This window comes from Citrobacter sp. BIDMC107 (genome assembly GCF_001037575.1).
GTDB lineage: Bacteria > Pseudomonadota > Gammaproteobacteria > Enterobacterales > Enterobacteriaceae > Citrobacter > Citrobacter freundii.
Genome location: NZ_KQ089848.1, coordinates 1,310,516 through 1,425,858, shown reverse-complemented (window position 1 = coordinate 1,425,858; position 115,343 = coordinate 1,310,516). Strand labels below are relative to the sequence as shown.

At 49.6% G+C, this 115,343-nt stretch carries 96 protein-coding genes and 4 pseudogenes (2 of these 100 running past the window's edge); 49 read left to right on the top strand and 51 right to left on the bottom strand.

Annotated elements, in window-relative coordinates:
- On the bottom strand, positions 1–542 hold the 5' portion of the coding sequence (locus tag SK39_RS06670; RefSeq protein ID WP_003029608.1) for a GTPase family protein. The gene continues 322 nt to the left of window position 1, outside the view; 542 of the gene's 864 nt are visible here — the first part of the coding sequence; the start codon lies at positions 540–542; its stop codon lies beyond the left edge, outside the window.
- 481 nt (positions 543–1,023) lie between these two features.
- Between SK39_RS06670 and SK39_RS06665 the strand changes: the two genes are divergently transcribed.
- From SK39_RS06665 to SK39_RS27535, 7 genes and pseudogenes are all read left to right on the top strand, one after another.
- Positions 1,024–1,896, top strand: coding sequence for a BrxR family transcriptional regulator (locus SK39_RS06665; RefSeq protein ID WP_474459439.1), 873 nt, complete (start codon positions 1,024–1,026; stop codon positions 1,894–1,896).
- On the top strand, positions 1,896–2,984 hold the full coding sequence (locus SK39_RS06660; protein WP_003029602.1) for an SNF2-related protein: 1,089 nt from the start codon (positions 1,896–1,898) through the stop codon (positions 2,982–2,984). The genes SK39_RS06665 and SK39_RS06660 overlap by 1 nt, the downstream gene beginning before the upstream one ends.
- A gap of 56 nt (positions 2,985–3,040) precedes the next feature.
- Positions 3,041–3,298, top strand: a pseudogene (locus tag SK39_RS06655) (IS3 family transposase); the annotation flags it as partial.
- 67 nt (positions 3,299–3,365) lie between these two features.
- Complete coding sequence (locus SK39_RS06650) at positions 3,366–4,517, top strand: IS30-like element IS30 family transposase (protein WP_001254932.1); 1,152 nt, start codon at positions 3,366–3,368, stop codon at positions 4,515–4,517.
- A 9-nt stretch (positions 4,518–4,526) separates the two neighbouring features.
- Positions 4,527–4,952: pseudogene (locus tag SK39_RS25515) on the top strand (IS3 family transposase); the annotation flags it as partial.
- 672 nt (positions 4,953–5,624) lie between these two features.
- A complete protein-coding gene (ltrA, locus tag SK39_RS06640) occupies positions 5,625–7,133 on the top strand; it encodes a group II intron reverse transcriptase/maturase (RefSeq protein WP_001189111.1) in 1,509 nt (502 codons plus the stop codon).
- A gap of 80 nt (positions 7,134–7,213) precedes the next feature.
- Positions 7,214–7,401, top strand: a pseudogene (locus SK39_RS27535) (DDE-type integrase/transposase/recombinase); the annotation flags it as partial.
- A 165-nt stretch (positions 7,402–7,566) separates the two neighbouring features.
- On the opposite strand, the gene SK39_RS06635 reads toward SK39_RS27535, so the two are convergent.
- The 6 genes from SK39_RS06635 to SK39_RS27800 all read right to left on the bottom strand — a co-directional run bounded on the left by SK39_RS06635 (position 7,567) and on the right by SK39_RS27800 (position 14,487).
- Positions 7,567–8,571 carry a LacI family DNA-binding transcriptional regulator gene (locus SK39_RS06635; RefSeq protein ID WP_003029591.1) on the bottom strand — a complete coding sequence of 335 codons (1,005 nt, stop codon included), beginning with the start codon at positions 8,569–8,571 and terminating at the stop codon, positions 7,567–7,569.
- Positions 8,572–8,600: 29 nt separating this feature from the next.
- Positions 8,601–10,001, bottom strand: coding sequence for a sucrose-6-phosphate hydrolase (locus SK39_RS06630; RefSeq protein WP_003029589.1), 1,401 nt, complete (start codon positions 9,999–10,001; stop codon positions 8,601–8,603).
- Positions 10,001–11,371, bottom strand: coding sequence for a sucrose-specific PTS transporter subunit IIBC (locus SK39_RS06625; protein ID WP_000345204.1), 1,371 nt, complete (start codon positions 11,369–11,371; stop codon positions 10,001–10,003). The genes SK39_RS06630 and SK39_RS06625 overlap by 1 nt, the downstream gene beginning before the upstream one ends.
- A gap of 137 nt (positions 11,372–11,508) precedes the next feature.
- A complete protein-coding gene (locus SK39_RS06620; protein WP_003029587.1) occupies positions 11,509–13,026 on the bottom strand; it encodes a carbohydrate porin in 1,518 nt (505 codons plus the stop codon).
- Between the two features lie 165 nt (positions 13,027–13,191).
- On the bottom strand, positions 13,192–14,115 hold the full coding sequence (locus SK39_RS06615; protein ID WP_003029584.1) for an aminoimidazole riboside kinase: 924 nt from the start codon (positions 14,113–14,115) through the stop codon (positions 13,192–13,194).
- Between the two features lie 228 nt (positions 14,116–14,343).
- The gene (locus SK39_RS27800; RefSeq protein ID WP_223870241.1) at positions 14,344–14,487 is read right to left on the bottom strand and encodes a helix-turn-helix domain-containing protein; all 144 of its coding nucleotides are present in this window, start codon (positions 14,485–14,487) and stop codon (positions 14,344–14,346) included.
- 413 nt (positions 14,488–14,900) lie between these two features.
- On the opposite strand from SK39_RS27800, the gene SK39_RS06610 reads away from it, so the two are divergent.
- Positions 14,901–15,332 (top strand): maltose acetyltransferase domain-containing protein, encoded by a 432-nt coding sequence (locus SK39_RS06610; protein ID WP_176350209.1) that lies wholly within the window; start codon positions 14,901–14,903, stop codon positions 15,330–15,332.
- Positions 15,333–15,360: 28 nt separating this feature from the next.
- Complete coding sequence (locus SK39_RS06605; RefSeq protein ID WP_003029581.1) at positions 15,361–16,017, top strand: ATP-binding protein; 657 nt, start codon at positions 15,361–15,363, stop codon at positions 16,015–16,017.
- 55 nt (positions 16,018–16,072) lie between these two features.
- Here SK39_RS06605 and SK39_RS06600 read toward each other — a convergent pair whose 3' ends face one another.
- The 6 genes and pseudogenes from SK39_RS06600 to SK39_RS06585 all read right to left on the bottom strand — a co-directional run bounded on the left by SK39_RS06600 (position 16,073) and on the right by SK39_RS06585 (position 21,894).
- Positions 16,073–16,693 (bottom strand): inovirus Gp2 family protein, encoded by a 621-nt coding sequence (locus tag SK39_RS06600; protein WP_003029579.1) that lies wholly within the window; start codon positions 16,691–16,693, stop codon positions 16,073–16,075.
- Positions 16,694–16,833: 140 nt separating this feature from the next.
- Complete coding sequence (locus SK39_RS06595; protein WP_010674210.1) at positions 16,834–18,447, bottom strand: IS1634-like element ISAs25 family transposase; 1,614 nt, start codon at positions 18,445–18,447, stop codon at positions 16,834–16,836.
- A gap of 435 nt (positions 18,448–18,882) precedes the next feature.
- Positions 18,883–19,647, bottom strand: coding sequence for a hypothetical protein (locus SK39_RS06590; protein ID WP_003029576.1), 765 nt, complete (start codon positions 19,645–19,647; stop codon positions 18,883–18,885).
- Between the two features lie 134 nt (positions 19,648–19,781).
- Positions 19,782–20,003, bottom strand: a complete 222-nt coding sequence (locus SK39_RS25485) for a helix-turn-helix domain-containing protein (protein ID WP_003847740.1) — start codon at positions 20,001–20,003, stop codon at positions 19,782–19,784.
- On the bottom strand, positions 20,000–20,449 hold the full coding sequence (locus SK39_RS25480) for a hypothetical protein (RefSeq protein WP_032296090.1): 450 nt from the start codon (positions 20,447–20,449) through the stop codon (positions 20,000–20,002). The genes SK39_RS25485 and SK39_RS25480 overlap by 4 nt, the downstream gene beginning before the upstream one ends.
- A 105-nt stretch (positions 20,450–20,554) precedes the next feature.
- Positions 20,555–21,894 (bottom strand): annotated as a pseudogene (locus SK39_RS06585) (tyrosine-type recombinase/integrase).
- A gap of 380 nt (positions 21,895–22,274) precedes the next feature.
- Here SK39_RS06585 and SK39_RS06575 point away from each other — a divergent pair.
- From SK39_RS06575 to SK39_RS06515, 13 genes are all read left to right on the top strand, one after another.
- On the top strand, positions 22,275–23,456 hold the full coding sequence (locus SK39_RS06575; RefSeq protein ID WP_003838768.1) for a tyrosine-type recombinase/integrase: 1,182 nt from the start codon (positions 22,275–22,277) through the stop codon (positions 23,454–23,456).
- Between the two features lie 3 nt (positions 23,457–23,459).
- The gene (locus tag SK39_RS06570; RefSeq protein WP_048216803.1) at positions 23,460–24,248 is read left to right on the top strand and encodes a hypothetical protein; all 789 of its coding nucleotides are present in this window, start codon (positions 23,460–23,462) and stop codon (positions 24,246–24,248) included.
- A 107-nt stretch (positions 24,249–24,355) separates the two neighbouring features.
- Positions 24,356–24,556 carry a helix-turn-helix transcriptional regulator gene (locus SK39_RS06565; protein ID WP_000507057.1) on the top strand — a complete coding sequence of 67 codons (201 nt, stop codon included), beginning with the start codon at positions 24,356–24,358 and terminating at the stop codon, positions 24,554–24,556.
- 36 nt (positions 24,557–24,592) lie between these two features.
- The gene (locus SK39_RS06560) at positions 24,593–25,465 is read left to right on the top strand and encodes a hypothetical protein (protein ID WP_016151880.1); all 873 of its coding nucleotides are present in this window, start codon (positions 24,593–24,595) and stop codon (positions 25,463–25,465) included.
- Positions 25,466–25,487: 22 nt separating this feature from the next.
- Positions 25,488–26,492: a P2 family phage major capsid protein gene (locus tag SK39_RS06555; RefSeq protein ID WP_016151881.1), complete on the top strand. Its 1,005-nt coding sequence runs from the start codon at positions 25,488–25,490 to the stop codon at positions 26,490–26,492.
- Positions 26,493–26,579: 87 nt separating this feature from the next.
- Positions 26,580–27,152, top strand: a complete 573-nt coding sequence (locus SK39_RS06550; protein WP_048216802.1) for a host cell division inhibitor Icd-like protein — start codon at positions 26,580–26,582, stop codon at positions 27,150–27,152.
- Positions 27,149–27,385, top strand: a complete 237-nt coding sequence (locus SK39_RS06545) for a hypothetical protein (protein ID WP_003838756.1) — start codon at positions 27,149–27,151, stop codon at positions 27,383–27,385. Before SK39_RS06550 ends, SK39_RS06545 begins: the two co-directional genes overlap by 4 nt.
- Positions 27,378–27,788 carry a hypothetical protein gene (locus SK39_RS06540; RefSeq protein WP_048216801.1) on the top strand — a complete coding sequence of 137 codons (411 nt, stop codon included), beginning with the start codon at positions 27,378–27,380 and terminating at the stop codon, positions 27,786–27,788. The genes SK39_RS06545 and SK39_RS06540 overlap by 8 nt, the downstream gene beginning before the upstream one ends.
- The gene (locus SK39_RS06535) at positions 27,785–30,472 is read left to right on the top strand and encodes a DUF927 domain-containing protein (protein WP_048216800.1); all 2,688 of its coding nucleotides are present in this window, start codon (positions 27,785–27,787) and stop codon (positions 30,470–30,472) included. Before SK39_RS06540 ends, SK39_RS06535 begins: the two co-directional genes overlap by 4 nt.
- Positions 30,473–30,754: 282 nt before the next feature.
- The gene (locus SK39_RS06530; protein ID WP_000783295.1) at positions 30,755–31,027 is read left to right on the top strand and encodes an Ogr/Delta-like zinc finger protein; all 273 of its coding nucleotides are present in this window, start codon (positions 30,755–30,757) and stop codon (positions 31,025–31,027) included.
- Positions 31,028–31,539: 512 nt separating this feature from the next.
- Positions 31,540–32,727 carry an AAA family ATPase gene (locus tag SK39_RS06525; RefSeq protein ID WP_048216799.1) on the top strand — a complete coding sequence of 396 codons (1,188 nt, stop codon included), beginning with the start codon at positions 31,540–31,542 and terminating at the stop codon, positions 32,725–32,727.
- Positions 32,724–33,224, top strand: a complete 501-nt coding sequence (locus SK39_RS06520) for a hypothetical protein (protein ID WP_053069594.1) — start codon at positions 32,724–32,726, stop codon at positions 33,222–33,224. The genes SK39_RS06525 and SK39_RS06520 overlap by 4 nt, the downstream gene beginning before the upstream one ends.
- A 547-nt stretch (positions 33,225–33,771) precedes the next feature.
- The gene (locus tag SK39_RS06515) at positions 33,772–35,250 is read left to right on the top strand and encodes a hypothetical protein (protein WP_032941279.1); all 1,479 of its coding nucleotides are present in this window, start codon (positions 33,772–33,774) and stop codon (positions 35,248–35,250) included.
- 165 nt (positions 35,251–35,415) lie between these two features.
- Here SK39_RS06515 and SK39_RS06510 read toward each other — a convergent pair whose 3' ends face one another.
- From SK39_RS06510 to SK39_RS06495, 4 genes are all read right to left on the bottom strand, one after another.
- Positions 35,416–36,597: a MalY/PatB family protein gene (locus SK39_RS06510; RefSeq protein ID WP_003838744.1), complete on the bottom strand. Its 1,182-nt coding sequence runs from the start codon at positions 36,595–36,597 to the stop codon at positions 35,416–35,418.
- A 12-nt stretch (positions 36,598–36,609) separates the two neighbouring features.
- Entirely contained in the window at positions 36,610–38,061 is a 1,452-nt protein-coding gene (nhaC, locus tag SK39_RS06505; RefSeq protein ID WP_003838742.1) for a Na+/H+ antiporter NhaC, read from the bottom strand.
- A gap of 153 nt (positions 38,062–38,214) precedes the next feature.
- Positions 38,215–39,219, bottom strand: coding sequence for a LacI family DNA-binding transcriptional regulator (locus SK39_RS06500; protein ID WP_048216798.1), 1,005 nt, complete (start codon positions 39,217–39,219; stop codon positions 38,215–38,217).
- A gap of 167 nt (positions 39,220–39,386) precedes the next feature.
- Positions 39,387–39,836, bottom strand: coding sequence for a GNAT family N-acetyltransferase (locus SK39_RS06495; RefSeq protein WP_048216797.1), 450 nt, complete (start codon positions 39,834–39,836; stop codon positions 39,387–39,389).
- Positions 39,837–39,959: 123 nt separating this feature from the next.
- Between SK39_RS06495 and pdxR the strand changes: the two genes are divergently transcribed.
- Together pdxR and SK39_RS06485 are read left to right on the top strand one after the other, a co-directional pair.
- Complete coding sequence (gene pdxR / locus SK39_RS06490) at positions 39,960–41,429, top strand: MocR-like pyridoxine biosynthesis transcription factor PdxR (protein WP_032937043.1); 1,470 nt, start codon at positions 39,960–39,962, stop codon at positions 41,427–41,429.
- Positions 41,430–41,621: 192 nt separating this feature from the next.
- On the top strand, positions 41,622–42,335 hold the full coding sequence (locus tag SK39_RS06485) for a GNAT family N-acetyltransferase (RefSeq protein WP_032948606.1): 714 nt from the start codon (positions 41,622–41,624) through the stop codon (positions 42,333–42,335).
- Between the two features lie 52 nt (positions 42,336–42,387).
- On the opposite strand, the gene cbdX is transcribed toward SK39_RS06485, so the two are convergent.
- From cbdX to puuD, 13 genes are all read right to left on the bottom strand, one after another.
- Positions 42,388–42,477 (bottom strand): cytochrome bd-II oxidase subunit CbdX, encoded by a 90-nt coding sequence (gene cbdX, locus SK39_RS25470; protein WP_003838732.1) that lies wholly within the window; start codon positions 42,475–42,477, stop codon positions 42,388–42,390.
- A gap of 13 nt (positions 42,478–42,490) precedes the next feature.
- The gene (appB, locus tag SK39_RS06480) at positions 42,491–43,627 is read right to left on the bottom strand and encodes a cytochrome d ubiquinol oxidase subunit II (RefSeq protein ID WP_003838730.1); all 1,137 of its coding nucleotides are present in this window, start codon (positions 43,625–43,627) and stop codon (positions 42,491–42,493) included.
- Between the two features lie 11 nt (positions 43,628–43,638).
- Positions 43,639–45,183 (bottom strand): cytochrome bd-II oxidase subunit 1, encoded by a 1,545-nt coding sequence (gene appC / locus SK39_RS06475; RefSeq protein WP_008321019.1) that lies wholly within the window; start codon positions 45,181–45,183, stop codon positions 43,639–43,641.
- An 88-nt stretch (positions 45,184–45,271) separates the two neighbouring features.
- Entirely contained in the window at positions 45,272–46,129 is an 858-nt protein-coding gene (locus SK39_RS06470) for a hydrogenase expression/formation protein (protein WP_032948609.1), read from the bottom strand.
- Entirely contained in the window at positions 46,126–46,530 is a 405-nt protein-coding gene (hyaE, locus tag SK39_RS06465) for a hydrogenase-1 operon protein HyaE (RefSeq protein ID WP_048216796.1), read from the bottom strand. The genes SK39_RS06470 and hyaE overlap by 4 nt, the downstream gene beginning before the upstream one ends.
- 5 nt (positions 46,531–46,535) lie before the next feature.
- Positions 46,536–47,117 carry a hydrogenase 1 maturation protease gene (hyaD, locus tag SK39_RS06460; RefSeq protein ID WP_032948613.1) on the bottom strand — a complete coding sequence of 194 codons (582 nt, stop codon included), beginning with the start codon at positions 47,115–47,117 and terminating at the stop codon, positions 46,536–46,538.
- Positions 47,114–47,848 carry a Ni/Fe-hydrogenase b-type cytochrome subunit gene (gene hyaC, locus SK39_RS06455; protein WP_003847719.1) on the bottom strand — a complete coding sequence of 245 codons (735 nt, stop codon included), beginning with the start codon at positions 47,846–47,848 and terminating at the stop codon, positions 47,114–47,116. The genes hyaD and hyaC overlap by 4 nt, the downstream gene beginning before the upstream one ends.
- A gap of 18 nt (positions 47,849–47,866) precedes the next feature.
- On the bottom strand, positions 47,867–49,660 hold the full coding sequence (gene hyaB, locus SK39_RS06450; protein ID WP_048216795.1) for a Ni/Fe-hydrogenase large subunit: 1,794 nt from the start codon (positions 49,658–49,660) through the stop codon (positions 47,867–47,869).
- On the bottom strand, positions 49,657–50,784 hold the full coding sequence (gene hyaA, locus SK39_RS06445; protein ID WP_016149649.1) for a hydrogenase 1 small subunit: 1,128 nt from the start codon (positions 50,782–50,784) through the stop codon (positions 49,657–49,659). Before hyaA ends, hyaB begins: the two co-directional genes overlap by 4 nt.
- Before the next feature lie 210 nt (positions 50,785–50,994).
- On the bottom strand, positions 50,995–52,275 hold the full coding sequence (locus SK39_RS06440) for an NAD(P)/FAD-dependent oxidoreductase (protein WP_032937035.1): 1,281 nt from the start codon (positions 52,273–52,275) through the stop codon (positions 50,995–50,997).
- Between the two features lie 2 nt (positions 52,276–52,277).
- The gene (puuC, locus tag SK39_RS06435) at positions 52,278–53,765 is read right to left on the bottom strand and encodes an aldehyde dehydrogenase PuuC (protein ID WP_032937034.1); all 1,488 of its coding nucleotides are present in this window, start codon (positions 53,763–53,765) and stop codon (positions 52,278–52,280) included.
- A 138-nt stretch (positions 53,766–53,903) separates the two neighbouring features.
- Complete coding sequence (gene puuR, locus SK39_RS06430) at positions 53,904–54,461, bottom strand: HTH-type transcriptional regulator PuuR (protein ID WP_003830877.1); 558 nt, start codon at positions 54,459–54,461, stop codon at positions 53,904–53,906.
- Between the two features lie 25 nt (positions 54,462–54,486).
- A complete protein-coding gene (gene puuD, locus SK39_RS06425) occupies positions 54,487–55,251 on the bottom strand; it encodes a gamma-glutamyl-gamma-aminobutyrate hydrolase (protein WP_032937033.1) in 765 nt (254 codons plus the stop codon).
- A 212-nt stretch (positions 55,252–55,463) separates the two neighbouring features.
- On the opposite strand from puuD, the gene SK39_RS06420 reads away from it, so the two are divergent.
- The gene (locus SK39_RS06420; RefSeq protein WP_032937032.1) at positions 55,464–56,882 is read left to right on the top strand and encodes a glutamine synthetase family protein; all 1,419 of its coding nucleotides are present in this window, start codon (positions 55,464–55,466) and stop codon (positions 56,880–56,882) included.
- A 343-nt stretch (positions 56,883–57,225) separates the two neighbouring features.
- A complete protein-coding gene (locus tag SK39_RS06415) occupies positions 57,226–58,614 on the top strand; it encodes an APC family permease (RefSeq protein WP_003838705.1) in 1,389 nt (462 codons plus the stop codon).
- 159 nt (positions 58,615–58,773) lie between these two features.
- Here SK39_RS06415 and SK39_RS06410 read toward each other — a convergent pair whose 3' ends face one another.
- From SK39_RS06410 to SK39_RS06395, 4 genes are all read right to left on the bottom strand, one after another.
- Positions 58,774–63,102 (bottom strand): AAA family ATPase, encoded by a 4,329-nt coding sequence (locus SK39_RS06410; protein WP_048216794.1) that lies wholly within the window; start codon positions 63,100–63,102, stop codon positions 58,774–58,776.
- A gap of 6 nt (positions 63,103–63,108) precedes the next feature.
- Entirely contained in the window at positions 63,109–64,665 is a 1,557-nt protein-coding gene (locus SK39_RS06405) for a hypothetical protein (RefSeq protein WP_032937030.1), read from the bottom strand.
- A gap of 537 nt (positions 64,666–65,202) precedes the next feature.
- Positions 65,203–67,425, bottom strand: coding sequence for an EAL domain-containing protein (locus SK39_RS06400; protein ID WP_048216793.1), 2,223 nt, complete (start codon positions 67,423–67,425; stop codon positions 65,203–65,205).
- Between the two features lie 503 nt (positions 67,426–67,928).
- Positions 67,929–69,038: an agmatine deiminase family protein gene (locus tag SK39_RS06395; protein WP_048216792.1), complete on the bottom strand. Its 1,110-nt coding sequence runs from the start codon at positions 69,036–69,038 to the stop codon at positions 67,929–67,931.
- A gap of 403 nt (positions 69,039–69,441) precedes the next feature.
- Here SK39_RS06395 and SK39_RS06390 point away from each other — a divergent pair, with 403 nt between their 5' ends.
- Entirely contained in the window at positions 69,442–70,005 is a 564-nt protein-coding gene (locus SK39_RS06390) for a DJ-1/PfpI family protein (protein ID WP_003838695.1), read from the top strand.
- Positions 70,006–70,061: 56 nt separating this feature from the next.
- Here the strand turns inward: SK39_RS06390 and SK39_RS06385 are convergent, their stop codons facing one another.
- Together SK39_RS06385 and SK39_RS06380 are read right to left on the bottom strand one after the other, a co-directional pair.
- The gene (locus tag SK39_RS06385; RefSeq protein ID WP_048216791.1) at positions 70,062–70,808 is read right to left on the bottom strand and encodes an SAM-dependent methyltransferase; all 747 of its coding nucleotides are present in this window, start codon (positions 70,806–70,808) and stop codon (positions 70,062–70,064) included.
- Between the two features lie 10 nt (positions 70,809–70,818).
- Positions 70,819–71,076 (bottom strand): YjhX family toxin, encoded by a 258-nt coding sequence (locus SK39_RS06380; RefSeq protein ID WP_003021255.1) that lies wholly within the window; start codon positions 71,074–71,076, stop codon positions 70,819–70,821.
- A 1,317-nt stretch (positions 71,077–72,393) separates the two neighbouring features.
- On the opposite strand from SK39_RS06380, the gene pepT reads away from it, so the two are divergent.
- The 4 genes from pepT to SK39_RS06360 all read left to right on the top strand — a co-directional run bounded on the left by pepT (position 72,394) and on the right by SK39_RS06360 (position 76,293).
- A complete protein-coding gene (pepT, locus tag SK39_RS06375) occupies positions 72,394–73,650 on the top strand; it encodes a peptidase T (protein WP_032937025.1) in 1,257 nt (418 codons plus the stop codon).
- Complete coding sequence (gene dcuC / locus SK39_RS06370; RefSeq protein ID WP_003830889.1) at positions 73,647–75,008, top strand: C4-dicarboxylate transporter DcuC; 1,362 nt, start codon at positions 73,647–73,649, stop codon at positions 75,006–75,008. Before pepT ends, dcuC begins: the two co-directional genes overlap by 4 nt.
- A 322-nt stretch (positions 75,009–75,330) precedes the next feature.
- Positions 75,331–75,960 (top strand): DUF2913 family protein, encoded by a 630-nt coding sequence (locus tag SK39_RS06365; RefSeq protein ID WP_032937024.1) that lies wholly within the window; start codon positions 75,331–75,333, stop codon positions 75,958–75,960.
- 96 nt (positions 75,961–76,056) lie between these two features.
- Positions 76,057–76,293 carry a hypothetical protein gene (locus tag SK39_RS06360; protein ID WP_003838687.1) on the top strand — a complete coding sequence of 79 codons (237 nt, stop codon included), beginning with the start codon at positions 76,057–76,059 and terminating at the stop codon, positions 76,291–76,293.
- 101 nt (positions 76,294–76,394) lie between these two features.
- Here the strand turns inward: SK39_RS06360 and SK39_RS06355 are convergent, their stop codons facing one another.
- Positions 76,395–77,024: a LysE family translocator gene (locus tag SK39_RS06355; protein ID WP_048216790.1), complete on the bottom strand. Its 630-nt coding sequence runs from the start codon at positions 77,022–77,024 to the stop codon at positions 76,395–76,397.
- A gap of 109 nt (positions 77,025–77,133) precedes the next feature.
- Between SK39_RS06355 and SK39_RS06350 the strand changes: the two genes are divergently transcribed.
- The 3 genes from SK39_RS06350 to foxA all read left to right on the top strand — a co-directional run bounded on the left by SK39_RS06350 (position 77,134) and on the right by foxA (position 81,377).
- Positions 77,134–78,039, top strand: coding sequence for a LysR substrate-binding domain-containing protein (locus SK39_RS06350; protein WP_032937022.1), 906 nt, complete (start codon positions 77,134–77,136; stop codon positions 78,037–78,039).
- 124 nt (positions 78,040–78,163) lie between these two features.
- Positions 78,164–79,147 carry a helix-turn-helix transcriptional regulator gene (locus tag SK39_RS06345; RefSeq protein WP_003838681.1) on the top strand — a complete coding sequence of 328 codons (984 nt, stop codon included), beginning with the start codon at positions 78,164–78,166 and terminating at the stop codon, positions 79,145–79,147.
- Positions 79,148–79,268: 121 nt separating this feature from the next.
- Positions 79,269–81,377 (top strand): ferrioxamine B receptor FoxA, encoded by a 2,109-nt coding sequence (foxA, locus tag SK39_RS06340; RefSeq protein ID WP_129622532.1) that lies wholly within the window; start codon positions 79,269–79,271, stop codon positions 81,375–81,377.
- 99 nt (positions 81,378–81,476) lie between these two features.
- Here the strand turns inward: foxA and SK39_RS06335 are convergent, their stop codons facing one another.
- Both SK39_RS06335 and SK39_RS06330 read right to left on the bottom strand, forming a co-directional pair.
- Positions 81,477–81,986, bottom strand: a complete 510-nt coding sequence (locus tag SK39_RS06335; RefSeq protein WP_003021281.1) for a hypothetical protein — start codon at positions 81,984–81,986, stop codon at positions 81,477–81,479.
- A 177-nt stretch (positions 81,987–82,163) separates the two neighbouring features.
- Positions 82,164–84,326: a TonB-dependent siderophore receptor gene (locus tag SK39_RS06330; protein WP_048216788.1), complete on the bottom strand. Its 2,163-nt coding sequence runs from the start codon at positions 84,324–84,326 to the stop codon at positions 82,164–82,166.
- A 446-nt stretch (positions 84,327–84,772) separates the two neighbouring features.
- On the opposite strand from SK39_RS06330, the gene SK39_RS06325 reads away from it, so the two are divergent.
- Genes SK39_RS06325 through SK39_RS06305 form a run of 5 tightly spaced genes read left to right on the top strand, consistent with a single transcriptional unit; the run spans position 84,773 to position 89,518 of the window.
- Positions 84,773–85,600: an ABC transporter ATP-binding protein gene (locus tag SK39_RS06325; RefSeq protein WP_032937018.1), complete on the top strand. Its 828-nt coding sequence runs from the start codon at positions 84,773–84,775 to the stop codon at positions 85,598–85,600.
- On the top strand, positions 85,597–86,610 hold the full coding sequence (locus tag SK39_RS06320) for a FecCD family ABC transporter permease (RefSeq protein WP_003021289.1): 1,014 nt from the start codon (positions 85,597–85,599) through the stop codon (positions 86,608–86,610). The genes SK39_RS06325 and SK39_RS06320 overlap by 4 nt, the downstream gene beginning before the upstream one ends.
- On the top strand, positions 86,607–87,659 hold the full coding sequence (locus SK39_RS06315; RefSeq protein ID WP_048216787.1) for a FecCD family ABC transporter permease: 1,053 nt from the start codon (positions 86,607–86,609) through the stop codon (positions 87,657–87,659). The genes SK39_RS06320 and SK39_RS06315 overlap by 4 nt, the downstream gene beginning before the upstream one ends.
- 15 nt (positions 87,660–87,674) lie before the next feature.
- A complete protein-coding gene (locus SK39_RS06310; protein WP_003021295.1) occupies positions 87,675–88,622 on the top strand; it encodes an ABC transporter substrate-binding protein in 948 nt (315 codons plus the stop codon).
- Between the two features lie 2 nt (positions 88,623–88,624).
- Complete coding sequence (locus SK39_RS06305) at positions 88,625–89,518, top strand: MurR/RpiR family transcriptional regulator (RefSeq protein ID WP_048216786.1); 894 nt, start codon at positions 88,625–88,627, stop codon at positions 89,516–89,518.
- 73 nt (positions 89,519–89,591) lie between these two features.
- On the opposite strand, the gene SK39_RS06300 is transcribed toward SK39_RS06305, so the two are convergent.
- The 3 genes from SK39_RS06300 to SK39_RS06290 form a co-directional block, all read right to left on the bottom strand.
- Positions 89,592–90,689 (bottom strand): 4Fe-4S binding protein, encoded by a 1,098-nt coding sequence (locus SK39_RS06300; RefSeq protein WP_032937015.1) that lies wholly within the window; start codon positions 90,687–90,689, stop codon positions 89,592–89,594.
- 219 nt (positions 90,690–90,908) lie between these two features.
- Positions 90,909–92,297, bottom strand: a complete 1,389-nt coding sequence (locus tag SK39_RS06295) for a diguanylate cyclase (RefSeq protein WP_032937014.1) — start codon at positions 92,295–92,297, stop codon at positions 90,909–90,911.
- Between the two features lie 79 nt (positions 92,298–92,376).
- Positions 92,377–93,009: a LysE family transporter gene (locus SK39_RS06290; RefSeq protein WP_048216785.1), complete on the bottom strand. Its 633-nt coding sequence runs from the start codon at positions 93,007–93,009 to the stop codon at positions 92,377–92,379.
- Positions 93,010–93,281: 272 nt separating this feature from the next.
- On the opposite strand from SK39_RS06290, the gene yahO reads away from it, so the two are divergent.
- Positions 93,282–93,557: a DUF1471 family periplasmic protein YahO gene (gene yahO / locus SK39_RS06285; protein ID WP_003021310.1), complete on the top strand. Its 276-nt coding sequence runs from the start codon at positions 93,282–93,284 to the stop codon at positions 93,555–93,557.
- Between the two features lie 32 nt (positions 93,558–93,589).
- On the opposite strand, the gene prpR is transcribed toward yahO, so the two are convergent.
- The 3 genes from prpR to SK39_RS06270 form a co-directional block, all read right to left on the bottom strand.
- Positions 93,590–95,200, bottom strand: coding sequence for a propionate catabolism operon regulatory protein PrpR (gene prpR / locus SK39_RS06280; RefSeq protein ID WP_048216784.1), 1,611 nt, complete (start codon positions 95,198–95,200; stop codon positions 93,590–93,592).
- A 143-nt stretch (positions 95,201–95,343) separates the two neighbouring features.
- The gene (locus SK39_RS06275; protein ID WP_048216783.1) at positions 95,344–97,533 is read right to left on the bottom strand and encodes a peptidase domain-containing ABC transporter; all 2,190 of its coding nucleotides are present in this window, start codon (positions 97,531–97,533) and stop codon (positions 95,344–95,346) included.
- Positions 97,533–98,603 carry an HlyD family secretion protein gene (locus SK39_RS06270; RefSeq protein WP_342289800.1) on the bottom strand — a complete coding sequence of 357 codons (1,071 nt, stop codon included), beginning with the start codon at positions 98,601–98,603 and terminating at the stop codon, positions 97,533–97,535. The genes SK39_RS06275 and SK39_RS06270 overlap by 1 nt, the downstream gene beginning before the upstream one ends.
- 512 nt (positions 98,604–99,115) lie before the next feature.
- Between SK39_RS06270 and SK39_RS25465 the strand changes: the two genes are divergently transcribed.
- The 6 genes from SK39_RS25465 (at position 99,116) to prpE (ending at position 105,690) form a co-directional block, all read left to right on the top strand.
- Positions 99,116–99,481 (top strand): hypothetical protein, encoded by a 366-nt coding sequence (locus SK39_RS25465; protein ID WP_071701336.1) that lies wholly within the window; start codon positions 99,116–99,118, stop codon positions 99,479–99,481.
- 51 nt (positions 99,482–99,532) lie between these two features.
- Positions 99,533–99,727 carry a hypothetical protein gene (locus SK39_RS27065; RefSeq protein WP_129622448.1) on the top strand — a complete coding sequence of 65 codons (195 nt, stop codon included), beginning with the start codon at positions 99,533–99,535 and terminating at the stop codon, positions 99,725–99,727.
- 289 nt (positions 99,728–100,016) lie between these two features.
- Positions 100,017–100,898: a methylisocitrate lyase gene (gene prpB / locus SK39_RS06265; RefSeq protein ID WP_048216782.1), complete on the top strand. Its 882-nt coding sequence runs from the start codon at positions 100,017–100,019 to the stop codon at positions 100,896–100,898.
- An 80-nt stretch (positions 100,899–100,978) separates the two neighbouring features.
- The gene (gene prpC, locus SK39_RS06260) at positions 100,979–102,148 is read left to right on the top strand and encodes a bifunctional 2-methylcitrate synthase/citrate synthase (protein ID WP_003838667.1); all 1,170 of its coding nucleotides are present in this window, start codon (positions 100,979–100,981) and stop codon (positions 102,146–102,148) included.
- Positions 102,149–102,311: 163 nt separating this feature from the next.
- The gene (locus SK39_RS06255; protein ID WP_048217397.1) at positions 102,312–103,763 is read left to right on the top strand and encodes a bifunctional 2-methylcitrate dehydratase/aconitate hydratase; all 1,452 of its coding nucleotides are present in this window, start codon (positions 102,312–102,314) and stop codon (positions 103,761–103,763) included.
- A 40-nt stretch (positions 103,764–103,803) separates the two neighbouring features.
- The gene (prpE, locus tag SK39_RS06250) at positions 103,804–105,690 is read left to right on the top strand and encodes a propionate--CoA ligase (protein ID WP_048216781.1); all 1,887 of its coding nucleotides are present in this window, start codon (positions 103,804–103,806) and stop codon (positions 105,688–105,690) included.
- A 44-nt stretch (positions 105,691–105,734) separates the two neighbouring features.
- Here prpE and SK39_RS06245 read toward each other — a convergent pair whose 3' ends face one another.
- The 4 genes from SK39_RS06245 to SK39_RS06230 all read right to left on the bottom strand — a co-directional run bounded on the left by SK39_RS06245 (position 105,735) and on the right by SK39_RS06230 (position 111,754).
- Complete coding sequence (locus tag SK39_RS06245) at positions 105,735–106,007, bottom strand: YceK/YidQ family lipoprotein (protein WP_003838662.1); 273 nt, start codon at positions 106,005–106,007, stop codon at positions 105,735–105,737.
- Between the two features lie 154 nt (positions 106,008–106,161).
- Positions 106,162–107,415 carry an MFS transporter gene (locus SK39_RS06240; RefSeq protein WP_048216780.1) on the bottom strand — a complete coding sequence of 418 codons (1,254 nt, stop codon included), beginning with the start codon at positions 107,413–107,415 and terminating at the stop codon, positions 106,162–106,164.
- Positions 107,416–107,466: 51 nt separating this feature from the next.
- Positions 107,467–110,550, bottom strand: coding sequence for a beta-galactosidase (locus SK39_RS06235; protein ID WP_048216779.1), 3,084 nt, complete (start codon positions 110,548–110,550; stop codon positions 107,467–107,469).
- Between the two features lie 121 nt (positions 110,551–110,671).
- Entirely contained in the window at positions 110,672–111,754 is a 1,083-nt protein-coding gene (locus tag SK39_RS06230; RefSeq protein WP_046669794.1) for a LacI family DNA-binding transcriptional regulator, read from the bottom strand.
- Between the two features lie 110 nt (positions 111,755–111,864).
- Between SK39_RS06230 and SK39_RS06225 the strand changes: the two genes are divergently transcribed.
- Positions 111,865–112,527: a class I SAM-dependent DNA methyltransferase gene (locus SK39_RS06225; protein ID WP_048216778.1), complete on the top strand. Its 663-nt coding sequence runs from the start codon at positions 111,865–111,867 to the stop codon at positions 112,525–112,527.
- Here the strand turns inward: SK39_RS06225 and SK39_RS06220 are convergent.
- On the bottom strand, positions 112,524–113,474 hold the full coding sequence (locus SK39_RS06220) for a GlxA family transcriptional regulator (protein ID WP_046669795.1): 951 nt from the start codon (positions 113,472–113,474) through the stop codon (positions 112,524–112,526). The genes SK39_RS06225 and SK39_RS06220 overlap by 4 nt on opposite strands.
- An 18-nt stretch (positions 113,475–113,492) precedes the next feature.
- Positions 113,493–114,269: an MBL fold metallo-hydrolase gene (locus SK39_RS06215; RefSeq protein ID WP_048216777.1), complete on the bottom strand. Its 777-nt coding sequence runs from the start codon at positions 114,267–114,269 to the stop codon at positions 113,493–113,495.
- 377 nt (positions 114,270–114,646) lie between these two features.
- On the opposite strand from SK39_RS06215, the gene SK39_RS06210 reads away from it, so the two are divergent.
- Together SK39_RS06210 and SK39_RS06205 are read left to right on the top strand one after the other, a co-directional pair.
- A complete protein-coding gene (locus tag SK39_RS06210) occupies positions 114,647–114,892 on the top strand; it encodes a YmjA family protein (protein WP_003021350.1) in 246 nt (81 codons plus the stop codon).
- Between the two features lie 86 nt (positions 114,893–114,978).
- Positions 114,979–115,343, top strand: partial view of a cold-shock protein gene (locus tag SK39_RS06205; protein ID WP_003838649.1) — the 5' portion only. 112 nt of this gene lie beyond the right edge of the window; the window shows 365 of its 477 coding nt (coding positions 1–365); it begins with the start codon at positions 114,979–114,981; its stop codon lies beyond the right edge, outside the window.

The window sequence follows — 115,343 nt, the reverse complement described above, 5'->3', positions numbered from 1 at the left end:
AGACAGATTTTACGGCTGATATTCTGCTTCTGCGCCGTGGACAACGGTCCCCCACCGCTGGTGGGTTCGGCCTTATCCGACTGGCTGATAACAAACAGCACCTTATGCCGGTATACCTCTCCAATCACCTGATGATAAAAATGTTCATCCACCGCCAGCGCCCGGTCATCGGCCTTAATCAGCCACAGAACCAGGTCGAGCCGGGGGAGTTGTTCGCGGTACATCGCAGCATACTCGGTATCGCGAGCACCACTTTCGCCCACGCCGGGCAGGTCCACCAGCGTCATATAGCGCTCGCCGACTTGCAGGCGAAAGCGCAGTGGCTCACGGGTACATGCAGCCACATCGCTGACCGGTGATATATCTCCGGCAAACAGGGCATTGCACAGACTGCTCTTCCCAACACCGGTTTTACCCATAATGCCGATCACTGGCTCGTAGCGGGTTAACTGATTTATCTGCTGCAATATACGTTCAGACACCCACTGTGGCAGACCAGCGAGCGATTGCTGAAACGGCTTCAATCCTTCAGAATTGTTCATTACTACTCCTCTGAAAAATAATACAAAAACGGCAGGATCGTGAGATTCCACCGTTAGTCAGGTATGTTCAGAAGAATGATATCTATCTGAAAATAATTTGAATTAAGGTAAGCGTTAAACAGCTGCCGCCTGTGATCCCGGCCCCTAAGTCGTTAGGTTATTCTGCCCCCCTCATCCTCAAGCCAGACCAGTGGATAAGGGCAAATTGTCCGAGGGGCGATAGGGCATTGGGCATTGGGCATTGGGCATTGGGCATTAAGGTTTTATAGTTGTTAGGCATTAATCTAACGTTATAGAAACATCAGCTAATACGATGACTGTCTACGTTTGAAACGTCATCTCTTGCTTTTACATAAGTATTAATGTTGATTATCATCAATTTGATTATAATCATGGCACTTTATTGATTACCGTATTAAATTTTCATTTTTCCCTATAGTGATGATTCATGCCTAGTCCCCCTTGTAAGCGGCTTGACGACTTGAGTCAGGTCCAGCGCGAACGGCTGGCCTACATCGATTTTCGGCTTTACTTCTTCGGTGAGATCGGTCGCCCAGATCTGATTGAGCGCTTTGGCGTTGCTCCAGCAGGAGCGACTCGCGATTTGGCTTTGTACCGGGAAATCGCTCCGAATAACATCACCTTTGATGGTAGCGACAAGATCTATCGTATCGGGCAGGCGTTCTCTCCGTTGTTCGAGCACGCATCGCAGCGTGTTCTGTCGGCGCTGGCTCTGGGCTTTGGCGATGGCGTGAATGGCCCAATGCAGGCGTTGCTACCCTGTGAATCCCCCACAGCCCTGAGCATACCCAAGATGGATGTGTTGGCCGTGATTTGTCGAGCCATCCACTCCAAGCGCCCCGTCGCCATCCGCTACCACTCGATGAGCAGCGGAAAGTCCGAACGGATCATTGTGCCCTTTGCTTTGGTAGATACCGGCCTGCGCTGGCACGCCCGGGCCTTTGATCGCAAGAGTGGAGAGTTTCGGGATTTCGTCGTCACCCACATCGAAGCGCCAACATTGCTTGAAGAGGTTCCGCAGGCCAACGAACGACCGGATAATGATATCCAGTGGACGCGCATCGTTGAGTTGGATTTCGTGCCGCACCCGCGTGTTGAACGCCCCGAAATCATCGAGATGGACTACGGGATGACCGGTGGCTCGATTAGGATGTACGTTCGTGCAGCGGTGGCAGGCTATATGTTGCAGCGCTGGCGTGTTGACTGCTCACCCAATCATTGCCTAAATGGACCGGAGTACCGTTTATGGCTCAAAGATCATCTCGCGATCTACGGCGTGAAAAACGCCTTACTGGCACCAGGCTATAGCACCTCTACAAAGGCTGACTCTTGATGGAACTGATCGACAATATCAATCGTCTGCTCGGAGACGACCTAAAGCAGACGCTCAAACCCGGTGCTCGCCTGAAGATCGCCGCCTCCTGTTTTTCGATGTACGCGTTTGAAGCGCTAAAAGCAGAGCTGGAAAAAATCGACGAGCTGCAATTCATCTTTACCTCGCCGACGTTCACCGCTAATGAAGTAACCGACAAGATTCGTAAGGAACGCAAAGAATTCCACATACCGAAGGCTGACCGCGAACGTAGTCTGTACGGTAGTGAGTTCGAAATTCAGCTGCGCAACAAACTGACCCAGCGCGCAATTGCAAAAGAGTGTGCGGACTGGATGCGGCGTAAGACAACATTCAAGTCCAATCGCAGCAAGGCTCCGATGCAGCAGTTTGCTTGTGTTCAGGCCGCCGCCGCAGAGACTGCCTACATGCCACTGCACGGATTTACGGCCGTCGATCTTGGCTACCAGCAAGGCAATGCTGTTTCAAACCTCGTCAACAAAATGGACGAGTCGACGTTTACGGCGACCTACCTCAATCTGTTTAACCAGATCTGGCAAGATCCTGAGAAGCTGGAGGATGTAACGGCGCAGATCTGCGACCACATTGCATCCGTCTACCAGGAAAACTCGCCTGAAAGTATCTACTTCCTGATGCTCTATAACATCTTCAATGAGTTTCTGGACGACCTCAACGAGGATGTCCTGCCCAATGACCGCACGGGCTATCAAGACACGCTCATCTGGAACAAACTCTTCAATTACCAGAAAGATGCTGCCACTGGGATCATCAACAAACTTGAAAACTACAGCGGTTGCATCCTGGCCGACAGCGTGGGCTTGGGCAAAACCTTCACCGCACTTGCCGTCGTAAAGTATTACGAACTGCGCAACAAGTCAGTTCTGGTGTTATGCCCCAAGAAACTTGCGGACAACTGGCTGAACTATAACCGCAACCTTAAGACCAACATATTTGCTCGCGACCGGTTCAGCTACGACGTGCTTTGTCATACTGACCTCAGCCGTACGAGCGGCGAGTCGTTTGGAACACAATTGAATCGCATCAACTGGGGCAGTGAAGTGGCACACTGAATTTGTCCACCTGAACAGAGGTGATATGCTCACCTCAGAACAACACAGGTGCTCCAATGAAAAAAAGAAATTTCAGCGCAGAGTTTAAACGCGAATCCGCTCAACTGGTTGTTGACCAGAACTACACGGTGGCAGATGCCGCCAAAGCTATGGATGTTGGCCTTTCCACAATGACAAGATGGGTCAAACAACTGCGTGATGAGCGTCAGGGCAAAACACCAAAAGCCTCTCCGATAACACCAGAACAAATCGAAATACGTGAGCTGAGGAAAAAGCTACAACGCATTGAAATGGAGAATGAAATATTAAAAAAGGCTACTGTAGATTCAATTGGTCAACGCAACAGTTATGTGAAAACATGGGGTTGCGGAGGTTTTTTGAATGAGACGAACATTTACAGCAGAGGAAAAAGCCTCTGTTTTTGAACTATGGAAGAACGGAACAGGCTTCAGTGAAATAGCGAATATCCTGGGTTCAAAACCCGGAACGATCTTCACTATGTTAAGGGATACTGGCGGCATAAAACCCCATGAGCGTAAGCGGGCTGTAGCTCACCTGACACTGTCTGAGCGCGAGGAGATACGAGCTGGTTTGTCAGCCAAAATGAGCATTCGTGCGATAGCTACTGCGCTGAATCGCAGTCCTTCGACGATCTCACGTGAAGTTCAGCGTAATCGGGGCAGACGCTATTACAAAGCTGTTGATGCTAATAACCGAGCCAACAGAATGGCGAAAAGGCCAAAACCGTGCTTACTGGATCAAAATTTACCATTGCGAAAGCTTGTTCTGGAAAAGCTGGAGATGAAATGGTCTCCAGAGCAAATATCAGGATGGTTAAGGCGAACAAAACCACGTCAAAAAACGCTGCGAATATCACCTGAGACAATTTATAAAACGCTGTACTTTCGTAGCCGTGAAGCGCTACACCACCTGAATATACAGCATCTGCGACGGTCGCATAGCCTTCGCCATGGCAGGCGTCATACCCGCAAAGGCGAAAGAGGTACGATTAACATAGTGAACGGAACACCAATTCACGAACGTTCCCGAAATATCGATAACAGACGCTCTCTGGGGCATTGGGAGGGCGATTTAGTCTCAGGTACAAAAAACTCTCATATAGCCACACTTGTAGACCGAAAATCACGTTATACGATCATCCTTAGACTCAGGGGCAAAGATTCTGTCTCAGTAAATCAGGCTCTTACCGACAAATTCCTGAGTTTACCGTCAGAACTCAGAAAATCACTGACATGGGACAGAGGAATGGAACTGGCCAGACATCTAGAATTTACTGTCAGCACCGGCGTTAAAGTTTACTTCTGCGATCCTCAGAGTCCTTGGCAGCGGGGAACAAATGAGAACACAAATGGGCTAATTCGGCAGTATTTTCCTAAAAAGACATGTCTTGCCCAATATACTCAACATGAACTAGATCTGGTTGCTGCTCAGCTAAACAACAGACCGAGAAAGACACTGAAGTTCAAAACACCGAAAGAGATAATTGAAAGGGGTGTTGCATTGACAGATTGAATCTACAACCGCGCTCTTGATGTCAGACTCCCTGAACAGTTCTCGATAATCGGGAAACTCAGAGCGCATTATCCTGTGGTCACACTCTGCCATGTGTTCGGGGTTCATCGCAGCAGCTACAGATACTGGAAAAACCGTCCTGAAAAACCAGACGGCAGACGGGCTGTATTACGCAGTCAGGTACTTGAGCTACATGGCATCAGCCACGGTTCGGCCGGAGCAAGAAGCATCGCCACAATGGCAACCCGGAGAGGCTACCAGATGGGACGCTGGCTTGCTGGCAGGCTCATGAAAGAGCTGGGGCTGGTCAGCTGTCAGCAGCCGACTCACCGGTATAAACGTGGTGGTCATGAACATGTTGCTATCCCTAACTACCTTGAAAGGCAGTTCGCCGTGACCGAGCCAAATCAGGTGTGGTGCGGTGATGTGACCTATAGTGTGCCCGGAGTTCAGGGCGGGCATGGATGCTTAAATGAACCGCGAGTCTGTCTGGAATATTGAACCGGTAACTCACGATGAGAAACCCAACAATCCCACCGGGTGTGACGGTGGAGAACCTGAGCGGCAGTGACCTGCGGCATGCCCGCAGGGTGATGTAACCCGCTGACAACGGGGATTGAGGCGAGATCACTAAGCCGAGATGATCCTCAAGGTTAAGTACTGAAAGGCTGAAGAACATGAACCCGTTAATCCGCCTCTGTGGGTTGAAAACGTCACCACGGCCTACGTGATCTGACAGGCCGTGCAGGAGGAACTGGCAGTGATACGTAAGCACTGCCGGTCGAAGGTGTTTTGACATGTATGCGAAACACCGGGGCAGCAGCGTCTATCACGCTTGCGTTGCTGACTTCTGCCAACTTGCGGCAAGCAAGGATAAAGAGTGCGACGGGCAGCCTCCTCAGTATGCCTGAGTCCAGGCAGGTAAACCGGGGAAGGTCAGCGACGGATGTTAAGGGGGCATGGCTCCGATGACGCGCTGGCTGGCGGAGCTTCCGTAGTAGTCCGCGATGGGGAAAGCCCATTACATGGCGAAGGGAAGCAGTTTGAATGTGTTTGCGACGTGAATTAACTGACCTAACGAGGTGAAGACCTTTGATAATCAGCGAAATGCAACGCAAGCTTGCCACATGGGCAGCCACCGATCCGTCCCTACGGATTCAACGGCTGCTGCGTCTGATAACACAACCAGAATGGCTGGCTGAAGCGGCGCGGATCACGCTTTCATCAAAGGGGGCGCATACCCCCGGCGTTGATGGCGTGAACAAAACAATGCTACAGGCCAGACTGGCTGTTGAACTGCAAATCCTCAGGGATGAATTACTCTCAGGCCACTACCAGCCCTTGCCCGCCAGACGGGTTTACATCCCTAAAAGCAACGGCAAACTGCGACCACTGGGTATCCCCGCGTTGCGGGATCGTATTGTTCAGCGGGCCATGCTGATGGCGATGGAGCCGATATGGGAGAGTGATTTTCATACGCTCTCATATGGCTTCCGGCCTGAGCGCAGTGTCCACCACGCGATCCGCACGGTGAAATTACAGCTCACAGACTGCGGTGAAACCCGGGGACGCTGGGTGATTGAAGGCGACCTGTCCAGTTACTTCGACACCGTACATCATCGACTGCTGATGAAGGCTGTACGCCGCAGGATCAGTGACGCACGTTTCATGACTCTGCTGTGGAAAACCATCAAGGCGGGACATATCGATGTCGGTCTCTTTCGGGCGGCCAGTGAAGGTGTGCCACAGGGCGGTGTTATATCGCCGCTATTATCGAACATCATGCTGAATGAGTTCGATCAATACCTGCATGAGCGCTACCTGAGCGGGAAAGCCAGAAAAGATCGGTGGTACTGGAATAACAGTATCCAACGGGGCCGAAGTACGGCGGTCAGAGAAAACTGGCAGTGGAAACCCGCGGTGGCGTACTGCCGCTATGCCGATGATTTTGTCCTCATCGTCAAAGGCACCAAAGCACAGGCGGAAGCCATCAGGGAGGAGTGTCGGGGTGTGCTCGAAGGCAGTCTGAAACTCAGGCTGAACATGGATAAGACTAAAATCACCCATGTTAATGACGGCTTTATCTTTCTGGGGCACAGGATCATTCGCAAACGCAGTCGTTATGGCGAGATGCGAGTGGTCTCAACGATCCCGCAGGAGAAAGCCAGAAACTTCGCCGCATCGCTGACAGCACTGTTATCAGGCAACTACAGTGAAAGCAAAGTCGATATGGCTGAACAACTCAACCGAAAACTGAAAGGCTGGGCCATGTTCTATCAGTTCGTTGATTTTAAGGCCAAAGTCTTCAGTTATATCGACCGTGTCGTGTTCTGGAAGCTGGCTCACTGGCTGGCCCGCAAATACCGTACAGGTATCGCTTCCCTGATGAGGTGGTGGTGTAAATCACCGAAACCGGGTCAGAGCAAAACGTGGGTTTTATTTGGTAAAACCAATCACGGCAAGCTCAGCGGCGAAATACTGTACCGGTTGGTGGGGCAAGGCAAGAAGCTGTTCCGCTGGCGGCTACCCGAAGGCAATCCCTATCTGAGGACGGAGACCAGAAACACGTATACATCGCGCTTTACAGAAGTGGCAATGGCGTTCGCCAGCATTTAAATGGAGAGCCGGATGCGCTGAAAGGTGCACGTCCGGTTCGGGGAGGAGAGGCAGGGAAATAGTCCGACTACGCCCTGCCTCTTACTCTACTCTGGACAGGCAAGCGTTGGGCTTACCTTGCTGTTGTTCTCGATCTGTTCGCAAGGAAACCTGAGGGTTGGGCAATGTCATTCTCACCGGACAGCAAGCTGACATCAAAGCGCTGGAAATTGCGTGGGAAGCTTGCGGTAAACCCGCCGGAGTGATGTTCCACAGTGACAGTAATAATGCCGGTGTCAGTCTTTACCACCACTCAGTTTGCCGTTTAACCCGATTGGTGTGATTACTGATGCAGTGAAGACCTTTCCGCATCACATCACTACAAATATTGATTTTTGATTGTTGGATTCGCACCAGATTTCACCTCTGTAGGGTATTCAAAAATGCTCAGTTATTACTGATGCCTAAACTGCAGCGTTGCGGGCAGGTAGCGTTGTAGCGTTTCGGGCGTATCGCCCTCGATCAATTGGCTTATCAGATCATAGCAGTGCCAGGCCAACTGGCGGTTATCCTGCTGTACGGTATCGATACGCAGCGACAGCGAATCATAAAGATAGTGATCGTCAAAGCTCGTCAGATGGATATCTGAGTCGAGTAAATGGTGCTGGCTCATATAGCGCAGTACCCCTTCGAGCAGTCCACAGGCGGCAGTGAACAGCGCCTTAGGCGGCCGCCCAAGTCGCGCGCAGAGTGCGGCGAACATCTCATAGCCTGAGCTCGGGTGGTAGTTACCGTTAATCACCCATTCCGGGCGCAGTGCAATACCCGCCTGAGCCAAACCCTGCGTGAAGCCGGTCAGACGATCGCGTGAAGGCGACAGACGCGACTGACCGCCTAAAAACCAGAACTCATCGCTATGCTTAGGTGCAATGCGGGAAATCAGTTCCGCCGTTGGGGTAATCGAATCAGTCATCACCAGCGGCAGCAGGCTTTCATTAGGACAACGGTCAAACAGCACTACTGGCAGTTGTTGGCTGAGCTTAAGATAGTCGGCATCGTTGTGCATACATGAAGCGACGATCAGACCGTCAACCTGGCGGGAAATCATGTTATTGACCACCACGCTCTCCTGACCGGGGTTTTCATCAGTACAAGAGATCAATAGCTGGACGCCTGCTTCGCGGCACAGCATTTCCAGCTCATGTGAAAAGACCGCAAAGCCGTGGTTGGTGATCTCCGGCACCACCAGTCCGATGGTGTGGCTGCGGTTGTCGCGCAGCGAGCGGGCGTGAATGCTTGGCTGATAGTGCTGCTCACGGGCAATCGCCAGTACTCGCTCACGCGTTTCCTGCGCCACACGCAGCTCCTTACCACGACCGTTCAGTACTAGGCTGGCGGTCGCTTTTGAGACGCCAGCCTGTTCGGCGATATCTTTAATGGTTACGCGTTTAGTTTTCATTACGACGCCATGAACTTGAGGCAAAACGCTTATTCTACCATGCAAGTTCGCAGCGGCCAGTAGCAGAATGCGTCCGGTGTGATGCCAGAGAACATTAGCTGCCCTGAACAGGCCGGGAAGTAGCGGCAGCTCATCACTCCTTCGCCGCCGTTGATGAAAATCTCCACGCTAGACTGGTCGATGAAAATATGCAGCGAGCGGACGTCTCCGCGCCAGTAACGATAATGCTTCTCGTCGCTGGCCAGACTGGGTCGGGCCAGGCGGATCCCGCTGGCATCGCGTTCAAGGATTAATGCGCCGTCAAAATCGAGGCTCAAAATATCGTCCCCAGTGGTTTGTAGAACGATTTCCATCGGTGCCAGCGGCAGGGAGTTCCCTGCCCAGCCGTGCGCTTCGCCGCGCAGGGCGCTCAGCTCTCGTAGAGGACGTTGGTATAGCTGACCATCGATAAACTCCAGCTCACGCAGGCAGGTCATCTGATGGATCCAGCCGTTGGTGAGGGTCGGTTGAAGCATCTCTTCGCCCTCCGGCACGCCCATCCAGCCGACCAGCAGACGGCGGCCATCACTGGTAAGCATGGTTTGCGGGGCGTAGAACTCAAACCCTGCGTCCAATTCGTGCAGTTCGCCATGCTCGAAGGCCGCGCGGTGGTAGTCGAAATCGCCGCTCATCCACACTGCCGGGTAGGTGTTGAGATAGCGCTCTTTCTCACGAGGCACGCCCTGCGGGCAGCAAATCAGGACATGCTGGTCGCCGAGGGCAAACAGGTCCGGGCATTCCCACATATAGCCCGCGTCGTCCAGGCCATTGATGCCATAACCGGCGATTTCGCCCTGACTCGTCCACTCATGAAGGTCCGCTGAGCTGAATAACAACACCTTGCCACGCTTTTGCAAATCCTGTGCGCCCAGCACCATGTACCAGCGACCTTCGTGCTGCCAGACTTTCGGGTCACGCACGTGGCCGGTATAGCCCTCCGGCAGCGGTAATACCGGGCCGAGTTTGGTAAACGTGCCGTCGGCATTTTCCGTCGCCAGGCACTGCCACGCGGTTCGGCTGCCGTCGTCAAATTTTACGTTGCCGGTATAGCACAGGGTGAGCGTGCCCTGACTATCCACGGCGCTTCCGGAGTAGCAGCCGTTGCGGTCATACTCTTCATCCGGCATGAGCGCGATCGGCTCATGTTGCCAGTGCAGCAGGTCGGCAGAGCTCCAGTGCCCCCAGCACTTGAACTTATGATCGCAGGCGAGCGGGTTCCACTGATAAAACAGGTGATAACGTCCGGCAAATTCAATAAAGCCGTTGGGATCGTTCATCAGCCCGGTCACCGGCGCATGGTGCCAGCGGGGATAGTGGCTGTCGGCCAGCGCGCGCGGCTGGCCCTGCATAACAGCCTGCAAAATCGCAGGCAGGCGTGATGGATGTGACATTATTCAGCGTCCGTTTTGTATTTCAGTACCAGGGAGACGACAAAGGCGACGCCAAAGGCGATAACCATCCCGATAATGTAGTTCAGCAGCGAGCTGGCCTGCACGATAGCCATGCCAGGGATAGCCGTCAGGCCCACGGCGGTCATGTAAACATGCATGGATACCACCCACGCGCCGCCCACCGCGCCGCCAATCAGGGCTGCGATAAACGGTTTTACAAAGCGTAAGTTAATACCAAAAATCGCCGCTTCGGTGATGCCGAGCATGGCAGAAAACGCCGAGGGCAGGGTAATGGCTTTGATTTTGGCATCTTTCGTTTTGAACCACACCGCCAGACAAGCACCGCCCTGAGCGACGTTGGCCATCGCCCAAATCGGCAGCAGGAAGTTGACGCCGATGGATGGGTTGCCCAGCAGTCCCGCTTCGATGGCGTGGAAGCTGTGGTGAATACCGGTAATGACGATAACCGAATAGAGACCGCCAAACAGCAGTCCGGCCAGCCAACCGGCGTGGGTAATCAGGGTGCTAAGGACAAACGAAATACCGTCGCCAAGCGCGCGACCAGCCGGGCCGATAATCAGCAGGGCGATAAAACCGGAAATGATCACCGTCAGGAACGGCGTCAGGATCAGATCCAGTGCATCGGGGATCACGCGACGCAGCTGTTTCTCAACGATGCTCATAAACCACACCGCCAGCAGCACCGGGAACACCGTGCCCTGATAGCCGATCATGGCAATCTCAAGGCCGAAGAAGTTCATGGTGTGGAAACCGGCGGCCACACCCCAGGCGTTGGTGAGCGCCGGGTGAGTCAGGATGCCGCCAAGCGTCGCGCCAAGATAAGGATTACCACCGAACTCGCGGGCGGCGGTGAAGCCAATCAGGATCGGCAGAATAATAAACGCCGCTGAGCTGCACATATCCAGCATGATGTAGATGGCGTTACCCGGGTCGACCCAGCCGTACGTTTTAACCATCCCCAGAAGGCCCATCAACAGGCCGGAGGCGACGATAGCCGGGATGATCGGCACAAAGATGTTCGACAACAGGCGGGCAATGCGCTGGAAAGGATTCAGTTTTTTCGCCGCAATGTCGGCAGCTTCCGATTTGCTGGATTCGCCAATCCCTGCCGCCTGAATAAAGGCGGCGTAGACTTTGTTCACCACCCCGGTGCCGAAGATAATCTGCATCTGTCCGGCGTTACGGAAACAGCCCTTCACCCCATCAATTTTGCCGATGGCCTGCTGATCGGCCAGTGAGTCATCGACCAGCACCAGGCGCAGGCGTGTGGCACAGTGCGCGGCGCTGGCGATATTTTCCTTGCCTCCCAGAAGCGGAAGTAGCGAGCGGGAAATCTGTTCAAAATCCATAGTACCCTCTGAATGCGTATTGATTTTCGAGTTGTCGTCCCGTGGTAGCCGGAGCGCATTCTCTTCGTTGTTATTGTGTCCGGGGCGACGAAACGTATTTTGTCGCCCCGGCGGTTACTGTCGCCAGGTGTTAACCATCAAAACCAGGTTTCCATCTGCATCCCGAACGACCATTCGCCGCCCGATTTAAAACCACTGCTGCCCAGCGCGTCATCGCTGGCGTAATTATTGAGTTTTTTGCTCCAGTCCATCCACGAGGTGTAAAGACGGATTTCAGGACGGCTGAAGAAATCGCCGATGTCGCCAACCTTAAAGGTCGGGGCGAAGGTGAGCTTGTAGAAGCTGCCGTTTACCGCATGGCGATCGTTATAACCTTCAGGTTTGAGATCCATATACTGGTAACTGCCTTCATAAGCGAGGGCGAAGTTTTGATTGATCTCCTGGATCAGACGCATGTTGAGGGTTGCCCACTGGTAGCTGTCGCCATCGACATAACGGTCTTTACTGGTTTGTGCCAGTATCGCCGGGGCGATAAACCAGTTCTTGCTCAGTGGCGTGGTGCCGTAGCTGGCGAAGCGCCAGGTGTTAGCCCCCGAGCGTAACGCGCCGTCAGAGCCGACACCTTTAACTTCGGCACCCAGTCCGTGACCGTAGAGCAGGGCGGTTTTGCTGGCACCTTCACGCAGGCCGTAAAAACTGTCGTTGTGCAACCCGAGCAGCGCATGTACACCGGTATTTGCCGCATCGCCTTTGACCGGATTACCGTTGGTATCCTGGCGTTCGTCGTTGTCTTTTGCCCGCATCCCGCTGACCATCATCTGCACCGGCCCGATGAAATTGTTCATGCTGACGATGTAGTTCTGCACACTGTTGCTGGTATCAGCAATATCGCCGAAGTTACGCCCGTAAAGAGAGAAGTTGCTGCGAACGCTGTCGTTCCACCTGACATCGTAAATACCGCCGCCGGTACCGGCGAGGAACACGACATCCGAGTCGATCCAGTGAATGTCAAAGTTATCCCGGTCAAAGCGTTTCCCGGCCCACAGGGTGGAGCCTTTAAACGGCCCGTCGAAGGTGGGCAAGTTGCCCAGTTCAACAAAGGCCTGACGCACGTTCAAATCACTGGTGCTCGCCGTCCAGTCGTTATAAGTGGTTTGACCGTCGGCGACCATGACTTTGAAGCGGGTCGTTGCCCCGTTATCCAGGGTCTGCTTATGTTCAAGATTCATTTCAACATAGGTATCGGCCTGGTTTCCCAGGCGGCCAATAGCCCCACCGGTTTCCCCTGCTGGCGTCATGTAGGCTCCGGATTTGGTGCTGGCGCCGGAGTCATTCATTATCACGCCGGAGCGGGCGTAGCCGTGGAACTCAAACCCGCTTTTCTCATCGGCTTTTTTCTCCAGTTTGGCGGTACGCTGAGCCACTTCCTGAGTGCTGTCCTGGGTTTTTTGTTGCTGTGTCGTGAGCTGCTGTACTTTCTTCTCTGCCGACTCTGCGCGGGTTTCTGCCGTTTGCGCTCTGTTTTCGGCATCCTGTAAGCGTTTTTCCAGCGCAATTAAACGGGCTTCGATACTGCTGAGATCCGTTTGTGCATGGGCTGAGGCGGCGCCGGTTAGCAAAGCGATAAGAACCGCGAGTGTGCTTTTTCTGAACATATTGATTGCATCCCAAAAGGAAAATAAAAAATTGTGTGTTTTTGCTAAACCGGTTTAGTTGCAATGTTAAGCACGACATTTAACATTTTGAAATTGATTTTGCTAAACCGGTTTAATAAGTGTGATGGATGCAACAAAGTGGACCGCGTACGACGGTATTTAGGATCAAATCTGGCGGTGTAGATCGCGCTGGTATGGCAGGGCAGTCATCGCGCCTTTCGCCAGGGTTGCCAGGGCACCGCAGGTTTGCGCCAGAGCGAGCGTTGGCTCCAGGGCATTGATATCCGCCGGCATCCCGTTGGCAGCAAGGCTGGCAAGCAGTCCGGCGACAAACGCATCGCCCGCACCGGTGGTATCCACGCTGACAACCGGTTTAGCGCTGAAATGGATAAACTGCTGCTGGAATGCGGCGATGACGCCCGCTTTACCCTGAGTCACCAGCAGTAATTCAGGCTGATAACGCTCAGTGATGCTGGCGATCCCCTGCGCGATATCATTACTCCCGCTGATGAGTATCAGCTCTTCTTCGGACAGTTTCACCACGTTCGCCAGACGCAGGGCGCGGTCGAGACAGGCGTGCAACAGGTTCTGATCTTGCCAGAGATCCAGGCGGATATTAGGGTCAAAGCTCACCCGGCCACCGGCACGTTTGATGTTCTCCATAGCCGCGAAGGTAGCACTGCGGCTGGGCTCGGCGCTGAGCGCGATGGAGCAGATGTGCAACCACTGTCCGGCGGCAAACTGTGGCAGGTCTTCTTCAGCCAGGAACAGGTCAGCGCTGGGGCGTACCATAAAGGTAAAGGTGCGTTCACCTTGGTCATCAAGGTCGACCACCACAGTGGACGTGCGGTGATGATCGTCAAGATACATATGGCTGACGTCGACCTGCTCCTGTTGCAGGGTATGACGCATGTAGCGGCCAAACGGGTCACCGCCGACGCGGCCGATAAATCCGCTGTTGCCGCCAAGGCGGGCAACCCCTACCGCCACGTTAGCCGGCGCGCCTCCAGGGCACTGTAGCAAGCGCCCTTCACTCTCCGGTAGCAGGTCCACCACTGCGTCGCCCAGAACCCAAACTTTTGCTTTCATGCTAAAACCCTCCAAGGCTAAACTTAATTAAACCGGTTTAGCATATTAAATCACAGTGAATGAGTGGGGGAAAGTTCCAGCCGGAAAAGCACTGCTCAGGGCATAAAAACGTGAGCCGCCTTACGAAATAGAATTGATTCGACAGCTGTGAAGACTTACGTCCTGGACACAAATGGATCCTGGATAAATTACCATGCAACTTGATGAAATTATCATGTTTTATCTTATTTACAGATAAATCAAAGGGCTTTTAACACCACACTTCTTGGCATAATGGTTAAGTGTAGTAATGCTCGCTCTGGATGGGTTTGCTTCTATGCTGCGCAGGTATTTGTAAGAAATACCCATTCTACTGGCGAGTTGTTGTCGCATCAGGCCAGCGAAACTGCGCAATTTCATCAGCGTTTCTGGAGGGTTTCCTTTAAAACTTCATCGACAAAACCGCTTTTTACCGTAGATACAGTAAGTGCCTCTTCTCTGCCATTATCCCAGCATCCAAGGTTACCGGGTTCTGATGTAGTCTGCCGATATGCAAGAAATGCAACGGCATCATGCTGGTTATGATGCTGTTTAATCTTCATTGTCACATGGACTATTCAGGGAGCGACAAGCGCTCCCACATGAAAACAGAACCACTCGTTTCATTTACGTGCTTCCTCAAAAGTAATCTCATACCCAATACTTCTGATTTAGTAGGGTTCTGATCATATCATGCAGCTCGATTGCGCTCAATTTGACGGTTTTCATCTTTACACAATGCTCGGTTATGATACTTTGTGATAGGCATGACAAGATCTGACCGTAATTTTTTAGAAGTGAGTTTGCCCGCCACTTCACGGGACAGCATACATCCGGATAAAACCGGTAACAGGAAAGGCTCCACGCTGCATACGGAGGAAACAGAATTAATGAATGATAAATTGCCGCCCTGCGCTGATACCAGGGTGGAACGTGTCCGTCTTAAAGATGGGGATTACTTTTTCCCTGCTGAACCCGCCATAAAAGCGGATTCTTTGCGGACAAAATCGCTCCTTCATCGTTTTAACCACACCGATCCTGCTCATATTGATTCCCGCCTGCTACTGATGAAAGAGTTGCTGCCTGAATGTGGGGAAGGGGTATCTGTCACCACGTCTTTCCACTGCAGCAGGGGGTATAACATTCGTAAGCGTCGTCTCAGCACCGTCTGGCAGATCCTGAAATTCCTGAGAGGATAGTGGACACCAAATATGGTGGACACTATCCATGAAATCATTAACCACAGTGCGTAAAAAAAGCCCTAATTATCCCGTTGAGTTCAAAATCAAAATGGTTGAACTCTCGCATCGACCAGATATCCGAGTCTTTGCGTTTGCCAGCGAGGATAAGGAGTACCAACCGTTACTCGATGATATTCTGGATGGTCCAATGGTTGGGCGTTTTGATACTGAGGAAGCCGGAAAGGCTTTGATCGATGGTGGATTGATTGAGCGTTTGATGTCAACTATCATGCCCTTTATCACTTCAGAGGCCCCTCTACCCGATACGCATCTACGTCGGGAAACAACCTGGTATTATCCACTGGAAGCTATTCGCGAAACTGTTGTAAATGCACTGGCTCATCGTGACTGGACACGCTTTGTTGAGATAGAGATTGGCTTGTATAGCAATCGATTTGAAGTTATTAGCCCAGGGGCGCTGAATAATTCGATGTCGATTGAAAAGATGGTTACAGGTCAGCGATCACCACGTAATACGATTATCATGGAAGTCTTACGTGATTATGGTTACGTTGATTTCAGGGGGATGGGAGTCAGGACAAAGATTATTCCACTAACACAGGCCATGAGTGGCCAACTCCCTGAGTTTACTGCAACAGATGATTACTTGAAAACAATACTTTATCGCTCACCATCTTCTTGATATATAAGGTCTGGCCTTTCCATCCATAAGAAAGGCCATTGCTGTAAAAAATAAATTACCCGCGACTGCAGCCGAAGCTACGGTCGCCATCTCCATATGCTTTTGTATCGAGTTTAGCTAGGTAGTCGAAGCGATTCAGTAATTTATTGTATTCTCCTTCAAAGTTAAAATCATTGACGTCTAAAATATAACGACAATTTTCAGGGTAGTGAACCAATCCCGGATAATCATCCAGTTCCAATCCCAGTGCGCTATACCATGCTCTTACAATCATCATCCTTAAATTTCTTTCAGCCTCATAATCACCTAAATGGTAATAAGCATCTTTATTAAAAAAAAGACCAAGGTGAAAGTGACATTTTCCTTCTTCGGAAAACTCCCGTGCCCAAACATGACGAACACGGTTTGGATATATTCTTTTGCCGTTAGCTGCTCTGGTTCTCTCATTGGCCTCCAACATGGCATTTAATGCATTACGGAAACGGGATATGGCACCAGGCTCTAGATTAGGAAAACAGCAAACAGTGTCACCTCTGTCTAAAATGGGTGGATAATGAACATCAACACGTAACGCCATTGTTCTGGGGAATTCACTGATAGCATCATTGACGACTCGTTCAATATGTTTTTTATAGGCGAGCACATGCTCACCATGGGAACCATGATATAATTCCATGTTTCGATCCTGTCGTTAGCCCTACGGCTTTGGATAGCCGTATATAGTAATATGATCAGACATAGCTGAATGTCTGTGGTTAGTTATATTAATTAACTGTTAATAGTAATGACTGTTATATCCGACATTCCGCACCTGATTTAGGAATAAATTTGCCGATAGCGCTCACCCAATACCTCCAAAATGATCTGCTGGTCTCCTGTTAGCTCCGTTACTTGTGGCGGAGCTTCTCCCAGTCGATATTCATGGATGCCACCAAAGCGCAAAAAGATCCAACGGGCCGTCGGCTGCTGGGTCGGTTTCTTTTTCATATCCGCCACACTGCGATTCTGCTCCACTAATCCCTGCCGGATCCGGTGCTCCAACGCTGCGTAAATCATCAGGCTACAGGTCATCACCATGAGCAACGCTTCAATCCGCTCCGGCTTTTTCAGGTACAGTGAGGAGGTTAAAAACTCCGGGCTCTTGAGAAAACGAAAGCCCCGTTCGACATTCTGCTGCGCTTTATAGGTGGCCAACAGTTCGGCCATGGTCAGCGTATCGCTGTGGTCATTGGTCGCCAGGATGAACACCCCGGTCTGGTTGCGGGCCTCTTCAACGCAAGCCAGGCTAGTTGCCGCCAACCCAGTGATTTGAAACTGATGGCCAATTGGCTCTTCGCCACGCTTGGGTCTGCCACGTCCTGTATAAACGGGTTCACCTACCACTTCGGCATCCAGTTGCAGCAGCATCAAGCTGGCGGTAAAACAGCTCAACTCAGCTTGGGCATCCGCCTCACAAGCAAAGCGTCGGGCACACAATTTGGCGAAGGCTTTGAGCTCGCGGGTACTGTCTTTGAGCAGGTTTTTGGCCAATGTCTGCTGCTCGCGGTGGCTGGCCTGTTCGCTGCGCACCAGCAACCAACGTTGCGCGACCCCGGCATAATTCGCGTGTTGCCAACGGCCATGATAGCCATTGCCCAGAGCGGTCAGCGGTTGTGCACCTATGGTTGCCACGGCCTGCTTTGCCTCATTGAGAGTGACGGGCACCCGGGTCACAAATAGTTGCTGCTGTTGCGCCAGTAATTGCAAGGTATCGGCGCAGTACAGTGCGGCATCGCCGACCAGATAACGGCACTCCTGCGCGGCCTTGAGACTGCTCAAATGGCGACGAACGGTCTGGGCAAAGGCTTTGGTGTCATTACTATTGCCGCTCAGGGCCTGCATATAGACAGGTAGGCCGGCCTGATTTTCACAGATGAGCTCAAGGATCACTTGATTCAGCTCTGGCCGGTGATCACGACTATAACCACGCACCAGTTGCAGCTTACCGACCAGATCCCCATCGGCACAGTCATAGGCGCCATCGACGTGGAAGCTGGTAATATCGAGGTGCACTGCGGTGCTTTTGAGCCCCAGCCGCTCGACAACTTGCGCCGCCATCACCTGATACAAGGCGCTGACATCGGCCTCAAAGAGGGCATCGAGACAGCGACCGAGCACATCATCATTGAGGTCATCAGCACAGATCCCGGGGCCAATCAGGCGCTCAACCGGCTTGTTAGCGAAGAATTGCGGGAACATGTGCAGGGTGCTGCTGTGAAAGCCGAGGCCGTTCACTATCATGGCGACCAAGGCTTCACCATGTGAGACCTTGAAAGGCGGGGTTTTGGGGAGCAAGGCATCGATCATGCGGGCAATGCCCAGTTCCTGGCAGAGTGCGGCGACCAAACCAAGGTGATCGAGGTTACGGATCGAGATAGCGGGTGCGGCCATGATGATCTACCTGCAAAAGAGAGTAATAGATCAGAACGGCCGATCGCCGTCAAGCACTGAAAATAGCAAAATCAGGTGCGGAATGACGGTTATATAATACCTTTCCAACAATAAAACTTGTTATCAACCCATTACCCATGCAGTAAAATAATTAAAAAGCAACTCTGCAATTATAATCACCCAAAGATGCCGTTATCCCAGTGTCTTTTTACCGTGGAAATACTTATTCCTAAGATCTTTGCCACCTTGGATTGAGAGTAATGCTTAGCCTTCTCACTCTGAATTAAATGGGAATATTTACTTCCTTCAGGCCTTCCTAGAATTTTCTTTGATTTTGCTTTGTTAGTAGGCATCTTTTACCCTCATCAAGCTATTAGGTACTAACTCCATACTGTCGAGATGTATGCAACTAAGTGGTTATGCTTAACATTGGTATCAGAAAGTATGGCTTACTTCACCGTTAAAGGGGTTAATAATGATGGCATCTCCTCCTTTCATCGCCTTTTGAGGTGTATCGCCTTCGGCAATCACAGGGACCATTACCGCTAGATCATTTGTGTAATAAATTGGTATCCAGCAATAGCATGATTGTTTAGGGGGAGTTTTATTTCTTTTCAATACTGCTTCAACTCCAAATGTAATAAGTTCAAAGATTGGCATAATCACAATGCTGCTCAAATCAAAAAAACAACCATCGTAGACTGTTTCCTTTATCAGTATGATATTAGATAACCCTCCTGCAATGAGATGTTTGTGGTTCACGCGCCGATCTGTGTAAATAAAAATTGCTTTTTTTACATTGAAACTTTTTATAATGTATGAGAGCTTTTCATGAATTAATTTTTTTTCGCTCTTACCCATCTTATCATGAGGTATTTTGTGCGCATAAAAATCTTGATCGACAACCTCGTTCCGGTGTCGAATGTGAGTGTTCCAGACGGAATAAAAAAACTCTTCGTAAGTTAATTTTGGCTCACCCCGTGCGATTGAGGGGGCCTTCTCTTCAAAAATACAGCCTAATGTTGACTCCAAAGTTTGAGCTATATGATATTGCGATGTTATTTTATTCAATGCTGGGGCTGTGGCGTTTAACAAAAATGATATCACCTCTGACCTAGAATATCCTTTTGCATTGCTATAGTCGTCAATTGCATCAATAGTTGATTTTTTGTTTGCGCTGAAAGTGATGCGTTTTTTCATATGTATCCTTGACTTTCGTTAATGTAAAATGTGATAAACGGTGTGATTTAGTATCTTTTATCGACGGATTGTTTCTGTTAATTAACCCAGCTATTCTTTAGAATAGCTGGGGAGTTATGATTTTGATGCTGCTGTTAATTACAATATACTGAGAAGGTTAATAGGAACCTATCAATGTCTTTGCGTAACCAATAATGTCGGCTGTTAATTTTCTTTGGGCGTGGTAAACCATTAGGCAGCTTGTCTTGGCAAAGCCATTTTCGAATTGTTTGGGCTTTAAGGTTTAATAGATGTGCTAACTCACTTGTGGAAACAAGTTCAGATAGAGATGTTCTGGATTGCTCATATATGCTCATGCTACCACCTCAATGATTGAGATGCAGGCATATACAAAAAGTAATGAAATTAGAAGGGAAAGAAAGGACCAAAAAGAAAACAAAAAAGCCAAGCTTGAATAAGCTTCAGGGTCAGGATCACTACCTTCGCTTGAGCCGGATGAGGTACTTTTAGTTGATTTAGACGCATTACCTTGCGAGTTTTCGGCCTGATTTTTGTGCGAGATGATACGTGCAAAAAAAACGCCCAAAGTTTTATGTCGATTGTTTTTATTGTATAAAGAGTTTTTTTCACTGAGGTGTCCAAGAGCAGCTCGAATCCTGATGTTCACCTGTCTTTCCTGAAATATGGACTCAGCACAGGTTTGTCGCTGCTTACTAGAACGAACAACTTTGATCTTACCCACGACCCGTACTATTCGAGCCTTTGAGCTGGTTTGCGCAGAACTCATCAAAGAATTAGACATAATGCTTTATCTCCTGATTTAAAAGTGGACGATGGAATTTAAACCTTAAAATACACTTATGTCAACGATGGATGTTGTTCTGTAATCTATTGATATTAAATGAAATCAACGCATATCAACGGTTATTTTTTTACAATATTTGCTTGCTGTAAGATCCACCTCTCAATTTTTTCATGCCATTTGCGCAACAGATCTAACGGACGACGGCGGTAGTGTTTTTCCGCCAGTGCACTTGGTTTGTGTCCCATAATTTGAGCAACAATACCTGTTGGCACTTCAACCCATTCAGCAAGAGTGCCAAAACTACGGCGTAAGCCGTGAAGGCTGATATGTGGTAACTCAGCTCGAGCTAACGCTCTGTTGTGTGCTGAACGCGGTTCAATAATTTTGCCACTTTTACTGTTACTTCTGAAAACCCAACCCTCCTTATTTACGTCAGAATTTGGGAATTGCGCTAGCGCACTTAACAGCTCAGAAACATAAGGAGTGAGAGGGATGATACGTTCGCCTTCGATCTTGTCTTTAATCCTCATGCTTGACCATTTGAAATCTACGTCAGACCACCGAAGTGACGCAATTTCTTCACGCCGTGCACCGGTGAGCAAAAGTACCTGGAGATAGGCCGATGCAATGGGATTATTGAGGCTACGTACGGCACTGAACCAGATTTTTAACTGTTCTTTTTGTAAGCAATCTCCCGCTTTACTCGCTGATACTGGAACCACTTTTCTCACGTTATGATCTTGTGCAATATCGCCATGGATTATTCCCTGATATTTTTTCTGGTAATTAGCCCATTTGATAAATGCACGCAACAGACGGTAGGCATGAGCAGTGACGGTAGGCCGATTTTGTCTCTCTGTACTTAGCCATGCGGCAATGTTCTCTGGTGTTAGTTCCGATAACGGTAGGTCGAGTAAGCTAGCCAATGGTCCAGCCGAGGTTGGGCCCCGGCCTCTTTTTTTACTTTCGCCTCCACGGCTGGACAAGTTAATGTGATCGGCAATGTATCGAGTAGAATATGGGCGTTTAGTTTTTGCGCTGATTCCGGCTCTCAATTCTTCAAGGTAATCTTCCCAAGCGCTTGTGAAGGTTACCTTCGTTTTACGAGATTCAGCCTGCTGTGATTCCGCTTCAGCAATTTTTTCTGCCTTAGCTATACGCGGATCTATCCCTGTATCGATTAATGTTTGCAGCCGCCTGGCTTCGGCCCTGGCATCATCAATTCTCCAATCGTTAATGTTGCCAATGGTCATGCGAAGGGTTTTTCCCGCATATACGCTTTGGAACACAAAAGCTTTTGTTCCGCGAGTTGCCCTACATGCCAGGGAAGTTACGTCCGCATCCCAAAGAAATGCCTGGGTTTTTCCTTCAGATAAAGCAAATTTTCGAATGCGCTCGAAGGTGAGTTTTTGTCTTGGAAGTGCCATTTTGGGGCTCCAGATGAGAAATGTTACATCACCATAATGTAACGGCTAGTGTAAGTAAAATGGGGGAATAAACATCAACGCGTGTCAATTTTTATCAACAGGTGTTTTTCATAACACAATGTTTTATAATGAATTGCTTGTTTTAATAGTAGGTTTTTAAAGGGGTGAAAATATAATAACATCGCATTCGTAATGCGAAGGTCGTAGGTTCGACTCCTATTATCGGCACCATCCCTTAGTATTTCCAAGTCAACTCAAATCAACAAAACCCTTTAAAAACATAGACATTACGCGATTTTTCGTCATTTGACGTCAACCCCTATCTCTTGAAATCAACATACAATTGGGGGCACAATCGGGGGCGTGTTCTGTTCGGTCTAGGAAATGTGCCCCCAATGATGCTGAATGCCCGCAAGGTTGAAGCCGCTAAAGGAAAAGAGAAGAGCTATAAGCTATCTGATGGAGGTGGCCTGTACCTTCAGGTTGAACCTAATGGTTCGCGTTACTGGCGTATGAAGTACCGTTTTGCTGGTAAAGAGAAGCGCTTGTCCTTTGGTGTCTATCCAACAGTCACCCTCGCAGATGCCAGACAAAAACGCGAAGACGCAAAGAAACTACTCGCAGCAGGTGAAGATCCTGGCGAAGTGAAAAAAGCAAAGAAGCATGCTTTAAACGCAGCGATCGAGACACTTAACCCATTCAGAGAAGTGGCGTTAGAGTGGCACAAAATGAAATCTCCCAAATGGTCTGAGGGCTATGCTTCAGACATCATTGAGGCGTTTGAGAAAGACATTTTCCCGCATATTGGACACAGACCTATAGCCGATATTCAGCCCCTAGAACTACTTGAAGTACTGAGGTTGATAGAAGCACGAGGCGCTATGGAGAAAGCGAAGAAAGTCCGTCAGCGATGCGGTGAAGTTTTCCGCTATGCCATCGTAACGGGTAGAGCAATCTACAATCCTGCACCGGATCTTGCCAGTGCGATGCAAGGACATGAAGCAGTCCACTATCCATTCCTCAAAGCCAACGAGCTGCCGGAGTTCTTTACTGCACTTAACGCTTATTCAGGAAGCCCAATTGTATTGCTGGGGGCACATTTACTTATCCTGACGGGTCTAAGAACAGGAGAGCTAAGAGCAGGTGAGTGGCGTGAGGTGGATTTTGATAATGCGGTGTGGGAGATTCCCAAAGAACGTATGAAAATGCGACGTGCTCATATTGTGCCGCTTTCAAATCAAGCATTAGTCCATCTTGAAACCTTAAAAGAACTGACTGGAAACTATCCTTTGATGTTTCCTGGGCGTAACGATCCAAGTAAGTGCATGAGTGAGGCCAGTATTAATCAGGTCTTTAAGCGTATTGGATATGCTGGCCGTGTTACTGGCCATGGCTTCAGACACACAATGAGCACTATTTTGCATGAAAAAGGCTTCAATAGTGCATGGATTGAAACCCAGCTTGCACATTTGGATAAAAATGCTATTCGCGGGATATACAATCATGCTCAGTATCTTGAGGGGCGTCGGGAAATGATGCAATGGTACAGTGATTTTATTGGTGGAACGGAGTCTTGAGTAATGGCAAATAATACTCTCAAGCTTCATCGAACTCATTATAGCATCAGTGAGACCGCTAAAATATTGGGCTGCGATGAGCAAGATGTTATTTATATTGCGGATGAAAAAGACATTCCATTGTCGCTAAGAATGTGTGGGCGATGGTCTTTTTCAAAGCATAAAGTAAGAGATGTGGACTCCTTTATTCAGAATATAAACTCTTTGAAAAAAGACAAAGATGGTTTCAGTTATATATCTGAGTTTAGTTTGATTAAGATTAACGAAGTTAAAAAAGATAAAAAACTAGTGCTGGCGAGTACAAAAGGCTATTTCCAAATGCCACCAAAAGTTAAAAGTGATTTCGTTTTTTATGAGGGGCAGTTCCCGGAGTACCCATCATTGTTATCTCCTGCTGGTACCACCTATTCTAAAATGGTCAAATATATTCAAATTGACTGGAAAAATGATGATGGGTTTGGATATGAGGGAGATGCGTACCTGGAGCGGGAAGATGTAAAGAAATTGCATCTAATATTAAATGATGATGTTTCTAATGATAAATATAAATCGTTATCAATTGCACAGCAAGAAAGACATGCTACCAAGAGAAATGAGATTCTAAGTGTAGCATTATATCTTTATAAAGAGGATATGGCATACCGAAAGGAAAATGCAGCAGCCCTTGCTGACCTTATCTTTAGTCGGGCTGAGGAATTTTGGCCTGATAAAAAAGAGCCTCCGCTATCACACCCAATTATTAGCAAACTAATATCATCTATATTCAAGAAACCATCATTTACAAAAAATTAACAATTTTGGCGAGTAAGGAGATTTTTCTTACTCGCCTTTTTTATATTTTTGAACGATGTTTTAATCCTCTTCGTTGATATAGATTGATACATAGAGAGGAACTCATTATGGGGTTTACTGATAATCGTCCTTCTGCTGACTCGCTCATTGATATGAAATTCATTACATCTGATTGTCTTTTTACTGATAAATGGATTTATAAACTGATTTCTCTGGGACGTTTTCCTAAACCAATCAAGTTAGGTCGTATGTCCCGATGGCGTGCTGGTGACTACTATGCTTGGCGTGATAGTCATTCTTCAGAGTAAAAACATTAGTATTAGAAGCATTTATGAGGAGTTTATATGAATTACCGTCTACAACCAGCGGGGAGTCAATACATATCCCTTCCAATTAAGAATGAATATGTTTCCGTGTTAGGAAACTATAAAGTAAGTCCGTTTAAAGAAACTCATAGCGACACTGCATGTATTGTGCGAATTATTGAAATATTTTCATTGAATAAGCTGCGCGCTAAAGGTGAAAAGCTGTATTCACTTACGGGGTTAACAGTACCTGATACGGAAGCTGTGGCGAATGAGATCAACCTGCTCCTGAGCCGTTATGCCCAGTTGTGTCGTCAGGAAGAGGAAGAGTTATCTTTCCGGCAGCGTGAAGTGACAAATGCGGAAGTTGCATGGAAAAGCACATTCTCAAAAAACGGCGTCAGTAGCATTGCTGAAGCCAAAACGAATAAAACGGGGCATGCTGAACGAGCGGATGCTGAACGGTGTTACCATCTGGCTGTTTCCCGGCTGAATGAGCAACATAGCCGACTGAGCACAATCAAGCTTTTACCGGGCGTACTGGCCGATGAAGTTAACTACATTGGTAAGGGAGTTGAGAAGCGTTTACTGAGCATATTTCCTCAATCCGGCCAGATCCCTGCTGATTTTATTTCTGTGTTTAATGACGGTGACGTTGTTCGTGATATTAAATTTATTACAGATGCACTCAAATCTTTGTCTGATTCTGTGAATGAAATTATTAGCCGTTGTAGCGTTCCAACTGATCGTTATGTATTAAATAACGGTGGAATGGCAAGAGCTATAGCTTACAGGGAGTACTATCGAGCAGATAATTATGTATTACGTTCAGTCGTTAGTGACCGGGATTATGTTGAGCATGTAATGAAATACAATCGGGTTACTGAGTACAAAAATAAAATCTTTTCTTAAATACTAAAAAAGGTGAAAAACTATGTATGCCTTCAAAACTGAAAGGCCGGACGCAGCACGTCGTTATCATAATAAATTCGTCACTGGTACTAACTATCAGGAGGAATCAAACAGACGCTTTGCATTAAGCGAACCCACTGAAAATATACTGCGTACCTCAATTCTGGAATCCGGGTGGCTTATTAAAAATATCACCCTACGTGATGTTAACGCCGTGTCAGGTAATGCCGTCAATATTGGTGCCAGTGAACTGCATACCGGACGTGTGGATGGTGGCCGTTTCCACAAAAAAATGGCAATCAATGGTACGGAGTTCTTTCTGACAGAGACGGATACCTGCGCCCGGATCAGCTATTCCGATATGTCTCATATTTACCATACCGGCGTGCCGGATGAGTTTGAGAAAACGGTTGAGAGCTTTTTTTCCCAGGCATATGCGCTGGACATGCTGCGGGTCGGTTTCAACGGTGTGTCGATTGCAAATACTACAAACCCGGAAATCAATAAAAAAGGCGAGGATGTCAATATTGGCTGGCATGCACTGGCGAAAGCCTACGGGAACGGGAAGCAAATCATCTCTGAGCCTGTCACTCTGGGAGAGACTGGCACCTGGAAAAATATTGATGCTCTGGCCAACCATCTGATTACTGAGCTTATTGCTGAGCAGTTTCGTGAAGATCCCCGTCTGGTTGTACTGGTTGGGGCAGAGCTGGCAGCACATCAACGCCTGAAGTTATTTAATGCTGCAGACCGCCCGGCTGATGTGAATGCCGCACAGATGGCTACAAGTTCTGTTGCTGGCCGCTTTGCGTTTATTCCCCCGTTTATGCCGGGTAAGCGTCTGGCAGTAACGACGCTGGATAATCTGCACATTTACACCCAGGCGATAACACGCTGGTTCCGTGCTGAGTTTGATGATGAAAACAGCGAATACGTGCATTCCTACCTGCGCAATGAAGGCTATGCACTCGGTGAACCTGAACTGTACGCAGCTGTCGATGAGGGCGCCCTGACGTTTGCGGATTGACTTAGCAACAGAAAGACCCGCTCAGAGGCGGGTCTCGTTTACAGCATCAGGAAAAATGAAGAACTATTTTTAAGCAGAGGCTTAAGCATGCCAGCGTTAATTAATCCAGGCAATGATCAGTTTTCGGTTATAAATTTCTTGCCTCACCAGGAATACGCGGGATATAGTTTAAAGGTTGCCGCAAAATCGGCAGGCGGGCGTGGAAACCCGAGTAATCTAACGGCGACACCAGACGCGCCATGCGTCTTTTTTTGTGTCTTTGCCTTTGTGCACCTGTTACCTGTACAGCGGTTTCTTTACTGCTGTAGCTATCGTGTAATGGTGGCTCAGGCGGGGCTGACCTCGGTCAGGCCGGTATCCGTTAGAGCCGGTATTTCCACCCCCGTCTGGGCTACCACCCATGAGCGTGGAAACTCCGGTGGTAGCGTTACCCGCTATCTAACGGAGGTTGCCATTATGGCTACAGTCCCTGCTTTATCTCACCCTGAATTTACCTTTGTCTTTCTGGCTGTCCGCCGTACAGACCGTGATGCCCGTCCACGTCCTGTGCGTGTAATCGCAGACTGTGAGCATGCTGCACGCCTTAAACTTGCCACTGAATTTATCCTGAGCTTTGCTGCCCGTATCCCTGTGAAAAACGCCGGGGAGGTGGTTGCATGAAATCCATGAATTTTAAGCAAGGCTGCATATTGAGTGAACTGGGGGAGAGTCGTCTGTTACGGGCGGCACTGGCCAGTGAGTTCCTTGCAGAGGTTCTGTCCGTTCCCACAGTGAATGGGGCGAGAACTGTTTCAGCAGAAGGCGCTGCGGCTTTAGTGGCCTGTATTGCCGAACAACTGGATGGCGTTGTTAAGGAAACCAGCACAATTAAGGGAGTGATGCGCGATGAATAATAATCAAAATTTAAAGGCGCATGCTTTACGAACAGCAGTCTTACGGTATTACATTGCTGATGCATTCATTTCCTTAATGGAGCGTGTTCATAATGAACCTGTTTATATTGACGATGACGAACGAATAGAACTCACCCACGAAAAAGTGGTGAGTAATATTATTTACCATATTGAAATGCCGTGGGTGAATGAGTTTGGGGCTGATGCAGGTTGCATACTGGCCGCAGAGAAACTGGAAAAAATGCTTAAACCGGGCTTTATGTCAGAAAATATTCGCCTGTCAGTTTTTGGTGTCACAGAGATGCGTGAGGTTTACCGGGATATTATTTTCGGTGCACCTGATGGCGAACTACCCGAAGGTTTTGAATTTGTGAAGCCGGAAGGTCAGGAGGTGCTGCTGTGAAAACACCGTCTGTATCCACGATTTCCGGGGCTGCAATTGGGCGCTGGCCTTATATCCTGTCAGCATTAGGTATCAAAGTACCGTCCGCAGGACATCATGGGGCTTGCCCTGCCTGTGGTGGCAAAGATCGCTTTCGGCTGGACGATAAAGCGGGGCGTGGGACGTGGTTTTGTAATCAGTGCGGTCATGGCGATGGTCTTGATCTGGTTCGTCTGGTGACAGGAAGAAAGATAAAAGAAGTCGCCGGGATGGTATCTGAGACGCTTGCATTACCAGAAATACAGGAGAAGCCCGCTTTGCCCGCCAGGAAAAAGGCCGCAGGAAAAGAAGCGGGCGCGGAGCGATATACCAGACTCAGACAGCAGTCCTGCAATGGTGAACCGGTTTATCTGACAAACAAGGGCTTACACGGGTATTCACTTCCCTTGCTGTCACAGCCTTTGAATCTGGCCGGAATAACATTTTCCTCCGGTTCATTACTGCTGCCGTTGACGGATATTTCCGGGAATATTACCGGTGGTCAGCTTATCAATCCTGACGGGGATAAAAGTCTGCTGCCCGGTAGCCAGCTGTCTGGCGCATTCATTGCCCTGACCGATATACCCGCTGAAACACCTGAACAGGTGATTATCACTGAGGGTTTTGCCACGGCGCTTACCGTCAGTCTGCTGACTGAAGGATGGATCGTGGCGGCTGTTGCTGCCACCAATTTACTGAAGGTGACGGAGCAGATCCGGAAACGCTGGCCGGAAACCCGGATCATTCTGGCTGGCGATAATGATCTGGCTGACGGGAAAGAAAACACCGGGCGTATTCAGGCAGAGAAAGCCGCCAAAGCAGTGGATGGCTGGGTAACGCTCCCTCCGGTACGCCATAAGGCTGACTGGGATGATTATCGGCAGGAAGTGGGGAAAGAACGGGCGAGAGATGCCTTTCGTGAAGAAATGACGCTGCATGGCAAAGGGCAGACCCGTTTACCAGAAGGATTCCGGCTGACAAAAGAATATTTGTGGTACGACAAGCTGGTTAATAAATCTGATGGTGATACGGAGATACGAAATATCAAAATTTGCAGTCCGTTGCGGGTGACGGCAATCACCAGTGATGCTGATGGGAGTAATTACGGGCGTTTGCTGGAATGGGAAGATACCAACGGAAACAGCCGTAAATGGGCAATGCCGATGGAGATGCTGGGTGGCAGCGGGGAAGAGCTGCGCCGCGTTCTGCTGGTTAACGGGCTTTCTTACATCAACATTAACGGTATGGCCAGAGCATTCCTGATGGAATATATCTCGCTGTGTAAACCGGACAGAAAAGTAACCTGTGTGAATAAAACGGGCTGGCACGGCGGGGTTTACGTTCTCCAGGATGAAGTGATAGGGCGTGAAGCCCAGTCAGTCATCTTACAAACGTCGAGTGTGCAGGGGCGTGATTTTCGTGTCAGCGGTACATCAGAGGACTGGCGTGAAAATATAAGCCGTTACTGCATAAAGAATGCCCGTCTTGCCTTTGCGGTGAGTCTGGCATTTGCTGCCCCCCTTCTGAAACTGGTTGGTATCGGCGGTGGAGGTTATCACCTCAAAGGAGAGTCGACGGACGGTAAAACCACGACGATGAAAGTGGCTGCATCAGTATGTGGTGGAACAGATTTCTGGCATACGTGGCGGGCGACGGGGAATGCCTTAGAAGGAACGGCGAGCCGCCGTAATGATGCCACGCTGATGCTGGATGAAATCCGGGAGGTTGACGGCAGGGAGGCGGGGAATATCGCTTATATGCTGGCTAACGGGCAGGGCAAAGCCAGAGCCAGAACAGATGGATCGGTAAGGGAAACCAACCGCTGGAATCTGTTGTTTCTGTCCACCGGGGAACTGTCACTGGTGGAACATGCGGCAAGCGCCGGGGAACGTACGTATGCCGGGGTTGAAGTCAGAATGATCCAGATCCCAAGCGATTCAGGCAAATATGGCGTGTTTGAAGAACTTCATGGCTTCAGTAGCGGGAAAACCCTGGCTGAGCATCTTGAGCAGCACGTAGCGCATTATCATGGTGCGCCATTCCGCGACTGGCTGCATTGCCTGACCGCTGATATGCCGGAACTGACCAGCCAGGCGAAAGCCTTATTGAAAGAGTACACCCGAAGGCTGACGCCGGAAAATGCCGGGAATCAGGTTGGCCGGGCTGTTACCCGTTTTGCTCTGGTTGCGATGGCCGGGGAACTGGCCACAAAAGCGGGCATCACAGGATGGCCGGAGGGAGAGGCCTTTCGTGCCGCTCAACGTTGTCTGGCTGCATGGATGGCTGACCGGGGCCATACAGCTAATCAGGAAGATAAAGCGGCACTTGAACAGGTACGGGACTTCATGACGCGTAATCAGTTCAGTCGATTTGCTGACTGGAATGACGACAGGAACCGGCCTGTTTCAATGATGGGATTCAGAAAAGTCGATAAAGGAGACAACGTGACAGAGCCGGTTGTAACGTTCTACGTTCTCCCGTCAGGCTGGAAGGAGATCTGTAAGGGATTTGATTCGCGTAAAGTGGCCAGGTTGTGTGTGGACGCGGGCTGGCTGAAACCCGGTGAAGATGGCCGGACGCAAAACAGCATTCGCCTGCCAGAAATAGGGCTTAAACGTGTGTACCAGTTCAATACACAGGTACTGGGAAGCGCCGAACCGGAGTAATTATCGCGTGAGTCTTATTTTTATGAGGTAACACTGGTAACAGAGGTAACACCCGCTACTGATACAGTGCTTCAGTGTTACCAGTCAAAAATACTGACTGGTAACAGAGGTAACAAAAAATGGTGTGTTACCACGCGTTACCTCTTGATTATGCTAACTGGTAACAGATTAAATCCTTTTAAATCAATAGCGTTACACGTGTTACCAGTGTTACACGTTCAGAACAAGAGGTAGGGATCCAAATCCCTTCTTCTGGCGGGCAACAGTATAGGGCACAGAACGATGAAGATGATGAGAATGTACTGCCCCACATGTCAGGCAGTAGCGCGGATAGGTAAAACAAACAGGAAACACCCACAGCTGTACGATGTGTACTGCTATTGCTCTAATGTGGAGTGCGGTCACTCGTTTGTGATGAATGTTGCTTTCTCCCATTCCGTTAGTCCAAGCGCGCTGAACGGGCAGGGGAGGGTTAAAGAGCTAATTGATGCCATTCCACCCGAGGAGCGGGAAAAGGCTTTAAAGTTGCTGCTGGCTGCGCAAAAGAATGGGTAAAGTATGCGTCGGGAATGGCCGATCCGTTCCCGGAACCTGAACACAGGATTTCAGTTTATGCGGACATAAAATTATTATTTTTCATATTGTTATATTTTTCGTGTTTCACGAACCTCCATAAAATTACACACCTAAAATAAATTATCCATTTAATATCATAGCGTTACGTATTCAGGCCACAAATGCGACGGACAGTAAAACTGAAAAAAGCTGAATTTCTTTTCATTCTTTTCAGTTCCTGTCTCGCAGAGCATCCCCAGAACGGGCGCGGGCTGGCGGTATCGTTTGTAAAAAATCACAACTGAAAAATTTTAGTGATATGAAAACCGCAGGCGGGTGCGGTGTAGTGCAGATTTGGTGAGTTTTACTTTTTTTTCTTGCGGAATTGTTATCCTCATTTCATGACTTTTTTGTCGTCAGAGTCCATGTTATGATGCTCTGGTGAAGCTTAAACGAACGCTATGAGCTAAATTTAGCGTCATCGAAGCTTAAGAAGTAATGGCGAGGAAGATATGATTTATTCATATGGTTTTAAAAATTATTTTGGTTTTAAAGAAGGCGCTGATGTGTCTTTCTTATTGGGAAATCGCGTTCCACAGGAAATTTCTGGTGGTAGAAAAGCAGCTACCATTCTTGGAGTTAAAGGTGCTAACGGCGCAGGTAAAACAAATTTATTAAAAGCGTTAACTTTTATTTCAACCTTTTGTACTCGTTCATTCAATACAACAGATGAGGACGGCATAGACGCCGATCCATATTTTGATAGTGACGAACCTTCTGAATTTTATATTGATTTTCAAATTGATAATAACATATATACTTATGAGTTAGGAGTTACTTCAGAAATCGTTATTTATGAACGATTATATAGGAAAGGATATGTCTCTGAAGATTCTGAAAAGAAATCCAGAAAAGTTCTGGTATTCGAGAGAAACGGAAATGAAGTGGTTAAAAGGATATCCGAGTTAGCATCTATAGATGTAATTTCGTTAAAAAGTAATGCTTCTCTGATAAGTAGTGCCTTCCATTATAAATTTGCTGAGCCACTTAGTATATTACCTGAAATATATTTTTTCTTTATCACGTTCACATCTAATGTAGGCTATACAGGATTAAATGATTTCACCACAACTATTGAAAGCATACATAATATTTCAGAATTTTATCATAAAAATGAAAAAGCATTTAATTTCATTAAAGATATCATTATAAAAAGTGATTTGGGTATTTGTGATATTGAGATCATAGAAGGTATTAATGATACAGGGAAGAAATATTATTTCCCCATGTTTTATCATACTGTAGGAGACAAGAAATATCATCTGACCATTTATGATCAGTCAAGTGGTACAAAGTCTTTATATGTAAAACTTCATTTGTACTGGCGGGCATTGGCTTTGGGAAGTGTGCTGATTTTGGATGAGTTTGATTTAAATTGTCATCCATTTATGCTGCCAAAATTACTGGAGTTATTTGAGTCAGCAGAATCGAACAAACATGGTGCTCAGTTTATTTTTACTTCGCATATTACAGAAGTGTTGGAAAAACTTAGCAAATATAGAACATATTTAGTCAATAAAGAAAACAATGAGTGCTATTGCTATCGATTGGATGAAATTGGTGGCGATATTTTAAGGCACGGGCGTGCAATCTCTCCATTGTATAATGAAGGGAAAATTGGTGGGGTTCCTAAATTATGAGTTCAAAAGGATTCGGTAATGGAAGAAAAACGTCATTTTTAACGTCATTACCTTCTATCAGTCTTGATTCAGGTGAGATTGTTGAAAAGTGTAAATTCAACTTTTCTTATTTTGATAAGTCTCAACCACATGGTCAAGACTTTGTTGATTGGGAATTGCTAGGTCTTACTAAGTTATTAGAAAAACTTAAAAATTATTCTGAATCTCCTTTAGAGTATTGGAGACATCAAAGGGCTGGTGCTGGTAGTCTAAAAATTTTCGAAATTTATGGAAAATTCCCTGCTAAGAGCGAATTCAAACACCCTAAGCACGTTCCTCATGATGTTTCATGGGCGCGTTTCAGATTAGAGAACTTGGTTAGATTGATTGGCTTTGTTGTCCCTAAAGACTTTAAATGTTCGGATCCGAGTAAATTAAAAGCTCCCTTTGATTCCAATACATTTTATGTTGTGTTTCTAGATGAAGGTCATAAGTTCTATTCCACTGAAGACCCTTGAGTGACTATCCCCTGTATGAATTTGATTTTCATGCAGGGGATTACACCTCAATCTTCAGATGATGGGGGCATTTCTGGGGGCATTTCTGGGGGCATATATAAATAATGTGTAAAATATTTCTTTAAAAATCAAAATGTTATTTATCTGTGTTGTTCCTATTATCGGCACCATCTTTTCTCGTAAAATCATCAAGTTACAATTGCAGTGTTTTGCTTTGTTCAGCACTAATGTGCATTTTGCGCGTTGCGGATGTGACAAAATTGAGGCAACTGATGATCAATATATTTGTTTCAATGAGTTGAACAATGCAAAGTGGGAGTTTTGTAAGACGTGCAATCGCAGGTCCTCGCCATTCTGTGAGAGGAGGTTTTAGCTCCGAATTACATGAAAACCACAATTTTACTTAGGGATGGGGTGATTTTACATGAATAAGAACATTTACCTAGAAAAAACAAGCGACTAACATAAACTTCTTGGCAGAAATCCTTGTCATCTTGCGCTGTATTTTTTAATCTATCTTCAATATCTACCAGAAGATAGGCCCCTCATGAAATTCCAGGACATTGCTACTTTTTCCGGAAATATTCTCACCTTTTTGGGATTGCCAGCACTGATTTTTTTTAATTTTTCCTCTTTTTTGTTTTTTCTGAATGAATGGAAGATTCCTTTCATATGTGGTTCTGTTGTCATTCTAATAACTACATTAATTTATCATCGAAAAAAAAGACGTTATCCCAACAAGTCGAGTTGTTTCTCATTGCTTGTGTTGTTTTTTGCAATGGGTTGTGCGATTTTCTACCAACCATATCCTGAATTTGCACAGATAAGCATTTCTGGCTTCTATAATGAAAAAGATGGGGGGTGGAACAGTAGTAATACAGATGAAAATGCTTATGACATCACTCACCAGATGGAGGAGACATGGAAAAGGGCCACATCTAAAGAGAATCCTTCATTCCAATTTGTGCCCCCGTTTGCGGTTGAGAACTGGCAATTTCCGACATTGTTTTTGACTCATCGTTCTAAACAGCAAATAATTAATTTGGCTGAAGCGAATTCTCGCTCAGTCGTAACGTTGGTAGGGTTTACACGTGATAATAAAATAGAGAAAATCCACTATAGTTTGAACGGGAAGTTGTTATCACCCAATGCACATAGCATTAATTTAGAGAGTAGATGGTTTAATCAGATTTTTGATAAAATTATTTCGCAATCACAGTTAACTGATGCTCAAAAGCGAGAAATAATAGCTAAGATCCTCTTCATTGATATAAATGCCCGTACACTAAGTGCCCGAAAAGATGAAATGGACGCTATTGGTATGGCTAACCTGGTCGTTAAGATAAGAAGTGAGGTCATTGATTTAAAAGGGAGATATCCTTTTATAGACGATGAGCTCAACTTTTTGATGGCTGGTCTGACAGCTTCTTTCGTAGATGTTTATAGTGCAGAACTATCTGATGACGTCGCTGCTGGGTTTTTAGTGCAGGCACTCAGCTTTCATCCTTATTATCCTTATCCAGATAAGGAGAGTTTTCAACGCGCTTATGTCAAAAATAGTTATGATAAATGGAAACTAACTAATGACGCTGAAAATGATGTGACTTTATTGAGCCACCTGGCGCAGTTGACATATTTTATCGAAGATACTAAGGAAAAAGAAAAGATCATTGATGACTTTAAAAATCAGGTTTTTCTTCAAAACCAATCGCCTACGATTTTTTATTCAATGTTAGAAATGATCAAAACCAGTAATTCACTGCTTGATATACCAGTTAAACAAATTCATGAAATTAAAGAAATAGAAGATTATACGGATAATTTTCTTTATCAACATCCTGGCATGGATGATGAATTCATTGAGTTAAAAAGCGCATTGTTATACGGTGTATGCCATACCTGGTATGTTAATCATAATCGAAAAAAAGATGCTTCAAGGTTATTGAGAAAATTCACAAATATTGTGGATAATAATCCTAATGTGTTGCATTTTTTAATGAAAATGAAACAAGAGGATAGTGAATGAAAATAATAGTGCCTGAATCCTCGTTTTAGCTTGTAATAGCAAAAACGCGCTTAGACGCCCCTGTCTGTTGGTGGCTAACTGGTACTATATCACTTGGTTTTTCATTAAAATGGCTGATAATATCGAGCGGCCCTGCGCCAGGGCCGATTCGTTTACTGAGCAGATTTAGCAAGATGTAAATGCAATACGCTTCAACCCCTCTACCGCTTTTTCGAGGTAGGCGCGTGGACATCCCATGTTCAGGCGGATAAAACCTTTTCCAGCAGGACCAAAGCTATTTCCCATTGAAGGCGCAATACCGGCAACATCAAGCATTACCCATTTGAGCTGCTCATCATCCAGTCCAAGCGCTTTGCAATCTATCCACAGTAGATAAGTTGCCTGGGAAGGAACAACCCGAGCCCACGGGAGATGTTCATCAATTTGTTGAATAAACCAGCGTCGATTTTCAGCCAGATAGCCAAGTAACTCGTCTAACCATGGTGCACCATGTTGCCATGCTGCCGTACTCGCTTCGACGGATAGCGCATTGAATACATCCAGCCCATGTGCATCCAGACGGCGTAAAAAGTGTTCACGCAATGCCGGTGCCGGTATCAGAAAATTAGCAATACGCAATGTCGACAAACCAAACGTTTTACTGGCTGAAGTGGCTGAAATTACACGCGAATGCCAGCGTTCTCCCAGATGCAGAACTGAAGTAAATTGTTCTCCAGGAAGCAATAAATCTGCCCATATTTCATCAGACAGCAACGTCACATCATAGGTTTCGCACAGCGTAAGTAGCTGTTCCAGCTCCTGTACAGACCAACAACGGCCGGTTGGATTATGCGGATTACATAAAATCATCAACGGTGGACGTTCAGTCCGGAATAACATTTCCAGGTGAGCAAAATCCATTTGATAACCGGTAGCCGGGTCCTCATACAACGGATTTTCCAGCAACTGTCTGCCGTTCAAAGAGATAATTTTAGCGAATGAGCCATAATAAGGCCCCTGAACGACTACGCCTTCACCGGGTTGGCTCAGCATTTGTACGAGTAGCGATAATCCCGGAACAACACCTTCAATACTGCAGATCCATTCTTGCTTGATTTCCAGCTGATGCCGGGTTGAGAGCCATGAGATTAATGAATCAAAGTAGCTTTGTGGCCGTTCGCTGTAACCAAAAATACCGTGCCCGACGCGGTGAGTTAAAGCCTCCTGAACAGCGGGCGGGCAAGTAAAGTCAAAATCAGACACCCACATTGGCAACAGTTGATGTGTATCCTCGCCGAAATATCGCGCCATAAAGTCCCATTTCAGCGAGGCGGTATCGTGGCGATCGATAATCTTATTAAAATCCATTACATGCTCTCCCTATTCTGTTGCCGTAATATTTTTTTCTGTTTCTGTCACTGATGGCGCCTTCGCAATACCGATTCCCGTGAAGCCGTAAATCAAGGCGAAGAAGATTGCGGCATAGCACTGAATCGCCCATGGCAATAAATCCAGTGTGCTCACTCCTAATGTTGTGGCCATATAAACTCCGGCGGCGGTCCATGGCAACAACGGCTCAATGACGGTGCCAGCGTCTTCAATTGTGCGGGACAGATTTTTGGTATCCAGTCCCATGCGGCGGTATGCGTCTTTAAATAATTCAGCTGGAACCAGAAGAGCCAGCTTGCCGTCGCTTGTCGCTCCGGTAACAAGAAGGGTGGTACCAATGGTTGCCGCAATTAACTGACCGACGCTGTGAATGACCGTCAGTAAGCGGTTAATGATAATGTTGAGTGCGCCCGTTAACGTTAAGGCACCGGCAAAAGAAAATGCGCAAAATACCAGAAGAATAGTGCTCATCATTGAGAACATTCCGCCACGGTTCAGCAGGCGCGGAACATCAGCAATAATGCCCTCACTCCCTTGCGGGAACATAGTAATGTTGAACCCATCTATAAAGGCATCCAGCCCCTGCTTGATGCTGAGTCCTTGCATGACAACGCCCAGAATCAGGGCTAATACGCATGCGCTCAGCATTAAAGGAATGACCGGCTTTTTACGAATCGCGCCCCACAACACAATAACCGGTGGCAAAATCAGAATGATATTGAAGTGGTATAGCGACTCCAGAGCGTTGACAATATCGGTAACCCGTTGCGGCGTGGCGACCTCGCCGAGCATATTGCTGTGGCCCGCAATAAGATAAACCACGGCGGCAAGCAGAAAGCTGGGAATAGTGGTCCACAATAAGTGCTGGATATGCTCGAAAAGGGTGGTATCTGCGACAATAGCCGCAAAGTTGGTGGAGTCTGACAACGGCGATATCTTGTCACCGAAGTAAGCGCCAGAAACAACGGCACCTGCCGCTGCTGCCAATGAGACATCCAGCCCGGCGGCAACCCCCATCAGCGCTACGCCAACCGTTCCGGCGGAACCCCAGGAGGTTCCGGTACACACCGATACGACGCTGGTCAAAAAGAACGCGGCGATGAGAATGTATTCGGGGCTGATGAGTTTAAGTCCCCAGTACACCATGTAAGGGATGGTGCCGCTGAACATCCATGTACCAATCAGGCCGCCAACACAGATAAGAATCATGATAACCGGCATTGCTTTGGCGAGTTTATCCACCACCGAATTAATGATGTCTTCCCAGCAATACCCTTGCCACCAGGCCATGCCCGCGGCGACTGCAGCAGAACAAAGCAATAAAGGCTCAATACGTAGCCCCATGATGCCGTAGCCAATAATTAACAGCAGTAGCATGGCTAAAATAGGGATCACTGCCAGTCCAAATGAGAGTGCTTTTTTCTGATTTTGAGAGGCATTCATTCATGAATCTCCAGTCTGTAAGGTCGCTCAAGAGTAGAGAACACTCTTTTGTCTGACTGTGATCGTTCATTGGCCCTCATGTAAGCGATTACATGAGGGCGCTAAATTTGAAGTTGATCACAACTCAGGGGCTTGACGATTTACGCATTGATTTCAGAGAGAGGGGGGAAGAACAGAATCGCGGATCACCAGCTCTGCAGTGAAACTATTCACGCTGGGACGCTGAGTTGCGCCCTTAAAAAGCTGTATCGCCAGCTGCGAAGCGCAGCGAGCCATGCGCTCAACGGGATAATGCATTGTTGTGAGTGCTGGGTAGAGATAGCGGGCCATCACCACATCATCAAATCCAACGATCGAAAGCTGTTGAGGAAGTGTAATTCCCTGCTGATGGAGGATGCGCATAATCCCGGCGGCCATCACATCATTAAACGTCACCGCTGCGGTGAAAGGAATGCCGCAATTAAGCAGCTGATGTGCAGCGCGTTCGCCACCTTCTTCATTAAAGGGTACGCTAATCACCCAATTTTTATCTGGCGTAATACCATATTCAGCCAGCGCCTGGCGATAACCTTCCAGCCGCTCACGGCGATCGATAATCGGTAAGTCACTTGTCACGCAGGCAATACAACGGTGTCCTTGCTCCAGGATATGTAGCGTGGCTGTTTTAGCTGCTTGACTATTTTCCAGCCACACGCAGCGATTGGCCATCCCGGCAATATAGCGATTTACGACCACCATGGCAGGAAAATGAGCGGCATATCGCAACAGTTCCTTTTCAGACAGTCTACTGGCATGGACCACAATAGCTTCACAGCCCTGGTTTATCAGGAAATCGAGTCCTGATTTTTCCATTCCTTCATCGTGGCCGCCGCTGCATACCATCAGCCGAAACTGCTGCTGGCGTGATACTTCTTCCACGCCTCGTGCAAGCCTGGCAAAAAAGGGATCGGCAAGATTGCCGGTCAATAACCCGAGCATGTCACCGCTGCGTTTCGCTAATGCAATAGCGGCAGCATTGCGATGATAGTTCAGTTCGCGCATGGCTTTTTCAACACGCTCACGCGTCACGGGTTCAACCCATGCGGTTTGATTAATAACGCGTGAAACTGTTGCGGTGGACACTCCCGCTAACTCTGCAACATCTTTTATCGTTGCCATGCTGGCTCTTTACCTTTTTAATTCTTAAGAATTTGCTTATCGCTGGTTTTTTTCCTTATCTTATTCAGGTTGGGGGGATTTGTCACCGATACATCCTCTGAGTAGATATACTCAGAGGCTTATTTTTAGTATTTAATTATTCAATACTATCCTGAGTATTATTATACTTACATGCGATATTCGATCATCCCGCTCTTTTTGGCCACCCAGTCATACAGTCGTTGCCCACGGAGATTGGTTTCATGCGTATGCCAGTATAATCTTGACGCGTGATGTTTTTTGGCTTGTTGTTGGACATGTTCGATAAGTTGTTTACCGATGTTTTGGCCGCGTACATCTTCGCTAACAAATAAATCTTCGAGATAGCAATAGTTTGATTCTGCCCAGGTTGAGCGGTGAAAGAGATAATGAACCAGTCCCACTATTTTTCCATCATATTTTGCAACAGCACAATAAACAGGTTCGCTCGGGGTAAAGAAACGCTCCCACGTTAATTTTGTTACTTCATCTGAAATTATAGTGCGGTAAAATGTTTGATAGTTTATCCATAAAGGAAGCCAGCTGGCGTAGTCTTTTTGTTCTGCACTTTCAATAGTAACAGCATTCATGTTAGTCATATATATCCTGATATTTTATACGAGTAATGTGTTAGTATGATGATACTAAAAATTTTATAAACTCTCGTAAAGAGACACTTTCGATATATTGATAGGATCCACTTTAGTATAAAGGTTAATACAATGAAGAAAAACAATGCGCCTTTATTTCAAGGATTTGTTTTAGGAAAAGGTGCGGTTAAGGAGCAGGTTTACCACATCCTCCGCGATCACATCCTCGAAGGGCGATTGCCGCCAGGAACAAAAATGCCGTCAACCAGGGCGTTGTCCGAAATGATGTCAATTTCACGAAACTCAGCGATCGCCGGTTATGACCGGCTATTAGATGAAGGGTATATCCTGACTCGTAAAGGGTCTGGAACGTATGTCTCACATCATATTCCGGATCGGAGTATCAGCAATAGCTATCCAGAGATGGCGTTGGTGGACGTCGTATCGCCTGATGAGCAGGTTCACAGCCGAAATAATCCTGCTCGCGATTTATGGTCAAATGAGTATGAAGGGCGCGGCATGAACCGTCTATTTGCGGTTGGTGTCGGGTGTACGGATCTCTTCCCGCATGGGTTATGGGGAAAGCTACTGCAACGAGTCTGGAGACAATCCCGGCATCAACTGGGAGCTCACACTCATCCTTGCGGGTACCTTCCTTTGAGAAAAGCGGTTTGCCGCTACATTAAAACAACGCGTGGAGTGAACTGTAACGAAGATCAAATAATCATCGTAAATGGTATTCAGCAGGCATTGAACATTACTGCACGAGCATTGCTGTCGGCAGGAAATGACGTTTGGCTGGACGACCCGGGTTACAAAGGCGCCCGCGGAACCTTCATGTCTGTTGGTGCTATGGTGAGGCCGGTACCGGTAGATAGCGAAGGAATGAACGTCCGCTATGGTATTGATCATTTTCCTGACGCCAGGCTGGCCTATGTCGTCCCGTCGGATCAATATCCATTAAGTGGAACGTTGAGTTTATCCCGGCGTTTTGAGTTGCTGGAATGGGCGAAGTCGAATCAGGCATGGATATTTGAAGATGATTATAATAGTGAGTTCCGTTATGCCGACCGTTCTTTACAAGCTCTGCAAGGATTAGATCAGAATCAACGCGTAATCTATGCCGGAACATTTTCTAAAATGATGTACCCGGAATTCCGTTTAGGTTTTTTAGTTGTTCCGCCGGGTTTACAAGAACAGATTATGGTGACCAAATATTATTCCGATCTCGGTACCAGTTATCTTGAACAAGCAGTGATGGCAAATTTTATTGAGGAGGGGCACTATGCCAGTCATGTGCGTCGAATTCGCAAAGCATGCTATGAAAGAAGAACTGCGTTGGTCAATGCTATTCAATACTATCTTGCTGATAAAATGATTATTCAACCTTCAGACTCAGGCGTTCATATCGTATGTTGGTTGCAAAATGGGATGACTGGGAGTGAAGTTGAAGAGAAAGCCAGATTACTAGGGATGGGAATACTATCGCTAAGTCGTTATTACCAGAGCGATGTCTCACGACAGGGGATTTTGATTGGTTTTGCAAATCATCCGGTAGAGGCAATTGTTGATGGGATTCGCCGTCTGGCTCAGGTTATTTAACTTATAATTTATTCAGCTCTTAGCATTAATGCAGTAAATACGTTTCTTTTGCTACGTGTAAAAATGTTGCGCCTGTTTTTTGTACTATTAAATAGTGTGGATCTGTTAAAAACACGCATTGTGGTTCTTTTGGACTGTCCAGTTTGATCATACTCTGCGCTGGTTTAGCCCTGTTTTGTAAGAGGTATGGATATGTCGGGCATCTTTAATCAATTTCATCAACCCGTTGGTATGACTTTGTCTGACTGGAAAGGCGCACCCTTTCCACAGGCTCAGCAAATTACAGGTCGCTATTGTAAGCTTGAACGTATTAACGCCGAACGCCATGCAAAAGAGTTGTATGAAGCGTACAGCGAAGCAAGCGATTGTCGTGACTGGACATATCTCGCGGTCGGGCCTTTTGAGACCTTCGATACCTTCCTGGATTATGTAAAAAAGATGGAAGAACAGACCGATCCGATGCATTTTGCTGTGATCGATTTAACCAGTATGAAACCTGTTGGTACGTTTGCACTGATGCGGATTGATACCTCAAATGGCGTGATCGAGGTTGGCCATGTTTCCTACTCCGTACGCATGAAACGTTCGCGAATCTCAACAGAAGTCATCTCATTGCTTTTAAAGTACGTTTTTGAGGATCTGGGCTATCGCCGTTTTGAATGGAAATGCGATGCTCTCAATGCTCCTTCCCGTGGGGCGGCGGAGCGATTTGGCTTCAGTTTTGAAGGCATATTTCGTCAGGCTGTCGTCACGCGGGGGCGTAATCGAGATACCGCATGGTACTCAATCATTGACGGTGAGTATCCGTCACTTCGACCGGCCTACGATATGTGGCTCGATGAGCGTAATTTCGATAATCAGGGACGGCAGATTAGGCGTCTTGGCGAGCTGATGGAAAGGGGATAAAAAAGCTCCCCGAATAAACCGGGGAGCCAGAAAGCGTAGCGCCCGTGTAGAATTATCTCTGCCGCGACTCAAGCCAGACCAGCGCTAGCGTGGAGAGTCCGCACATCAGCAGAATGCCGACAAACCAAAACAGATACCACATCGTACAGTCCTCCTTAATAAAGTTCGTGGTTGTGGCGGCGGATCGTTTCTACATTGATGCGCCCGAGCATTTTGTAATAACTCCACACGGTATAAAGCAGAACGATCGGTAGAAAAATCAGCACAATAACCAGCATGATACTGAGAGTCATCTGGCTGGAGGTGCTGTCCCACACCGTCAGGCTGGAGAGCGGATACGCGCTTGAAGGCATCACAAACGGAAACAGGGTGATTCCAGCGGTGAAGATCACGCAGGCCTGGCCCAGTGAAGCAAACAAAAATCCCCATACGGCCCGACGCTGTCCGCAGGCATAGATCGCGAGCATCGGGAAAATCATGCCAAGCAGCGGAATAATTAACAGCAGTGGTGACTGATAAAAGTGCGCCATCCACGCGCCCGGCGAGGTAGTTACTGCTTTTAATAGCGGGTTGGAAGGACCATTAGGATCCTGGCTTAGCAACACATAGCCATCGATCCCCGTCCATAGCCAGTAACCGGCTAACAGAAAGCAGAGCACGACCAGCATCGCGCTGCGGCGGGTAGCAGACAGCGCACGTTGGTGAAGAATGCCGTCGGTCTTCAACTGGAGCCACACGCCTCCTTGCAGAATAACCAGCATCAGGCTTAATGCGCCGCACAGCAGGGCAAAGGGTGAGAGTAACTGCCAGAAGGTGCCCAGGTATTGCACATGAAGCTGTGGTGTGAAGATAAAAGGCACGCCCAAAAACAAGTTACCGAATGCAACGCCGAAGATAACTGGAGGGACCAGACTGCCAATCACCAACCCGGTATCCCACATGGCGCGCCAGCGTGCATTGGCTATTTTTCCACGATAATCAAAGGCCAACGGGCGAAAGAAAAGGGCGCACAGCACCAGAATCATCGCCACATAAAACCCTGAAAATGCCGCGGCATAGACCCGCGGCCAGGCCGCGAATAATGCACCGCCCGCCAGAATGAGCCACACCTGGTTACCTTCCCAGTGCGCTCCGACGCTATTGATTAGTACCCGACGCTCATCATCGTTACGCGCGATCAGCGGCAACAGGCAGCCAACCCCCATATCAAACCCGTCGGTGACCATAAATGCCACCAGGATGATGCCAATCAGCAGCCACCAGATGAGCCGCAACGTTTCATAATCCAACATGATTATCTCCTTTATCCCTGTTGTTGCGCTGGTTGTTGGTTATGCATTGCATCCGGGCCAAGGCGCGCGTATTTCTGCATCAGGTAGACTTCGGCAATTAAAAACAAGGTGTAAAGCGTGAGAATTAGCCCCATGGAGAAGGCCAGTTGGCCTGCGCTTAACGCGGAGTGGGCGTACCAGGTCGGCAAAATATCCTGAATCGCCCACGGCTGGCGGCCAAACTCCGTCATAAACCAGCCCGCTTCAATGGCAATCCACGGTAGCGGCAAGCTCCACAGCGTCATGTGCAGTACCCAGCGATGCTGGTCGATACGCCAGCGTAAGGTCTGTATCAGCGCAATCGCCATCACCAGCAGCAGAAGTGAACCGCATGCAATCATGATGCGAAAACTCCAGAATACCGGTGCTACTTGCGGGATCGCACCGCGTTGCGCGGCCTGATATTGCTCCGGAGTGACATGGTTCATATCAGGTGCGTAGTTCGCCAGCAGGATGCCGTAACCCAGATCTTTCTCCACAGCGTGAAAAGCGTTCAGTACCTGAGGCGTGCGGTTACCTTTGGCGATTTCCTGCATCAGCAGCCACGCTTCCCGACCTCGTTGCAGGCGGGGGAGAGCATCCTCCATCAGATTTTTCAGCCCCGGAACCGGCGTGTCTAAAGAGTGCGTGGCCAGGATGCCCAGCAGAGCCGGTATCTTCACAGCAAAGGCGTTACGTTCTTGCTCCTGCTGCGGCCAGGCGATGACATGAAAGGGCGCGGGTGCCGGTTCGGTTTGCCATTCGCCTTCCATTGCCGCCAGTTTTACCGGCTGGCGTTGGGCAACCTCATAGGCTGAGCTATCACCCAGTTGTAGAGTGCCGAGGATAGCCAGCGTGCCAAAAACGGAACCCACCGCGAAGGAACGCCGGGCGAACTCGCGATTGCGACCGCGCAGTAAATACCAGGCGCTGATGGACATCACAAACATGGCGCCGGTGACATAACCGGACATCACGGTATGCACAAATTTCACCTGGCTGATGGGGTTAAAGACCAGCTCGCTAAAGCTGCTCATCTCCATACGTAGGGTATCAATATTAAAGTGAGCGCCGGTTGGATATTGCATCCAGCCGTTGGCGTTGAGGATCCACAGGGCCGAGATATTGGAACCAAACGCGACCAGCCAGGTGACCATCAGGTGTTGGTATTTGGTTAAGCGTTGCCAGCCGAAGAAGAACAGACCAACGAACGTGGATTCGAGGAAGAAGGCCAGCAGGGCTTCCATTGCCAGAGGCGCGCCAAAAATATCGCCCACATAGTTAGAATAGAGCGACCAGTTAGTACCGAACTGAAACTCCATGGTCAGGCCGGTTGCCACGCCGAGCGCAAAGTTAATCCCGAATAACTTGCCCCAGAAACGCGTCATGTCGCGGTAGACTGTTTTGCCGGTCACCACATAAATGGTTTCCATGATGGCCAGCATAAAAATTAGCCCAAGCGTCAGGGGAACAAACAGAAAATGGTACAGCGCGGTCAGCGCAAACTGCCAACGCGATAAGTCAATGACGTCCCACATGCGAACTCCATCAGGCATTAGAGAGTGAATAGATAAGGTAGAAAACGCCAGACCCGCAGCATAAAAGCATGCGGGCCGGGAGAGAGGGTCAGGCCGGTGGACCAGATGTCAGCCAGCCGCAGACTTCATCCAGACGCTGGAGCGAGTCGCGAAGATCTTCCGGCGCAGCCTGCACCAGTTCCGGTAATGGACAGATCTCATAACTTTCGAGCAGAAGCCCTTTCAGGGTATCCAGACAGCGCACATGCCAGACATGGCGCAGCGCCGTGGCGTCGATTTGGCTCTCGCCGTAGCCGATAGTGCGGATCTGGATGTGTCCTTCGCCACATAACCGAGCAAGAAACAGGCGATCCGCATCGCTAATTGGCAGTTGTGTGAGGTTAATGCTATGGGGTTGCAAGGCCGGATCGCGCACGTGCGCCAGCAGTTCCTGAGCCAGTGTCAGGCCATTCATTAGCCCGTCCACCGGCGGGGGCAACAGGCTGTCGTCCGGCAGTGTATTGAACGTTGCCGCCAGCCACAGTGCCCGCGGCGCGCTGCCTGCTTCCAGATGCTCCTCCCACTGCCCGTTGTCATTCTGACAACGCACCCGCCAGATACCGCAGAAAATCGACTCCTGGATCTCGCATGCTCTGCCGTCAGCATGCTGGATGCGCACTGAAACTTCGCCTTCGCCGAGCAGCGTATTCAAAAACGTGAGATCGTCTGCGTTGAGCGCGGATAAATCCCATCCCAGCACGTCCTGTTTGGCGGGAATGCGCCTCCTGAGCTGCTGGCGCACATCGGCTAACAATGCCATCACCGCCGGACTGTGCGGGCAGTTTTCCAGTGATGCCATGCTGGGGTCGCTGTTGACCTGGCAGGTGAGGGGTAAGGGATTCATGCTGAAGCTGTCATCGTCCGGCTGCGTTCCCGGCCCCAGCAGATGAAAAAAAGTGTCGCTCATCGTTCAGACTCCGGCGGCGTGCGTGGTTCAACTAAGGGGCGCATCAGGTTGAGCAGATCGGCCCACGGGTGGATGCCGCTGAGAATGCCGCTCAGTTCGCCGTGGATAAACACCAGTGTGGCCGGGAAGCGGAATACGCTAAAACGATCGCCAATCGCCTCGCTATGCTCGAGATCCGCCATGGCGATGTGCCAGTCAAACTGGGGAAACTCGCGGAGCAACTCGGCAATCATCACCGGGTTATCGCTGACTTCCGGTGTCCGGCGGGGATCGCTACTGAGTAACACCACACCGTCGCGAACCTGGGTTACCCAGTCATCCAGTTCGGGTGCGGTTAGCGGCTGCCAGCCTCGTGCCAGCATACGTTGCCATAGAGCAGGAAAAGGGTTGTTATTCAACATGTTGCTTATCTCTCCAGCGTTACGCGATACTGGCGAATACGTACACCTTCATAGTTTTCCATCGACAGGCATTCATAGTTCAGGCAACGCGTTTCATCGTTGGTCTGTGGCACAATCCCCCATGCAGCCAGTTGCGTAAGTGCGGCCTGCTCCGCCGCCGGAAGCTGAGCGCGCGCGATGTCGGTCAGGCTGCCGCCATAGTCATCCAGCTGTACCGGCTGTAGTCCCACCAGAGCGATGTGTGCGGGCAGATGGCCGCGAATATCCGCCAGCGCCAGTACTTCGGAGAAGCTGTTCTGGTGCAGACTCATTTTTTTGGCGCTGAGGTAACTGGGGACTTTTTCACCGGCGTAGGTTTGCAGGGTGCCCGGCGCGAGACCGTAGTCGATGGCGTCCAGTAGCAGCAGATGACTGGCCTGCTCAACGTAACCCAGCAGATTCAGACCCTGCGTGCCGCCGTCGACGATCTCAACGTATTCCGGCCAGTGATAATGGGCGTACAGGCGTTCGGCGACGCGAATGCCAAAGCCTTCGTCTGCCCACAGCAGGTTGCCTAGACCCATCACGATGACGTGTGGTTCGCTCATGACGCCTCCTTGTCGTGCTGACGTCGGGTAAATTTGTGGCTACGGTAGCCATTGACCATGGTGGAGATGACGGTATCGTCAGACATGATGTCCTCACGAATCGCCATATACACATGGCCTACGATGAAGGCGGCGATGAACCACATCCCCAACCGATGCCAGCTGTGGATATCGAGAGAGTTCCCACCGGTCCAGTAGAAAAACTCCGTCACATAGCGGAAAGGGGTAAAAATGGCGTACTGGCTATGTTCGCTGTATAAGGCAAAACCGGTGAGGATCATAAAAACGGAGAGCAGGAAATAACCGCACATCGCCGCCTGCGCGATGGGGTTATGACCGATATCATCTCCCGGTTTTTTTTCCAGAAACAGATACCAGCGCACCACCGAAAACGCGCCTCGCCACCAGCTGCGCCGCCAGACCGGCACGATAAACAACTCGCGTGAATAGCGGTTACCGACAAAGGCCCAGTAAATGCGCATCAGCAGGATCACCGTGAATACCATGGCGGCGGAGAAATGTATCAGCCGGATGTCGCCCATATAGAACAGATAAGTGGCCTCACCGCTGACCGACGGCAGCGGTCGACCAATGAAGTATCCGGTCACCATCAACACCAACATGCAGCCCACCGTCAGCCAGTGCCACAAGCGTACAGGCGCTTCAAACACATAGTGGCTGATAGCGGTATCACGCGCCTCCCCGACGCGCGGGGATGTTTTTCCAGTCATCGTTCCGTTCCTTAACGCTTAGCGAACCTGGACGGCGATAAGTTCGCTGCCGTCGTCGCCGAGTACGTGGGTTGAACATGCCAGGCAGGGATCGAAGCTGTGCAAGGTGCGCAGGATCTCCAGCGGTTGATCCGGTATCGCCATTTGGGTGCCCATCAGCGCCGCCTCGTAAGCGCCAATTTGTCCCTTCGGATCGCGCGGGCTGGCATTCCAGGTGGTCGGCACCACACACTGATAGAGATCGATTTTCCCGTCGCGAATCGATGCCCAGTGACCTAAAGCGCCGCGCGGTGCTTCGGTAAAGCCGATCCCGCGACACTGCTGCGGCCAGCTTTCTGGCTCCCATTTTTCTGTGTTTGCGGTCGCCAGATTGCCGTTTTTCAGGTTGGTCATTAGCTTGTCGAAGAAATATTGCAGTTTGCTCACGGCCCACTGGGCTTCGTGCGCGCGGCACAGAATACGTCCCAGCGTCGACTGCATACCCGAAAGCGGCAGCTTGAGGGCAGACATCATGCGATCGACGGATTCAATCGTGGCGGCATCCCCTTTGTGATAGGCAATCAGCGTGCGCGCCAGTGGTCCAACTTCCATGGCGTGTCCGCGCCAACGCGGGGCTTTAATCCACGAATAGCGTTCCTGTTCGTTGAGCTGTTTGATATCAATATCGCTGCCTTTGACATCGCCCGGGTTATACCAGGGTTCAGTAATCCCTTCGAACGGGTGGCGACCTAATTGATCGTCCGGATAACGGTACCAGGCATGATCGACAAACTCCTGAATTTGTTGCTGATCGGCCAGTTCCACTGGCAGCACGTTTTTAAAATCACCGTTAATCACCGCACCGCCTGGCATCAACAGGCTCTTCGCGCTGAAGTCATTGGCGATATCCGGGAACGCGCCGTAGCTCAAGACGCACTTATCAGAAAGCCCGGTGCCAATCTGGCTCCAGGACTTGTTGAACTGGCCGATAGCCAGCGCGTCAGGCACCATGACGTTGTTGATGAAATCAGCGGTGCGGGTGATGATCGACTGCACCAGATTCAGGCGTTCCATATCGACTGCGCCAACCGCGCCGCGCTGATCGATATTAATCGCGCACGGCATACCGCCGACAATCCAGTTAGGATGCGGGTTCTTACCGCCAAACACCGTATGGATTTTGATGATCTCGCGCTGAAAATCGAGTGCTTCCAGATAATGGGCAAAGCCCATCAGGTTAGCCTCAGGCGACAGTTTGTACTGCGGGTGACCCCAATAACCGTTGCGGAAAATCCCCAGTTGACCGCCGTCGACAAATTTCTTCAGGCGATTTTGGACGTCAAAAAAGTAGCCAGGGGAGGACTTCGGCCAGGCAGAAAGGCTTTGCGCCAGCTGTGATGTGGCGCGCGGGTCTGCTTTCAGGGCATTCAGCACGTCAATCCAATCCATTCCGGCTAACTGGTAAAAGTGCACCAGGTGGTCGTGGCACCAGAGTGTGGCCAGCATAATATTGCGAATGATGTTGGCGTTGTCGGGCACCTTGATACCAATGGCATCTTCAATGGCATACACCGATGCCAGGGCATGTACGCCGGTGCATACTCCGCAAATCCGTTCAACAAACGCCCAGGCATCGCGCGGGTCACGCCCCTGTAGAATGATCTCCAGCCCGCGGAACATGGTGCCGCAGGAAACCGCGTTGGTGATGATGTTCTGCTCATCAATGTTCACTTCACAACGCATATGGCCTTCAATGCGGGTTATGGGGTCCACAACCAGGCGGCGACCCGCATTGTTTAACGTATATCCCTGGGTTTGATACGAGTTGCTCATGCCTGGTTATCCTCTTTGTCCGGCTGCGGTTGTTCGGCTTCTGTTAACTGCTGTTTGTGGCGGTTATGTTGATTGACGGCGCTGGCGACTGCGTGGACGCCTACACCAGCCGCCACTACGCCGAGCGCGGTGAGGCCCACGGTGTCAGCGGTAGAATGCGTTCCCATCTGTGGAATATCGACCACGCGGCTGTAGAACGAACCGCGATCCCAGAAGCCGTTCTCCGAACATCCCAGACAACCGTGGCCGGACTGGATGGGGAAGGAAACGCCACCATTCCAGCGGGTGGTGGAACAGGCGTTATAGGTGGTTGGCCCCTTGCAGCCCATTTTGTATAGGCAATAGCCTTTGCGGGCAGCGTCATCGTCCCAACTTTCAACGAACTCCCCGGCGTCAAAGTGGGCGCGGCGGTAGCATTTGTCATGAATACGCTGACCATAAAACATCAGCGGACGCCCCAGACGATCGAGTTCCGGCAGCCTGTCAAAAGTCACCATGTAGGTAATGATGGCGCTCATGACGTCTGGAATCGGCGGGCAACCGGGCACTTTCACGATCGGCTTATCGGTAATCACTTTATCGATCGGTGTTGCCTGAGTTGGGTTAGGCCGGGCAGCCTGCACGCAGCCCCAGGATGCGCAGGTGCCCCAGGCGATAATCGCGCTGGCACCGGCGGCGGCTCTTTTAAGCTTTTCAATAAACGGTCGCCCGCCGCTAATGCAGAACATCCCTTGTTCTCCCAGCGGAGGATTACCTTCGACGGCCAGAATGTATCGGCCGTGGTAGCGGCTTAGAATGTCTTCAAAGACCTCTTCGGCCTGTGTTCCGGCGGCGGCCATCAGAGTGTCGTCGTAATCAAGGGAAATCAGAGAGAGGATGACGTCTTTGGCGAGTGGGTGAGAGGAGCGGATAAATGATTCGGTACAGCAGGTGCATTCCAGACCGTGGATCCAGACGACCGGGATCCGGGGTTTGTTTTCCAGCGCCCAGGCGATTCTGGGCGTCATTCCAGCCCCCAACCCTAGCGATGTTGCCGCGAGGCTACAATATTTAAGAAAACTGCGCCTGCTCACGCCCTTGCGGCGCATCGCCTGATAAAAGGTCTCCTCGTTATTCGTATTCATAACACGCGTTTCTTCCCCCGTTGAGTTCTGGCGCACGCCGCCAGCGATAATCTAAAAAAGCCTATCCGATTAGCGGGGAGAAACAATGCAAAGTGTGTGGTTATGTCCTATTGCGATATTTTCGTGCCTGTTATCTGTTTTTCGCTTATTCGGCAATAAAAAAACGCACAGGGGGGACCGCCCTGTGCGTCGGGTTTATCGCGGAAGAACTTAAACCCCAAGGCGATCACGTAAGCTGTAATAGGCCGCGCCCATGGCGGTAAACGGAATGCGCAGGCTGCGGCCTCCCGGGAACGGGTAATGCGGCAGTTTGGCGAAAGCGTCAAAACGCTCGGCATCCCCGCGCAGCAGTTCCGAAATCAGCCGTCCTGCCAGGTGGGTACAAGTCACGCCGTGGCCGCTGTAGCCCTGCATATAGTAAATGTTGGTATCAAGACGGCCGAACTGCGGCATGCGTGACAGCGTTAACAGGAAATTACCGGTCCAGCGGTAATCAATTTTTACCCCCTGCAATTGCGGGAAGGTCTTCAGCAGTTTCGGCATTACCAGACGCTCAATATCGTCCGGATCGCGAGCGCCGTAGACAACACCGCCGCCGTACAGCAGGCGGTTATCGCCGGTCAGACGGTAGTAATCTAGCAGGTAGTTACAATCTTCCACGCAGTAGTTTTTCGGGATCAGCGAGCGCGCCATCTCCGCCGACAGCGGTTCGGTGGTTAACACCTGCGTGCCGCACGGCATGCTGCTTTTTGCCAGCGCAGGTTCCAGTTTGTCGCCGAGGTAGGCGTTGCCCGCGACAATCACAAAACGTGCCGTAACCTGACCTTTTTCGGTGCTGACCACCGCCGGGGTGGTGTGCTGAATACGCGTCACAGGCGATTGTTCGAAGACGCGCCCGCCGTTCAGACGAATGGCGTTAGCCTCGCCAATCGCCAGGTTTAGCGGATGAATATGACCACCGCTGTGGTCGAGTAGCGCGCCGACATAACGATCGCTGCTGACTTCGCGGCGAATTTCGCTGCTATCCAACAGTTCAAGCTGCGTATTGCCGTAGCGTTCCCAGTTCGATTTCTGCTCCTCCAGCGTTTCCATCTGTTTGTGGTTCAGGGCCACAAACAGCCCGCCAGGACGATAGTCGCAGTCGATCTGATAACGTTTGATACGTTCGCGAATGATATTGCCGCCTTCAAACATCATACCCCCAAGCATTTTAGCGGCGTCCGGGCCGTAGGTGCGTTCAATGACGTCGATATCGCGACTGTAGGAGTTCACCAACTGACCACCGTTGCGCCCGCTGGCTCCGAAGCCAATTCGTGCGGATTCCAGTAGCACCACGTCGTAACCCATCTCTGATAAATGCAGGGCGGAGGAGAGTCCTGTATAACCACCGCCCACGACGCAAACATCACAGCTTACCGATTCGCTAAGGGTCGGGAACGGTTCGTATTGATTGGCGCTTGCGGCGTAATAACTGCTGGTATGTTCAGTCATGATTAAGACTCCAGGGAGATCCAGATGGTTTTTAATTCGCTAAATTTTTCCAGCGCATGCAGGGATTTATCGCGTCCGTTACCGCTTTGTTTATAGCCGCCGAATGGCACGGTCATATCACCGTCGTTGTAGTTATTCACGAAGACCGAACCGGCCTTCAGGCGGCGACTCATGCGGTGCGCGCGCGACAAATCGCGGGTCCAGACCGCGGCGCCCAGACCGTAGTCGCTGTCGTTGGCCAGCGCCAGAGCTTCGGCTTCACTGCTAAAACGAGTGATGACCAGTACCGGGCCGAAGATCTCATCGCGGCTGACGTGGGCTTGCGGCACGGTGTCGACAAAAATAGTCGGGCCGATGGCCGCCGGGTGTACGTGGCTGCGGCCATCCAGCGCCAGCGTGCCTTGCGCTTCACCGTCGCGAATAAAACTGTGAACGGTGTCGGCATGCGTGTTGTCGATAAGCGTGCCCATCGTGGTTTCCGGATCCAGCGGGTTGCCCGGCTGCCAGTTTTTCGCCTGCTCTTTTAAAAGCGCGATAAACTCGTCGGCAATACTTTCTTCCAGCAGCAGACGTGTACCGGCGATACAAACCTGGCCCTGGTTATAGAAAATACCTGCCGCTGCATTAGCGGCGGCTTTCGGCAGATCCGGGCAGTCGGCAAATACGATGTTGGCACTTTTACCGCCGGCCTCCAGCCAGACGCGTTTCATGTTGCTGTCGCCAGCATCTTTGAGCAGTTGCTTGCCGGTGCGGGTCGAGCCGGTAAAGGTGATCACATCAACATCCGGATGCAGCGACAGTGCCTGGCCCGCCTCGTGACCGTACCCGCTCACAACGCTGAGCACGCCATCGGGCAAACCTGCTTTTTTAGCCAGTGCGGCCAGGCGAATCGCGGTCAGCGGTGATTTTTCGGAAGGCTTGAGGATCACGCTGTTACCCGCAGCCAGAGCCGGGCCGAGTTTCCAGCAGGCCAGCAGCAGGGGAAAATTCCACGGCACGATGGCCGCAATCACGCCCACCGGTTCGCGGACAATCAGCGCTAAATCGTTCACCGAGGTAGTGGCAACTTCACCATAGACTTTATCTATCGCCTCGGCGTACCAACGGATGGCGCGTGCCGCGCCGGGAATATCATCACGCAGGCTATGGCGAATCGGTTTACCGGTGTCGAGCGTTTCCAGTAGCGCCAGCTCCTCGTGATGCTGCTCCATTAAATCGGCGAGTTTGTGCAGCACCGCTTTGCGCTCTGCGGGTGATGCCTGCGACCAGTCCCCGCGTTCAAACACGGTGCGGGCTGCGGTGACCGCGCGGTCAACATCCGCTTTTTTGCCGCGGGCGACTTTGGCGAGCGGGCGTTGTCCTGCCGGATCCTGGGTAATAAAGGTTTCGTTATCGGCGGCGGCACAATATTCGCCGTTAATAAATAAACGGGTTTCCGGTGAATAATGGCTGGCTTTCTCACGCCAATATTTAAGATTCTGAAAGTTCATAGCTACTCCTTTTATATCAATAAGATAAAGTTCGTTGCTGATCTTTTTCAGGCAAAATCAGGCTGCACGATACCCCAGGGATGTACCCTGTTAATGCGCGTTATTTAAGAAGGCCTGAGAAACTCAGGCCGTTACTGATTAGAACGTGGTGGGAGTGTGGGCACTGATGATGCGGCAGATCCCCGCCGAGGTGTTGCTGAAGCTGTGTGGTATGCCGGTGTTAATGGCATAGCTTTGCCCTGCAACAAGAGGATACGTTTGACCGTTGATGGTCAGTATCACTTCACCTTCCAGTATTGTGCCAATCTCTTCACCCTGATGTTTAATTCTCTCCCCGGTTGTCGTGCCTGGCTGATAGGTTTCAAACATCATTGCCAGCGTACGATTCGGATTTCCGTTGTGTACCAGCTTCATGGATACTCCCTGACTCCCGATCTCAATCAAATCATCCTGATTGATAACCACCTGCGGTTCGTCAGGCTTTTCCGGTTCCGCGAAGAACTCGGAGAGCGACAGCCCATATACTTTCAATAGCTTTTGCAGCGTACTGATGGCAGGACTGACTTTATCCTGCTCTATGGTGCTGATGGCGCTATGCGTTAACCCAGACAGTTCGGCGGCACGACGCTGCGAAAGACCCAATTGCTGGCGGATCTCTGACAAACGTTTACCCGGCGCCAGGCCGTCATCGCTCATAATTGCATTTCCTTAACTGTAGTGGTCAGAGTCGCTGTTTTTCAGCGAGGTGGTTCTGACAAGCGGTGATAAAACCTTCAAGTAACAAACGCGACAGGGCGTATTCGCTACTGTTCCATTCCGGGTGCCACTGCACGCCGAGCGCGAAAGGATGGTCATGGACGCTGGCCGCTTCCACTAATCCATCCTGCGAGCGTGCTTCCACGCGCAGCTGCGGGCCAAGGGTTTTTGCGCCCTGACCATGCAAGGAGTTAACCCAAAACGTGCTGCAACCTGGTATTAACTGAGATAGCAATCCTCCCTGTTGAACCTGGACTTCATGAGATGGCGCATATTGCTGCTCCACCGGGAGTTCCGCATCTTCACGATGTTCCAGGAACTGTGAGTGATCGCACAGGCGACGATACAGAGTCCCGCCAGTGGCGACAACTATTTCCTGTAAGCCCCGGCAGATGGCGAAAATGGGAATGCGCCTTTCGAGCCCGGCGGTAATTAGCGCCATGCTCAGAAGATCACGCCCGGGATCGGCGTCAGACTCATCGCCATTTTCACCATAGAGGTGCGGCTGCACATTGCTTGGGCTTCCTGGCAGGAAGATACCATCCAGTTTCGGTAACAGCGCGTTCAGCAATTCGGGTTCCGCGAGCGCATGGGGCAGCGCTATCGGTAATCCACCGGCATTTAATACCGCATTCAGGTACTTTTCTTGCAGAGTCTGGGTCTCATGACCCTTAAGCCTGTTCCTACACATCACTACACCAATAACTGGCTTGTCAAATATATTGCCCATGATCGACCTCACGTTTTGGAATAAATTATTGCCAAACGGTTCCTTGTTGTGCAATTCCGTTCATTATTTTCTCAATCTAGCAGCGGAATAACCTTCTAGCAAACTTAATTTAACATTTGACAAACAATTTGTTTGCATCCAGAGTCGAATGGTGGACATTATATTTAACAGTCAAATCACAGAGCAGCTTACCAGGCCAACGGCGGTGAATCATGGAAACCAATATCGTAGAAGTTGAGAATTTTGTTCAGCATTCTGAAGAGAGACGAAGTAGCGCGTTTGCGCGCGAAGTTAAGCAGTATCTGGAACGCTATCCTAATACGCAGTATGTGGATGTGCTGTTAACCGACCTTAATGGTTGTTTTCGCGGTAAGCGCCTCCCGGTTGCTGGATTGCATAAGTTAGAGAAAGGTTGCTATTTCCCGGCATCTGTTTTCGCGATGGATATTCTTGGCAATGTGGTCGAAGAGGCGGGATTAGGCCAGGAGCTTGGCGAACCGGATCGGACTTGTGTACCGGTGGCAGGCACGTTAACCCCTTCGGCCGCCGATCCTGAATTTATTGCACAGATGATGCTGACGATGCTGGATGAAGATGGCGCTCCCTTTGACGTTGAGCCGCGGAACGTACTGAACCGACTCTGGCAGAAACTTCGCCAGCGCGGTCTGTTCCCCGTCGTAGCGGTAGAGCTGGAGTTCTATTTACTCGATCGTAAGCGCGATCCCGAAGGTTATCTGCAGCCGCCGTGCGCGCCGGGTACGGACGATCGCAATACCCAAAGTCAGGTTTACTCGGTTGATAACCTGAACCATTTTGCTGATGTGTTAAACGATATCGATGAACTGGCCCGTTTACAGCTGATCCCGGCTGACGGCGCAGTGGCTGAAGCCTCCCCTGGGCAGTTTGAAATCAACCTCTACCATACCGATAACGTGCTCGACGCCTGCGATGACGCGCTGGCGTTGAAACGTCTGGTACGGCTGGTGGCGGAGAAACATAAGATGCATGCCACGTTTATGGCAAAGCCTTATGAGGAGCATGCCGGTAGCGGGATGCATATCCACATCAGCGTCATGAATAACAAAGGCGAGAACGTGCTGGCCGATGCGAATGGCGATGATTCCATGTTACTTAAGCGTGCGCTTGCCGGGATGATTGATCTGATGCCCGCATCAATGGCGCTGCTGGCGCCGAATGTGAACTCCTATCGCCGCTTCCAGCCGGGTATGTATGTGCCGACTCAGGCTTCCTGGGGGCATAACAACCGTACGGTGGCGCTGCGTATTCCCTGCGGCGATCGTGATAACCATCGGGTTGAATATCGCGTGGCAGGGGCGGATGCCAACCCGTATCTGGTGATGTCGACCATCCTGGCGGGGATCCTTCACGGTCTGGATAACGATCTGCCGCTGCAGGAAGAGGTGGAAGGCAACGGACTGGAGCAGGAAGGGCTACCGTTTCCTATCCGCCAGAGCGATGCGCTGTGGGAGTTTATGCAAAACGACAGTCTGCGTGAATTATTGGGTGAGCGTTTTAGCCACGTGTATCACGCCTGTAAAAACGATGAATTAATCCAGTTTGAACGTCTTATCACCGACACTGAAATTGAGTGGATGTTGAAAAACGCCTGACAGTCGTACAGGTCATTTAAAAAGAAGTCGCATCATGCGGGCTGAGCGGAGCCAGCCCGTCAAAATTGCAGGAATACCTGCCATTTCCCGGATGTCGCGTAATGGAGCGCGGGCGACAACGGGTCTTCAGATAACCGACAGAGTTTGTGACGAGGAAATGTGATGATGCCAATGTTTAAAAACCAGCCCCGCGTGAGCATCCATGGCTCCCGCAGTAAGTACGGGCCGCATCTGTGCCGTGCAACATTGACGCCTTTCTTATGGCTTTCTACCCCGATACGACCCAGGTCTGCTGTTCCCACATTTCGAACGCAGATCTGGGCTCGTCGCGGGGAGGAAAGCTATGTCGACTAATTCTTCTGTGGATCTTGCAGCCCAGCCGGGCAAAGCACAGCTGCGTAAATCTCTCAAGCTGTGGCAGGTAGTGGTGATGGGGCTGGCCTATCTCACGCCGATGACAGTGTTTGACACCTTTGGCATTGTTTCGGGTATCAGCAATGGCCATGTTCCAGCCTCCTACCTGCTGGCCCTGGCGGGCGTACTGTTTACCGCCATCAGTTACGGAAAGCTGGTGCGCCAGTTTCCGCAGGCCGGTTCGGCCTATACCTATGCGCAAAAAGCGATTAATCCGCATGTGGGGTTTATGGTCGGCTGGTCTTCACTGCTTGACTACCTTTTCCTGCCGATGATTAACGTACTATTGGCGAAAATTTACCTTTCCGCGCTATTCCCGGGGGTTGCGCCATGGATTTGGGTAGTGCTGTTTGTGGCGATCCTTACCGCGGCCAATTTGAAAAGCGTTAACCTGGTGGCGAACTTCAATGCCCTGTTTGTCCTGGTGCAGGTGGCGATTATCGTGGTGTTTATTTTCCTCGTGGTGCAGGGGCTGCACAAAGGCGAAGGGGTCGGGACCGTCTGGTCGTTGCAACCGTTTATCAGTCAGAATGCGCATTTGATTCCGATTATCACCGGGGCGACCATTGTCTGCTTCTCGTTTCTCGGTTTTGACGCGGTAACGACCCTCTCTGAAGAGACGCCAGATGCTGCGCGCACCATTCCAAAAGCCATTTTTCTTACCGCGCTGTACGGTGGACTGATCTTCATTGCCGCCTCGTTCTTTATGCAACTGTTCTTTCCGGACATTAGCAGATTCAAAGACCCGGATGCGGCGCTGCCGGAGATTGCGCTGTACGTCGGCGGCAAGTTGTTCCAGTCTATTTTTCTGTGCACCACCTTTGTGAATACGCTGGCGTCAGGTCTGGCGTCGCATGCCAGCGTTTCGCGCCTGCTGTACGTGATGGGCCGCGATAACGTCTTCCCGGAGAAATACTTTGGTTATGTCCATCCCAAATGGCGTACTCCCGCGTTGAACGTCATCATGGTCGGGATTGTGGCGCTGTCGGCCCTGTTTTTTGATCTGGTGACCGCCACGGCGCTGATTAACTTTGGCGCGCTGGTGGCCTTTACCTTCGTTAATCTGTCCGTGTTTAACCACTTCTGGCGTCGTGAAGGACGTAAGCATACCTGGCAGGAAAAGTTGCACTATCTGGTATTGCCAATGGTCGGTGCCGCCACGGTAGCCGTACTGTGGGTGAATCTGGAAGTGACATCGCTGACGCTGGGACTGGTATGGGCCGGCGTTGGGCTGGTGTATCTCGCGTACCTGACCGGACGCTTTCGTAAACCGCCTCCGCAGTTTGACGCCGCGAAATCTGAGCGCGCATGGGAGTGATGGAAACGGAATCGGCAGAGATCTGGTAATGACGATTAATATTTAGCAGTGGCCAGATTTACACCATCGGATGTGAAAGTCGGCCGTAGCTTTCGGCTAGTCAAATGAAAACGGTATGCCACGGTGGAAAGTCGTGGCATACCTGCTTAGCGGTGTTGTTTACTGAACCGCAAGTCGATTTTTTTCCCTGATGCGATTGATCAATTCCATTTGCTCGTGGGTTGCCCTTACCAACAAACCGTCCAGAACGGCATCGTTATATTGTTCACTTGAATAGGTTAATTCAAATAACCCCATCTTAATGATAATATCGCGAACCGCTTCATTTGGATCGTTAGCAAGTCTCAGTCGGATTTTCTGGCTGCTTCGTGGAGCAAGGAGCCCACTAAACAGGCACCGAGCCAAATCGCTTCGAATCGTGACATCAGGATCATTTGCCAGTTGCTCTTGCACCAGAAGAGAGAGCGGATTCATGCGATCTGATTCTTCAATCAACTTTCTTTTAACGCTGTTATCTATATCCTTTGCTAACAATATCTGGACCTCTGGCGTTAACCTTTTATTTTTCGCCAATGCGAGCCTTATTCTGAGATCGTTATCTTTTATCAACCGATGCTGCACTTCTTCACTCAGTGGCGAATTGAAGAGTCCTTCCGAACCTCTAGCCAGTGCTTCCCTAACACAGATGGCATCATCTTCTACCAGTATGAGTTGTGCCGACGGATGCAGTTTAGGATAAGAGGCCATTTTCTGGCGAATTGACAGATCGCTATCTCTGGCAAGAAGGGTTTGTGTTAGAGGATTCAGTGTAAAGAGATAGTTTTCCTCCTCTGGTATCAGGTGGGCACGTACTCTTTGGTCTCTATCGTTTGCCAATTTCACCTGAACTGCTTTTCCTGGGCTTTGTGAGGCCGCAACTGCGCAGCGTACTTTGACCGATTTATCGTTCGCCAGTTGCCATTCGATCTCGCGATCTGTCCACCAATCACGTAACAGGGCGATGCGAACCTTGTCTTCATCATCAAGGAGCAGCTCGTGGAGAATCTTAGTATTCGTATTTTGGTTGGCCGCCAGTTTCTGACGCACATTGGCCTCTTTGTGCGTAACCAACTCTTCTTGCCCATCCCTACTCAACGCCGGGTTACTGGCTAACGCTTCGAGTATCTCTACGCTGCAGTTCTCCAGATTCAGGATTTTATTCTGTAGGGTTTCCGATAGCGCGGAATTACCAGCCAGCGCTAGCGCGATTTTTGTCACATTCTTCGTTGATGGTAAACCTGAGTTTGCCCTCATGCTGGCTAAAATCGACTGTACGCTTTCCATCGCCGTGGCCAGATTGTTTACCGCCAATTCTGTTTTATAGATGCGTTCCATTAACGGTTCGCCGATTTGTGGGTTGCCCGCTAGATTCTCGCGTATCGCAGCTGAGCCCGTGTCGTAAAGCTGCGTATAGTACTCTTCATTGAGATGCTGATTTAGTGCAAGCGCCAGTTGTACTTCCTCTTCATCCTTTATTAATTTACCAATGATTGGAGCGGTAAGGGCATTGTTCCTGGCCAGTTGAACACGGATTTCGCTATCATGCATTTCAGCGAGCTGCGCCATGATTGGACCCGTCAGGTTGCGATTACCTGCTAACGCGTAATGCACTTCCTGGTTACCGTTATCCAGTAATTGCTGTTGAGTTAATGCACTTATAGTGGCGTTTCTTGCCAGCTCTTTTTGAACATCGTAGATATCATTGGCTAGTCGCTGCTGTACTTCACTCGGTAGATTTTCAGTGTAAGCCAACGATTTTCGAACCTGATGGTTTTGATCCATCGCGAGATGATGTATAGCTTTCTCTGGCAGCGAATTGCGCCAGTGTACCAGGCGTGCACGAACATCATCATCGCTATCATCCATTAAGGTACAGATCGTGTCGTCCGCAATGTTAGCATTGCCAGCTAATGTCTCACGTACTTCTGTGCAGCTGTCTTTGGTCAGTTGTTCCTGAACCTCAGGGTGAAGAGCGTAATTGCTGGCAAGGGCAATACGAATTTTTTCTGACGGATGCTGGCTCAAATTGTTTTGCAACAGGGCGCTATCAAAGTGTTTGCTACCGGCGAGTTCTCTAAGAACTTCATCTGTGTCCTTGAGCAAAGAGTTTAATGCGGGATTGGACAGATTAGGGTGTTCGGCAAGCTTGCGACGAACCGAGACACGCGTATCCTGAGTCAGCCGTATCTGTGCGGTTGCAGTCAGGTTGGGGTTAGACGCTAATGACTCCCTAACTTCCGTACATTCATCTTTTGCTAACTCTAGTTGTACAGCTTCCGCGAGTAATCCTTCACGGCGGCGTTTAGCCAGTGTTTCACGCACGTCCTGATCGCTGTCCAGCGTCAGGATCTGTTGTACCTTTTCGCTAAGCCCATCAAGATCTGCTAGATCTTCACGCACGGTAAAATCGCGGTCCCTTGCCAGTATTTCCTGCGCCTCAGGGTGAAGATTGCTATTGCGCGCCAAACGTCGGCGAATAGAGACCCTGGAATCCTTCGCAAGTTGTAATTGCATTAATTTACTGAGATTTTTATTGGTAATCAGCATCTCGCAAACGTCTAATTCTGGATCACGCATTAAATGTTGAAGCAATGTACTATCTGTGCTGTTGCTGGCGAGCTGGAGTCGATGTTGAATAGTGAGCTGAAGCCGTTCGAATTGTGTTGCCATCAGATCATGCGGTGCATTTGCATGTATACAGGCCAGATGTAAAAGATCGATGTCAAACTCAGGCTGGTCATTAACAATGTTAATACGTTGGGTGAGTACCTGCTCAGGACAGTTCGGGTTACGATATACTGCTTTGCGTACGTTCAGGTCTGCATCTGCCGCCAGTTTTTCCAGTAAATCATCCGGACAATCTTCGCTATTAGCGACCTCTGCGCGGCGCAACGAGTTTGCACTATCCGCCATCTGAATCATCTGCGCTACGCTAAGACCATCGCTGGTGGAAGCTGGTTTGAGCTTGAGTTTCTCAAACAACTCTTCGTATTGGGCAACCTGTTCACGCAGGGTCTCACGTAACGGAACTGTAAGCTGGATAGCAGCTTCCAGATCTTTCAGCTCCAACTGGCGGTTTTCAAGGAATGCTATTTCTCGAGCTTCGTTGATAGCATTCTGAATATCTGCACCTGCATAATCACGGCACTGTGTTACCAGCTTATTGCGTTCATTCTGGGTCAGTTCAAGCGACTCACCTTTCAGATGGATGTCCAGAATAGCTGCTCGCTCTACGCCGTTGGGGAATCCGACGTAAAACACCTCATCGAACCGTCCTTTACGCAGCAACTCTGGAGGGAGCACGGTAATATTGTTAGCAGTGGCAATGACAAATACCGCACCGGTTTTTTCTTGCATCCAGGTCAAAAAATAGCCGAAAAGTCGTGAGGAAACCTCCGAACCACTGCCACTGTTCATGCCGACAAAGGCTTTTTCCAGTTCGTCGATCCACAAAATACAGGGGCTAATTGATTCTGCCATTGTTAGCGCCCGACGCATATTATGTTCACTTTCTCCGACGTACTTACCCAATAATGAGCCGATATCAAGACGTAGGAGTGGCAACTGGAATAAACCGGACGCTGCTTTGGCTGCAAGAGACTTCCCACAACCGGGCATACCGGCGATAAGTACACCTTTAGGCGCCTGTACGCGTGAATCGCGAGCTTCACTCAGGCGGCGGAAAATCTGGGCGCGGCGAGTGAGCCAGGTTTTAAGGTTCTCAAGACCGCCGATGTCAGTTGCATTTTCGATTACGTGCAGCATCTCAAGCACGCCACTTTTTGCGATAATCTGCTCTTTCCCATGCTGGATAAGAGCCAACGCCTCGTCATTAATTTGTTCATGCTGTTGACGAACTAGTGCTAATACTGATCGGATCTCTTCCTGGTTCAGTCCGCAACACGCAGTATGCAGACGCTGATGCATATTTTCCGGGACAAACAGATCAAGCATCTGGCAAAAACTGCTGAGCTGCTGGTTAATTTCCTCACCCTGGGGCAGTGACAGGGGGAGCAAGGTGATTTGCGACTCGATTTGTACTGGGATGTGCAAAGTTTCTGAAACAAGTACTACAGCCGTTTTGCTCCGGTGGTGGCGCTGAATGCGGTTGAGCAATTGCTTTAACCGTGCAACGGCGAGTGGCTGGTTTTCCAGTGCACTGCGGGCATCTTTAATGATGAGGAGTTTTCCGTCCAAATCGTCATCGAGCAGCGAAGGTAAACTTTCTGCTAGTTCGGTGGCCTGACTCTGCGTGTTCCGAGGCTGCTTGTTATGGAAATCAACCCAGCCATATCCAAGGTTCCACTCTTTGGGAGACAGTGTCAGTTCTGTACTTATTTCCTGCAATAGCGTATCGACTCGGCTTTCTTCGCCGGAGTGGATGTAAAGCCCTGGATATCCAGCGAGGATATGGGATTTTATCTTGGTCTTAAGTTCGAGCAGATTCATCAGTATTTACCAGAATGAGAAAAGGTTTGAGGCAAAGTTACTGATACCCCGGCTAAAGGACTTAATGACATGACTCGTATTTTCAGTAACACTGGCAATGACTTTGGCAGCTGTTTTGGCAACAACCTTGCCCGCGTTATAGACGATTTCACCAATTTGCCCACCCGCTATACCACCTGCGACACCGCCAACAAACCCTCCAACGGCTGTACCGACTGGACCAAATACGGTACCAATCGCTGCGCCCAACGTGGCCCCCTCCGTTGCACCAGCAATAGCCATTGTCGTGGTTATAGTGGTGTTACCGATGGCATCGAGCGCTTCCTCTCCAGTCAGTTCACCTTTGCCCAGTTTATAAAGTACCTTTGCATTCTGTATGCCCACGCAGACGATATTGGTAATTAGGCCCGCAGGTGTACTGCGTAAGGCTGCGCCAAGAAAGCCGTTCTTGACAGCGACTACGACCGCTCCGGAAACAGCAACCTGTATAGCTGTTTGCGTACCGGTACGCAGCGAGCTTTCGAAAAAATCGTTGAGGTCTTCACTAGTGGATGGATTTTCACGACCGTTCAGGCGATTCCAGGCACGCCTTGCAAGGATTCTGGTTCCCTGCATACCCACCGCAATACAGGCACCGAGCACAGCCTGTTTACCAATTTGCTTGGCAATATCAATACGATTAGTGTCATTCCAGTCGTACTGACGTGCTTCGGCATCTTGTTGAGCTTTTTTCTGTAATTCTTTTGCTTTCTCTTTAGAAAGTGGCTGAGAAGACACTCCGTCAGCTTCAATAACCTCTGTGCTGTTGACCACATCTGCGCCTTGCCCCTCGGGAACTAGCGCTTGTTGATCGTTATAGTCGCCCCGATTGAGCTGTGTATTTGTGGCGTTTGAGTCAGCACCATATTTCGACTGATATTTGCAGACCACATTGCCGTTGCCGTCAACAATCTCAATATCAACGGAGTTTAGCTCCTGTGAACCAACAACCCGTGCACGATACGGACTGCCTTTGGTGGTTGCATCGATATTAAATGTATCGACGTGATGCTGTTCCGCAACAAGACCATCTAGATTGGGGTTTTGGTTGATATTCCCGGCCAGCGTGGTGATTGTTTTGCGCGCATTTTCGTTAGCGTCTACCAAGGCGCTATCGATAAGGCTGGCGTATTGGCCTACGTGTACCGAACCGGAAACTGCTGCATTTTTTTCTATCTCGCCAGCCAACCAGGAGGCACGGCTACGACCTTTATCCATATGCTGCTGTAATGAGTCGCGAGACTGATTAAAGGCTTCCGTAGACCGTATTATCTGCCGACGAGTGTTTAGTAACTCTTCTTCGTTTTTCCAGATCTGTGGATATTTACGAAATTCATCATCCAACCATTGCCCCAATGGCTGATCGCCGCGAGCCTGGCAGGAGGTTACGAAAGAGCTAATAATGGATGCGGTCTGCTCGGGAGCATTAATCTCCTCTACAACTTGCAATTCTACCTGTGTGATGGAGGAAAATTCATCATCGTTAATATTCTGAGCGAGATTATTATTTTGTTGTGTCATCATTTTTACCGTTAAATCTGCTGTGTGATATATCATCAAATGACTATGATAATTGACGCAAATGATATTAGCCGTAATGCTAAATGCAGACTAGCGCAGCGATCACTAATATTGATTATGAACTCTATGACTGAGGTAGCCAAAATCTTCAGGTTGCCACCCGATTTAAAGCTTCTTGGTCAGTTTCTCATTAGGGATTAATTTCGGGGAAATGCCATGTTTTTAAGGCTAAACCAGCCTATCATGCAGGAAAATCCTTCTCGCCGTTTTTTTTGCACAATACAAAACCTCCATATGGAGGAGCGTTAATCTCCATATAAATTTCAAGATTCTCTAAAAAAACCCTTATTTTTAGGAGGGGGGAGGCTCTACAACTCATGGCTGTATGGCAATATCTGTAGACTGATAGGTAGCAACAACACGATGTTATGACGTTAAGTTGTATGGTGTTTTGCTTAATTAATATGCAGTTTTAGTTAAGGGAATAAAAAAACCGGCACGGGAGCCGGTAAGTGGAACAATGTAGGAATATAATTATTATTATAATTCAGCCAACTCAATAGGAACGGGTTTCCCTATATGGTATCCCTGTAACCAACCAATACCCATCGTAATTAGCATCTTTTCAATTTCCTCATTTTCAACAAACTCAGCTACTACTTCCATGTTTTTGAGTTTTGCTACTTCGCAGAAGGATCTGACGGCGCATCGACTAAATTCATCGGTCAGTATATTACGGATGAAGGAGCCATCAATTTTCAGAATATCTGCGTCTAATGTTCTGAGTCGTGAATAGCTTGACGCCCCTGTGCCAAAATCATCAATAGCAATTTTAGAACCGGCTTTACGTAATGCTCTCAGAACATCAGTGACATTAGCGTTGTCAATGATATCTGATTCAATGATTTCAAAAATTATACGTTTAGGTGTGATGGAATATTTTCTAAACAATGTGAAAACATTATCAAGAAAATCAATTTTATTAAGCGAGTCAGGTGTCAGATTAATGGAGAAATGACTGTTCGGGTCAGATTTCTGCCGTGACTGTATAAAACGAAATGTTTGCTCTATAACAGTGATATCCAGTGCAGGAAGTAATCCTGCCTCACGAGCAACGGGTAGGATGGTATCTGGAAAGATTAACTTACCATCAACCATTTTTATCCGAATAAGTATCTCGTGATAACGTGTCAGTCCCGTAGTTGAAACGATAGGCTGAACAACCAGCATCGTTGATACGATGGGTTGAGCCATAAGCTCAAACGATTTTCTGTCAATTGCTTTTTGCAACATATGACGAATGACTGCCTGACTGACAATTTTATCGCCTGGCACCTGCGGGCTGAGTAACAACGGTTGCCCCTGCATTAACGAGATGTAGCTTTGGGTATTAAGATGTTTAATTGCTTGTGATAAATTTTTAATCAGGTTTTTCTCGGTGGTATATGCCACACCACAAGATAGTCCCAATTGGTAATCCTTCCAGATAAAACGAAAAGAGTTTAGGTCTTTGTAAAGAGTAGGAATGTCAGGGGCAGTATTAAGGCGAAGAATTATTCCATGACCAGGTGCGTAATAAATGTTACCTGTATCCTTAATCAATTTACGTACATATGAGCTTAGCGCTTTTACAAATTCAAAACGGAATTCTATTCCATGGGTTTGCTCCAGCGTATTCAACTCTGTACAACGGATGTAACACAAGCACTCTGTTGCGTGTTTACGGATGTCCATTTGCAGGGCCTGAAAGTTAGGCAGTCCGGTATTAGGCTCTGATCTAAAAAGTTGTTTGAGGCGGCGGAGATATTTTCGGTTACGGACCACAAGTACACCGGTAACAACAATCGTAAGAGAAAAGACAAACACTATCGTGGAGGAAATCACGAGACTATGTAAATAATTATTATAGTTATCCGGCGAAATATAACTGTTTATATAATATCCCAACAGGATGAGCATTGTTACCCATACAGGGGATATAAAAGCATGGCCAATGCAGATCACTCCCCACAGCATTACTGGAAGTAACCACAGTAATGAATAGTCTGTAAATATAAGAATATCTTCTCTGATGACGATCAAAGCGGACATAATGCAGAGTAACAGCACCAGCCATAATACTTGATACAGAATAGGAGGGCCGGATTTTATCAGCGTCTTCACTTGTCTGATGTATAAAATGCACCATGCAGGGTTTTGAACGCTTCTAAGCAACAGATAACAAAAAGGGATGCCAGTCAGGCAAGAGTTCATCAACCACTGTAAGTTAATTAGTGTTTGTAGTGTAAAAAGGTTTGTGATCGGTGCTGAGGCAGTGTTCGACTGGAGCCAGTAATCAATCGAGATGAATAGTAAGGCGTTGCAACACACGAGCCAGACAATACGCAGGGTTGTAAGCTGGCTACGACCAAAGCTAACCGCGCCTCGTTTACCTGTCGAGAAAAAGTAGAGTGTCTGGCTAATGAGAGCAGCCAGCAGTTGAGCCGTTAGCGTGAACACCGAAGATAAAGAGTAAGAATAAAGGGCATACAAGAAAAAGGCACCCAAAATTGGCAGCGCCTTTTGCCGGTATAAAACCAGCAGTGCAGAAATAAGAGGTAAAGTGAGATTGTAAAAATGCAGTGTTATACCCGCAACATCCTCTTGCTTACTGAGATGACCAGCGACCAGCTGTAATGCAAAAAACGCGATGCCTACACAAAAATAGCCTCTAAATGTATTAATGAAATTTATATTTTCAGTTTTTCTTAGCAATATCATCATTCGCAATTCTCAGTGAGTTATCACCGTTCTCGATTTAAGTCATCTACTTAAAACAGGTTAGACTGGAGGTTTGAAATGTGTATTTTTGGATGTTTTCGCTAATTGAAAACTATTCTAAAATATGTTATGTAAATTTTTTAAAGGTAACCTCGATAATTTCCGTGTGTTTCACAACGCAGGGAAGAACAATCTTTGTGACTGTACTGATAATAAAAATTCCGTCAGTAGCCATTATTTAAGACAGAATAGACGATCGATAAAAACGATCAATATAAATCTTTTGATAGATTTTATCGATAGGTTTGGCAGATCATAAATACCACGAAAGATCGATAAAAGCTATTAAAATGTTATTTTTTAAAGGTATTTATTTCATAAATGTTAATTGAGCACTTTGTTTATTAAAAATTAACCTATGCAGGCATCCTTCTAAAGGAATTATTATGATATTGGCAGGAAAGTGAGTTTCCCCACCTTCCCACAATACACTCAATTGTTAATCATTAACGAGGTTGCTGCTGTGTCGCGCAGTGAATGCCGCCGCCAGCTGCAATGCCATCAATATTCAGTTGTATAATTTCACGATCGATAAACTGCTCCTGCAAAATAGCATGGGTATTACGATCGGTGCGCTTATCGCCAAATTGTGGTGCAATGACGGCATCATTACACAGATAAAAATTGATATACCCTGCGGCAAAATCATCACTCGCATAAGTCTGGCGGATGGTAGAAGGTCCTTCCAGCGTGACTACCTTCAACCGTCGGCCTTTGGCATCCGTGGCGGCTCGTAATATGTCCAGATGACGTCGGGTGATCGCGTAATCAAAGGACGACGGATCCTGCTCAAGACCTGTCACCACCGTACCCGGATGCGTGAACCTGGCATAAAAATCTGTATGGCCGTCGGTAATATCCTTGCCGGCAATACCCGGCAACCAGATGATTTTCTCCAGACCTAGCAGTCGCTTAAGTTCTTCTTCGCATTCGGCTTTGCTGACGCCGGGATTACGGTTGGAGTTAAGCACGCAGCTCTCGGTAATAATCGCCGTGCCTTCGCCGTCTACCTCAATACCGCCACCTTCCAGAGTCAGTGCCGAGCGGATGAACTCGGCATGAACGTAATCAGTAACGAATTCAGCCACATCGGCATCACGTTCGTGCTCTTGCTTATTGCCCCAGCCGTTGAAATTAAATCCCACACCGCCCAGCGCACCGCTGGCGCTTATCACAAACACCGGCCCGGTGTCGCGGATCCACAAATCGTCTATCGGGTGAACCAGAAGATTGACCGACGGTCCGCACAGACGCGCGGCGAGCTCGCTGTCTTCTTCGCGTACCAACATATTTACGGGTTCAAATGCGGCGATGGTTTTAGCAACTAGCGCCAGGTTTTCCTGCACCACCGGTAGCAGATGAGGCTCCCAGATCTCGGCACTGGCACCAAACGCCATCCAGGTTGCCGCATGCGGTGCGCCTTCATCCGGCATTTGCCAGCGGCGGTCCTCTGTTGCGCGGGCAAATTGGCTAAAACTGATGCCTGTCATACCGGCGAGTAGCATACTCGTTGAAGTCACCAGACCTTGCCAGACGAACGAACGTCTTGTCATCATAGGATTAACCTTTGCGTATATTTATCTGATATTGGATGAATAAAATAATAATAGATAATTAATGTTCTGCGTATTTTAAATATTGAATAATAAATAAATTGATTGCGGATAAGTTTCATGCGGAATATAGCACAGGAGATATTCGTTGCAATCTCTTCTTTTTATATTATGAGTGAGTCTGACTACTATTAAAAATTATCAACTATATATTTATATATAATTTATATTTATCAGCATGAACATGTGTCACGTCGTAGGCTCTGAAGCCTCGTCTGACGGGCCTTGCCGCGGATTGTGATCTGGCCGATTGTTCTGTTGTATTTATTAATGCCATGAACCGTGTGGACTATAGTAAAGATGGCCGTTATTTCTCATCATTAATAACCGTGAGTGGGGGATGTGAATGAAGAAGATACTGATGCTGGTCGGAGATTATGTCGAAGATTATGAAACGATGGTGCCTTTTCAGGCTTTGCAAATGCTTGGGCATCGTGTGGATGCCGTCTGTCCGGATAAAAGTCAGGGTGACTACGTTCAAACCGCCATTCACGATTTTGATGGGGCGCAGACATACAGTGAAAAGCCGGGGCATCGTTTTACGTTGAATGCGAATTTTGCCGAGGCGCGGGCCGCCGATTACGACGCTCTGTTGATCCCCGGCGGGCGTGCTCCGGAATATCTTCGACTGAATCCAGATGTCATTAAGCTGGTGCAAGATTTCAACACTGCCGATAAGCCTATCGCTGCGGTTTGTCATGGACCCCAACTATTAGCGGCGGCGGGAGTGTTAGAAAACCGGACCTGTAGCGCTTATCCGGCCTGTGCGCCTGAGGTTCGTCTGAGCGGTGGACATTATGCCGATATTGGCATTGATCAGGCCCACGTTGATGGCAATCTGGTGACGGCACCAGCATGGCCCGCGCATCCGCAATGGTTAGCTAAATTTGTTGAAGTATTAATGAAGTAAGCGACGATGAGATGAAAAAGTCGGTATAACCAGCCTGGCTATACCGACAGGAGATATTACCTCCGCATGAGTGCGAACACGCCCCACCCGATATATTCCCGGGTGAAGGTAACGTGGCGTGCTGGTGAACTTCTCAGTTGCTCTCTGACTTCGACGGCAAACTCATCGTCCGGATTTGCCTCCAGCCACTGGCGCATCGTCAACCATTTTGCCGCCTCGTATCTGTCCCAACCCTCCTGGTCCGCCAGTACCATTTCGACCACGTCATAACCGAGCTGGTCGAAAGACGAAACGCGTTCTGGTAGAGAGAGGAAATCAGTCACTGAGGTCGCGCCGCAAGACTTAGCGATCTCCTCCGTTGCGGGTATCTGGCGCCAGTACGGTTCGCCGATGAGCAGGATCCCGCCTGATTTGAGACTTTGTTCCAGCTGTTTGACCGTTCCGGCAACGCCGCCGGCAATCCAGGTTGCATCAATGCAGGCGGCAATATCGAATTTTTCTTCGGCGATATAACCTGTTGCATCGGCATGAATAAAACGCACGTGCTCAGCGACGCCCAATTCACTTGCCCGCAGGGTGGCTTGCTCGCTGAATAACTGGCTCATATCGATACCAACGCCGGAAATTCCATGATCGCGTGCCCAGGTGCACAACATCTCGCCAGAGCCGCTGCCGAGATCCAGGATGCGGGTTCCTGGAGTCATCCGTAAAACCTGACCTAACGTTGCATATTTCTGCGCGGTGAACGGATTATGAATGCGATGTGCGCTTTCGCTGATTGTAAAAATCTTCGGGATATCCATCTCTCTCTCCTTAGCGATTATCCAGTTGGGCGCGAACGTTGTTCAGCCCAGTGGTATTGATGCGGTAGGGCTGACCATTGACGGATTTGATCAGTTTTTTCGTTCTGAGCTTTTTGAATACATCGAGCGTGCAGTCGCAGAGCAGTAACCCTTCGCGGCTATAGCATTCGACGGAAGTGACGCGACCAGAAGCATCACGGACGTGAGCAATACGGCCACCTTTGGCGAGTACGTGTAAGGTACGTTGTTCCTGACGGGATAAATTCATACTGGAAAACCTGTTTAATCATCATGTGCAAAACGTGCAAACACACAGCGGTGTCCGCATTCGATTTCGGCGCATTGATAACCAGTCCGGCCTGAAAAGGTCGGTAAGCTGATTATCTGATGATTACATTCTCCAGCATCAAAGCCTCGGGTTGAGTTGATAGATATTTACCTGCTGAATCATACCAGCCTGGACGAGTAGGGGAATCGTCCTGTCGGGAAAATGTGATCTATGACTAAAAATTGCGTTTAGCTTATTTTATAATTTTTTAACTCTCAGCTAGCTGAGCGGTGTATGAATGTATTAAATTTATTGAATTTTCAGACATCGTCAGTAGCGGTATTGGTCGTAATGATGTGTAGTTGGTCTCACTTGCGTCACACTATAGATTAGTGATATTTAATCTTTTCTTATCTTAATTTTGTTTTATTTGATAAACAGGTCTTTATTATAAAAAGAATTTTTAATGGTGTTTGTGTTTAATTCTATTTAGGAATTTTCTTAACGTCATGAAGTGTGTATACTCAATCCTGCAAGAAGCTCTTCTGTTATCATCAAAACTATAAAAATGTCCTTAACACCCGTATTACCTCTGCCCTGTATCTCTTCTCAGGGGAGAGGTTTTTTTTTCTGTATATTATTTTGATAGTCATCATAAATAGATAATTAATATTATTGTTCTTGTTGCATTACATTAGTGATGACGACAGATTTTTTTCTCTGAATCATACGTTACTATTGAAATAGTATCGCTATGAATCTATTTTATAGTGAATAGTGTAATTTTATATTTATTTATAGCGGTATTATATGATTTTTCTTATAACTGCCTGTTTTTCAGCGTTATGTTAATTCTCGCTTTTGAAATAATTGTGATTTTGTTCACGGATTTTAGTGCGTTAAGTGGCTATTTGTAGAGAGGTGCAAACGGTTGCATTTTGCTGTTACAGGATTCGTTCATTAAAAAATATAGCGATGGTATATCTTGTGTCGGTATTGGGTGCAAGAATCTAAATGATTTTTATTATCTCTTAGATATACGAATACCGTTTATGACTTCTGTTAGCTTAACACCATGGAAAATGCAGTAAAAACAGACAGGAAATATGATTTTATCAATCAGAACGGAGCTTTTAATCACTGGCATAATTACTGGTTTTTTATCTTCCTTTTTATAAATCGTTGTCGTAATGCCCATAAAGTCAGCATTCTGGGATGAGTGCTGATTTTATTTTGTTCTCAGATTATTCAACCCACGCTGTATGCAGGTCTTCTCTTGCAGTACCTCGTAAATGATACATTAAAGGATCTCCTGGAATGGATATTGTTGAACGCTTTATTAACTACACGAAAATCAATACCACGACCTCAAGGGAAAATGGTGCTAATGGGATAATGCCTTCTTCACCTGGTCAAATGGAACTGGCAAAACTGCTGGCAGTAGAACTTGAAGCATTAGGAATGGAAAACATTGAGGTCAGGGATACCGCTATTGTGACAGCGACATTACCTGCAAATACGGACGACGCGATCCCTGTCGTTTCCTTTTTTGGTCATCTCGATACCAGTGCGGAACAGACTGCGGACACAAAAGCACAACGTCTTCACTACAGCGGTGGGGATTTGTGTCTGAACCAGGAGCTAAAAATTTATCTGCGCGAAAGTGATTTTCCAGAACTGAAAAATTATATCGGTGATGACCTGCTGGTGACGGATGGTACCAGTCTGTTGGGGGCAGATGATAAAGCCGCCATCGCCGCGATTATGAATGCCCTGGAGTACCTTGTCGCACATCCGGAGATTAAGCATGGGCCAGTGAAGGTCGGTTTTGTTCCTGATGAAGAGCAGGGATTACGAGGTGCAAAAGCATTTGATGTTGCGGCGTTTGGGGCTGATTTTGGCTATACCCTGGACTGCTGCGGCATTGGAGAATTTGTCTATGAGAACTGGAACGCGGGTGATGCGGAAATCATCTTTACCGGCCAGTCCGCACACCCTATGTCGGCCAAAGGTAAGCTGAAGAACTCTCTGCTGATGGCGCATAAGTTTATTGCGATGCTGCCCGGAGGAGAGGCGCCTGAGTATACGGAAGGACGCGAAGGGTATTACTGGGTAAAACAACTTCAGGGTAACAGCGCCCGTACGGTACTTAAGCTGGATATCCGGGATTTTACCGAAGAGGGGTATAAGGCGCGTATGGCATATATCCGCCAGCTGGCCGTCGGCACCTGCGCGCTGTGGGGAGAAAACAGCGTGGTCTGCCATTTAACCGATCGCTATGCCAATGTGTTCAATAGCTTGCAGGGCGATGCTCACTACCCGATTGATATTGCGTTACGCGCGTATCAGAAGTGTGGCATTACCCCGCAACCTGTCGCCATGCGTGGTGGATATGATGGCGCAGTGTTATCGCAGAAAGGACTACCTTGCCCGAATATTTTTACCGGTGCCCATAACTTTCATTCGATTTATGAATACCTGCCGGTGCGTTCACTGCGGGCCGCCAGCGATGTCGTGGTAGCGGTCATTGAGGAAACCTTTTCTGAGTTCGCGCAGGGGAGAGCTCAGTCATGATTCAGGTGTTAATTGCCCTACTGGTTATCGTAGTGGTCGCGCGTCTTATCCTGAAAGGTTATCGCGCTGAACCCGTGTTGTTCATTGCTGGCCTGGTGTTGATGATTTGTACGGCGTTAACCGGATGGGGTTCTGTATTACCGAAGGGCGTTGCCAGTACGGGGATTTCATTTCTCGATCCTTTCGAGGTGATGCGCGATCTCTTTAGTACGCGTGCCGCCGATCTCGGCCTGATGATCATGGCGCTCATGGGATTTGCGCATTACATGGATCATATCGGGGCAAATGAAGCGGTTGTGCGGGTTGTGACGAAACCTTTGCGTGCGCTGCGTTCGCCCTATGTGCTTCTATTTTTCTCCTATCTGCTCGCCAGCCTCCTGCAGTTGGCCATTCCATCCGCCACTGGGCTAGCCGTGTTGCTGATGGGGACGATGTTCCCCATTATGCTGGGGTTAGGGCTTTCTGCGGCCTCAGCCGCTGGGGTTATTGCCACCTCGCTTGGTGTGGCATATACCCCGACGGCCATCGATGCTATCAGGGGATCTAAAGCGGTCAATATGGATGTGGTGGAATACGTTGTTTACCACCAGGGACCCGCAGCGCTGGCAACCGTGCTGGTCGTCGGCGTCTGCCATTTCTTCTGGCAGCGGCATTGCGACCGTAAAGCGGGGACGCTTCCACGAGAAATCGGTAGCGCTGAGGTGACTGACTCAGGAAAAGCCCCGGCTTTTTATGCGCTGCTCCCGATGCTTCCGATACTGATGGCGGTGGGATCATCGGAAATGTTTGTCAGTGGTATTAACCTGAATATTATCACCATTGTGCTCATTTCGATGGCTGTCTGTATGTTGATTGAATGGCTGCGGGTGCGTGATTTAAAGTCAGTATGCGAAGGATTCAGCCATTTCCTTAAAGGCATGGGCACTGCCTTTACCGGGGTAGTTGGGCTGCTGGTTGCGGCAGGTGTTTTTGCCCACGGGATTAAAGTTATTGGTGCCATTGATCAATTAATCCTGATGGCGGAGCACGTGGGATTACCCCCATTTGCTATGGCGGTGGTGTTTGCGCTGGTGACGCTGGCCGCGGCTATTATTATGGGGTCGGGTAATGCGCCATTCCTTGCTTTCGTTGAGCTGATCCCGCAAATCGCGGCAAGTATGGGCGCTAACGCTGTTGCCATGATCCTGCCGATGCAGCAGGCATCACATATGGGGCGGGCAATTTCACCGGTTTCCGGCGTGGTGATTGCCGTTTCCAGTGGGGCGAAAATAACGCCATTTGATGTGGTTAAACGTACCGCCGTACCGCTGATTGTGGGCTTTGTAACTCATACCCTGATCATCGGTATTTTCTATTAACTTCGTTTGTAACAAGCAAACTTCCGGCTTGCTAAATGCCCGGTAGTTTGCTTTTTCTGATTACAGCTCTTATCACCGCAGATGATATTGATTACTGGTGATTATTATTAACTTTTATCTTTATCGCATTATTCTTATTGGACATTGTTGAGCTATTCTGGATTAATGATTAATAAGTATGATGTATTGTATTTGCACGTTTATTACATAGGGATAAGTTAACCTGGATCATATTTTGGCGATTTTAGTTGTAGTAGTTTTTTAATAGAGTAATACAAGAATAACGTGGAATAACAATGACGATTTATTTGGGCAGGTTTAAGTGGTAAGGGATTCTGGAAGAGTCAGTACGTTACGACATCATTATCAGGATGATCTGGAAACATTTACCTGGAGTGCGTTAGTTGCAATTGGTATCGCAATAAAGGATCATAAGATCTACTCCAAAATGTCAGAGCATCTATTCATTATGCATTGGCTGGCTATTGCAAAAAAAAGAAAAATATTTTCGAAGAGCATTGTCAGTGAGCTTCAGTGGCTAATTGATGAGGGGAAGAAAAAAAGCATCAATGCACAACTTAAATTTAAAATAGAATATTTGTACGCCACGTCGAGTGGTGACGTGACAATGCAAAACGACTATTTTAAATTTACTCATACGATTGAAGTGTTGAGAAATAATGGATGGGAGAGCTTTCTGCTCACTCCAGAGAAGTGGCAAGGACTTCATGAAAGTATTAAAGTCAGAAAAGGTGACTTTATCTTTATGGATGATGCCCGGCTTCAGGAGTGCTTTGGCGTGCAGGGCGAGATTGTCAAACCTTTCTGTATTCGAGTGTACGGCGATGTTGAGTTTGCAAAGTTAACGTTCATCAAACATAACCTGCCGGTTGAATTTGTGAAACACATTTCGAATGAGTTTCATTATTTCAATTTCCTTTCTGTTAAGTAATGCTTAACTGATATAGAGGAAAAATTTCTGTTTGTTCAAAGAGTAGTGATCTACTTGTGAAAGTATCGGATATATACCACGCGCAAAGGATAGCGAATGTTTACTCGAAAGTTAGTGATTACAACCGAATGGATAAGGTTGTCGGATACGTCAGACAATATGTCCATTTCTTTTCGGGGCGTTCTTGAGATCGGTGAAAGCACAGTTGTGCCAGATGACAATACACCTCTACTTCGTTTAGAAAATGACATGGCACCTATCGCCGTTGATGCGTTATCATGGGTGAGGGTGCCAGTTGAACGCCATGAAAATGTTATCGTCTATATTTTCTGAATCCGGGTTTATTGATCCATTAATAATATTAATGTCGATTTGTTCTTATTTTATCCTTCCCGGTGCAAGATGAGATGTCTGGCTGAACAATTTGTTGAGGATCACAGCGCGGGTGAGAGCATTTGTAGTGCGTGTACATTATAAATAATGCCAAACACCGCCACCGCGAGCAGAAAAAGAAAGGAGATAAAACTGCTGCATCTGGCAAAGCGCTCTGGTATCCAGCGTTTGAAAACCACGATGTAAAAAGACAGCACCGTCAGATCAAAAATAACCCACACCAGCGTTAGCGTCAGAATGCTGGTGGTGAAATCTTGCGTAATGGCAATGAACTGGGGGAAAAACGCTACGAAAAACAAAATGTCCTTTGGGTTGGCGACCCCGGTCAGAAATCCGTGGATAAGCCCGCTGTTATCGCGTTTTCGCGCACCCAGCCCGGGGTTTGAGGCCCTGGCCCGCAGGCCGTTAATCGCCATCACTCCGATATACAACGATCCCACAAGACCCAGTACGCCAAGCCATATCGCAGAGATTGAAACCACGCCAGCTAGCATCAGTGCAGCCAGAGCAATCAGTACTAAAGAAGCGCCGTTAGTGCCAATCAGCGTGAGAAAAGCCCGGCGATAGCCGTGCTGCGCCGCGGTGGTGGTAATCAGCGCCACGACAGGACCCGGCGTTAACAGCAGGGTTACTACGCTGAGGCTATAGGCAGCCAGTAAAGTGAAATTCATACCTGATTATCCTGATGATATTTTCCACCAGTATTCCGTTTACGTAGCGCATTGAAAAACGAATAAAACTGCGCTCTACTGTGAGTAAAACTCAACATAGAAACTCTCGATGACGCTACCTCCGTTGTATGCCCTGAGGGCTTTTGAAGCCGCAGCCCGTCTAGGATCGTTCAGCAAAGCCGCTATTCAGCTTAACGTGACGCCGGGCGCGGTAAGCCGTCATATTCGCACGCTGGAGGCATGGTTTGGCTGTGAGTTATTTATCCGCAGCGGCCCGCGTATCGAGATAACACCTTCTGGCCAAGGGTTAGCGCAGCAGTTGACGGCTGGGTTTCAGAGTCTGGAACACGCGTGTCATGCCTTTCGCAGCAGCAGTCATGAGCTGCGGCTGAAAGCGCCGTCTACGTTGACAATGCGCTGGCTTCTGGATGTGCTGCGTCTTTTCCGTGAAGCGCATCCGACTCCGGTGATCGAAATTTCCAGCGTCTGGATGGATACCGATTCCGTATCATTCAGTCGTGAACCGTATGACTGTGCGATCCTGTTAGGGAATGGCCATTTTGGCGACGATACCGACAGCCGGTTGCTGTTTCAGGAGTGGCTTATCCCAGTGTGTTCACCCGCACTGCTGGTGCAGGCGCAGCGCGATCTTTCTGCCTGTGAACTGATTCATCCCTCAGCGGATCGCCGAGACTGGCGTCGGTGGCTGCAACGCACTGGGAAGTTTCCGACGTTGAATCTTGCGCGAGGCAAAGTGTTCGACACCCTGGAGCAGGGTAGTCTTGCCGCGATGAGTGGTCATGGCGTGTCTGTTGCCGACCTGCTGCTAAGCCTGGCGGCCATTCAGGCAGGGATGTTGGCGTTACCGTTTAAAGATGCTGTGGCGACTGGCGAGGGGTATTACCTTGTCTGGCCAAAGGCTTCAACACGGCTCAGAAATATTGAGCTGCTGTATCGCTGGTTAAAAGAGGCTGCGCCGTGTGCCTCCTCGGCAGATCTAAACTGGCTGGATTAAGCTGTTTATTTAGCTGATTACCTATATTGATAATGGTTCTCATTATTATTGTCGTATTGTGCAGGTAATGGTAATGTTGCTTCAGTTATAAACCGTTAATCCCATTTCCTGTGCAGAAGACAGCATGAACAACACCACCGCCCTGAATGCCTCCGGACGCGTCGCTCGCACTTTCTCCGTAAGCGAGTTTATGGATTTTGGTGAGCGCTACGGGATCGATTACCGCTTTCCCCTGTTGGCACAAAGACCGGATTTGCCGTCTGGCAGCCCTGTTCTGCAAGGTGAAATTGAGGAGATGACTCTCCCCTGCGGGATGTGCGTGACGCACTCCGACGTACAGGTATTGCAACCCTACGAAACCACCTCTCGCCACGACAGTCCTCTGTATATGCTGGTGGTTCTGGAAGGCTGCGTGATCCTGACGCTTAACGGACAGGAGCATGTGGTGCGCTCCGGCATGGCGTTTAGCTCACGCCTGAGTGAGCACCAGACGATGCGTGCCCGTCATCATGCTGATTGTAAACTCCGGACATTATCGCTCGGTTTATATCCCGACGGCGCGTATCGCACGGGGTTGCTTGAATCGTTGATGCGCGAGTGGGAAAGGTGCCAGACGCCGACGCTTATCTGGCAGGTACCGGGGTTTTTACTCAGCGGACTGCAGTACGCGCAGCAGAGTACGATTAGCCATGTTTCTCGTCAGCTGATGCTGGAAGGGCTGATATTACAACTGTTCGGTCATGGTCTCAGCATGTGTCAGGTCGAGAGCGGTAAACGTCTTGCGACGAGCGGTGAGCAGCAGCGGCTGGAGGTCGTTCGCCGACTGCTGGAGGAGAGTCCCGAAAATGACTATACCCTTAATGAACTGGCCCAACGCGCGGCGATGAGCCCCAGCAGCCTGCGCAGTAAGTTCCGTGCAGCCTATGGCTGTTCGGTATTCGACTACCTGCGCGATTGCCGTCTGGAACATGCGCGCGGCTATCTACTGGAAGGATATAGCGTACAGCAGGCGGCCTGGATGTCGGGTTATCAGCATGCCACCAACTTTTCTACCGCTTTTCGTCGTCGTTACGGCTTTTCGCCCGGCGATTTGCTCAAACCTTGCTAATCCATATTTGCGTTTTACGCACGTGATTTCCTGACAATTTGGCACTGCGCATAGGCAACCTGGCATCCGGCATAGCTATCTCCGTCAGCAAAAAGGTAATAATTCTCACTTACAATTAGACATGCCTTTGGAGATATTCATGTTCGCGAAGACTCGCTTGGCGCTGCTGGTGGGATGGGTGACCGGCTGCGTGGCTTTTCCTCTGCTGGCGCAGGAAACAACAAAAAACGATACGGTGGTTGTCACCTCGCAGATGCAGAGCGGGGCCACGAAGCTTGCCACGCCGGATATTGAAACGCCGCAGTCGGTATCGATCGTTACCCGTGAACAGTTTGAAGAGCAGGGCGCAACCAGCGTGCGCCAGGCTGTCAGCTATACGCCGGGGGTGTACAGCAATCAGATTGGCGCCTCCAACCGCTTTGACTACATCGTGTTGCGTGGCTTTTCTGACGGTAGCCTGGATAACGTCTATCTCGATGGTCTGAAGATGATGGGCGACACCAACTCACACAGCTCGCTGGTGGTTGATCCGTGGTTCCTCGAAGATATCGAAGTCGTACGTGGCCCGGCTTCCGTACTGTATGGCCGTTCCTCCCCGGGCGGTATTGTGGCGCTGACCTCACGTAAGCCGTCGTTTGATGCGGGCGGTGAAGTGAAGCTGTTTGCTGGCAACAATAACCAGCGCGGCGCGGCGTTTGACGTCACCGGGGCGCTGGATGATAACGATCGAGTGGCGGCGCGATTGAGCGGGATGACGCGTTATGCGGACTCGCAGTTTGGTCCATTGAAGGAAGAACGTTACGCGCTGATGCCCAGCCTGACCTGGCGTATCACCGACCAGACGCGTCTGGATCTGATGGCCTATCTGCACCGTGACCCGGAAGGCGGAAGCCACTCCGGTCTGCCGTATGACGGCACCGTGGTTCCGCATTACGGGCAAAAGATCTCCAATACCTTTTACGAAGGCGAGGATGATTATGACAAATACGATCGCCGTGAAAACATGGTGGGCTACAACATTGAGCATATGTTTGATAGCGGTTGGTCGGTGCGGCAAAAGCTGCGCTATCTGCATACCGACGTTGAGCTGAACCAGGTGTATGCGGCGGGCTGGTTGAATGAAACCGAGCTTAATCGCGGCTACTCCGGCTCCGATGAAAAAATGTCGGCGATTACGCTGGATAACCAGCTCGACGGCAGCTTTGATACCTGGCAGGTAAACCACCGTCTGCTGGTGGGGATCGACTATCAGGATCGCAGCAACAATACCACCGGCTACTACGGCGCTTTCCCCCCGATTGACGCCTTTAATCCGGTGTACGGCGCGAAGCCTGATTACATCGACATGTATGCGCGTGAGAAACACAAGCTGCGCCAGACGGGTTACTATTTGCAGGATCAGATGTCATGGGATCGCTGGCGTATTACGCTCGGTGGTCGCTACGATCAGGTCAGCGTTTCTAATATTGATAAGATCAAGGATACTCGCAGCGATCTGGATAAAAACAACTTCAGCACCCGCGCCGCGTTGCTCTATTTGTTCGATAACGGCTTTGCGCCGTACGTGAGTTACTCCACTGCTTTTACGCCCACCAGTTTTGCCGATGAGAACGGCAATCTGCTGGATCCGATGAAAGGCAAGCAGTGGGAAGCCGGGCTGAAATATGAGCCGGAAGGACTTAACAGTCAGTTCAGCGCGTCGGTGTTCCGTATCAATCAGACGAATATAGCCACTAAAGAAGAGCCGACCGATCCATACCGCTCGATTGGGGAAATTGAATCTGAAGGGGTGGAGCTGGAGGCAATTAGCCAACTGACGGATAGCTTCCGTTTGCAGGCGGCGTATACCTATACCGACATTCGCTATAAGAAAAGCAGCCCGGAAGAGCAGGGCAAGCGCGCAGTGTACGCCCCGCGTAACCAGGCCAGTGCCTGGCTGAGCTACGATGTAAAAAGTGGTCCGCTGGACGGTCTGACGTTGGGTTCAGGCGTGCGCTACGTTAACGGTATTACCAGCGATCGCTTGAATACTCACACCCTGCCGTCATACACACTGGTGGATATGGTGATTGGTTACGACTTAACGAATATCGGTATTAATGGGTTGAGCGCGCAGCTGAACGTTAACAACCTGACCGACAAGCGCTACGTTGCGGCCTGTAACTCGCTCTCATACTGCTACTTCGGCGCCGAGCGCAGCATTGTCGGCAGTGTGTCCTGGAAATTCTGATGTTTTAGCCGGATGCAGCGCTGGCGCCTTATCCGGCCTGGTGCAGTGTGTAAATTGTATGCCTGATGAGCGTAGCGCATCAGGCATAGTGGATTGCGGTTATTGTGTAAAACCGTTTTGCATACAAATCTGCGCGCTGGTTCTCAGAGTAAAGGCGACTTTGTCTGGGTACTGACTGTAATAGTTATGCTCTTCTTCCAGCCCTTTTGCCTGCGCCAGACGTACCGTTTCCAGCGAGCAGGTACGGTAGATCAGGTCTTTATTCATATTGGTCTGCTTCTCGCGCTGTTTATCTGCGGACAGCGCCAGCCAGTTTTCGGACAGTGAGTAATCGTAGACCACCCGATTTCCTTTCGCCTGCACGTTCTCAATGGTAATAAATTCGTCGATTTTCAGTCTTGGCTGCCCACGCATTTTTTTCTTATCTTCTGCGGCGGCATATTGGGCCAGCGCATGAATATCCATACTGGCTATTTTCTGTTTATAAGCATCTACATAGGCGGTAGGTTGCTGATAATGCTGAGCGTAAGCGTTTCTTAATTCCCCGTCACTCATCGTACAACCTGCCAGAAACAGAGGTAATAGCAGTGCCAGTTTTATTTTAGTCATGATGTTATCCCGTTCATTATTTTGATCCCAGTCGCCCATAACAAAATAGAAAAATTATTACGGATGATATTTAAGGTTGTATAAACGAGAGCACGATGGCACAAGTTCAATTGTCTTAAAATGGCAGGACAGACGGGAAACCCTGCCAGAATTGGCAGGGTTAATGGATGAAGAGGATCAGAATTCCATTTTCACCGTGAACTGCACTTCTCGTGGGTCGCCAATCTGATTACCCAGATTATTGGTGGCAATGGATGAAGTGTAATAGGTCTTATCAAACAGGTTTTTCACATTGAGCTGCAATGTGACCGGATACTGCAGCTTCATTTTATAAGCGGCAAAGGCATCGGCGACAAAATAGCCCGGCAGATAATAGTCTGCGCCATTGGTTGCGGAACGGCGGCTCACCCCATGACCCCCACCGCCAATCGTCAGGGTATTGCCCATAAAGGCATTCTGAATATCGTAGGTGAGGAATAATGAGCCGGTATGCTTCGGTACATTAGGCAGCGGCTTACCTTTGTAATCAGGATCTTCCGTCACTTTCGCGGCGGTATAACCGTAGCTGGCGATGATATTGGTGTTGGTGGTCAACGAACCGGCGACATCCACTTCCACACCTTGTGAACGCACGCGACCCGCAGTTTTCGCCACAGTTTCGCCATTGATCATTTCGTTGTACAGCACATTGCGTTTATCAATATCAAACAGGGCAATATTGGCGGTGATACCGTCAAAGATATCGAATTTTGCCCCCACTTCATAAGCCGTTGAAGTTTCAGGTGGCAATTCGCCAATATAACTGGCGATAGAATATTGCGGCATGAAGGATCGCGACACGTTACCGAACAGCGATACCGACGGCGTCAGTTTGTACACCATACCGAATTTGGGCACCCACTGTTGGTCGGTACTGTCGGTGTTGACGTTGAACGGACGGCCTTTGCCAGCGTATTCGGTGTAGTACTGATAACGCATCCCGGCGACGGCGATCCATTTATCGGTCAGGTACAGCGCGTCCTGCACATACGCAGAATAGCTCTCTTGTTGAATAGTCTGATCGCTATCAGCGGCAGAAACGTTAGTACATTTATCCAACGTACCGTAGACAGGATTATAAATATTGAACCCTTTTACGTTCTTGCAGCGGATCATGTCGGTGCGTAGCAGATCGTAGTTCTCATAAGAGACGCCGGTGAGGATCTCGTTATAAAAGCCAGCGATATCGACGTTGCCCTGTAAATCGGCACGTGTGGCGTGCATGCGCTGAGTGGAGCCTTGAGTGGCATCAACACGGCGGGTAAGATTTCCGCTTGCAGAATCATAAGCCATCACGCGAGCCTGATTATCGCTGTATTTATCCTGACTAAAGCTGTAGTCGAATTTCGCTGTCCATTCGCTGTTGAAACGGTATTCGGCATTCAGCTGCGCCAGATCCGATTCGCCATCGGTGATATTAAACGGCTCATCAAAACGGGTTTTGCGATCCACATTCACCGCGTGTTTGGTGTTGAGATCGAAAATGGTGCCGCGATCGAACGGGGCTTTATAGTCGCGATGTGAATAGAGCACGTTGACGGTGGCCTTGTCGCCAAACCAGGTAAGGGACGGGGAGATGAAGCTGCTCTGATTGGTGCCGAAGTTACGCCAGTAATCCTCATGCTGATATTCGCCAATCAGGCGATAGGCTAACTGCGTGCCTTCAATCGGCCCGGTCACGTCAAACTGCCCTGTGCCACCGCCAAAGCTGCTGGAGGTTGCTGAAATCGACCCGCCAAACTGTGTTTCCGGACGTTTGGTGACGACATTAATCAGGCCGCCGGGATCGAGAATCCCATACAGGGTTGAGGCCGGGCCTTTCAGCACTTCCACGCGTGAGGTGGCGGCGTTAAAGCTGCGCGGCAACACGGTTTTCAGACCATTGGTCATCACCGAACCGTCACGGTTTGCGCCGAAGCCACGGCGGACAAACGCATCCTGTGTGCCACCTAATGTGTTGGTTTGCACGACGTTACTAACGTTATACAGCGCTTCGTCCAGCGTCGTGACATGCTGATCTTCCAGAACTTTATCGCTGACAGTGTTCACCACTTGTGGGATATCCAACAATGGCATGGATGTCAGCGTCGCGGTGGACGAACTCAGCGGTTGATAACCCGATGTTACGGCCTGATCGGCAGACGATGCATCTGCCCGAACGGTGATGGTATCTTCCCCTTTAGGCGGAGTCGTCTCTTTCTCCGCTGCAAATACCGCAGGTGTTGTTGTCATGCCCAGAAAGAGAGCAGAGCACAATGCCCGCCCTTTCATCCCCGAAAAGTAAGTCGTTAACTCAGCCATTATTTTATTTATTCCGCAAAAGACCCTGCCAAAAATGGGCAGGGAAACAAGTTGATTCAATTCATTGCCCGGCTTGCCAGCCCTGCATTTATCCATCTGTAAGCCAGCGTTACTGGCGTCAGATGTGTAATTGAGAATCATTCAATCATGAGTGTTTGTAGTAGTAAACGTAAAATTGAAAAAGAAACTACAAGCGATTTGACGCAATTTAACCGTCGTTTTTTTAAGAGTATTTAATTTTCAATATATTGAAAAAGAATGATTTTTATTGATTTTTCAGCGTTTTTTATTTGTGCTTTAGTTGTTGGCGACAGGTGATGTAACTACAGGGTGTAATTGCTTGACTACTACAGTGCAAGCCAGCAAGATCACAAAGAGAATGAGTTTTATTTTTATTTAGAGAATTACGCATGCAGGCTTTGCCATGCGGCGGCGCAGGAGTGAACATGCCACAGCATGTGGAAAATATCGCCCACAGAACGGGCATTGAACTACAACAGCTTTCTGCGGGTTATCGCCATAACACCATTGTCCACGATATCTGTCTCACTATTCCGCAAGGCAAAATGACGGTACTGGTGGGGGCGAACGGCTCGGGTAAATCAACGTTGTTAAGCACTATCGCCCGTATGTTGAAACCGCACGGCGGCAGCGTATTGCTGGATGGAAAAGCCATTTATCAACAGCCTACCAAAGCGGTTTCACGCCAGCTCGGCATCCTGCCGCAATCCCCATTGGTGCCCGAAGGACTTACCGTTTTCGAACTGGTATCGCGTGGGCGTTTTCCCTGGCAGAACATGCTTTCGCAATGGACGGACGATGACGAACGCGCCGTGGAGCAGGCACTCCAGTTAACCGGAACTGCTGATTTTGCGCATTTGCCGGTAGAGAGCCTTTCCGGTGGGCAACGTCAGCGCTGCTGGATTGCGATGGCGCTGGCACAGCAAACGCCGGTCATCTTGTTGGATGAGCCGACTACGTTTCTCGATCTGCGCTATCAGGTGGAGATCCTCGAACTGTTGCATTCACTGACTCGTCATCATGGCCGTACTGTGGTTGTGGTCCTGCATGACCTGAATTTTGCCGTGAATTACGGGGACATGCTGGTGTTCCTCAAACAGGGGACGTTGCAGGGCGTCGTGCATGATGGCGAAAACTGCACGCCCGAGTTGATTAAGCACGTGTTTGACGTCGACGTGCAGATGTCGGTGAATCCTCTCACCGGCAAACCGTTCTTTATGCCGTTCCGCGCGCCGGGCGGGCAAGAGCAATGACGGTCATGGCAAGCACACTGGCTCGTCGCCGTGGCCGGATTATGCTGGCGTTCCCCGTGTTAACGCTGCTGTTGTGTGTTCTGGCAGTGGTGCATCTGGGTGTGGGCGCACGCACTATCAGCCCGCAGACCGTCGTGCAGGCGCTGTTCCACTTTGACGCGAAAAATTTCGACCACCGGATTATTGTCTCCTTACGTCTGCTGCGCATGACGGCGGCGATGCTGGTCGGCGCGGCGTTAGGTGTTGCGGGGGTTCTGTTGCAGGCGTTGATTCGTAATCCGCTGGGAGAACCGCATATTCTGGGGCTGAATGCCGGTGCGGCGTTTGTCGTTGTGTTGTGCACCGCGCTTGGCGTGACGGGGGTAAGCCAGCCATTGCTGGCGGCAGGCGGTGCTGCGGCACTCTTTTCGTTGGTGATGGCGCTTGCATCTGCCGGGCGCGGTGGCTTAACGCCGCTGAAGGTCACGCTGTGCGGCGTGGCGCTGTCGGCCATGGTGTCATCGCTTACTGCGGCCATCCTGATTCTGGATGAACAAACCCTGTTGGCAATGCGCACCTGGCTGGTGGGTGATCTCGCGGGTCTGCGTTGGGAAAGTGTCAAAAGTGCCGTTCCCCCGTCGCTTGCCGGTATGGTGCTGGCGATCGCTATCGCGCCGGGCCTGAATATTCTGGCTCTCGGCGACCGTATGGCCTGTGGGTTAGGGGTGAACATTCTGCGCATACGCTTGCTGGCGATGATCGCCATTGCGCTGTTGTGCGGTGCGGCAGTTTCTGTCGTGGGGCCGCTGGGATTTATCGGCCTGTTAGTGCCTAACGTTACCCGCCGTCTGGTAACAAAAGATATTCGTCAGATGCTACCGACGTCGGCATTGCTGGGCGCGGCGCTGCTGCTGCTGGCGGATATTGCCGCCCGCACGGTGCTGGCTCCGCAGGAGCTGGCTACAGGGATCATGACCGCCCTGGTGGGCGCACCGGCGTTTATTTTCATTGCGTCGAGGTTTTTGAAATGAACGATATGCTGCAACGTGCAGGGCTTCGTGCATGGCGGGTGGGTGGATTTTCTCGTGTCATTCGTCCCAAAACCGTGCTGTACAGCCTCAGCCTGACGGTGCTGGCAATCGCATTACTGCTGTTTGGCGTGATGCAGGGGTCGCTCCCGGTTCCGGCTTCCGCTATCGGACGGGCGGTGTTTGACCCTCAGGCGTTGACGGCTCAGCAACAGTATGTCGTTTGGGATGTACGACTGCCTCGACTGCTGATGGCGCTTCTGTGCGGGGCGATGCTCGGATTGGCAGGGGCGGCGATGCAATCTATCACCCGCAACGGGTTGGCCGATCCCGGGCTCATCGGTGTCAAAGAAGGGAGTTGCGTGGTGGTACTGGCCCTGGTGCTGCTTTTCCCGTCAGCAAGTCTGGTTTGGCGGCCCCTGGCGGGAATGGCCGGCGGCGCACTGGTCGCCACACTGGTGATGCTGCTGGCCCGTGATTTCTCCCGGCCTCGCTTCGTGTTGATAGGCATTGGCGTGTCGTGGTTCTTTGCCGCGGGAATGGGCGTATTTATGACCACCGCCGATGTCCGTGACGTACAGACTGCACTGGTCTGGCTGGCGGGGAGCCTTCATGCCGCCACCTGGCCACTGCTGCTGGTGGCACTGGTCTGGACGTTGCCTGCGGCCATCATCTTATTTGCCACGGCGCGCGCTTCGGATATGGCGCTACTTGGCAATGCGACGGCAACGGGGCTAGGAGTCCATTTACCCCGACTGGCGTTGTTGCGTTTTCTCGCGCCGGTTGTACTCACCGCCGCCAGTGTTGCCTGCGTGGGCAGCCTCGGTTTTGTCGGGTTGATGGCGCCACACATGGCACGATTCTGGCTGCGTGGCGGACAAACAGCGCTGCTGTGGGGAAGTGCGTTGATCGGTGCGTTGCTGGTGCTGGTCACCGATACCGTGGGTCGTCTGGCGTTTGCACCACTGCAAATCCCCGCCGGGATCGTCATTGCCCTGGTCGGTGGACCGTTCTTTTTGCTGTTGCTCTGGCGTCGCCGGGATCGTTTGTAATTGTTAAGAGGGTATATGCGTTTAATCTTTTCATTGCTGCTGCTGGTCGGCTGCACCGTCCAGGCGGCGGAGCCTGTTCAGTCATTTACTGACGATCTCGGGCGAGTGGTGAACGTGCCGTTGCATCCGCAGCGTATTGTGTCATTGCACGATCTCGACATCACTATTCCGCTGATCGAACTTGGCGTGCCTCCGGTGGCCAGTCATGGCCGAACGCGCCCGGATGGCAGCCATTTTTTACGCTCCGGCGTGCTGCTGACCGGCGTGGATTTTGATAATTCGAACATGACGTATATCGGTACGGCAGACATTGATATTGAAGCCATTGTGGCGGCAAAACCGGATTTAATTATCACCGAACCCAGCCGTAACACGCCGATTGAGCAACTGGAAAAAATAGCGCCGACGGTCAGCATCGATCATCTTGATGGCGGTGCGCCGGAAATCTACCGCAAGCTGGCGCAGCTTACCGGTACGCAGAACCGGCTGGCATTGCTGGAACGGCGCTACCGTGAAGAAATAGCCCAGCTCAAGCGGACGGTCGATACGCAGCACATCTCTGTGGCGGTAATACAGGCCAATCAGGGCAAAATCAATGCGTTGCACACCTATCATTCCCTGGGGCGAGTTTTACGTGATGCTGGTTTCACTTTCCCGAAGATTATCGACAGTATTCCGCCGGGTGGGCGCATTGATGTCAGTGCGGAACGTCTGCCTGAACTGGATGCCGATTTTGTCTTCGCGACCTGGCGTGGCGATACCGGCGGTAAACCGCAGGATGAAATCGCGGCGATGGATGCGGTGATGCCTGGCTGGTGTGAGTTCCTGACCGCCTGCCAGCGCGGACATTACGTTTTACTCTCCCGTGAAGAGGCGATATCTAATTCCTATGCCTCGCTCAGTCTGATGGTGGCGCAGGTGCAAACGCACATCGCCGGACGATGGCTACCGGAGGCTAAATAACCATGCTGACGGCGAAAAAAGCCAAAAACCGTATTGATGTCTATGGTGACCGTTTTCGCGCCCGGGCGCATTTACTCTCGCCACGTATGCAGGCCGTGGCGCGTTATATCAACGAAAACCGCGAAGTGGTGCTGGAGTTTACAGCGATAGAAATCGCTGCCGCCACGCAAACATCTGACGCGACGGTGGTCAGGGCAATTCAGGCGCTGGGGTTTGCCGGGTTGCGCGATTTAAAGCAGACCATTGAACACTGGTTTGGCCCTGGCGTGACCTCAGAAGAGAAGATGACCACCACGGTGAATACGCTCTCTTGCGATGTTAATTCCAGTATTGATTTTGTCTTGCAGGGGCATCAGCGTACCTGTGAAGCGCTTTCTACACCGCAAAACCGCTATGCAATTGCCCAGGCGGTGGCATTACTGGTAGAAGCCCGTCAGGTGGGAATTTTTGGTATTGGCGCATCCGGCGTATTGGCGGATTATACCGTTCGTCTGCTCAGCCGTATTGGCCTGCCTGCGGTAGCATTTAATCGCACCGGGATTAACCTCGCGGAGCAACTGATCGCATTGCAGCGTGGAGATGTGCTGATCATGATGGCGCAGAAATCTCCGCACCGGGAAGGGCTGACGACCATTCGCGAGGCCAGGCGGTTGGGTGTCCCGGTTATTTTACTGACGAACGCGCTGGACTCCCGTTTTAGTAAAGAAGCGGATGTGGTGATTAACGTGCCGCGCGGCGGCGAGAATGGGAAAATGCCGCTCCACGGTACGGTGCTGGTGTGTCTGGAAATGATTGTGCTGTCTGTCGCTTCCACTGCGCCGCAGCGATCAATTAAATCCGTGAAGCGGGTTAACGAACTGTATCGGGGCATTGGTAAATCCGGGGCGAAGAAATAAACCGGTGATATCCGCTGTGTAGGCCGGGTAGGGTGTTGTCGCCACCCGGCATAAATGCAGACAGTTCAAACCATTAATGGCCGATCATTCTGGCCTTCGGGATCAACTGGAAATACATATGATCCGGCACCGGCGTCTGCCAGACGTTGGCGTACACCGCATAACCTACGGCGGCAAACAGAATACCAAGCACCAGTAGCGCCATGGCAACACCTGACATCGTCCTCTGACGCCATAACGATTTACCACCGTTGCCTTGTGCTCCAGGCGGAGTCTGCAGTGAAAAGCTCAGCGTTGAGGCTACCGGGCAGGATTCAACGCAGGTCATGCAGCCAGTGCATTCCACGGTACGCACCTGAATCAGTCTGTCGACCGGGATATTCGACGGGCAGTTTTTCGCGCATTTTCCGCAGTCGATGCAACTGTCTGCGTTACGGCGGATTTTAAACGGCGAGAATAGCGAGAACAGGCCGAGCAGCGCGCCATAAGGGCACAGATAGCGGCACCAGGCATTGCGAATAAACAGGCTCAGGACGCTGATAACGACAAGAAAGATGAGCGTAGCGGAGCCAATATGGCGAAAGAAATCGAGCATCTTCACGTCGATAATCATGCCATAGGCCGACATTAGAAAATACTGAATCCCCTGTGCAGGCATCGACAGGGCGATATACAAAAAGAAACTCAGCAACAGATACTTCAGACTGAGCAGCGGGATATCCAGCCAGCGGGGCAGCGTGAAGTTGCGACCAAAGACTTTTTTCCCCAGATTGCCGAGCAGTTCGGACAGTGTGCCCACTGGACATAACCACGAACAGAAGGCTTTTTTTAACAACAGACTAATCAGGATAAACGCAACTAACAGCAGCATGGAGGCGGCATGGATAGGAGGAAGAAAACCAGTCTCCAGCGTATAGCGGATATTCATCAAGCCCGCGATCGGTAGCCATCCCTCAATACCACCAGGCCTTGGAATATAGACGCTGGTGCCGGCGGTTTCGAAATAGCGGACCCAGTAATAGAACGTTACGCCAATATAAATATTAATAGCCAGCAGGAGAAACTGGGTGGCTTTTCGCCAACTGCTGGCATTTCGCCAGTCATTCCACGGCAGTTTGCCTCCGATCGTGCCAGGACGGCGCTGCCAGCGCGTTCTCTTCTTCCCATTCATGATTTTATACTATCCCTCATATTTCCCCTTCTGCATTCAGAAGGCGTTATCACCGGGATATGCTAGCGCTATTTAGATTTGGTGTATTTGATTTGCATCTTATTACGTGGCTGTTATTTTCATCATGCAAATATGCCTGAATAAAAATAACAGCTCGATATTTATCGCAAGCCAGATAAATACCCTGAACGGGGTATTTATTTCTCTGCAGGGCAATGGTTATTCCTGATAAACCTCAACGCGGTCGCGACCATTACTTTTTGCCAGATAAAGTGCGCGATCGGCTTTATCAACCAGCTGTTTGTAGTCGGGATGATAATCATATTCGGCAATACCGATACTGACGGTAATAGAAAACGTTTCTGTCGCAGAGGCTGCCATGCGCATCCCAGCAATTTTCATGCGCAGCGTTTCCAGAATAATACTGGCCTGCGATTCATCTGACTCGACGAGCAGAATCATAAATTCTTCACCACCGTAGCGGAACACATAATCGCTGCTACGGATATGATCATAAATGACCGCTGCGACATTTTTGAGCGTCAGATCGCCGATATTATGCCCGAAGTTATCGTTAATTTGCTTGAAGTAGTCGATATCCAGCATCGCCAGGCTAAAAGGCTTACGCGCATGTAACGCCAGCGAGATTTCACGTCGCATGATGGTCGGAATAAAGCGGCGATTAAGCAACTGGGTCAGCGAATCTTTACCATTTTCCTGCTTAACCAGCGCCTCAAACATTGAAGCGAGCAGGAAATGGATTTTTGCCGACAGCTGGCGAACATCCTGTAATAAGCTCATCCGCTCGGGTTCTGTGGGCTGATGCTGAGGTGACAGGGTTGTCGTCAGACGGGTGTCGATCTCTGCAATCAGTGATTCCATTTCTTTGAGCAAATTGCTGTTGCCAAGAATATGTTTTCCCTTATGTGAGAACCACATACCAAAATCAGAGTTCGCCAGAAACACCATTTCACCGAAAGGCATTCCGGTAGCAATGTTATAGATAAACTGGTTTTCCCAGTCGGTAAACGAACGGATTTGCCGCTCGCGCTCGACGTTAACGTCATCGTAAATAGTCTGCAGACGATACTGCTCTTGTGTATGCAGGGAGTTTTGGTAGCTTGGGGAATAGGAGACGGTCATGGCCTCCAGCGCAGTATCCATTGCCAGACTGCTGAAACAGATAGCATTGCTCAGCAGGGAAGACGAGTCGTCAGCTTTGGTTTTCAACACCCGATACAGCTCATCTTTGAGCTTACGCGCGCCGCGGTTCACCAGATCGATGGGCAGACCGATACGGGCATGCACTACGCCAATTTTGCGTTGTTTGGCCAGCAGCTGTGAGAGATCTTCGTGCGCGCTGCCGAGCACGCTGCGTAACCAGTCAAACATACTGCCGCTGAGGCGGGTACTGACCTGTTCTGTATTGAGGAACAATGCACTCTGGGCATGAGAGAGCATATAGTCATAAAAAACGGTCACTAAATGGTGGATCTCTTCATCGCTTAACGATGTGAGGAGCGTGTGAACGTCAGGCGATGTTTGTCGTATCAGCGCCTGCCATTCTGTAAGGAGTAATGTGTCGTTTACCGGTTCAATCTGTTCCATCTCGCTGCCACTCAACGTGCGATTAAAAATTCAGGCAGTATTACGGACAATTACCTCACGATGGTCAAGTTAAACTCTTTTATCGATGGCTAATACCCTCATAAATAAGCCTGAGCGCGAAGACACCTATTATTGCGCCAATGATTCGGCTGGCAACGCATTGGATGCGACCATACGCCCGTCGCACTGCAGGCAAAGAAAATGCCTGGCTGAGAAAAATACGCCAGATAACGGAAGACAACACAATACCTGCCCAGGCCATCAGTCTGGCCCACGTAGGTGTGTCTGCGCTTAAGGTGACCGAGAAGATACTAATAAAAAACAGTACGGTTTGCGGGTTCGATAAATCCGTTAGTAATCCTCGGCGGAAAAATACATACCAGGGGGCGGAAATCGGCTGCTGTAGCGTGGGCATTTGCGGCGTGGCCTGATGGCGGATGCTGTTCCAGGCAAACCACAGCAGATAGACGCCGCCGACAATCTTAATCAATGAAAATATCTCTTCACACTGGGTGATTAGCGTTGCCATACCAAAAAGCCCAAGGCCGGAGTAAAACGCATCACCTAAGGCGACCCCCAGACCGGTCATCACACCTGCGCGTCGTCCGGATGCCAGGCTAGTTTGTACCACTACGAACAGATTTGCGCCGGGGTTAAAAAAGGTTGAAACAAACAGGCTGACGGTGAGCATGACGGCGTGTAGCGGTTCCATAGACAACCATTCCTCAAATATTCATAAAGTTAACACTATAATTTCAGCGAGCTGGCTGTTCTGAGGATCAACTCACACTGGCTATTGAAACTTTGATCTGGTTGATGTGCTGATACTCGACGGCCGGTTTTTCTGCGCTGCAAAATTTCTATATATTTCTGCTGAGTGTGGATTTTTTATCCAGGCTGGACTAGTTATTAATCATCCTTGAATCGCGTTATCTCATGTTCAGGGATCGATGATGGCGTCATAACAAAACCTGGAGCTGGTCTATGAAAACTGGAATTAAAGTACTTATTGGTGCGTTAGCTTTTGTCGTGACCAACGCATATGCCGCGGAGTTTATGACAAAGCTTGAGTTTGAAAAGGTTGAGTCGCAGTACACAAAAATCGGTGATATCTCAACGAGTAATGAAGTTTCTGTCGCAGATGCCAAAGAAGAACTGCTGAAGAAAGCCGAAGAGAAAGGTGCCGATGTTGTGGTATTAACTTCCGGTCAAACGGATAATAAAATCCATGGCACAGCCAATATCTACAAGAAAAAATAATACGCTGCTGTAAAAATCACTATTCCCGCCGGTCATTGTACCGGCGGGTTTTCTTTTAATCTGCGCCAGAACGTGGTTCTGCTAATTCCGAGATAGCGTGCAGCCGCGGTTTTATCACCATTGAATTGTGCCAACACCTGCTGCGGCGTCAGCAATGACGATGATTGTGGTGAGTCTGCAACAATGGCCAGTTCCGGTAATAGCTGTTGTAAAAAATCAACATTCAGCTCCGGCTGCGGCTCGACGCTTAAAAATAGCGCCAGGCGCTCCATCATATTACGCAGTTCGCGGATATTCCCCGGCCAGCCATAATTCAGTAACGTCGGCTGACTTAAACCCAGCCCATTGCGTACTGGCTCAGAAAACGGCACATCCAGTTCCGCCAGCGACTGTTTTAAAAAATCTTCTGCCAGCGGCAGGATATCGGGCAAGCGCTCGCGTAGCGGCGGCAGCTTGAGGCGTAAAATGCTCAGGCGATAAAACAGATCGGTACGAAACTCCCCCTGTTTCATCTCCTGCTCCAGATTACAGTGTGTGGCGCTAATCACCCGGACATCGACCGGAATAGGCTGATGCCCACCGACTCGGGTGACCTCTTTTTCTTCCAGTACGCGCAGCAGCCGGGTTTGTAACGGCAGCGGCATCTCGCCTATCTCATCAAGAAAAAGGGTTCCGCCATGAGCAATTTCAAACAGGCCCGCGCGTCCTCCCCGACGAGAGCCGGTAAAGGCGCCATCTTCATAGCCGAACAGCTCCGCTTCCAGCAATGATTCGGTGATTGCTCCGCAGTTGACGGCAACAAACGGCGGTGAGGGTTTACCGCGCCGATTCTCCTGACGAGTGAAAAACTCACGGTGAATGGCCTGTGCCGCCAGCTCTTTGCCCGTACCGGTTTCACCCTGAATTAGCACCGGCGCACGCGAGCGGGCGTAGAGCATAATGGTGTGTCGCACCTGTTCCATCTGCGCAGAATGACCGCGCATATCACCGAGCGCGTAGCGGGTGCGTAACGTATCGCCAGAAGCGTACTGACCGTTTCTACGCAGCGTCAGGCGGGTCATATCAAGCGCATCGACAAAGGCCTGGCGCACGGTGGCCGCCGAATAGATAAAGATGCCGGTCATACCTGCTTCTTCTGCCAGATCGGTAATCAATCCCGCACCAACTACCGCCTGCGTGCCGCCAGCCTTCAGCTCGTTGATTTGCCCGCGGGCATCTTCCTCGGTGATATAGCTGCGCTGTTCAAGCTGCAAATTAAAGGTTTTTTGAAAGGCGAGAAGCGCAGGAATGGTTTCCTGATAGGTAATGACGCCAATCGACGAGGTGAGCTTCCCTGCTTTTGCCAGCGCCTGTAGCACGTCAAATCCGCTGGGTTTAATCAGGATCACCGGGATCGATAAACGGCTTTTCAGATACGCCCCGTTGGAGCCAGCCGCAATAATGGCATCACAACGCTCGGTAGCCAGTTTTTTGCGGATATACGCCACCGCTTTTTCGAAACCAAGCTGAATGGGGGTGATGGTCGCCAGGTGGTCGAACTCCAGGCTGATGTCGCGAAACAGTTCGAACAGGCGCGTGACAGAAACCGTCCAGATAACCGGTTTGTCGTCGTTCACCCGCGGTGGAAGATGCGTATCAGCCATAACTAACCCAAAAAGTAAGGAACCGAGTATTAGGGTTTAGTTGTGTTTCATAAATGTTGCAATGAAACATTCAGGTCAGTTTCATGAAACGATAGCTGACACGCTTTAAGCTTCAATTTATTCAGTACGTATCCAATCTCTTGCTATAAATTTTGTTTTGATAAATTTCCTGCTACAGAAGGCCCGTAATTGACTGCTGTAAGTGTTCCTTGCTCCATAAGTAAGACTCGATCTGCTGATGCAAGTGTTTCAGGCCTGTGAGCTATCAATAATATTGGAAGCCCGATTTGGCGTAGTGTTTGACTGATAATTATTTCACTTTCTACATCCAGGTGGCTTGTTGCTTCATCTAGTAATAAAAAAAACGGTTTTTTATATAATGCTCTGGCAAGGAGTATTCGTTGTTTTTGTCCCCCTGATAGTCCACCCCCATTTTCACCAATTAATGTCTGATATCCCATGGGCATTGCTACTATGTCGTCATTGATTAAGGCCAGTTGCGCACAGTGAATCATTCTTTCGTGGTTTTTTTCTTCATGAAAGAAGATTATGTTGTCAGCTATTGAACCTCGAAACAAAATATCATTTTGAAGAACGGCTCCAATATTTTTACGTATGTGTAAATAAGCCGGATGGTTGTTTTTTATACCTAAAGTTAGTATTGAGCCTTCAGTTGGATGGTCAATTCCTAAGATAATATTTAATAAAGTTGACTTCCCACATCCGGATTTTCCTGTGATGGCTAAAATTTCATTTTGGTGAAGGGTTAAGGATAATTTATTGAATAATAATGATTTTTCTCCTTTGTGGTGAAACGAGATATTTTCGACTACCACTGGGTACTCTGCTTTTATTTTTGGAGTCTGGGCGATACTTGCGTTAAAAATTGGAGACTGTTCGTGTTTTAACTCAATACTAGTTTGAGCTGCATTATCCTCTCTTTGAGTCATGACAATATCTGCAAGACGCTCATTGTAAATGTCAAGTAAGCACCAGGAAAAAATAGAGTCAGTTAGGCTACTAATACTGGATGAAAATCGGGTATGAAAAGAGAGATAGGCTACAAGCATACCTACGGTGAAATTGCCATCTAAAACTTCTCCTGCGCCTTTCCATAGAATAATCACGGAAGCAATACTTTTTGTGAGAGTATTGGCAATATCAAATCCCATGATGAGTCGGCTTTGTTGCAACTGTGTATTTCTTCTCGATACGTTGAGATTCAGCCAGGCAGCTTCTCTGTGTGCTGTAACGCCATTTACTCTGAGGCTTAAAATCCCATTTAAAGTTTCCAGGAAATAACTTGACTCCCGAGCTTCAGCATCCCAGGCATCCTCTGTTGCCTGCCGTATAGCTGGATGCCAAAGAATTCTCAATATCCCGTAAACCAAAGCTGATAATAATGCAATTAGGGTCATTGTTGGGCTGTATAGCAACATCATACTTAACGATGTTATAAGCAAAAGAAAGTCGAGAATACCGCCAAGTACTTGTAAGGTTAGGGCTTGCTGAATGTTATTTATGGCATTGAAACGAGCTTCAATACTTCCTTGGCTTCTGGCATTGAACCATGTGAGAGGAAGCCTCAATAGATGATGAAAAACGTTAGCAGTCCATTGCATATTAAAATTTACAGACATGTTTATACTGGTTAATTGTCTGGCAAGGGAAAGTAACAACTGTGTTATAGATAGTAAAGCTAAAGAAATAACAATAACAGTTAATAGATTTTCATCTGCAGCAACTAAAACTTCATCAATAACAATTTGATTAATTAATGGTCCAGCAAGAGTGATTATTTCTAGTGCCAGAGCAAAAATTATTATGCGAAGCATAGAAGAAAATAACCCTTGAGTTTTTCCTGTTAACTGCCTTAATCGTATTTTTGTTTTTTCATTACGAGGTGTAAAATTACTATTTGGAGTTAGTTCGAGTGCTATTCCTGTAAAATGTTTCCCCGCTTCTGAGACAGAAATAGATAACTTTCCTTTGTCGGGGTCATGGATTGTCAATTTATTATTATGAACCTTACATAGTACAACAAAATGATTCATATTCCAGTGAAGTATGCAGGGAAGATTGAGTGATTTAAGATCGTTTGGCTCCAATCTAACTGGTCGAGATGAAAAATTGATATCTGATGCACAATCAATTAAACGCTGTAGAGTCATCCCTTGCGTGCTTATATTAAAACGGTTACGAAGTGTGGGTAGATCAATTAATAGCCCATGCCAACTGGATATCATCGCCAGGCAAGCCAAACCACATTCCGCAGATTCTGTTTGTCTAATCATGGGGGGGGATTTTCTATCGATCAATTTTGTTTTTATCATCATATTTTTCCTTTGAGAGACCAGATTGGTTCTGTTAGCCATTCCCATAAATATCTGGTGTCCAGGCTGACATCCCCTTCAAGTAGCATTCCTGGTCGGAGTGTTTCTTTTTTCCCATAGGCCAAAATATAGGATAATTTAGGTTCAACAATTACACGATAGTGCCCTTCGTTAACAGTCCAGGTTAGAGGTGTAATTGAGAGCAAATCTGATGGTGATAACGTTGTTCGACTTATTTCACGAATAACACCGTATTGAACACCAAATTTCTGATATGGGAAAGCCTGAAATCTTAATGATACTTTCTGATTCGCACGTATAAAGCCTGCATTCTGGCTGGTTGCATAAAGCTCGATTTGAAGTTTTGTATTCTCAGGTATTAATGTTAATGCAGGTTCATATGCTTTGACTGATTGTCCTTGTTTTACAAGAATGGCCGCCACTGTACCTGAGACAGGTGCTGTCAATGCAAAATTTTCTTGGCTGGAAATTTCGACTTGTTGTTTTCGTATCTCTTGTAACTGTCTTTCTAATTCTGTATTCCTACTTTGCCCTTGAAGAGTAAGATGTGAAAGATTATCTTTGGTAGTGTCTAGTAAAGTGTGAAGTTGTAGAAGTAATTGGCGTTGGTTTTCCACATTTTCTTTTGCTGCTGTTTCTTCTATCTGTTTCTGTTGATAGTCAATGTCAGATACATATTTTTGTTTAATAAGTTTCTGATAACGTTTTACGGTCGCGGATGAAAGCTCTACTTGGTTTTTTGCTAGTGACAACCTTTGTTCTGCACTTTTTATTTGTAATAAAATTAATGGGATTCGCTGTTTTGCTGCTTGCTGTTGTTGATCGTTGTCAAGTTTTTCAAGATTTTGCTGTGTGGTAAGCATTGCATATTGAGCTTGCAATGATTGATTTATTATTGCGAATGTTCCAGTCCCCTGACGATCATAATGTTCGCCACTGATTTGATAAAGTAATTGTCCCTTTTCAACATGATCACCCTCTTTGACTGTTAACTTTGTTACATGACCATTAAATTTTGGAGTTATTTTTATCAAACCTGATGAAGGCATTACTATTCCAGTGAGACGAGATTTTCTCGTATACTCTCCAAAGGTAATAAATATAGCTAACATAATTATTAGTAGGATGGTTGCAATAGTGCTAATAGTCATACACAGTGAAGACTGTATGAGAATATCTCCGGTTGTTACTCTATAGTGATTATCGAGAACTTCTTTTCTGAATAATTCCATCATTTAAATCTATAATTTATAAAACATATTGATATTAGGTCATTCATATACTTTGTGAATAACTGGGTGTGCATATTATTAATAGATTTAACAACGTGTTTGTGTCAAGCCCTGTTAAATGGAAGTGTTGTTGCTTTGAATGCTTTTTTGACTTGTATTCGTGCAAAAAATGTATTTGAGGTTTGTTATTAAAGGGTTTTTGATTTTGCGGTGAATGTCTCAAAAACATACTTAACTTTAATTGCTTATTTGCTGGTATTAAATTTTATGTTAAAAGTGTTAGTGAGGTAATTATCGGTTTTGGTTTTTATTGAAAGGAGTAATTAAGTATGAGTATAAGGGAATTATCATTAATGGAAATAAGTTGCGTATCAGGTGGAAATGCGAACTCAAATTATGAGTCGGGCAGGAACGCAGGTAGCTCTTCTTCCAGAAACAATAACAAAAATAGTAGCAGTGGTAATCGCTCTGGTTTTTACGGCAGTTTAGGGCAGGATGTGACTAACTGTAATAATGGAATTATTGGCGGGGCTATTGCAGGCATGATGGGAGGTCCTGCGGGAATGGCTTTAGGTATCATGGGCGGGGGATTGGCGGGCGGTTGTTTTTCTAATGGTGGCAATAATAGTAATGGTGGAGGAACTGGTACTAACAGTAATTGTAATTCTGGAGGGATGGGGGGAGTTTGCAGATAAAAATTGAAAATAATGGAGGGATGCCTCCATTATTGATAATGGTTGATAAATATGATGAAAAAAATAATAAGATTAGCTGGGGTCTTTGTTGCTGTGTTAGTCGCTTCTTCTGTACTGAGTGGAGCTGGAGTGGCATTTACAGAGACCTGGTATCCAGCTCCAGAGGTATTCTCAAAATTTATTTTGGTGATCTCAACAATGTTATTTTTTGTTCAAGTATTATTGAGGATTTTAAATAAATTTTGATTTCAAAAGTATGAACCACACTTTTGGAAAGCTGTGAGATGCCTTGTGTGGTTAAAATCAAGTAATTCAAATTTAACTCTGTTTCAAAAATGTTTCAACGAAACGTTTAATACCGTTCCGTTGAAACATTAACATAATGTGTTATTTGAAGTTTTTATTACATTGTTATTTATAATGCATTGTTGTTAATGGTTTTATTGAAAAAAATTGCTCATAAAAATTTTTTGGCATACCCCTTGCTTTAAGTAAATCAACGAATGCTAACAAGTTGATAACAAGAGGACGGGATATGTCTCTACACTCCCCAGGGCTGGCGTTTCGCGCCACGCTCAGCAAAGAAAATCCATTACAAATCGTGGGCACCATCAACGCCAATCACGCTCTGCTGGCCCAACGTGCCGGGTATCAGGCGATTTATCTCTCCGGCGGCGGCGTCGCGGCAGGGTCTCTGGGGCTGCCGGATCTCGGTATTTCAACCCTTGATGATGTGCTGACTGATATTCGTCGCATTACGGATGTTTGCCCGCTGCCATTGCTGGTGGATGCGGATATCGGGTTTGGATCGTCAGCGTTCAACGTGGCGCGTACCGTGAAGTCGATTTCCAAAGCGGGTGCTGCAGCGCTGCATATTGAAGATCAGATCGGCGCTAAGCGCTGCGGCCATCGCCCGAACAAAGCGATCGTCTCTAAAGAAGAGATGGTCGACAGGATCCGCGCCGCGGTGGATGCACGTACCGATCCCAACTTTGTCATCATGGCGCGGACCGATGCGCTGGCGGTGGAAGGGTTAGAGGCAGCCATCGATCGTGCCCAGGCGTACGTCGAAGCAGGCGCGGACATGCTGTTTCCGGAAGCCATCACCGAGCTTGCGATGTACCGCCAGTTTGCCGACGCGGTGCAGGTGCCGATCCTCGCCAACATTACCGAATTTGGCGCTACGCCGCTGTTCACCACCGATGAACTGCGCAGCGCAAACGTCGCGATGGCGCTGTATCCGCTGTCGGCTTTCCGCGCTATGAACCGCGCTGCGGAAAAGGTTTACAACGTGCTGCGTCAGGAAGGAACGCAAAAGAGCGTGATCGACATTATGCAGACGCGTAACGAGCTGTACGAAAGCATCAATTACTACCAGTTCGAAGAGAAACTCGACGCGTTGTATAGCAAAAAGTAACCGTCGTAGGCCGGATAAGGCACAGCCGCCATCCGGCAATAAATTTGTACCCTACATATTATAAAAATGACGAGGACAACATGAGCGACACAACGATCCTGCAAAATAGTACCCATGTCATTAAACCTAAAAAATCGGTTGCGCTGTCAGGCGTTGCCGCCGGAAATACTGCGCTGTGTACCGTAGGCAAAAGCGGTAACGACCTGCACTATCGCGGCTACGATATTCTCGACCTGGCGCAGCAGTGCGAATTTGAAGAAGTCGCGCATCTGCTGATCCACGGGAAATTACCCACCCGCGATGAACTCACCGCCTATAAAAGCAAACTCAAAGCGCTGCGCGGACTGCCCGCTAACGTACGCACCGTGCTGGAAGCGCTGCCTGCTGCCTCGCATCCGATGGATGTGATGCGCACCGGCGTCTCCGCGCTGGGCTGTACGCTGCCGGAAAAAGAAGGTCATACCGTCTCTGGCGCGCGCGATATTGCCGACAAGCTACTGGCATCGCTCAGTTCAATCCTTTTGTACTGGTATCACTACAGCCATAACGGCGAGCGTATTCAGCCGGAAACTGACGATGATTCCATTGGCGGTCACTTCCTGCACCTGCTGCATGGCGAAAAGCCTTCGCGAAGCTGGGAAAAAGCGATGCATATTTCGCTGGTGCTGTACGCCGAGCACGAATTTAACGCCTCCACCTTTACCAGCCGCGTGATTGCCGGGACCGGCTCCGATATGTATTCCGCGATTATCGGCGCGATTGGCGCACTGCGTGGACCGAAACACGGCGGGGCGAATGAAGTGTCGCTGGAGATCCAACAGCGCTACGAAACGCCGGACGAAGCCGAAGCGGATATCCGTAAACGCGTGGAAAACAAAGAAGTGGTGATTGGCTTTGGTCATCCGGTTTACACCATCGCCGACCCGCGCCATCAGGTGATCAAGCGCGTGGCGAAACAGCTTTCTCAGGAAGGTGGTTCGCTGAAAATGTACAACATCGCTGACCGTCTGGAAGACGTAATGTGGGAAACGAAAAAGATGTTCCCCAACCTCGACTGGTTCTCGGCGGTCTCTTACAACATGATGGGCGTTCCCACCGAAATGTTCACCCCGCTGTTTGTTATCGCCCGCGTCACCGGCTGGGCGGCGCACATCATCGAACAGCGCCAGGACAATAAAATTATCCGTCCTTCCGCCAACTATACCGGCCCGGAAGATCGCGAATTTGTCCCGATTGAAAAACGTTGCTAATTCAAAACCTCATACCCTAAATAATTCGAGTTGCATGAAGGCGGCAAGTGAGTGAATCCCCAGGAGCATAGCGAACTATGTGACTGGGGGGAGCGAGCGTAGCCAACGCGCATGCAGCATGAAGTATGACGGGTATAAAGATAAAAAACAGGAAATGTACCCTATGTCCGCACATATTTCGAACGTCCGCCCCGAATTTGACCGTGAAATCGTTGATATCGTTGATTACGTCATGAACTACGAGATCACCTCGAAGGTGGCGTATGACACTGCGCATTATTGCCTGCTTGATACCTTAGGCTGCGGCCTGGAAGCACTGGAATATCCGGCCTGTAAAAAACTGCTGGGGCCGGTCGTCCCAGGTACAGTGGTACCGAACGGCGTGCGCGTACCTGGCACCCAGTTCCAGCTCGAGCCGGTGCAGGCGGCGTTTAACATCGGTGCGATGATCCGCTGGCTGGACTTCAACGATACCTGGCTTGCCGCTGAGTGGGGTCATCCTTCTGATAACCTCGGCGGTATTTTGGCCACGGCTGACTGGCTGTCGCGTAATGCGGTGGCGGTGGGGAAAGCGCCGTTGACCATGAAAACGGTGCTGACCGGGATGATCAAAGCTCATGAGATTCAGGGCTGTATCGCGCTGGAAAACTCGTTTAACCGTGTTGGTCTCGATCACGTCCTGCTGGTAAAAGTGGCCTCCACGGCGGTGGTCGCTGAGATGCTTGGCCTGAACCGGGATGAAATTCTTAACGCCGTGTCGCTGGCGTGGGTCGACGGCCAGTCGCTGCGTACTTATCGCCATGCGCCAAATACCGGCACGCGTAAATCCTGGGCCGCAGGCGATGCGACCTCGCGCGCGGTACGTCTGGCATTGATGGCTAAAACCGGTGAGATGGGGTATCCGTCTGCGCTGACGGCGAAAACCTGGGGCTTCTATGACGTCTCTTTCAAAGGCGAATCTTTCCGCTTCCAGCGCCCGTACGGCTCTTATGTGATGGAAAACGTGCTGTTTAAAATCTCCTTCCCGGCCGAGTTCCACTCTCAGACCGCGGTAGAAGCGGCCATGACGCTGTACGAGCAGTTACAGGCCGCAGGTAAGACCGCTGCCGATATCGAAAAAGTGACCATTCGTACGCACGAAGCCTGTATCCGCATCATCGATAAAAAAGGCCCGCTGAATAACCCGGCGGACAGGGATCACTGTATCCAGTATATGGTGGCCATTCCGCTGCTGTTCGGGCGCTTAACGGCGGCAGATTACGAAGACGGCGTGGCGCAGGACAAACGCATTGATGCACTGCGCGAGAAGATCAACTGCTTCGAAGATCCGGCCTTTACCGCCGATTACCACGACCCTGAAAAACGCGCCATCGCCAACGCCATCACTCTGGAATTCACCGACGGCTCACGCTTTGAAGAAGTGGTAGTGGAATACCCAATCGGCCATGCGCGTCGTCGTACTGACGGCATGCCGAAGCTGGTCGAGAAGTTCAAAATCAACCTGGCGCGTCAGTTCCCGACCCGTCAGCAGCAGCGCATCCTGGATGTCTCCCTGGACAGAACTCGCCTGGAGCAGATGCCGGTCAATGAGTATATGGATCTCTTCATTATTTAAACCAGCGTGCAGCAAGGCGTAAGTTCAACAGGAGAGCATTATGTCTTATAGCGAGTTTTATCAACGTTCCATAACGCAACCTGAGTCGTTCTGGGCCGAGCAGGCCCAGCGTATTGACTGGCAGCAGCCGTATACGCAGGTACTGGACCACAGCAACCCGCCGTTTGCCCGCTGGTTTTGCGGCGGCACGACCAATCTGTGCCATAACGCCATCGACCGCTGGCTGGAGAAACAGCCTGACGCGCTGGCGCTGATTGCTGTGTCATCAGAAACTGAAGAAGAACGCACGTTTACCTTTCGTCAGCTGTATGACGAAGTGAACGTCGCGGCGGCGATGCTATTGTCGCTGGGCGTACAGCGTGGCGATCGGGTGCTGGTGTATATGCCGATGATCGCCGAAGCGCACATTACGCTGCTGGCCTGCGCACGCATTGGGGCAATTCATTCGGTGGTGTTCGGTGGTTTCGCCTCGCACAGCGTGGCGGCGCGCATCGACGACGCCAGACCGGTGGTTATCGTCTCGGCGGATGCCGGGGCGCGCGGGGGCAAGATCCTGCCGTATAAAAAGCTGCTCGATGATGCGATCGAACAGGCGCAGCACCGACCGCGTCATGTGGTGCTGGTCGATCGCGGTCTGGCGAAAATGGCGCGGGTCGAGGGACGTGACCTCGACTTTGCCGCCCTGCGCCAACAGCATCTCGGCGCGCGGGTACCAGTTGTCTGGCTGGAATCAAACGAAACATCCTGCATTCTCTATACCTCCGGGACAACCGGTAAACCGAAAGGCGTCCAGCGCGACGTTGGCGGCTATGCGGTCGCGCTGGCGACCTCGATGGACACCATTTTCGGCGGTAAAGCGGGCGGCGTGTTCTTCTGCGCGTCGGATATCGGCTGGGTAGTTGGGCATTCGTATATCGTGTATGCCCCGCTGCTGGCGGGGATGGCGACGGTGGTTTACGAAGGTCTGCCAACGTATCCGGACTGTGGTGTATGGTGGAAAATTGTTGAGAAGTATCAGGTCTGCCGGATGTTCTCCGCCCCGACCGCCATCCGCGTGCTGAAGATATTCCCGACCGCGCAAATCCGTAATCACGATCTCTCCTCGCTGGAGGTGTTGTATCTGGCGGGGGAACCGCTGGACGAACCAACCGCCAGTTGGGTAACAGAAACGCTGGGCGTCCCGGTTATCGATAACTACTGGCAGACCGAATCCGGCTGGCCGATTATGGCAATTGCCCGCGGGCTGGACGACAGGCCGTCGCGTCTGGGCAGTCCCGGCGTGCCGATGTACGGCTACAACGTACAACTGCTCAATGAGGTGACCGGTGAACCTTGTGCGGCGAATGAGAAGGGTATGCTGGTGATTGAAGGGCCGCTGCCGCCGGGCTGTATCCAGACTATCTGGGGGGATGATGCGCGGTTTGTGAATACCTACTGGTCGCTGTTTTCTCGCCAGGTGTACGCCACCTTTGACTGGGGCATTCGTGACGCTGACGGCTATTACTTCATTCTGGGGCGTACGGATGACGTGATAAACGTGGCAGGACACCGGTTGGGGACGCGCGAGATCGAGGAGAGTATTTCCAGCTATCCGAACGTTGCCGAAGTGGCGGTAGTCGGCGTGAAGGACGCGCTGAAGGGGCAGGTAGCGGTCGCGTTTGTTATTCCGAAACAGAGCGACAGCCTTGAAGATCGCGACATCGCACATTCGGAAGAGAAGGCGATTATGGCGCTGGTGGACAGCCAGATTGGCAACTTTGGCCGTCCGGCACACGTCTGGTTTGTGTCGCAGTTGCCGAAAACACGTTCCGGTAAAATGCTCAGACGGACGATCCAGGCGATCTGCGAAGGCCGCGATCCCGGCGATCTGACGACCATTGACGATCCCGCGTCGTTACAGCAAATCCGTCAGGCGATCGAAGAGTAACATCGCGTGATGCCCGGTGGCGGAATGCTTACCGGGCCTACGTTCTAATCCACTTTCTTATACGGCCCGTGATAGTAATCAAACGGCGCATAAACCGTATCGGCCACGAACGATAACGGCACATCAACAAACAACAGCGCTAAATCGAAATAGTTATAATCGTAAGCGCCTGGGTTTTTTAGTTTATCAATATCATGATGCATACCCACGTAATAGGTATCTGAATTCTCGCCTGCCGTGCGTGCATCAATGCTGCCACATCCTGAAAGTAGTGCGCTGATAAAGAGCGCCGTTACCGCAATTGTCTTTCTGCTCATGCTATGACCTGGCTTCTCACCCCGTTTTACCATAACGGTAAAAAAGCGGTTTGTTGCCCGCAGAACTTAAACCTCCAGGTCAGGATGGTCGTGTGAAGATGACGCGTTGTAGGCCGGATAAACCACGTGAGTGGTGCATCCGGCAAAGATGCTTTCACAGCGCGACGCTTTCGCGACGACGCAGCAGGGAAAACGGCCCCGGCCCACTTAGGATAAATACGGAAATCAGCGTGAAGCTCAGCGCAATGATCCCCAGCACCAGATAAGCTCCCTGGAAACCAATACTTTCATACATTTTTCCGGCCAGAACTGACATGAAAATCATTGCTAACTGTTTGAAGAAGCAGAAACACACCAGATAAATCGTCGCCGAGAAACGCACTTCAAACTGACTGGTGATGTATTTGAAGCAACCGACGATCAGGAACGGTATCTCAAACATATGCAACGTTTTGAGAATAACGACTTCCAGCGCAGTGGTGGCGAATGAGGAGCCAATAATCCTTACCGACATGATCGTACCAGCCAGCAGCAGGGCGTTCTTGCCGCCGATGCGATTCACAATCAGCGGCGCAAAGAACATGATTGAGGCGTTGAGTAATTCTCCCATCGTCGTGACGTAGCCAAACACGCGGGTACCCTGTTCGCCGGTGGCAAAGAACGAGGTAAAGAAGTTGGCGAACTGCTGGTCAAACACATCGTAAGTACAGGAAACGCCAACTACGTACAGGGAAAGGAACCAAAGTTTTGGTTGTTTAAATAACTCCAGCGCCAGCTTCAGGCTGAATGCCGAGTTATTGGCGCCTACCGCATCCGCGACTTTTGCAGAAGAGGGGGCATCTGTTTTTGAAAATAACAGCAGCAATGCCAAAATGACCGCGCAGCCGGAGCCTAACCAAAAGACAAATTGGTTATTGATGGTGAACATAATGCCGGCAATCGAGGCGCACAGCGCCCAGCCCACGCACCCAAACATGCGCGCGCGACCAAACTCAAAGTTGCTTCGGCGGCTGGCTTTTTCAATATAGGCTTCAATCGCCGGAGCGCCGGCATTGTAAATAAAGCCAAGGTAAATCCCACCGACAATTGAACCCAGTAAAATATTAACTTGTAATAACGGACCAAAAACGTAAATAAAGAACGGGGCAAACATTACCAGCATGCCGGTAATTACCCAAAGCAGATGTTTACGCAGGCCAAGCTTGTCGGAGAGCAGTCCGAAAATTGGCTGGAATAACAAAGAAAACAGTGAGATACAGGCGAAGATGATGCCGGTATCGCCTTTGCTGATATGGTTTACCTCGTGTAACCAGATGGGGAAGAAGGGGAAATACGCACCCATAATAAAAAAGTAAAAGAAGAAGAAAAAGCCGAACATCCAAAAGTTAGTGTTTTTTAAATAATACATAACAGACTTCCTATAAATGCGGGCAGGTTTGGGCCTGCCCAACTTATATTATTATTTTTGGCCCCAGATGAACTGGAAGTGGTAGCGTCCGGCGCTCAGCAGAAATTCCGGCGACACGGAAGGGCTCCACGAATCATCGCCGCCAACGCCCATATGGAAGCCATCAATATTGAGCCAGGTGCCCGCCTCAGGTTGCAGCAAATGGCGGTGGCTGGTTGCCATCAGTTGCTGCTGGCTAAAGCGGCTGATGTTGAACAGGAAGTCCCCACGCCACTGGTGCGCGCCGTAGTGCAGTTCGCGCGTGCCGCAGCGCAGACCGTTTTCACTTGGGAAAACATACGGGGTGTACATCTCATCAAGCGACAGATCCCAGCGATCAAAACAGGCGGCGCCCAGACGGTCCGGGTAGTTCTCATGTGGACCGAGACCTAACCAGTTCACTCGCTCTGCGACCTGCACTAACTGGCAGCTAAGGCCGATGCGGGCCGGATGCGGCGTACCGCTGGCAACGTCGACATCCACCGTTATCTGCATTTCACCCTTGCCGTCAATGCGGTAGCTTTTTCGGCTGATGAACAGCGTTTCGCCCTGATACTGCCACGCATGTTCAGTGGTGATCAGTACCGCATCGCTCAGCGTATTGGCAGCACAGTGCAGTAACGTTGCTTCAGCCTGATAGTGACCGGCGGCCTTCCAGCGTTCGACCCAGGCGTTCGGGTCGATGCGGGTTGACTCGCTCACGCCGATGTCGTTGTCCAGCGGGGCGCGGGTGAACTGGTCAGTAAGCGGAGTTAACAGTTGGGCTGAATCGCCAATCCAGTACTGTGTCAGCAGGCCAGACTGACGGTCGAATTGCCAGCGCTTGTTGTCGTTCTCAACGGTAAAGACGTTTTCGCTTACATTGAGCTGTGGCGCGGTGTGGGCAGACGGCAGTTGCGTCAGGCTGAGCTTCTCTTGAAGCTTCCATTGCTGCCAGGCGCTGATGTGCCCGGCGTCTGACCACGCGGTTGCATGAGGTTGTTCGACGCGCACCGTCAGCCACAGCTGACCTGCGGTTTCCGGCATCGGGACATCTGGCAGGGTAATCACCTGGCGACCCTGTGGAGCGATATCCAGAACGATTTCTCCGGCGGCCAGCGGGTTGCCGTCCTGGGCAATAGACCAGTGCAGAACTTCGTTATCGCTGCGGCGGAACAGATATTCGCTGGTCACTTCAATCTGGCGTTCAGCGCCCGGCAGTAACGTGAACTGGAAAAACTGCTGTTCATGTTTGGCCTCGTATAACGCCGGGTGTGGGGTGCGATCGGCGAACACCAGCCCGTTCATGCAAAACTGACGATCGTTAGGTGTGTCGCCAAAATCGCCACCGTAGGCTGACCATGCTTTGTCGTTCTCATCATATTTGGTCAGCGACTGATCCACCCAGTCCCAGACAAATCCGCCCTGCAGGCGCGGATACTGACGGAACGCTTGCCAGTATTTGGCAAAGCCACCGAAACTGTTGCCCATGGCGTGGGCGTATTCGCAAAGGATCAGCGGACGGTGCTCGCCGGGCATCGACAGCCACTTTTTAATCGACCATTTGGGGACGGCGGGGAAGGGCTGATCTTGATCGACGCGGGCGTACATCGGGCAAATAATATCGGTCGCTGCGGTATTTGCGCCGCCGCCTTCATATTGTACCGGGCGTGACGGGTCTTCTGATTTTATCCAGCGGTAGAGCGCGTCGTGATTGACGCCATGGCCGGATTCATTGCCCAGAGACCAGATGATAATGCTCGGATGGTTGCGATCGCGCTGCACCATGCGCGTGACGCGCTGGCTCATGGCAGGCAACCATGCGGGATCGTCGGTGAGGCGATTCATCGGCACCATGCCGTGGGTTTCAATGTTGGCTTCGTCGACGACATACAAGCCGTAGCGATCGCACAGGGTGTACCACAACGGATGGTTCGGGTAATGGGAGCAGCGCACGGCGTTGAAGTTATTCTGCTTCATCAGGATGATGTCTTGCACCATCGTCGCCTCATCCATCACCTGGCCGTTGATCGGATGGTGCTCATGGCGGTTGGTACCGCGAATCAACAGCGGCTTACCATTGAGTAACAGCAGTCCGTTTTCAATGCAAACCTGACGAAAGCCGACGTCACAGGCCTCCGCTTCTATCAGCGCTCCGTCCGCGGTGCGCAGCTGCACAACGGCGCGGTACAGATTGGGCGTTTCGGCACTCCACAGAGCCGGTTTTTCGACGTTCAGACACAGAGTCACCCGGTCATGATAAGCACCGCGTTCATCAATAATCTCACTGCCGAGTGGGGAATTCGTTTCGGCTGTGAGCGTTTCTCCCTCCCACAATTGCAGGGCTACGCGTAAATCTTCGCTCGCGTTGCCCGCTACTCTGACTTCCACTGCCAGCATGGCGCGGCTGAAGTCGTCGTTAAACCGGGTATTAATGCGCAGGTCGCGAATTTGCGTTGTGGGCTTATGCAGCAAAGATACGTCGCGAAAAATACCGCTCATGCGCCACATATCCTGGTCTTCCAGATAGCTGCCATCGCTCCAGCGCAGCACCATCACCGCCAGACGGTTTTCGCCGTGCTGCAGATAATCGCTAAGATCGAATTCAGATGGCAGGCGGCTGTCCTGTCCGTAGCCGACCCAGCGGCCGTTGCACCACAAATGAAATGCGGAGTTCACGCCGTCAAAAATAATGCGCGTCTGACCCTCATCTAACCAGGCATCGTCAATATGAAATGTGAGCGAGTAACATCCCGTCGGGTTCTGTGCCGGAACGTACGGAGGGTTAACCGGGATTGGGTAGGTGACGTTGGTATAAATTGGCGCATCGTAACCGTTCATCTGCCAGTTCGAGGGGACGTTGACAGTATCAGCTTGTGGCAGATCGCTTGTCAGCCAGCTTTCCGGCACAGCCTCCGGCGCGGCAAACCAGGCAAATTGCCACTGGCCATTAAGCGAGCGTAACTGACTTGAACGCTGATTCGTACGTGCGTCATCTGCTGAACGCCAGCTACAGAACGGTGGATGCGCCTCCAGGCGGTTGAGCTGCGTGACGCCGGGATTTTCCCAGTCACGGCGGGCCAGAACAGCGGAGAGTGAATCTGTGTTCAGGTTCATAACGGTATCCTGTTTGAATTTGTTATTCGCTCACAATTTCAATCAAGATACGGATAAGCGATCCCAACTGTAAAGGCTGGGGCGTTCAATGAGTGAACTCACTCACACAATTGTTGTGCGTTCACAATTTGGGGGCGAGCTGAGAAGCTTGCCGCGCGAGCTGGATCAATGAATCGGCCAGCGCCTGGGGAGAGATAGTTTGCGTATTGGGTGGCAGAACCGTTTTGCGCTTAACCAGGGTGACGGGCAGCAGTTGGTTGCCCACGGTTGATTCGCCACGGGGAAGTTGCAGCAGCCTGTCGACGCTGGTTTCACCCAATAACGGAAAATCCTGCCTGATGGTGGTCAGCGGTGGAATGTAGCAGGCGCTGTCTTCGGTATCATCGTAGCCAATCACCGAGATATCTACCGCCACCTGCAGACCGAACTCGCTGATTGCGCGCATCGCGCCCAGCGCCATTTGATCGTTAGCGACCAGCATGGCGGTAGGGAGGTTACCGTTATTCAGCATATGCATCGTTTGCTGAAAACCAGACATCGCACTCCAGTCGCCTTCCAGCTCCACAACGGGTTGTAGCTGGTAATGTGCCAGATACTTGTGCCAGCCCGCACGGCGAAGCCTTGCCGAAACGGAAGTGTGCGGCCCGCTCAGCAGGGCGATACGCTGATGTCCGTACTGCACCAGATGTTCAACGCCGAGGCGCGCGCCGTCGTCATGCGAGAAAATCACGCTGTTAATTGGCGTCAGGTCAGAGACATCGAGAAACAGCACCGGCACCGTACCGCAGGCGGCGGCCACGGCAATGGCGTCTTCTTCATCCAGCGGATAGTTGATGATAAGTCCGGTTACGCGCTGAGAAAGCAGGTTGTGGACCGCGGCTTTACATGCCTCAACGCCGCTGCGCTCGACCATGGCGATCACCACGCTGGCACCGGACTGGTCGGCGCGGGATTTTATGGCGGCAACGATTTGTGAGGGGGCATGCAGGGCAAGGTTCGCCGTCACGACGCCAATCAGCGGCGTTTGTTTGCCAGCCAGCTGCTGTGCGACGCGGTTAGGGATGTAATTGAGTTCCGCCATCGCGGCCTCAACTTTTTGTCGGGTTTTTGCGGAAACGTGGCTGGCCTGATTAACGACGCGCGAGACGGTCTGGTAAGAGACACCTGCATGGTCTGCCACATCGTATAGCGTTACCGGTTTCACGTTTATCACCCCTGTCATGACGTTATCTGCGCGCTATGATGCCACAGCGGGACGGTTTTGGGGGATTTACGCATAGGTTCTGCGAGGCGCATTCCAGGGTTGCGGATCGTGTGCTGGAGGATTTATCGTCGTTCTTCTTAACAGAAGAAAAAAGTGAGGATATTGTGAGCGACTCTGCGGCAAATAATATTCTGTCCATCTACCGACGTCATGCGGATGCCTTTGCCAGCCAGCGCTCGCGCACCTTGTTCGAGAAAAGCTGGCTCGATAAATTCATTTCCGAGATGGGCGGGCAGGGCAGCATTGTGGATATTGGCTGCGGCAACGGTCAGCCGATTGCCGGTTATTTTATCCAGCAAGGTTTTCAGCTTACCGGCGTTGATGGTTCTCCGGCGATGCTGGCGCGGGCCCGAAACACTTTTCCCGCACAGCGCTGGCTGGAGCAGGATATGCGCGAACTGGCACTCAATGAGACTTTCGATGGTCTGATCGCCTGGGACAGTTTTTTCCATTTAACTCAGCAGGACCAGCAAAAGATGTTCCCGATTTTTGACCGCCTCAGCCATCCCGGCAGCGCGCTGATGTTTACCAGCGGTACGGACAATGGCATCGCGATGGGGCAATTTGAGGGTGAGCCGCTGTTTCACGCCAGCCTCGCGCCGGACGAATACCGCGCATTGCTGTCAGCGCATGGCTTTGCGGTGGTCGAGATGGTGATGGAAGATCCGCACTGCGCTGGGCACACTGTCTGGCTGGCGCAAAAAAGAGGCTAATCGCCGCGAAAGGTTTTACGCCATTCAGCCGGGCTAACACCAAAGTGGGATTTAAAATGCTGACGCCAGGTGACAGGCGACTGAAAACCAACCTGTTCTGCAATGCGTTCAACGGGTAACTGGCTGGACTCCAGCAACGTCTGGCTACGGCGCAGGCGCTCGGCAATCAACCATTCGGCTACGCTTGACCCGGTGGCCTTCATAAAATGACGAGTGAGGGTACGACGGCTCATCATCACTCGCTGCGCCAGCTCGTCGAGATTATGCGGTTCGTGGAGATGCTGGCGCAAATAGTCGAGCAGGGCGTTGATGCGCTGATCCTGGGTATTTTTCGCTACCGGTTGTTCGATAAACTGTGCCTGGCCGCCCTCGCGATGTGGCGGCACAATCATCCGTCGGGCAATCTGATTCGCCACCGTGCTGCCAAAACGCTGGCGGATGACGTACAGGCAGCAATCCAGCGCGGCGGCGGTCCCTGCCGAGGTAATAATACCGTCGTCATCCACGTATAGCGCGTTGATATCCAGACGGGCCGCCGGAAAGCGCGCCTGAAAATCCTGCTCGAACTCCCAGTGCGTAGCTGCCCGTTTGCCATCCAGCAGACCGGCATAGCCGAGAACAAACGCGCCCAGACATAACCCAACAATTTGCGCGCCGTTTTGTCGTGCGCAGTTGAGCGCATCAAGCAGTCTTTGTGGTGGTCGATGTGCCGTGGTGCCCCACCAGGGGATCACTACAATGTCGGCGGCCTCAACTGCTTCATAGCCGTAGGCTGCGGTAATGGCGAAGCCATCCTGCGAGGAAACGATGCCCGGCTGTTCGGCGCACAGTTGCACCTCAAAGCGCTTTTTCGCCGCCACTTTGTCACTGAAAATAATGCACGGCACTGAGAAGTGAAACGGGCTGAAATCTTCCACGGCGACAATGGCGACGTTAAGCGGTTGCATACGATTCCTCTGTGGAGTTTAAAACGTCAGGGTTTCGCCATCTTCCGGCACGTTAACGAATTGCGCAATCTGGTTGTCGCGGGTGTACTCTTTCAAGGCCGCGCGGGTCAGCAGACAGTGGTTAATCGCCTCCATGTGGGTCGCCACAATTTGTGCCTCAGGTAGTACGAAGTGGGTTTTTAGCACATCTTCCGCGCCCATGATAATTGGGCCAAACCCGATAACGTGGGCAAAGCCTGTGTTCAGAATGACCACGCCTGGTTGAAAAGTCTGCATGTTGGTTTCCACCTCGTCGCGCCAGATGGTGTCCCCGACCAGATACAGCGTTTTTTCCGCCGGATGCTGGAAGATAACCCCGCAGGCATCACCCAGACGCTCAGCCATTTGCGGGATGGCGTAAGCGCGATCCGAACCGTGCTGGCCGCCGGTTTTACGCAGGGTGATATCACCAAGCGCGGTGTTTTGCGTCAGTACGGTCAGTTGCGTGAAACCTTGTTCCCGCAGTACCTGCGCATCGCGATCGTTTTGCACATAAATCGGTTTGTCTTTCGGCACGACACGAGCCGCTGCTTCATCCCAGTGGTCTTCATGCAGATGGGTCACGATCAGCGCATCAACGTTGAGCAGCCTGTCGATATCGACAGGCAGATCAACGGTCGGGTTGCGGATCTCGGCGCGAGCCGTTCCGGCAAAGCCCGGATAAGTACCTTTATCCGCCAGCATCGGATCAATCAGAAAAGTTTTACCGCCAAAGGTGATGTGCTGCGTGGCGTTACGGATTTGTGTGATGTTCATGATGTTTGCTCCACGTGTTGGATCAGTGGTGTCATCGTAGAGTGTTGTCCAGAAGATGAATGTGGGCAAATGGGCGACTAGCGATGGGATTGGGCCAATAGCAGATTACATATATCAATTATGTAATTAAAGTAATTTAATATTTCCTTTGTGACTCGTTATTTAATTTGCTGCCATTATATCGAAATGAATAAGAGTGCTGTTACTTAAATACGGAAAAATTTATTAAATACGAAGCGGTGCCAGAAAACATTATTGATATATGTAATGCATAGTGACCAATAAAACAGATCGCGAACCATGAAATAAGAATGCTATCATTCACATCAGACGCGGCAGGCAACTGCTGGCACACGCATATCCCCCCGGAGCAACTGATGAACAACGACATTCCGCTTAAATATTATGATATCGCCGACGAGTACGCGACCGAGGCCGCAAAGCCGGTGAGCGACACAGAACGTGACGCGCTGGCGCACTACTTCCAGCAGTTGATTACCCGTTTGATGAACAACGAAGAGATCAGCGAAGAAGCGCAGCAGGAGATGGCAACCGTGGCCGGTGTCGACGCTCAGCGTATCGATGATATCGCGGAGTTCCTCAATCGTTGGGGTAACGAGTAGCCAAAGGTATGGCCTGTGTTTTACACTGCGCGCAAATTGAGTAGGTATACTCTACGAGTAATAGGTTTAATCAGGCGGAAACAGCAATGAACGGAACAATCACAACGTGGTTTAAAGATAAAGGCTTTGGATTTATCAAAGATGAAAACGGCGACAATCGCTATTTTCATGTGATTAAGGTTGCTAATCCTGAGCTGATCAAGAAAGACGCGGCGGTGACTTTTGAGCCCACCACCAATAACAAAGGCTTGTCTGCCTACGCGGTAAAAGTCATACCAGACAGCAAGTACATCTATATCGCAGGCGAGCGTCTGAAGCTCACCTCGATCAAGTCATTTCTGGTCTACAGCGAAGAAGTCCCTGCCGAGACCCGTATCGACAAAGAAAATGCAGTGCTGTCTGTCGGCGTGCTGATGAACAGCATCCGACCAAAATCAGACGTGAAGCCTGG

Coding starts and splice junctions, on each gene's coding strand:
- SK39_RS06660 (WP_003029602.1), top strand. CDS start 1,896: ATGGAACTGATCGACAATATCAATCGTCTGCTCGGAGACGACCTAAAG.
- SK39_RS06650 (WP_001254932.1), top strand. CDS start 3,366: ATGAGACGAACATTTACAGCAGAGGAAAAAGCCTCTGTTTTTGAACTA.
- ltrA (WP_001189111.1), top strand. CDS start 5,625: ATGCAACGCAAGCTTGCCACATGGGCAGCCACCGATCCGTCCCTACGG.
- SK39_RS06635 (WP_003029591.1), bottom strand. CDS start 8,571: ATGAAAACTAAACGCGTAACCATTAAAGATATCGCCGAACAGGCTGGC.
- SK39_RS06630 (WP_003029589.1), bottom strand. CDS start 10,001: ATGTCACATCCATCACGCCTGCCTGCGATTTTGCAGGCTGTTATGCAG.
- SK39_RS06625 (WP_000345204.1), bottom strand. CDS start 11,371: ATGGATTTTGAACAGATTTCCCGCTCGCTACTTCCGCTTCTGGGAGGC.
- SK39_RS06620 (WP_003029587.1), bottom strand. CDS start 13,026: ATGTTCAGAAAAAGCACACTCGCGGTTCTTATCGCTTTGCTAACCGGC.
- SK39_RS06615 (WP_003029584.1), bottom strand. CDS start 14,115: ATGAAAGCAAAAGTTTGGGTTCTGGGCGACGCAGTGGTGGACCTGCTA.
- SK39_RS27800 (WP_223870241.1), bottom strand. CDS start 14,487: ATGCGACAACAACTCGCCAGTAGAATGGGTATTTCTTACAAATACCTG.
- SK39_RS06610 (WP_176350209.1), top strand. CDS start 14,901: ATGACAAGATCTGACCGTAATTTTTTAGAAGTGAGTTTGCCCGCCACT.
- SK39_RS06605 (WP_003029581.1), top strand. CDS start 15,361: ATGAAATCATTAACCACAGTGCGTAAAAAAAGCCCTAATTATCCCGTT.
- SK39_RS06600 (WP_003029579.1), bottom strand. CDS start 16,693: ATGGAATTATATCATGGTTCCCATGGTGAGCATGTGCTCGCCTATAAA.
- SK39_RS06595 (WP_010674210.1), bottom strand. CDS start 18,447: ATGGCCGCACCCGCTATCTCGATCCGTAACCTCGATCACCTTGGTTTG.
- SK39_RS06590 (WP_003029576.1), bottom strand. CDS start 19,647: ATGAAAAAACGCATCACTTTCAGCGCAAACAAAAAATCAACTATTGAT.
- SK39_RS25485 (WP_003847740.1), bottom strand. CDS start 20,003: ATGAGCATATATGAGCAATCCAGAACATCTCTATCTGAACTTGTTTCC.
- SK39_RS25480 (WP_032296090.1), bottom strand. CDS start 20,449: ATGTCTAATTCTTTGATGAGTTCTGCGCAAACCAGCTCAAAGGCTCGA.
- SK39_RS06575 (WP_003838768.1), top strand. CDS start 22,275: ATGATGCTGAATGCCCGCAAGGTTGAAGCCGCTAAAGGAAAAGAGAAG.
- SK39_RS06570 (WP_048216803.1), top strand. CDS start 23,460: ATGGCAAATAATACTCTCAAGCTTCATCGAACTCATTATAGCATCAGT.
- SK39_RS06565 (WP_000507057.1), top strand. CDS start 24,356: ATGGGGTTTACTGATAATCGTCCTTCTGCTGACTCGCTCATTGATATG.
- SK39_RS06560 (WP_016151880.1), top strand. CDS start 24,593: ATGAATTACCGTCTACAACCAGCGGGGAGTCAATACATATCCCTTCCA.
- SK39_RS06555 (WP_016151881.1), top strand. CDS start 25,488: ATGTATGCCTTCAAAACTGAAAGGCCGGACGCAGCACGTCGTTATCAT.
- SK39_RS06550 (WP_048216802.1), top strand. CDS start 26,580: ATGCCAGCGTTAATTAATCCAGGCAATGATCAGTTTTCGGTTATAAAT.
- SK39_RS06545 (WP_003838756.1), top strand. CDS start 27,149: ATGAAATCCATGAATTTTAAGCAAGGCTGCATATTGAGTGAACTGGGG.
- SK39_RS06540 (WP_048216801.1), top strand. CDS start 27,378: ATGAATAATAATCAAAATTTAAAGGCGCATGCTTTACGAACAGCAGTC.
- SK39_RS06530 (WP_000783295.1), top strand. CDS start 30,755: ATGAAGATGATGAGAATGTACTGCCCCACATGTCAGGCAGTAGCGCGG.
- SK39_RS06525 (WP_048216799.1), top strand. CDS start 31,540: ATGATTTATTCATATGGTTTTAAAAATTATTTTGGTTTTAAAGAAGGC.
- SK39_RS06520 (WP_053069594.1), top strand. CDS start 32,724: ATGAGTTCAAAAGGATTCGGTAATGGAAGAAAAACGTCATTTTTAACG.
- SK39_RS06515 (WP_032941279.1), top strand. CDS start 33,772: ATGAAATTCCAGGACATTGCTACTTTTTCCGGAAATATTCTCACCTTT.
- SK39_RS06510 (WP_003838744.1), bottom strand. CDS start 36,597: ATGGATTTTAATAAGATTATCGATCGCCACGATACCGCCTCGCTGAAA.
- nhaC (WP_003838742.1), bottom strand. CDS start 38,061: ATGAATGCCTCTCAAAATCAGAAAAAAGCACTCTCATTTGGACTGGCA.
- SK39_RS06500 (WP_048216798.1), bottom strand. CDS start 39,219: ATGGCAACGATAAAAGATGTTGCAGAGTTAGCGGGAGTGTCCACCGCA.
- SK39_RS06495 (WP_048216797.1), bottom strand. CDS start 39,836: ATGACTAACATGAATGCTGTTACTATTGAAAGTGCAGAACAAAAAGAC.
- pdxR (WP_032937043.1), top strand. CDS start 39,960: ATGAAGAAAAACAATGCGCCTTTATTTCAAGGATTTGTTTTAGGAAAA.
- SK39_RS06485 (WP_032948606.1), top strand. CDS start 41,622: ATGTCGGGCATCTTTAATCAATTTCATCAACCCGTTGGTATGACTTTG.
- cbdX (WP_003838732.1), bottom strand. CDS start 42,477: ATGTGGTATCTGTTTTGGTTTGTCGGCATTCTGCTGATGTGCGGACTC.
- appB (WP_003838730.1), bottom strand. CDS start 43,627: ATGTTGGATTATGAAACGTTGCGGCTCATCTGGTGGCTGCTGATTGGC.
- appC (WP_008321019.1), bottom strand. CDS start 45,183: ATGTGGGACGTCATTGACTTATCGCGTTGGCAGTTTGCGCTGACCGCG.
- SK39_RS06470 (WP_032948609.1), bottom strand. CDS start 46,129: ATGAGCGACACTTTTTTTCATCTGCTGGGGCCGGGAACGCAGCCGGAC.
- hyaE (WP_048216796.1), bottom strand. CDS start 46,530: ATGTTGAATAACAACCCTTTTCCTGCTCTATGGCAACGTATGCTGGCA.
- hyaD (WP_032948613.1), bottom strand. CDS start 47,117: ATGAGCGAACCACACGTCATCGTGATGGGTCTAGGCAACCTGCTGTGG.
- hyaC (WP_003847719.1), bottom strand. CDS start 47,848: ATGACTGGAAAAACATCCCCGCGCGTCGGGGAGGCGCGTGATACCGCT.
- hyaB (WP_048216795.1), bottom strand. CDS start 49,660: ATGAGCAACTCGTATCAAACCCAGGGATATACGTTAAACAATGCGGGT.
- hyaA (WP_016149649.1), bottom strand. CDS start 50,784: ATGAATACGAATAACGAGGAGACCTTTTATCAGGCGATGCGCCGCAAG.
- SK39_RS06440 (WP_032937035.1), bottom strand. CDS start 52,275: ATGACTGAACATACCAGCAGTTATTACGCCGCAAGCGCCAATCAATAC.
- puuC (WP_032937034.1), bottom strand. CDS start 53,765: ATGAACTTTCAGAATCTTAAATATTGGCGTGAGAAAGCCAGCCATTAT.
- puuR (WP_003830877.1), bottom strand. CDS start 54,461: ATGAGCGATGACGGCCTGGCGCCGGGTAAACGTTTGTCAGAGATCCGC.
- puuD (WP_032937033.1), bottom strand. CDS start 55,251: ATGGGCAATATATTTGACAAGCCAGTTATTGGTGTAGTGATGTGTAGG.
- SK39_RS06420 (WP_032937032.1), top strand. CDS start 55,464: ATGGAAACCAATATCGTAGAAGTTGAGAATTTTGTTCAGCATTCTGAA.
- SK39_RS06415 (WP_003838705.1), top strand. CDS start 57,226: ATGTCGACTAATTCTTCTGTGGATCTTGCAGCCCAGCCGGGCAAAGCA.
- SK39_RS06410 (WP_048216794.1), bottom strand. CDS start 63,102: ATGAATCTGCTCGAACTTAAGACCAAGATAAAATCCCATATCCTCGCT.
- SK39_RS06405 (WP_032937030.1), bottom strand. CDS start 64,665: ATGATGACACAACAAAATAATAATCTCGCTCAGAATATTAACGATGAT.
- SK39_RS06400 (WP_048216793.1), bottom strand. CDS start 67,425: ATGATGATATTGCTAAGAAAAACTGAAAATATAAATTTCATTAATACA.
- SK39_RS06395 (WP_048216792.1), bottom strand. CDS start 69,038: ATGATGACAAGACGTTCGTTCGTCTGGCAAGGTCTGGTGACTTCAACG.
- SK39_RS06390 (WP_003838695.1), top strand. CDS start 69,442: ATGAAGAAGATACTGATGCTGGTCGGAGATTATGTCGAAGATTATGAA.
- SK39_RS06385 (WP_048216791.1), bottom strand. CDS start 70,808: ATGGATATCCCGAAGATTTTTACAATCAGCGAAAGCGCACATCGCATT.
- SK39_RS06380 (WP_003021255.1), bottom strand. CDS start 71,076: ATGAATTTATCCCGTCAGGAACAACGTACCTTACACGTACTCGCCAAA.
- pepT (WP_032937025.1), top strand. CDS start 72,394: ATGGATATTGTTGAACGCTTTATTAACTACACGAAAATCAATACCACG.
- dcuC (WP_003830889.1), top strand. CDS start 73,647: ATGATTCAGGTGTTAATTGCCCTACTGGTTATCGTAGTGGTCGCGCGT.
- SK39_RS06360 (WP_003838687.1), top strand. CDS start 76,057: ATGTTTACTCGAAAGTTAGTGATTACAACCGAATGGATAAGGTTGTCG.
- SK39_RS06355 (WP_048216790.1), bottom strand. CDS start 77,024: ATGAATTTCACTTTACTGGCTGCCTATAGCCTCAGCGTAGTAACCCTG.
- SK39_RS06350 (WP_032937022.1), top strand. CDS start 77,134: ATGACGCTACCTCCGTTGTATGCCCTGAGGGCTTTTGAAGCCGCAGCC.
- SK39_RS06345 (WP_003838681.1), top strand. CDS start 78,164: ATGAACAACACCACCGCCCTGAATGCCTCCGGACGCGTCGCTCGCACT.
- foxA (WP_129622532.1), top strand. CDS start 79,269: ATGCCTTTGGAGATATTCATGTTCGCGAAGACTCGCTTGGCGCTGCTG.
- SK39_RS06335 (WP_003021281.1), bottom strand. CDS start 81,986: ATGACTAAAATAAAACTGGCACTGCTATTACCTCTGTTTCTGGCAGGT.
- SK39_RS06330 (WP_048216788.1), bottom strand. CDS start 84,326: ATGGCTGAGTTAACGACTTACTTTTCGGGGATGAAAGGGCGGGCATTG.
- SK39_RS06325 (WP_032937018.1), top strand. CDS start 84,773: ATGCCACAGCATGTGGAAAATATCGCCCACAGAACGGGCATTGAACTA.
- SK39_RS06320 (WP_003021289.1), top strand. CDS start 85,597: ATGACGGTCATGGCAAGCACACTGGCTCGTCGCCGTGGCCGGATTATG.
- SK39_RS06315 (WP_048216787.1), top strand. CDS start 86,607: ATGAACGATATGCTGCAACGTGCAGGGCTTCGTGCATGGCGGGTGGGT.
- SK39_RS06310 (WP_003021295.1), top strand. CDS start 87,675: ATGCGTTTAATCTTTTCATTGCTGCTGCTGGTCGGCTGCACCGTCCAG.
- SK39_RS06305 (WP_048216786.1), top strand. CDS start 88,625: ATGCTGACGGCGAAAAAAGCCAAAAACCGTATTGATGTCTATGGTGAC.
- SK39_RS06300 (WP_032937015.1), bottom strand. CDS start 90,689: ATGAATGGGAAGAAGAGAACGCGCTGGCAGCGCCGTCCTGGCACGATC.
- SK39_RS06295 (WP_032937014.1), bottom strand. CDS start 92,297: ATGGAACAGATTGAACCGGTAAACGACACATTACTCCTTACAGAATGG.
- SK39_RS06290 (WP_048216785.1), bottom strand. CDS start 93,009: ATGGAACCGCTACACGCCGTCATGCTCACCGTCAGCCTGTTTGTTTCA.
- yahO (WP_003021310.1), top strand. CDS start 93,282: ATGAAAACTGGAATTAAAGTACTTATTGGTGCGTTAGCTTTTGTCGTG.
- prpR (WP_048216784.1), bottom strand. CDS start 95,200: ATGGCTGATACGCATCTTCCACCGCGGGTGAACGACGACAAACCGGTT.
- SK39_RS06275 (WP_048216783.1), bottom strand. CDS start 97,533: ATGATAAAAACAAAATTGATCGATAGAAAATCCCCCCCCATGATTAGA.
- SK39_RS06270 (WP_342289800.1), bottom strand. CDS start 98,603: ATGCCTTCATCAGGTTTGATAAAAATAACTCCAAAATTTAATGGTCAT.
- SK39_RS25465 (WP_071701336.1), top strand. CDS start 99,116: ATGAGTATAAGGGAATTATCATTAATGGAAATAAGTTGCGTATCAGGT.
- SK39_RS27065 (WP_129622448.1), top strand. CDS start 99,533: ATGATGAAAAAAATAATAAGATTAGCTGGGGTCTTTGTTGCTGTGTTA.
- prpB (WP_048216782.1), top strand. CDS start 100,017: ATGTCTCTACACTCCCCAGGGCTGGCGTTTCGCGCCACGCTCAGCAAA.
- prpC (WP_003838667.1), top strand. CDS start 100,979: ATGAGCGACACAACGATCCTGCAAAATAGTACCCATGTCATTAAACCT.
- SK39_RS06255 (WP_048217397.1), top strand. CDS start 102,312: ATGTCCGCACATATTTCGAACGTCCGCCCCGAATTTGACCGTGAAATC.
- prpE (WP_048216781.1), top strand. CDS start 103,804: ATGTCTTATAGCGAGTTTTATCAACGTTCCATAACGCAACCTGAGTCG.
- SK39_RS06245 (WP_003838662.1), bottom strand. CDS start 106,007: ATGAGCAGAAAGACAATTGCGGTAACGGCGCTCTTTATCAGCGCACTA.
- SK39_RS06240 (WP_048216780.1), bottom strand. CDS start 107,415: ATGTATTATTTAAAAAACACTAACTTTTGGATGTTCGGCTTTTTCTTC.
- SK39_RS06235 (WP_048216779.1), bottom strand. CDS start 110,550: ATGAACCTGAACACAGATTCACTCTCCGCTGTTCTGGCCCGCCGTGAC.
- SK39_RS06220 (WP_046669795.1), bottom strand. CDS start 113,474: ATGCAACCGCTTAACGTCGCCATTGTCGCCGTGGAAGATTTCAGCCCG.
- SK39_RS06215 (WP_048216777.1), bottom strand. CDS start 114,269: ATGAACATCACACAAATCCGTAACGCCACGCAGCACATCACCTTTGGC.
- SK39_RS06210 (WP_003021350.1), top strand. CDS start 114,647: ATGAACAACGACATTCCGCTTAAATATTATGATATCGCCGACGAGTAC.